General features: G+C 36.3%; 101 protein-coding genes, 1 riboswitch and 2 other annotated features. Of the genes, 72 read left to right on the top strand and 29 right to left on the bottom strand.

The genetic code is table 11. The annotated features are described in order from the left end of the window. Positions 1-146: 146 nt before the first annotated feature. On the top strand, positions 147-1,256 hold the full coding sequence (locus D2K40_RS09270) for a GntR family transcriptional regulator (protein ID WP_117155262.1): 1,110 nt from the start codon (positions 147-149) through the stop codon (positions 1,254-1,256). Positions 1,257-1,370: 114 nt separating this feature from the next. On the opposite strand, the gene D2K40_RS09265 is transcribed toward D2K40_RS09270, so the two are convergent. Next, the gene (locus D2K40_RS09265) at positions 1,371-1,772 is read right to left on the bottom strand and encodes a secondary thiamine-phosphate synthase enzyme YjbQ (RefSeq protein ID WP_117155260.1); all 402 of its coding nucleotides are present in this window, start codon (positions 1,770-1,772) and stop codon (positions 1,371-1,373) included. 102 nt (positions 1,773-1,874) lie between these two features. Between D2K40_RS09265 and D2K40_RS09260 the strand changes: the two genes are divergently transcribed. The 3 genes from D2K40_RS09260 (at position 1,875) to D2K40_RS09250 (ending at position 3,932) form a co-directional block, all read left to right on the top strand. Next, complete coding sequence (locus D2K40_RS09260) at positions 1,875-2,255, top strand: RidA family protein (RefSeq protein ID WP_117155258.1); 381 nt, start codon at positions 1,875-1,877, stop codon at positions 2,253-2,255. Positions 2,256-2,408: 153 nt separating this feature from the next. Then, positions 2,409-3,308: a DUF1002 domain-containing protein gene (locus tag D2K40_RS09255; RefSeq protein WP_117155256.1), complete on the top strand. Its 900-nt coding sequence runs from the start codon at positions 2,409-2,411 to the stop codon at positions 3,306-3,308. A 114-nt stretch (positions 3,309-3,422) separates the two neighbouring features. Beyond that, the gene (locus tag D2K40_RS09250) at positions 3,423-3,932 is read left to right on the top strand and encodes a DUF6241 domain-containing protein (RefSeq protein WP_162879183.1); all 510 of its coding nucleotides are present in this window, start codon (positions 3,423-3,425) and stop codon (positions 3,930-3,932) included. 47 nt (positions 3,933-3,979) lie between these two features. Here the strand turns inward: D2K40_RS09250 and D2K40_RS09245 are convergent, their stop codons facing one another. After that, positions 3,980-5,158 carry an MFS transporter gene (locus D2K40_RS09245; protein WP_117155276.1) on the bottom strand — a complete coding sequence of 393 codons (1,179 nt, stop codon included), beginning with the start codon at positions 5,156-5,158 and terminating at the stop codon, positions 3,980-3,982. A gap of 883 nt (positions 5,159-6,041) precedes the next feature. Here D2K40_RS09245 and helD point away from each other — a divergent pair. The 7 genes from helD to D2K40_RS09210 all read left to right on the top strand — a co-directional run bounded on the left by helD (position 6,042) and on the right by D2K40_RS09210 (position 14,744). After that, positions 6,042-8,396, top strand: coding sequence for an RNA polymerase recycling motor HelD (gene helD / locus D2K40_RS09240; protein WP_117155252.1), 2,355 nt, complete (start codon positions 6,042-6,044; stop codon positions 8,394-8,396). A 101-nt stretch (positions 8,397-8,497) separates the two neighbouring features. Beyond that, positions 8,498-9,337: an aldo/keto reductase gene (locus D2K40_RS09235; protein WP_117155250.1), complete on the top strand. Its 840-nt coding sequence runs from the start codon at positions 8,498-8,500 to the stop codon at positions 9,335-9,337. A gap of 80 nt (positions 9,338-9,417) precedes the next feature. Then, complete coding sequence (locus D2K40_RS09230; protein ID WP_117155248.1) at positions 9,418-9,885, top strand: NUDIX hydrolase; 468 nt, start codon at positions 9,418-9,420, stop codon at positions 9,883-9,885. Between the two features lie 83 nt (positions 9,886-9,968). Continuing rightward, a complete protein-coding gene (locus D2K40_RS09225) occupies positions 9,969-10,838 on the top strand; it encodes an AraC family transcriptional regulator (protein WP_162879182.1) in 870 nt (289 codons plus the stop codon). A 236-nt stretch (positions 10,839-11,074) separates the two neighbouring features. Then, positions 11,075-11,935 (top strand): HAD family hydrolase, encoded by an 861-nt coding sequence (locus D2K40_RS09220; protein WP_229666692.1) that lies wholly within the window; start codon positions 11,075-11,077, stop codon positions 11,933-11,935. 414 nt (positions 11,936-12,349) lie between these two features. Beyond that, positions 12,350-13,333 (top strand): aldo/keto reductase, encoded by a 984-nt coding sequence (locus D2K40_RS09215; protein WP_117155244.1) that lies wholly within the window; start codon positions 12,350-12,352, stop codon positions 13,331-13,333. 196 nt (positions 13,334-13,529) lie between these two features. Next, positions 13,530-14,744, top strand: a complete 1,215-nt coding sequence (locus D2K40_RS09210) for an ROK family transcriptional regulator (protein ID WP_117155272.1) — start codon at positions 13,530-13,532, stop codon at positions 14,742-14,744. A 139-nt stretch (positions 14,745-14,883) separates the two neighbouring features. Here D2K40_RS09210 and D2K40_RS09205 read toward each other — a convergent pair whose 3' ends face one another. Genes D2K40_RS09205 through D2K40_RS09190 form a run of 4 tightly spaced genes read right to left on the bottom strand, consistent with a single transcriptional unit; the run spans position 14,884 to position 19,621 of the window. Then, positions 14,884-15,927, bottom strand: coding sequence for an aldose epimerase family protein (locus D2K40_RS09205; protein WP_117155242.1), 1,044 nt, complete (start codon positions 15,925-15,927; stop codon positions 14,884-14,886). 10 nt (positions 15,928-15,937) lie between these two features. Then, positions 15,938-17,437, bottom strand: coding sequence for a UDP-glucose--hexose-1-phosphate uridylyltransferase (galT, locus tag D2K40_RS09200; protein ID WP_117155240.1), 1,500 nt, complete (start codon positions 17,435-17,437; stop codon positions 15,938-15,940). Between the two features lie 3 nt (positions 17,438-17,440). Further along, positions 17,441-18,436 carry a UDP-glucose 4-epimerase GalE gene (gene galE / locus D2K40_RS09195; protein WP_117155238.1) on the bottom strand — a complete coding sequence of 332 codons (996 nt, stop codon included), beginning with the start codon at positions 18,434-18,436 and terminating at the stop codon, positions 17,441-17,443. Further along, complete coding sequence (locus D2K40_RS09190) at positions 18,437-19,621, bottom strand: galactokinase (RefSeq protein ID WP_117155236.1); 1,185 nt, start codon at positions 19,619-19,621, stop codon at positions 18,437-18,439. A gap of 369 nt (positions 19,622-19,990) precedes the next feature. Between D2K40_RS09190 and D2K40_RS09185 the strand changes: the two genes are divergently transcribed. Further along, on the top strand, positions 19,991-20,755 hold the full coding sequence (locus tag D2K40_RS09185) for a 3D domain-containing protein (RefSeq protein ID WP_117155234.1): 765 nt from the start codon (positions 19,991-19,993) through the stop codon (positions 20,753-20,755). 64 nt (positions 20,756-20,819) lie between these two features. On the opposite strand, the gene D2K40_RS16715 is transcribed toward D2K40_RS09185, so the two are convergent. After that, complete coding sequence (locus tag D2K40_RS16715; protein ID WP_268237320.1) at positions 20,820-20,954, bottom strand: hypothetical protein; 135 nt, start codon at positions 20,952-20,954, stop codon at positions 20,820-20,822. Between the two features lie 113 nt (positions 20,955-21,067). On the opposite strand from D2K40_RS16715, the gene D2K40_RS09180 reads away from it, so the two are divergent. From D2K40_RS09180 to trpA, 9 genes are all read left to right on the top strand, one after another. Further along, complete coding sequence (locus tag D2K40_RS09180) at positions 21,068-21,616, top strand: 3-dehydroquinate synthase II domain-containing protein (protein WP_117155231.1); 549 nt, start codon at positions 21,068-21,070, stop codon at positions 21,614-21,616. A 63-nt stretch (positions 21,617-21,679) separates the two neighbouring features. Beyond that, positions 21,680-22,174 carry a YiiX/YebB-like N1pC/P60 family cysteine hydrolase gene (locus D2K40_RS09175; RefSeq protein WP_117155229.1) on the top strand — a complete coding sequence of 165 codons (495 nt, stop codon included), beginning with the start codon at positions 21,680-21,682 and terminating at the stop codon, positions 22,172-22,174. A 75-nt stretch (positions 22,175-22,249) separates the two neighbouring features. After that, positions 22,250-22,506, top strand: a binding site (T-box leader). 34 nt (positions 22,507-22,540) lie between these two features. Further along, positions 22,541-22,761, top strand: a binding site (T-box leader). 64 nt (positions 22,762-22,825) lie between these two features. Beyond that, the gene (gene trpE / locus D2K40_RS09170) at positions 22,826-24,220 is read left to right on the top strand and encodes an anthranilate synthase component I (protein ID WP_188618805.1); all 1,395 of its coding nucleotides are present in this window, start codon (positions 22,826-22,828) and stop codon (positions 24,218-24,220) included. A gap of 2 nt (positions 24,221-24,222) precedes the next feature. Then, complete coding sequence (locus tag D2K40_RS09165) at positions 24,223-24,822, top strand: anthranilate synthase component II (protein WP_117155227.1); 600 nt, start codon at positions 24,223-24,225, stop codon at positions 24,820-24,822. Further along, positions 24,806-25,828, top strand: a complete 1,023-nt coding sequence (trpD, locus tag D2K40_RS09160) for an anthranilate phosphoribosyltransferase (protein ID WP_117155225.1) — start codon at positions 24,806-24,808, stop codon at positions 25,826-25,828. The genes D2K40_RS09165 and trpD overlap by 17 nt, the downstream gene beginning before the upstream one ends. Positions 25,829-25,830: 2 nt before the next feature. After that, on the top strand, positions 25,831-26,610 hold the full coding sequence (gene trpC / locus D2K40_RS09155; RefSeq protein WP_117155223.1) for an indole-3-glycerol phosphate synthase TrpC: 780 nt from the start codon (positions 25,831-25,833) through the stop codon (positions 26,608-26,610). 13 nt (positions 26,611-26,623) lie between these two features. Next, a complete protein-coding gene (locus tag D2K40_RS09150; RefSeq protein WP_117155221.1) occupies positions 26,624-27,232 on the top strand; it encodes a phosphoribosylanthranilate isomerase in 609 nt (202 codons plus the stop codon). Positions 27,233-27,237: 5 nt separating this feature from the next. Then, the gene (gene trpB / locus D2K40_RS09145) at positions 27,238-28,455 is read left to right on the top strand and encodes a tryptophan synthase subunit beta (protein WP_117155219.1); all 1,218 of its coding nucleotides are present in this window, start codon (positions 27,238-27,240) and stop codon (positions 28,453-28,455) included. Continuing rightward, positions 28,436-29,212 carry a tryptophan synthase subunit alpha gene (gene trpA / locus D2K40_RS09140; protein WP_117155217.1) on the top strand — a complete coding sequence of 259 codons (777 nt, stop codon included), beginning with the start codon at positions 28,436-28,438 and terminating at the stop codon, positions 29,210-29,212. Before trpB ends, trpA begins: the two co-directional genes overlap by 20 nt. Positions 29,213-29,505: 293 nt before the next feature. On the opposite strand, the gene D2K40_RS09135 is transcribed toward trpA, so the two are convergent. From D2K40_RS09135 to D2K40_RS09125, 3 genes are all read right to left on the bottom strand, one after another. After that, on the bottom strand, positions 29,506-30,513 hold the full coding sequence (locus tag D2K40_RS09135) for a DUF3231 family protein (protein ID WP_117155215.1): 1,008 nt from the start codon (positions 30,511-30,513) through the stop codon (positions 29,506-29,508). A 230-nt stretch (positions 30,514-30,743) separates the two neighbouring features. Continuing rightward, a complete protein-coding gene (locus tag D2K40_RS09130; RefSeq protein WP_117155213.1) occupies positions 30,744-32,090 on the bottom strand; it encodes an FAD-dependent oxidoreductase in 1,347 nt (448 codons plus the stop codon). 175 nt (positions 32,091-32,265) lie between these two features. Further along, positions 32,266-33,888, bottom strand: a complete 1,623-nt coding sequence (locus D2K40_RS09125; RefSeq protein ID WP_117155211.1) for an ABC-F family ATP-binding cassette domain-containing protein — start codon at positions 33,886-33,888, stop codon at positions 32,266-32,268. 299 nt (positions 33,889-34,187) lie between these two features. On the opposite strand from D2K40_RS09125, the gene D2K40_RS09120 reads away from it, so the two are divergent. The 3 genes from D2K40_RS09120 to D2K40_RS09110 all read left to right on the top strand — a co-directional run bounded on the left by D2K40_RS09120 (position 34,188) and on the right by D2K40_RS09110 (position 37,944). Continuing rightward, positions 34,188-35,468: a helix-turn-helix domain-containing protein gene (locus D2K40_RS09120; protein WP_117155209.1), complete on the top strand. Its 1,281-nt coding sequence runs from the start codon at positions 34,188-34,190 to the stop codon at positions 35,466-35,468. A gap of 198 nt (positions 35,469-35,666) precedes the next feature. Continuing rightward, positions 35,667-36,929 carry an MFS transporter gene (locus D2K40_RS09115; protein WP_117155207.1) on the top strand — a complete coding sequence of 421 codons (1,263 nt, stop codon included), beginning with the start codon at positions 35,667-35,669 and terminating at the stop codon, positions 36,927-36,929. A gap of 415 nt (positions 36,930-37,344) precedes the next feature. Then, the gene (locus D2K40_RS09110; RefSeq protein ID WP_117155205.1) at positions 37,345-37,944 is read left to right on the top strand and encodes a nitroreductase family protein; all 600 of its coding nucleotides are present in this window, start codon (positions 37,345-37,347) and stop codon (positions 37,942-37,944) included. Positions 37,945-38,000: 56 nt separating this feature from the next. Here the strand turns inward: D2K40_RS09110 and D2K40_RS09105 are convergent, their stop codons facing one another. Together D2K40_RS09105 and D2K40_RS09100 are read right to left on the bottom strand one after the other, a co-directional pair. Beyond that, positions 38,001-38,798, bottom strand: coding sequence for a TIGR00266 family protein (locus D2K40_RS09105; protein WP_117155203.1), 798 nt, complete (start codon positions 38,796-38,798; stop codon positions 38,001-38,003). A 70-nt stretch (positions 38,799-38,868) separates the two neighbouring features. Next, entirely contained in the window at positions 38,869-40,203 is a 1,335-nt protein-coding gene (locus D2K40_RS09100; protein WP_162879181.1) for a metallophosphoesterase, read from the bottom strand. Positions 40,204-40,362: 159 nt separating this feature from the next. Between D2K40_RS09100 and D2K40_RS09095 the strand changes: the two genes are divergently transcribed. From D2K40_RS09095 to D2K40_RS09055, 9 genes are all read left to right on the top strand, one after another. Continuing rightward, entirely contained in the window at positions 40,363-42,537 is a 2,175-nt protein-coding gene (locus D2K40_RS09095) for a DNA topoisomerase III (RefSeq protein WP_117155199.1), read from the top strand. Positions 42,538-42,950: 413 nt separating this feature from the next. Next, positions 42,951-43,538, top strand: a complete 588-nt coding sequence (locus D2K40_RS09090) for a hypothetical protein (RefSeq protein ID WP_117155197.1) — start codon at positions 42,951-42,953, stop codon at positions 43,536-43,538. Between the two features lie 139 nt (positions 43,539-43,677). After that, positions 43,678-43,986: a lmo0954 family membrane protein gene (locus D2K40_RS09085; protein ID WP_117155195.1), complete on the top strand. Its 309-nt coding sequence runs from the start codon at positions 43,678-43,680 to the stop codon at positions 43,984-43,986. A 578-nt stretch (positions 43,987-44,564) separates the two neighbouring features. Further along, entirely contained in the window at positions 44,565-45,194 is a 630-nt protein-coding gene (locus D2K40_RS09080) for a PspA/IM30 family protein (protein WP_117155193.1), read from the top strand. 120 nt (positions 45,195-45,314) lie between these two features. Beyond that, positions 45,315-46,022: a cell wall-active antibiotics response protein LiaF gene (gene liaF, locus D2K40_RS09075; RefSeq protein ID WP_117155191.1), complete on the top strand. Its 708-nt coding sequence runs from the start codon at positions 45,315-45,317 to the stop codon at positions 46,020-46,022. Then, positions 46,019-47,071, top strand: a complete 1,053-nt coding sequence (locus D2K40_RS09070; protein ID WP_117155189.1) for a sensor histidine kinase — start codon at positions 46,019-46,021, stop codon at positions 47,069-47,071. The genes liaF and D2K40_RS09070 overlap by 4 nt, the downstream gene beginning before the upstream one ends. Beyond that, entirely contained in the window at positions 47,064-47,693 is a 630-nt protein-coding gene (locus D2K40_RS09065; RefSeq protein ID WP_117155187.1) for a response regulator, read from the top strand. Before D2K40_RS09070 ends, D2K40_RS09065 begins: the two co-directional genes overlap by 8 nt. A gap of 20 nt (positions 47,694-47,713) precedes the next feature. After that, positions 47,714-48,271, top strand: coding sequence for an HAAS signaling domain-containing protein (locus D2K40_RS09060; RefSeq protein ID WP_117155185.1), 558 nt, complete (start codon positions 47,714-47,716; stop codon positions 48,269-48,271). 4 nt (positions 48,272-48,275) lie between these two features. Continuing rightward, the gene (locus D2K40_RS09055) at positions 48,276-49,118 is read left to right on the top strand and encodes a DUF4097 family beta strand repeat-containing protein (RefSeq protein WP_162879180.1); all 843 of its coding nucleotides are present in this window, start codon (positions 48,276-48,278) and stop codon (positions 49,116-49,118) included. Between the two features lie 59 nt (positions 49,119-49,177). Here the strand turns inward: D2K40_RS09055 and D2K40_RS09050 are convergent, their stop codons facing one another. From D2K40_RS09050 to D2K40_RS09040, 3 genes are all read right to left on the bottom strand, one after another. Beyond that, entirely contained in the window at positions 49,178-49,789 is a 612-nt protein-coding gene (locus D2K40_RS09050) for a YpmS family protein (protein WP_117155181.1), read from the bottom strand. A 29-nt stretch (positions 49,790-49,818) separates the two neighbouring features. Beyond that, positions 49,819-50,757, bottom strand: coding sequence for an SGNH/GDSL hydrolase family protein (locus D2K40_RS09045; RefSeq protein WP_117155179.1), 939 nt, complete (start codon positions 50,755-50,757; stop codon positions 49,819-49,821). Positions 50,758-50,995: 238 nt separating this feature from the next. Next, the gene (locus D2K40_RS09040; RefSeq protein WP_117155177.1) at positions 50,996-52,669 is read right to left on the bottom strand and encodes an O-acetylhomoserine aminocarboxypropyltransferase/cysteine synthase family protein; all 1,674 of its coding nucleotides are present in this window, start codon (positions 52,667-52,669) and stop codon (positions 50,996-50,998) included. A gap of 115 nt (positions 52,670-52,784) precedes the next feature. Then, positions 52,785-52,892, bottom strand: a riboswitch (SAM riboswitch). A 421-nt stretch (positions 52,893-53,313) separates the two neighbouring features. On the opposite strand from D2K40_RS09040, the gene D2K40_RS09030 reads away from it, so the two are divergent. Then, on the top strand, positions 53,314-53,781 hold the full coding sequence (locus tag D2K40_RS09030) for an Hsp20/alpha crystallin family protein (RefSeq protein ID WP_117155173.1): 468 nt from the start codon (positions 53,314-53,316) through the stop codon (positions 53,779-53,781). A gap of 48 nt (positions 53,782-53,829) precedes the next feature. Here the strand turns inward: D2K40_RS09030 and rarD are convergent, their stop codons facing one another. Next, positions 53,830-54,768 (bottom strand): EamA family transporter RarD, encoded by a 939-nt coding sequence (gene rarD / locus D2K40_RS09025; RefSeq protein WP_117155171.1) that lies wholly within the window; start codon positions 54,766-54,768, stop codon positions 53,830-53,832. A gap of 286 nt (positions 54,769-55,054) precedes the next feature. Between rarD and cls (D2K40_RS09020) the strand changes: the two genes are divergently transcribed. Continuing rightward, positions 55,055-56,503, top strand: coding sequence for a cardiolipin synthase (gene cls / locus D2K40_RS09020; protein ID WP_188618804.1), 1,449 nt, complete (start codon positions 55,055-55,057; stop codon positions 56,501-56,503). A 19-nt stretch (positions 56,504-56,522) separates the two neighbouring features. After that, positions 56,523-57,068: an acyl-CoA thioesterase gene (locus D2K40_RS09015; RefSeq protein ID WP_117155169.1), complete on the top strand. Its 546-nt coding sequence runs from the start codon at positions 56,523-56,525 to the stop codon at positions 57,066-57,068. A 26-nt stretch (positions 57,069-57,094) separates the two neighbouring features. On the opposite strand, the gene D2K40_RS09010 is transcribed toward D2K40_RS09015, so the two are convergent. Then, positions 57,095-57,442: a winged helix-turn-helix transcriptional regulator gene (locus D2K40_RS09010; RefSeq protein ID WP_275896215.1), complete on the bottom strand. Its 348-nt coding sequence runs from the start codon at positions 57,440-57,442 to the stop codon at positions 57,095-57,097. 383 nt (positions 57,443-57,825) lie between these two features. On the opposite strand from D2K40_RS09010, the gene D2K40_RS09005 reads away from it, so the two are divergent. Together D2K40_RS09005 and D2K40_RS09000 are read left to right on the top strand one after the other, a co-directional pair. Next, positions 57,826-59,718 (top strand): ABC-F family ATP-binding cassette domain-containing protein, encoded by a 1,893-nt coding sequence (locus D2K40_RS09005; RefSeq protein ID WP_117155165.1) that lies wholly within the window; start codon positions 57,826-57,828, stop codon positions 59,716-59,718. 95 nt (positions 59,719-59,813) lie between these two features. Continuing rightward, positions 59,814-61,043, top strand: coding sequence for an aminopeptidase (locus D2K40_RS09000; RefSeq protein ID WP_117155163.1), 1,230 nt, complete (start codon positions 59,814-59,816; stop codon positions 61,041-61,043). Between the two features lie 603 nt (positions 61,044-61,646). Here the strand turns inward: D2K40_RS09000 and recQ are convergent. Beyond that, positions 61,647-63,746 (bottom strand): DNA helicase RecQ, encoded by a 2,100-nt coding sequence (gene recQ, locus D2K40_RS08995; RefSeq protein WP_117155161.1) that lies wholly within the window; start codon positions 63,744-63,746, stop codon positions 61,647-61,649. 204 nt (positions 63,747-63,950) lie between these two features. On the opposite strand from recQ, the gene D2K40_RS08990 reads away from it, so the two are divergent. The 4 genes from D2K40_RS08990 (at position 63,951) to D2K40_RS08975 (ending at position 69,172) form a co-directional block, all read left to right on the top strand. Beyond that, complete coding sequence (locus D2K40_RS08990) at positions 63,951-65,759, top strand: cation:proton antiporter (RefSeq protein WP_117155160.1); 1,809 nt, start codon at positions 63,951-63,953, stop codon at positions 65,757-65,759. 440 nt (positions 65,760-66,199) lie between these two features. Further along, positions 66,200-66,757, top strand: a complete 558-nt coding sequence (locus D2K40_RS08985) for a TRAP transporter small permease (protein WP_117155158.1) — start codon at positions 66,200-66,202, stop codon at positions 66,755-66,757. Positions 66,758-66,790: 33 nt separating this feature from the next. After that, positions 66,791-68,071, top strand: coding sequence for a TRAP transporter large permease (locus D2K40_RS08980; RefSeq protein ID WP_117155156.1), 1,281 nt, complete (start codon positions 66,791-66,793; stop codon positions 68,069-68,071). A 117-nt stretch (positions 68,072-68,188) separates the two neighbouring features. After that, positions 68,189-69,172, top strand: a complete 984-nt coding sequence (locus D2K40_RS08975) for a DctP family TRAP transporter solute-binding subunit (RefSeq protein WP_229666690.1) — start codon at positions 68,189-68,191, stop codon at positions 69,170-69,172. A 42-nt stretch (positions 69,173-69,214) separates the two neighbouring features. Here D2K40_RS08975 and D2K40_RS08970 read toward each other — a convergent pair whose 3' ends face one another. Further along, positions 69,215-70,297 (bottom strand): AI-2E family transporter, encoded by a 1,083-nt coding sequence (locus D2K40_RS08970; RefSeq protein ID WP_117155152.1) that lies wholly within the window; start codon positions 70,295-70,297, stop codon positions 69,215-69,217. Between the two features lie 869 nt (positions 70,298-71,166). Between D2K40_RS08970 and D2K40_RS08965 the strand changes: the two genes are divergently transcribed. Together D2K40_RS08965 and D2K40_RS08960 are read left to right on the top strand one after the other, a co-directional pair. Beyond that, complete coding sequence (locus tag D2K40_RS08965) at positions 71,167-71,619, top strand: OsmC family protein (RefSeq protein WP_117155150.1); 453 nt, start codon at positions 71,167-71,169, stop codon at positions 71,617-71,619. A gap of 210 nt (positions 71,620-71,829) precedes the next feature. Further along, positions 71,830-73,224, top strand: coding sequence for an L-cystine transporter (locus tag D2K40_RS08960; protein WP_117155149.1), 1,395 nt, complete (start codon positions 71,830-71,832; stop codon positions 73,222-73,224). A gap of 68 nt (positions 73,225-73,292) precedes the next feature. Here the strand turns inward: D2K40_RS08960 and D2K40_RS08955 are convergent, their stop codons facing one another. Then, entirely contained in the window at positions 73,293-76,352 is a 3,060-nt protein-coding gene (locus tag D2K40_RS08955) for an efflux RND transporter permease subunit (protein WP_117155147.1), read from the bottom strand. 141 nt (positions 76,353-76,493) lie between these two features. Between D2K40_RS08955 and D2K40_RS08950 the strand changes: the two genes are divergently transcribed. Next, complete coding sequence (locus tag D2K40_RS08950) at positions 76,494-77,735, top strand: aminopeptidase (protein ID WP_117155145.1); 1,242 nt, start codon at positions 76,494-76,496, stop codon at positions 77,733-77,735. 50 nt (positions 77,736-77,785) lie between these two features. On the opposite strand, the gene D2K40_RS08945 is transcribed toward D2K40_RS08950, so the two are convergent. Beyond that, positions 77,786-78,649 (bottom strand): fructosamine kinase family protein, encoded by an 864-nt coding sequence (locus D2K40_RS08945; RefSeq protein WP_229666689.1) that lies wholly within the window; start codon positions 78,647-78,649, stop codon positions 77,786-77,788. 343 nt (positions 78,650-78,992) lie between these two features. On the opposite strand from D2K40_RS08945, the gene D2K40_RS08940 reads away from it, so the two are divergent. Further along, the gene (locus D2K40_RS08940) at positions 78,993-79,313 is read left to right on the top strand and encodes a YwdI family protein (protein ID WP_117155143.1); all 321 of its coding nucleotides are present in this window, start codon (positions 78,993-78,995) and stop codon (positions 79,311-79,313) included. Between the two features lie 97 nt (positions 79,314-79,410). Beyond that, positions 79,411-79,779, top strand: a complete 369-nt coding sequence (locus D2K40_RS08935; RefSeq protein WP_117155141.1) for a DUF423 domain-containing protein — start codon at positions 79,411-79,413, stop codon at positions 79,777-79,779. Here the strand turns inward: D2K40_RS08935 and D2K40_RS08930 are convergent. Together D2K40_RS08930 and gerQ are read right to left on the bottom strand one after the other, a co-directional pair. Then, the gene (locus tag D2K40_RS08930; RefSeq protein WP_117155139.1) at positions 79,772-80,020 is read right to left on the bottom strand and encodes a hypothetical protein; all 249 of its coding nucleotides are present in this window, start codon (positions 80,018-80,020) and stop codon (positions 79,772-79,774) included. The genes D2K40_RS08935 and D2K40_RS08930 overlap by 8 nt on opposite strands. Before the next feature lie 74 nt (positions 80,021-80,094). Beyond that, on the bottom strand, positions 80,095-80,598 hold the full coding sequence (gene gerQ / locus D2K40_RS08925; protein WP_117155137.1) for a spore coat protein GerQ: 504 nt from the start codon (positions 80,596-80,598) through the stop codon (positions 80,095-80,097). A 418-nt stretch (positions 80,599-81,016) separates the two neighbouring features. On the opposite strand from gerQ, the gene D2K40_RS08920 reads away from it, so the two are divergent. From D2K40_RS08920 to D2K40_RS08905, 4 genes are read left to right on the top strand one after another with little or no spacing between them, the layout of a single operon-like run. Further along, positions 81,017-81,397 (top strand): GntR family transcriptional regulator, encoded by a 381-nt coding sequence (locus D2K40_RS08920; RefSeq protein WP_117155135.1) that lies wholly within the window; start codon positions 81,017-81,019, stop codon positions 81,395-81,397. Positions 81,398-81,399: 2 nt separating this feature from the next. Further along, positions 81,400-82,089 (top strand): ATP-binding cassette domain-containing protein, encoded by a 690-nt coding sequence (locus tag D2K40_RS08915; RefSeq protein WP_117155133.1) that lies wholly within the window; start codon positions 81,400-81,402, stop codon positions 82,087-82,089. Further along, complete coding sequence (locus D2K40_RS08910; protein WP_117155131.1) at positions 82,086-82,919, top strand: hypothetical protein; 834 nt, start codon at positions 82,086-82,088, stop codon at positions 82,917-82,919. The genes D2K40_RS08915 and D2K40_RS08910 overlap by 4 nt, the downstream gene beginning before the upstream one ends. A 15-nt stretch (positions 82,920-82,934) precedes the next feature. Continuing rightward, positions 82,935-84,155, top strand: a complete 1,221-nt coding sequence (locus D2K40_RS08905; protein WP_117155130.1) for a hypothetical protein — start codon at positions 82,935-82,937, stop codon at positions 84,153-84,155. Positions 84,156-84,202: 47 nt separating this feature from the next. On the opposite strand, the gene hemQ is transcribed toward D2K40_RS08905, so the two are convergent. Next, the gene (gene hemQ, locus D2K40_RS08900) at positions 84,203-84,949 is read right to left on the bottom strand and encodes a hydrogen peroxide-dependent heme synthase (protein WP_117155128.1); all 747 of its coding nucleotides are present in this window, start codon (positions 84,947-84,949) and stop codon (positions 84,203-84,205) included. A gap of 350 nt (positions 84,950-85,299) precedes the next feature. On the opposite strand from hemQ, the gene pta reads away from it, so the two are divergent. Together pta and menC are read left to right on the top strand one after the other, a co-directional pair. Then, positions 85,300-86,271: a phosphate acetyltransferase gene (pta, locus tag D2K40_RS08895; RefSeq protein ID WP_117155126.1), complete on the top strand. Its 972-nt coding sequence runs from the start codon at positions 85,300-85,302 to the stop codon at positions 86,269-86,271. A gap of 79 nt (positions 86,272-86,350) precedes the next feature. Next, positions 86,351-87,466: an o-succinylbenzoate synthase gene (gene menC, locus D2K40_RS08890; RefSeq protein WP_117155124.1), complete on the top strand. Its 1,116-nt coding sequence runs from the start codon at positions 86,351-86,353 to the stop codon at positions 87,464-87,466. A gap of 180 nt (positions 87,467-87,646) precedes the next feature. Here the strand turns inward: menC and D2K40_RS08885 are convergent, their stop codons facing one another. Next, complete coding sequence (locus D2K40_RS08885; protein WP_117155122.1) at positions 87,647-88,489, bottom strand: lipoate--protein ligase family protein; 843 nt, start codon at positions 88,487-88,489, stop codon at positions 87,647-87,649. A 140-nt stretch (positions 88,490-88,629) separates the two neighbouring features. Here D2K40_RS08885 and D2K40_RS08880 point away from each other — a divergent pair, with 140 nt between their 5' ends. Continuing rightward, positions 88,630-89,937: an HD domain-containing protein gene (locus D2K40_RS08880; protein WP_117155120.1), complete on the top strand. Its 1,308-nt coding sequence runs from the start codon at positions 88,630-88,632 to the stop codon at positions 89,935-89,937. A 58-nt stretch (positions 89,938-89,995) separates the two neighbouring features. After that, positions 89,996-90,508, top strand: coding sequence for a YwgA family protein (locus tag D2K40_RS08875; RefSeq protein ID WP_117155118.1), 513 nt, complete (start codon positions 89,996-89,998; stop codon positions 90,506-90,508). Between the two features lie 134 nt (positions 90,509-90,642). Here D2K40_RS08875 and D2K40_RS08870 read toward each other — a convergent pair whose 3' ends face one another. Beyond that, the gene (locus D2K40_RS08870) at positions 90,643-90,828 is read right to left on the bottom strand and encodes a 2-hydroxymuconate tautomerase (protein WP_117155116.1); all 186 of its coding nucleotides are present in this window, start codon (positions 90,826-90,828) and stop codon (positions 90,643-90,645) included. 149 nt (positions 90,829-90,977) lie between these two features. Here D2K40_RS08870 and D2K40_RS08865 point away from each other — a divergent pair, with 149 nt between their 5' ends. Beyond that, complete coding sequence (locus D2K40_RS08865; RefSeq protein ID WP_117155114.1) at positions 90,978-91,502, top strand: YwhD family protein; 525 nt, start codon at positions 90,978-90,980, stop codon at positions 91,500-91,502. Positions 91,503-91,758: 256 nt separating this feature from the next. Here D2K40_RS08865 and D2K40_RS08860 read toward each other — a convergent pair whose 3' ends face one another. After that, positions 91,759-93,756, bottom strand: a complete 1,998-nt coding sequence (locus D2K40_RS08860) for a transglycosylase domain-containing protein (protein ID WP_117155112.1) — start codon at positions 93,754-93,756, stop codon at positions 91,759-91,761. 205 nt (positions 93,757-93,961) lie between these two features. Here D2K40_RS08860 and speE point away from each other — a divergent pair, with 205 nt between their 5' ends. From speE to D2K40_RS08835, 5 genes are all read left to right on the top strand, one after another. Further along, positions 93,962-94,798, top strand: a complete 837-nt coding sequence (gene speE / locus D2K40_RS08855) for a spermidine synthase (protein ID WP_117155110.1) — start codon at positions 93,962-93,964, stop codon at positions 94,796-94,798. Between the two features lie 6 nt (positions 94,799-94,804). Continuing rightward, on the top strand, positions 94,805-95,677 hold the full coding sequence (speB, locus tag D2K40_RS08850; protein WP_117155108.1) for an agmatinase: 873 nt from the start codon (positions 94,805-94,807) through the stop codon (positions 95,675-95,677). Positions 95,678-95,953: 276 nt separating this feature from the next. Continuing rightward, complete coding sequence (locus D2K40_RS08845) at positions 95,954-96,391, top strand: YwiB family protein (protein WP_117155106.1); 438 nt, start codon at positions 95,954-95,956, stop codon at positions 96,389-96,391. A 5-nt stretch (positions 96,392-96,396) separates the two neighbouring features. After that, complete coding sequence (argS, locus tag D2K40_RS08840; RefSeq protein WP_373285565.1) at positions 96,397-98,058, top strand: arginine--tRNA ligase; 1,662 nt, start codon at positions 96,397-96,399, stop codon at positions 98,056-98,058. Between the two features lie 125 nt (positions 98,059-98,183). Beyond that, a complete protein-coding gene (locus D2K40_RS08835; RefSeq protein WP_117155101.1) occupies positions 98,184-98,969 on the top strand; it encodes a GNAT family N-acetyltransferase in 786 nt (261 codons plus the stop codon). Between the two features lie 545 nt (positions 98,970-99,514). Here the strand turns inward: D2K40_RS08835 and cls (D2K40_RS08830) are convergent. Next, on the bottom strand, positions 99,515-100,714 hold the full coding sequence (gene cls, locus D2K40_RS08830; protein ID WP_117155099.1) for a cardiolipin synthase: 1,200 nt from the start codon (positions 100,712-100,714) through the stop codon (positions 99,515-99,517). Between the two features lie 272 nt (positions 100,715-100,986). On the opposite strand from cls (D2K40_RS08830), the gene D2K40_RS08825 reads away from it, so the two are divergent. The 11 genes from D2K40_RS08825 (at position 100,987) to prmC (ending at position 112,990) form a co-directional block, all read left to right on the top strand. Then, positions 100,987-101,574 (top strand): P-loop nucleotide/nucleoside kinase family protein, encoded by a 588-nt coding sequence (locus D2K40_RS08825; protein ID WP_117155097.1) that lies wholly within the window; start codon positions 100,987-100,989, stop codon positions 101,572-101,574. 218 nt (positions 101,575-101,792) lie between these two features. Next, positions 101,793-102,329, top strand: coding sequence for a DNA-directed RNA polymerase subunit delta (rpoE, locus tag D2K40_RS08820; protein WP_117155095.1), 537 nt, complete (start codon positions 101,793-101,795; stop codon positions 102,327-102,329). A 368-nt stretch (positions 102,330-102,697) separates the two neighbouring features. Continuing rightward, complete coding sequence (locus tag D2K40_RS08815; protein WP_117155093.1) at positions 102,698-104,299, top strand: CTP synthase; 1,602 nt, start codon at positions 102,698-102,700, stop codon at positions 104,297-104,299. 257 nt (positions 104,300-104,556) lie between these two features. After that, positions 104,557-104,928, top strand: a complete 372-nt coding sequence (locus D2K40_RS08810; protein ID WP_229666687.1) for a response regulator — start codon at positions 104,557-104,559, stop codon at positions 104,926-104,928. 214 nt (positions 104,929-105,142) lie between these two features. Continuing rightward, entirely contained in the window at positions 105,143-105,997 is an 855-nt protein-coding gene (fba, locus tag D2K40_RS08805) for a class II fructose-1,6-bisphosphate aldolase (RefSeq protein ID WP_117155091.1), read from the top strand. A 392-nt stretch (positions 105,998-106,389) separates the two neighbouring features. Continuing rightward, a complete protein-coding gene (locus D2K40_RS08800) occupies positions 106,390-107,676 on the top strand; it encodes a UDP-N-acetylglucosamine 1-carboxyvinyltransferase (protein WP_117155089.1) in 1,287 nt (428 codons plus the stop codon). Between the two features lie 486 nt (positions 107,677-108,162). Continuing rightward, positions 108,163-109,449 carry a transcription termination factor Rho gene (gene rho, locus D2K40_RS08795; protein ID WP_117155087.1) on the top strand — a complete coding sequence of 429 codons (1,287 nt, stop codon included), beginning with the start codon at positions 108,163-108,165 and terminating at the stop codon, positions 109,447-109,449. Positions 109,450-109,590: 141 nt separating this feature from the next. Next, positions 109,591-109,836: a type B 50S ribosomal protein L31 gene (locus tag D2K40_RS08790; protein ID WP_117155085.1), complete on the top strand. Its 246-nt coding sequence runs from the start codon at positions 109,591-109,593 to the stop codon at positions 109,834-109,836. A gap of 256 nt (positions 109,837-110,092) precedes the next feature. After that, complete coding sequence (locus D2K40_RS08785) at positions 110,093-110,713, top strand: thymidine kinase (RefSeq protein ID WP_117155083.1); 621 nt, start codon at positions 110,093-110,095, stop codon at positions 110,711-110,713. Positions 110,714-111,057: 344 nt separating this feature from the next. Beyond that, positions 111,058-112,128, top strand: coding sequence for a peptide chain release factor 1 (gene prfA, locus D2K40_RS08780; protein ID WP_117155081.1), 1,071 nt, complete (start codon positions 111,058-111,060; stop codon positions 112,126-112,128). Between the two features lies 1 nt (position 112,129). After that, positions 112,130-112,990, top strand: coding sequence for a peptide chain release factor N(5)-glutamine methyltransferase (gene prmC, locus D2K40_RS08775; RefSeq protein ID WP_117155079.1), 861 nt, complete (start codon positions 112,130-112,132; stop codon positions 112,988-112,990). Between the two features lie 33 nt (positions 112,991-113,023). On the opposite strand, the gene D2K40_RS16540 is transcribed toward prmC, so the two are convergent. Further along, on the bottom strand, positions 113,024-113,274 hold a 251-nt coding region (locus D2K40_RS16540; protein ID WP_205417567.1), incomplete at its 5' end, for a hypothetical protein.

Genomic DNA, 113,274 nt, shown 5'->3' with positions numbered 1-113,274 from the left:
GAATCAATCTTAAAAATGAAGCCGTAAGACTTCTTAACCTCAGGACCTGAGGGGATCGCCTAATCAATTAGAAACCGGTAGGTTTCTGTACTTAGGAATCTCGGTACTTCAGTGCCGAGTAGTTCAAAGATTTACGAGGTGCAACCATGGAAACCAAATATAATATTGTCAAACAAGCAATCAGGTCAAAGATATTAGACGGAACATTCCAGCCCCATCAAAAAATCAATTCAGAGAGTGAACTTATGAAACAATTTAGTGTAAGCCGCCATACTGTTCGCTTGGCAATTGGAGAGTTAGTGAATCAAGGTTGGCTTTACCGTGAACAAGGAGCAGGAACATTCTGTGCAGATCGCTCCAAAGAAGAGTCATTAAGTACGATTGAAGAGCAAAAAAATATAGCAATTATTACAACTTATATTTCAGATTATATTTTCCCATCAATCATTCGTGGAGTAGAATCGTATTTAAGTGAGCGCGGTTATCATGTGAGTCTTTTTAGTACGAACAATGATCACGAAAATGAACGGCGTTTTTTAGAGAAGATATTAGCGCAACATTTTGATGGTGTGATCATTGAACCAACAAAAAGCGCTATTTCCAATCCAAATATTAATTATTTCCTAAATCTTGAACGAAAACATCTACCGTATATCATGATTAATGCTTGTTACGATGGCTTAGAGCCTTTGAGTTTAGTAGTTGATGATGAAAAAGGTGGTTTTCTACAGACTGAACACCTTATAGAGTTGGGTCATAAGAATATAGCGGGTTTTTTTAATTCGGATGATAGTCAGGGGATAAAAAGAATGGAAGGTTACCTGAAAGCGCATCGCAAGCATCAATTGCCGATTAATCCTAATAATATTATTAAGTACAAGACAGAGGAAAAAACTATCAAGCCAACTGAAGAGCTAGAAAACTTATTATCTTTGCCTAGTAAAAACCGACCAACAGGACTTGTTTGTTATAATGATGAATTGGCTATAGCATTGCTCAATGTTTTACGAAAAAAAAATCTACAGGTACCAGATGATATCTCGATTGTAGGATTTGATAATTCATTCTTAGCTGAGGTGTCAGAAGTCAAGTTGACGACTATACAGCACCCTAAAAGTGAAATTGGTGTTAAAGCTGGTGAGATTATATTAGAACTTGTTAAGCAGTCTAAACGGTATAAACCAAATAAAGCTATGGTAGAGTCAATTGTTTTTGAGCCAGAATTGATTGTTAGAAATTCAACGAAAGCAAGATGATTGATATCAGATACAATTTTAAAAATCTAGATATAAAAATGACCTTCATCTTATGGATGATAGGTCATTTATTACTTTTCCAAAATTCTAATGTTTATATTGTTACAGCTTTTCTCAACCTTCTATTACCTTAACATGAAATTTACGGTTACGTGGTCCGTCAAATTCACAGAAATAGATGCCTTGCCAAGTGCCAAGTACGAGTTTACTATTAGATACCACAAGCGTTTGTGCGTGCCCGACTGTGCTTGTTTTTAAATGGGCTGCAGTATTACCCTCCATATGTAAATCTTTTGGATGCACCCACGGATAAACTTCTTCTAATCTTCTTAAAAAATCAGTCTTAACATCTGGATCGGCATTTTCATTAACAGTAATTCCGGCAGTGGTATGAAGAGATGAAACGATAATAATACCATTTTTAATTTGTTTTTCTCTAATCAAATTTGCAATCTCTGAAGTAATATCTGTCATTTCAGAATGCGCATTTGTACGTAAATAGAAAGTATGCTCCATTGTTTACCTCCTCAGATTATCTTTCATACCTCAATTGTACTAAAATTATTGAAATATGTTAATATTCATAATATAAAAGCAGAAACTATAGGAGGAATTACCATGACAGTAAATAAAATTCAAACAGATAAAGCACCACAAGCGATTGGACCTTATTCACAAGCAATTGATTTAGGTGATATGGTTTTTGTCTCAGGGCAAATCCCACTGATACCGGAAACAATGGAAGTAGTAGAAGGTGATATTACAGTCCAGACAGAGCAAGTCATGCATAATTTAAAAGCCATCTTAACAGAAGCTGGTCTTACATTTGCGAATGTGGCGAAATTTACAATCTATATAACAAATATGGATGATTTCTCAAAAATAAATGATGCCTATGCTAAATTCCTAGTTGAGCCATATCCTGCACGCGCAACAGTTGAAGTAAGCAAGCTCCCTAAAGGGGTTGCAGTAGAAATGGATGTTATTGCAAAAAGATAAAGTGAAATATCACCGTATAGGGTACAGTTTTTCTCAATATTTCCTTTCCGTGAAATATATAGTGCAAATGGGACTTTCCTTATGGGATAAAGAGTACCATAATAAACGAGCAAGTATACTTTTGAATAATCTCAAAAAGGAGAATATCTGAAAATGAAACAAATAAAAATACTTCTAGTCGTTTTACTAATTGCAATGGTTGGTATGTCTACTACTGTTTTCGCTAGCACTGGAGATAGTATTGATGAAAAAAACGGGTTGCCACGAGTTGTTTATGGTGATGCATTGTCTGAAGATCAAAAAGAGGAAGTAAGAAATTTGCTGGGTGTTGATGATCCTGAACAGGTACAAGAGTATACGGTTACTGGAGAAGACCTAGCTAATTATATTGGTGGAGACGGCAGTTCAAATATGTATTCATCAGCTAAGATCACACGTAAAGACGAGGGAAATGGTCTAGTAATTAATGTTGTAAATCCAAAAAACATTACGGAAGTTACCAATGAGATGTATGCGAATGCTTTATTAACAGCAGGTGTTGAGAATGCAGAAGTTGATGTCGCTTCACCAGTGAAAGTGAGTGGACACTCTGCTCTAACTGGAATATATAAAGCATTTAATGTAGATGGTGAATCATTAGATAAGGATCGAATGGAAGTAGCTAACGAAGAATTGCAGATCGCAACAGACCTAGCTGATGAAGCAGGTTTGGATCAAGAAAAGGTTAGTGAATTACTAACACAAATTAAACAACAGATTTCTGAACAAAATCCAGTTTCAAAAGAAGAAGTGGAACAAATTATTCAAGAACAATTAGATAAGTTGAATATCAATATAAGCGCAGAAGATCGAGAAATGCTAACAAATTTGTTTGAAAAAATGCGTTCAATTAATATTGATTTTGGAAATGTTTCGAATCAACTAGAAGACCTTGCTAGTGATATTCGAAATAAAATAGAGGATATCACAAGTGATCCTGGATTTTGGGAAGGTGTTAAGAGCTTCTTTACAAATTTAATTGAAGGATTAAAAAATATTTTCTCATCAGAATGAATAGTATAATTTGTAACGGCATACCAAATAATGGTATGCTGTTTTTAATAGACGTACCTTCTGGAGGTGGTTGTTCTGAAAAAGTATCGGTGGCTCGTTATAGTATTAAGTGTTTTGTTAATCAGTGTAATAAGTTATTTCGCAGTTATGGTTTATGCTGATTTCACAAGTGAGGAACAAAATGAGGAAGCAGAAAACGAATCAGAACAAGAAGATCAAGAAAAACAGGTAATAGAATTATCAGAAGAAAAATTTGAAAAATATGATGAGGCTGGTTTAAATCCATTTGGTGATCGCGTTGAACAAAATGAATTGGGGAACAATCATTTTAAAGAATACATTCATCAAATGTCCCATCAAAAGGTGGAAGCAGATGAGAAGTGGGGATTCTATTTAATTACTGAAGGGCGAATTGATTGGTTGTTGAATGGCTTAAATGAAGTTGATTTAGGTGAATCAGAAGAAACATATAAAGCAATCTTGGAGCGTTGGGCTAACGGTGATTTCTCTCAAGCTGATCAAGACCATAACACTATTTGGAGAATGAAAGATGGAAATATAGGAAAAGCAACAGGGGTTCTAAGTCCAGAAGAGGAAGAAGAATTTATTAATAGCAAACAGTAAAAAACACTTGGATTACATTGTTTCCAAGTGTTTTTTTATTTACTATATTAGGAATGATTTTTGATCAGATCTGGATTATGTTGTTTGGCCACAAATAACGCAGCCCCACAAGCAAATAATAATAAACTTGTCACAACAAACACAGCTGAATAGCCAAATCCACTTGCCAAAGCCCCACCTAAAATTGGTCCAAGGATGTTACCGAAAAAGCGAATACTAGTATTGTAACCAAGTACTTCACCTTGCATTGCAATAGGTGCCTCTTGGCGAATATAGGCGATTCGAACGGGGATAATTCCGCCGATCGTCATACCAAGTAAGAATCGAAGGATTACTAATTGCCAAAAGTTTGTTACAAACCCACCAGGTAAATAAAATATTCCCGCAAGAAATAACAGTAAGATCAGAATCTTAATATAACCTACTCGGTCAGCAATAGACCCCCACCTTCTTGTCATTAGTAGATTACCTAAACCAGCAGCTGAAAATGCAATTCCTGAAAATAAAGCAATATTCTCAGGTCCATGTAAATTGTTAACATACAAGGATAAAATCGGTTGTATACTAAAATGTGCAATTTGTATAAACATAGAAACAAGCATAACCATTAGAAGCATTGGGTGGCTGATAATGTGTCCTAAAACTTCTTTACTTGAAAAGCGGTTAGGTTGGCCCTCTTCTGCTTTTATTTTGCGTTCTGTTACGCCGAATAAAACTAAAAATCCTGAGAGGAATAAAATAATTGATAAACTTTTAAAAGATGTCGCATACCCAATGGCATCAGCCAATACACCACCGAGTAATGGCCCCATTAATGTTCCGGTTACACTTCCAGTTTGTAAAGTCCCTAAAACACGACCTGCAATATGTTTGGGTGTTTGTGTAGAGATTAAAGCCTGGGACATTGAAATAAACCCCGTAAATACCCCCATGAAAAGTCGTAATAAAAACAACTGCCAAACTGAGTTAACAAAGCCCATCAATAAGACGGATAATCCTAACCCTATTGCTGAGAATACTAAGATATGCTTCCTGCCATAACGATCTCCTATTTTCCCCCATAAAGGTGAGAAAATAAAAGCTGTTACAAAAGTAACACCAAAAATAATTCCAGACCATCGTTGCACATATGATTCAGAAAAGTTACCTAATGTTTCAATATATAAAGATAAAAAAGGTAAAACCATCGTAATGCTGCCAGCTATAAAAAAGTTAGCAAACCACATAATGATTAAATTTTTCTTAATATCTTTTTCAACAGTGCTATTAATATAAATCACTTCTTTCGGTGCACTTATATTTCGAAACCCTAATTATATATACTAGCGCAATTTTAATAAAGATGAAAGTAATCGAAATATCCAATTCTAAACACGGAACAGTGAATTCCTAAGATTTAATGAATAATTTATATAAACTGCGTCGTAACGTATCCGCTACTCAAGTGAAATGGTCTCGCTTTCCACGGGCAGGGCTTTATGATGGGGCGAGTAATCGCAGCCCCACGGCCTCAACTAATTTTTAGAAGAAGAGCACTTCTAAAAATGGATTTTCGGCCCGTGCTGTTCCCGTAGGAGTCTCCACCATTTCACTTGATACGCTAATCTAACTCGTAAATTAAGAAGCGTGTAAAATAATTTATTACATTTAATTACAACGTGATTTAGCTACAATATACATTGAAAGTTATATTAGAAAAGATACACTATCTAGCGGATCAAATGAAATTGGCGACACTCCTGCAGGAACAGCGCGAGCTGAAGATCCACTAGGAAGCGTTCTTTGCTTCCTAGTTAGCTGAAGCCGTGCCTGCGGAAAGGGAGGCAATTTCATTTGAGGAGCGGGTTAGTAATAGTAACTTACATTACTAACTAATTCGCATTTTATACATGAACGATAAATTAGCGGATGTAGTTTAAAAGTTCGCATTATTAATTCAAAAAGATATAAACTAAATAGGGAGTACATTCACTATATATATATAAGCAAATAGATGGTATTTTCAAATTGTTCATGGCAAGATATAAAGGCTTATCCTGTATGAAATGTAGTGAAAAATGTTAGAATAGATGTAAATTGACAACGCGGGAAGCAGTTAGGGGTGAGGTCATGGGTGAGTATGAAGAAGATTTGGCAAAAGAACAAGAACGTGTCAATCTTGTCGTGAAACTAATAAAACAAAAGATTAATAAAATTAGTACACACGTTAAAACAATAAAAGATCGTGTGATTGATATTAGAAAAAACTTCTGGGAAGATGTGACTGTCAACTTAGAAGAAATGGATGACGTTATAGAGACCCAAGCTAGTTTAAAACAACAAGCGGAATTTTTATCTGAGCGTGAAAGAAGTCATGGACAGCTATCAAAGCAATTAGATACGTTGGAGCGGTTAAAGGATTCACCTTATTTTGGTCGGATAGACTTTATGGAAGAGGGAGAGAAAGAAGCCTCATCGATTTATATTGGAATTGCCTCTTTAATGGATGAGCAAGAAGAAGATTTCCTTATTTATGATTGGAGAGCTCCAATTTCAAGTCTCTATTATGACTATCCACCTGGAAAGGCATCTTATCAAGCAATAGATGAACAAATAGATGGAGAAATTACGTTGAAGCGTCAGTATATCATTAGACAAGGAACATTAAAAGGAATGTTTAATACAGGATTAACAATTGGAGACCATCTCTTGCAATCGGTTTTAGGTGACAATGCTGACACAAAAATGAAAAGTATTGTTGCAACCATTCAACAAGAACAAAACCAGATCATTCGAAATGAAAAAAGTAGAATTCTTGTTGTGCAAGGCGTTGCGGGTAGTGGTAAAACATCAGCCGCACTGCAGAGGGTTGCGTACTTATTGTACCGTTATCGTGAACATTTAAAATCAGAAAATATTGTCCTTTTCTCACCAAATTCACTGTTTAATAGCTATGTGGCAACTGTACTTCCGGAACTTGGTGAAGATAATATGAAACAAACGACTTTTTATCGCTATATTGATACACAACTAGGGGATCAATTTGCAATTGAATCACCATTTGACCAGATGGAATATTATTTACAGGTAAATGATCATCAGTCAGATTCAAGGGTTGAAGCCATGAGATACAAAGCAAGCTTACATTTTAAAGAACAAATTGACCAATTCTTAACTACTTTAATAGAGGAAGGTATGACATTCCGAAATGTTCGTTTTCGTGGTAAATTAATTGTTTCTAAAAAAGAAATACACGATTACTTTTACAAACTAAAAGGAAATTTAAGTATTCCCCTAAGGTTAGAGAAAGTGGTGCATTGGTTACTTGAGAAAATTGATCAATTAGAAGAGATAGAACGCGAAAAAGATTGGGTTTTAGAAGAAACTGAATTACTAGATAAAGCCGATTATTTAGAAGTGCATCAACAACTTGAGGACGAAACCCCATTTGAAGAAGATGTTTTTATTGATTCAACAAAGGAAGAAGAGCTACTCAGAAATAAAGTAATCAAAAAGAGATTAAGACCATTACGTAAAAAAATAAAACGTTTTTATTTTACTGATGTTAAAAATACGTATATACAATTATTTGAAGCGTCACATCAACAGCAAAGTGACCTTCTTCCACAGAACTGGCAAGAAATTTGTGAGTTAACGAGTCAAAGCCTTAAAGCAAATTTCTTAACATGGGAAGACGCAACACCTTATTTATATTTTGAAAAAATTTTATTAGGTTTTCAGGCTAATCGCTCGATTCAACATGTATTTATTGATGAAGCGCAGGATTACTCAGCTTTTCAATTCGTATATTTGCAAAAGATGTTTCCAAGTAGTCGTATGACACTATTAGGTGACATAAACCAAGCGATCTATATTCATGCGTTAGAAGAAGATAATGTATTAGCTGATTCAGCAGAGGAAAAACATGAAAAGATTACATTAACACGAAGCTATCGTTCAACCAAACCAATTGTTGAGTTTACAAGTTCTTGGATGCCTAATGGTGATAAAATAGAAGCCTTTAATAGAGAGGGTGTACTGCCGGTTGTGATGGAAGTTGATAATACATCGATAGCAGCTGATAAATTAGTTTATAAAATCAATGATTATCAAGCAGCTGAACATCAAACAATTGCAGTGATTTGTAAGACAATGCAAGAAAGTGAACAGGTTTCTAAACGGCTAAGTCAAGAATTTGATGTGACGTTGATGGGACCAAATGCACATACGTATCAAAAGGGAATTATCGTAATCCCAGCTTATTTGGCAAAGGGAATTGAATTTGATGCTGTGATTATTTACAATGCATCTCATAAACGCTATCAAAATGAATTGGAACGAAATCTTTTATATACAGCTTGCACACGAGCAATGCATGAATTGTTTGTGTTATCAATTGGTGAAGTTAGTACATTTATAGAACAAGTACCAAAGAATCGTTTCACCCATTATAAAATTCATGAATTTCAAAAGAATCAAAGATAAGTTTCATTGTAAAAGGTTAACTTATTAAGTCAAAACTTTTCCATTTCAGTAAAACATATGAGAAAATATATATGTAATTATAATAAGAGGAGGAATTACACATGCCGAAAAGTTTACAGGATACAACGACACTACATAATGGTGTGGAGATGCCGTGGTTAGGTTTAGGGGTATTTCAAGTAGAAGATGGGAATGAAGTGATTCATTCTGTTAAATCTGCAATAAAGCACAACTATAGAAGTATCGATACTGCTGCTGTTTATGGAAATGAAACAGGTGTAGGTCAAGCTATTAAACAATCGGGACTCCCTCGTAATGAATTATTTATTACATCGAAATTGTGGAATGCTGAACAAGGGTATGAATCAACACTTAAGGCATTTGAAACAACTTTAGAGCGATTAGGCTTAGAATATTTAGACTTGTATCTAATCCATTGGCCAGTTCCAGCAGAAGGGAAGTTTAAAGATACATGGAAAGCGATGGAAGAGTTGTATAAGGACGGTAAAATTCGTGCAATCGGTGTGAGTAACTTTAAGGAACACCATCTAGAAGAGCTAATGAAAGATGCTGAGGTTGTTCCAATGGTCAACCAAGTCGAATTTCACCCGCATTTAATCCAACAATCCTTGAGGGACTTTTGTAAAGAACATCAAATTCAGCTAGAAGCATGGTCTCCGCTTAAACAAGGAAAGCTGTTGGATGACCCAACACTTAAAGAAATTGCTGAAAAACATGGAAAAACAACTGCGCAAATTATTATTCGTTGGGATCTGCAAAATGATGTAGTAACGATTCCAAAATCAACGAAAGAGCATAGAATTGTGGAAAATGCGGATGTGTTTGACTTTGAGTTATCTCAAGCAGATATGTATGCAATTAGTGGTTTGAATAAGGATGAACGAATCGGACCAGATCCAGATCAATTTAATAAAGTATAAATTGAAGTAATGGCGTTTTTATAAGCGCCATTTTTTTCTGTCTTTTATAATGGAATAAATAAACAAGGGGCGATAGAAAAGTGGATTATATCAGTTATGTTCGGTCAATGGTTGGTCACAATCCGATAATAATGGTTGTATGTGGTGCTATCATTTTTGATAAACAAGATCGTATTTTACTGCATTTACGTGCAGATAATCAAACGTGGGGGTTTCCAGGTGGCTATATGGAATTGGGAGAAACGGTGAAAGAAACAGCTAAAAGAGAAGTGTTTGAAGAAACTGGACTAAGATTGGGCGAATTAGAATTGTTTAGTGTTTATTCAGGAGAAGGAAATAAAAAAACGTTGGCAAATGGTGATCAAGTCTCGCTAGTGCAGCATTGGTTTACTTGTCACGAGTATTCCGGAGAGTTAGTTAAACAGAATGACGAAACTTTAGATGTTGGTTTCTTTTCATTAGACGAACTACCAGAAAATATGTTTGCGAGTCAAATGAAGGTCGTGCGTGATTTGCGATCAAATAGTGAAGCTATAATTGTGTGGTGATCTGAATCAGTCCGAAATAAGCAAACAAGGATAGGTATCTATTGTCTACAGTGGCTATAGTTGAAGTTGAAAGGGGAATGAAGATGAAAGGCTTGGAGAGATTGGGAGAAAGTATGCATTATATTGAAGAACATTTAGACCGAAAAATTGAAGCGGAAGAACTTGCTTCAATATGCTGTATGTCTAAGTTTCATTTTTTACGAATGTTTCAAATGGTTACTGATATGACGCTTACCTCTTATATTCGGAATAGAAGGCTAACAATTGCGGCTAGGGAGTTGTTGCATCCAAATGTAAAAGTAATTGATATTGCCTTGAAATTTGGTTATGAAACACCTGAATCTTTTGCTAAGGCTTTTCGTAAAATGCATGGCATCAGTCCTTCTGAAGTGAAAAAAACGCAAAACCCCAATCGTATTACAGCCTTTCCACCATTGACCTTTCAAATAACTGTAAAAGGAGAGGGGAAAATGAACTATCAAATTGTAGAAAAACCAGCATTTAACGTCATGGGTACTGGACTAAAAGTTTCAACAAGAGATGGTGATAACTTTAAAGAGGTACCAGCTTTTTGGAAGGAAGTTAACAATGGAAAAGTTGGTCAACTATTAGAAGATCTTAAGAGTGATACTGGTGTTTTTGGTATTTGTATGGAATTTGCACCAGAACAAGAGGAGTTCACTTATTTTGTTGCGGTGGAAAAAGGAGAACATGTTGTGCCGGATGGATTTGTAGTAAAGGAAATACCAGCATCTACCTGGGCAGTATTTCATGTAGTTGGTGCTATGCCAGATGCGATTCAGCATACAATTAAACGTATTTATGCTGAGTGGTTTCCGGGAACTGGCTATCAGCATGCTGGGACAGCAGAGCTTGAAGTATATCCGCCTCAAAGGGGGAAGCATTCTCAAGAGGACTATCAAACTGAAATTTGGATACCAATTATTAAATAACAAATAGAATGGTAGGGAGAGGGCTTCTTATTAAAGCAACCCTTCCTATCGATACAAATTAGGAATTTACTTTTGTTGGGACCAACGAAGAATGTTTTAAACGTGCAACAAAATAGAGTAAAAAAAGGATTAGCAGAAATAACAGCTAATCCTTTTTCTTTTGGAGACCAATATCAAATGCTATACTAGCTTGTAGAGATAAATGTAAGCATTGAGATGTTTGGGGGCGAATTTAAATGAGTAAACTAGTAGAGCCAAAAGCTATTTTTTTAGATATGGATGGTACGATTTTGGACCATTATAATCGCGTTAGTGTTAATACAAAGGAAGTAATTAATAAACTACGTGCGAAGGGAATTCCTGTTTTCATTGCAACTGGTCGTTCACGAGAAGAAATTTTTCCGCTAGTGCCAGAGGGATTCGCTGTTGATGGTATTATTAGTTCCAATGGTATGACCGTTTATCTAGGCGAAGAGAAAATCGAGGAGCATTCACTGCCGTATGAATTGGTGAAGGAAATTATAGAAAAAGCTCGTGTTAATCAGGTGTACTATGAATTATTTCCGGCTGTTGGCGAACGGATCGTACTAAAGCAAGATCAACGAATATTACAGAAGGAAGTACAAGATCCGCAACCTGATAGTGTTGGTATAAATGAATGGCTTTCCAGAAAAGAAGCAATGGAAGGTGACATTAGTTGGGTCGATTTAGTGCCAGAGCAAACTTATTCAAAATTTTATTGTTTTAGTAGAAGTGTGAATCATATTAATGAATGGAAAAAGGTATTAGATGAAATAAAAGAACAAGTGGACTTTACTACCTCCTCCTCTTCGGAACACAATGTTGAAGTAATGGTCGCAAATGTTAATAAAGCAACAAGTATTCAAATCATTTTGGAGCAATTAAATATTGTACCTGAAGAAATATTAGTTATGGGTGATAGTCATAATGATATACCAATGTTTGAACTAGCTGGACAGACAGTAGCAATGAAAAACGCTGCACTTGATATTCAGGAAATGGTTGATGAAGTAACAGCGTATACATGTGACGATGATGGTGTTTATCATTATTTAATGAATCGTTTTTTTTCCTAATAGACAAAGACTCTTTTTGTAAACATTGTTGTTTGTAACTATGTGGACTTGATATAAAATACGTATTAAATAAACCCGATGATATTGAGCATTTATTCCGGCGTTTGCTGAATTACCAACAATTCGCATCGTTACTTAATGTGGATTTTATTTAAATTGTATCATAATCTTTTCAGAAAATAGTGTAGACGAATGAATGTCCTTATTGAAAGGTACTTAGAACCTCAATGCTGTGGAAGTTATCAGTAAATTTGAGCTTATTGATGTGTTAAGATAGAATAATGTAAGCGCTCAGTCATATATAGTTGGCTGAGCGCACCTATATCAATTATTAGATGGGGGATGGTTTATGAACGTAAATAGTAAACAAAAATGAAAACGTAATCAAAATCTTATAAATGGAGAGTGACATATATGCAGTATAATCAATTAGGAAAAACAGATCTCAAGGTAAGTGAATTAAGCTTTGGAACTTGGGCGATAGGTGGAACATGGGGTAAAACCGATGATCAAGAATCATTAAAGGCATTACAACGTGCAATGGACGCAGGAGTTAACTTTTTTGATACGGCGGATGTCTATGGTGGTGGACATAGCGAAGAACTATTAGCAAAAGCAACAAAAGGAAAAGAATCTGATATCCATATTGCGTCAAAATTTTGTCGAGCTGGAGATATCTATGATCCAGAAACATACTCGGAAAAATCAGTAACGGCATACTTAGAAAATACACTAAAAAGATTGAATCGCGACCAACTTGATTTGTATCAAATTCATTGCCCGCCATTAGAGATATTGAGGGATGGTAAGGTGTTTGAAGTGTTGGATAAATTAAAACAACAAGGAAAAATTCGTAACTTTGGCGTTAGTGTAGAAACTGTAGAAGAAGGTCTCTTTTGTTTAGAAAAAGAAAATGTTAGTACATTACAAGTGATTTTTAATATGCTTCGTCAAAAGCCATTAGAGGAATTATTTCCAAAAGCAAAAGAAAAACAAGTAGGGATAATTGCGCGAGTACCGCTTGCCAGTGGTCTATTGACAGGGAAATTTACTTCAAGCCATCAATTTGAGGAAGATGATCATCGTAACTTTAATCAAAATGGAGAAGCGTTCAATGTAGGTGAAACTTTCGGAGGTTTACCATTTGAAAAAGGTGTCGCATTGAGTAATAAATTAAGCTGGGTAACAGATGATCATGGAAGTATGACACAAGCTGCATTGAAATGGATCTTACAACAAGAAGGAATCTCAACAGTAATACCAGGGTTTAAGAATACCAAGCAAGTAGAGGATAACTTAAAAGCGGTAGATGTTAATGCATTTTCATCAGATGAACTAGAGAAAATTAAGAAGTTCTATCAAGAAGAAGTGCATCAACATATTAGAGGTGTATATTAAAAAACAAAGCTCACTCCATTTATGGGGTGAGTTTTGTTAATATTTAAAGAAAGTTGATTGAAAATTATAAGTGTGTTGAGTAATATTCTATAATCTCATTACTTTAGTTCTGAGATGAACAAACATTATTTAATTAAATTAATTAATATGATAAAATTAATAGAGATAAACAAGCATGGCGAGAGGGTGTGTAATGATGCAAACAGGTAGTTTTCAATGGATGAAATCACTAAATAAGTCAATCATTTTAAATAAAATTTTAAATAACGGACCAATATCCCGAGCTCAAATTGCAAAAGAGACAAATCTGACGCCTCCAACAGTTGGAAGTATTGTGAAGGAACTAATGGAACAAGAAATTGTTGAAGAAAGTGCCCAGGGAACCTCACAAGGTGGACGAAAACCGACAATGCTAGTAATTAATCATCGTGGATTTTATGTTGTTGGTGTTGATGCAGGGCCTAAGGAAATTGAGTGTATCTTAACGGATTTATCAGGCAAAACAATTAGCCATTTTATTTCAGGAATAACACTGCCCATTTCTAAAGAAGAATTTCTTGAAACACTTAATAGATGCATTCATCATTTATTAGAGCCTCACCAAAAACTAAAAGAAAAAGTTATTGGGATTGGTGTAGCGATGCATGGTGTCGTTGATGTGGCAACAGGAACTGCTCTATTTGCTCCAAATCTACACTTACGAGATGTACCGATAAAAGCAGCGTTAGAAAAAGAATTTAACTATGCAGTAAAAGTGGAAAACGATGCCCGAGCATTAGCGTTGGGAGAAGTTTGGTTTGGGCAAGGGAAGGAATCAGAGAGTATGATTGCTGTTAATATTGGAAATGGTGTTGGGGCTGGTATTGCTATCAAAGGTAAACTTTACCATGGTAATGCTGATATTGCTGGTGAGATTGGTCATATGACCATTGATCTACATGGGAAGCAATGTGAGTGTGGTAATAAAGGGTGCTTGCAAACTGTTGTTTCGGGACCAGGCATAGCAGAGAGAGCAATTGAAGGTCTTGATAATGGAGAAAAAAGTAAATTGCAGATTATTCGTGATCAAGGTGAAACGGTGACGGGCGCTATGGTTCATCACGTAGCGCAGGGCGGTGACACTTTTGCGCAGCAATTATTAGAAGAAATTGGTGAATATATAGGGGTTGGACTAACCAATCTCATTCACGTAATTAACCCATCTAAAATAATTATAGGTGGCGGCGTCTCAAAAGCTGGTGATTTTATTTTAGAACCAATACAAAATACCATTAAACAACGTGCAATAACGGAACAAGCGAAACAAACAAAAGTTGTATTGTCTAATTTAGGAGATCAGGCAACAGCGTTAGGTGCTGTTTCATTATTATTAGCAGAGTTATTTGAACGAAATGGAGAAATTAAAGTTTAGGGATTTGTCGAGAACATTGGATTTATCTAATTTATATGCAAATAAAGCCAGCACATAATTATAAAATGTACCCTATAAAAGTAGATACTTTAAAAAAGTCTACCTACGGGTACATTTTTAATTTAAATAAAAGGCTATTTTAAATAGTTTTAAATACAAAGCTAGTCGTTTTTTTATACGGCTCATCTTTTTCTAACAGAATACTAGGAAAGCCATCATGCTCTAATGATGCTGGAGAAGATTGGGTTTCTAAACAAACCCCCAAATACTTTGATGATTTACCTTCTCGTAATTCAACTGTATCATTAAGTGCATTTGATGTGTACATAACAATACCTGGTTGATCAGTTTTAACCGTTAATGTTCTCCCACTAACTGAATCTGTAATAGTAAGGTTTTCTTTTTTATTATGATCAAAGATAAAGTAATGATCAAAACCATTTAATGCAACCAAATTTTGTTGGTCAACAGAATGTACACCATCTACAATAGCATGACCTTGTCGGAAATCAAAAACCGTATTATCAACTGGAAGAATACGTCCAGTAGGTATTAACTCATGATCTAATTCAACAAATCGACTTGCATCCATTTGAACATTATGTTGTAAAATATCTGTTTTCAAGTTTCCACTCAAATTAAAATAAGAGTGATTAGTTGTGGTCAAAACTGTCTTTTGATCTGCAATTGCCTCATACACAATAGTAAAAGCATTGTCATTTGTTAAGGTGTAAGTTACCTTCATAGCAAGATTACCAGGATAACCGCCATCCCCATCAGGCGACCTGTGTACTAAGATAATACCAACTGCATCTTCATATTCAAATGTCTCAGTTTGCCAAATTACCTTGTGAAAGCCGGTAGTGCCTCCATGTAAATGATGTGCTCCATTATTTGATTGTAGCGAATAGTTTTTTCCATTTAATTTAAAGGAAGAATCTTGAATTCTACCTGCAACACGACCAATTAGAGCGCCGAAAAAGTGTGGATTGTCTATATACTCATCATAATTTGCATAACCTAAGACAACGTTCTCAAAATCTCCCTTAGAGTTAGGGGCCATTATTTTTGTGATAACACCACCATAGTTTAGGCAGCTTACCTCCATACCATTAGCATTAATTAGCGTATATTCTTTCAATTGGCGACCTGCAACATGTAATACGTCCGTTCTTACTTTCATGTGAAACCTCCTATTGATTTAGCGTTTGAATAAAACGTTTAAATGCCTCTCTACCTTCATTATTCGACTTAAATACGCCAGCATCTTCTAAAACACGTGTGAATTTTTGACCAAGCGCTTGATGTACAACTTCTTCAACATTGGTTTCATTTAATAGATTATTATTGTTCTTGATTTCTTCTGCCCATGCTTGGTGGTATGCAGGCACTTCTGTTTCTCCATCAAGTAAATAAGCTTTTATTTGATCAATTTCAGTTTTTAATCGTGGGGGAAGGACAGCGAGTCCCATTACTTCAATTAAACCAATATTTTCTTTTTTTATATGATGCACATCTTCATGTGGATGGAAGAGGCCAAAAGGCTTTTCATCAGTTGTTCGATTGTTACGTAAAACCAAGTCCAACTCAAAATAATCGTCGCGCATTCTGGCAATTGGTGTAATTGTATTATGTGGTGTATCCCCAGTAAATGCCTCAATCGCAGCTGCTGAATCACTATACGTACGCCAAGTTGACAAAATTTCAGTGGCAGCGTCTAGTAACGTATCTTTATCCTTACTTTGCAAACGAATTACAGACATTGGCCATTTCACAACAGCAGCATGGACATTCGGATAGTTTACTAGATCAAAGGAAAAGTCTTCAGTAGCCTCTGTCATGGCAAAAGTGTAGCGTCCACCTTGATAATGATCATGACTTAAGATACTGCCGCCAACAATTGGGATGTCTGCGTTTGATCCCATAAAGTAGTGAGGAAACTTTTCAACGAATGCCGTTAATCGCTCAAAAGTATGCCGGCCAATTTTCATTGGTCTATGCTCACTGGAAAATAGAATACTATGTTCATTGTAATACACGTAAGGAGAATATTGTAGAAACCAGGACTCCCCATCTAATGGAACTTCAATAACACGATGATTTGACCTAGCAGGGTGTCCAGTGCGTCCAATATAGCCTTCATTCTCTACACAAAGTAAACATTTCGGATAGCTTATTTTTTGTTTCATTGCCCGCTCACGCTTTATTTGTTCAGGGTCTTTTTCAGGTTTGGACAAATTAATGGTAATATCTAACTCACCATAAGGGGTTGCTGTTTTATAATGAATGTTTTTAGCAATACGGTTCATTTGAATATAATTGCTATCTTTACTTAATTGGTAAAAATAATCTGTTGCTGCACTAGGAGACTCTTGATATTTTTGATAGAATTTTGCGTTAATTTCTGCTGGTTTTGACAAGAAACAGTCCATAATCTTTGCACTGAGTATTTCCTTTTCATCTAAAACATTTTTAATTACATTTGTTTCGATCGCAAATGAAAGAAGGAGATCAATTAAATCAGGTATACGCTTACTTTCACTGCTCAATTCTACTTGGTCTTGGAAACTTTCAAGTTGTAATAATCCAAGAATTTGATTGCGAACATAGAACCGATCACGAGAAGTGATCAAATCTTGTTCAATACCTTTATTGATTAATTGCGTAATATGTTTATAGATAAGATGTTCCAAATGTTACACATCCTTTCCATAACCATGAGGATGTTGTTGATGCCACTGCCATGCATCTTCAATGATTTTATTAATTTCTGTTTTCTTAGGGTCCCAATTTAGAATTGTTTTTGCTTTTTCTGATGATGCAATTAAAGTGCTTGGATCCCCGGCACGACGTTGGCCAACTTTTTCTGGGATTGGATGATTGGTAACGCTTCTTGCTGCTTCAATCATTTCTTTTACAGAGAAACCCTGGCTACTTCCTAAGTTAAACACATCACTTGCCCCACCTTTTTGTAAGTATTCCAAGGCAAGAATATGCGCATTAATTAAATCTTCAACATGAATGTAGTCACGAATACATGTACCATCTTCTGTTGGATAATCTTCTCCAAAAACAGTAATGTGCTCACGTTGATTCAATGCAACTTGTAAAATGATCGGGATTAGATGGGTTTCTGGTCGGTGATCTTCTCCAATTTCACCGGTTGCTCTTGCTCCCGCAACGTTAAAGTAGCGTAAGGAAACATAACGCATGCCATAAGCAGCTTCACACCACTTCATCAATTTTTCCATAGTTAATTTGGTTTCCCCATAAGTGCTCGTTGGTACAGTTGGCATTGTTTCTGTGATTGGAACTGATTCAGGCTCGCCGTAGGTTGCAGCTGTTGAAGAGAAAACAATTTTATCAATTTTAGATTCTTGCATCGCTTGAAGTAAAACCTGTGTGCCATGAACATTATTATCAAAGTATTTTAAAGGGTTTTCCATTGATTCCCCAACTAGAGAATTTGCAGCAAAATGTAAGACAGCATCTATCTGTTCATTTACAAATACTTCCCTTAAAAATTCAATATCACGAATATCTCCAGGATAAAATACTGCATCAGGATGAACTGCATCGCGATGACCTGTTTCTAAATTATCGATAACAATTGGCTCATGTCCTTGGTCAATTAATTGATATACTGCATGAGATCCGATATAGCCAGCTCCACCTAAGACTAATACGCGCATTTATAACACTCCTTCTGTTGTAATTTCTTTTGCGCCATCCCCAATTGTTGCCACATAAAATGTTGCATCATAGCCGGTTTTTTCTTTATATATCGCATTGATGTTTTCTTTAAAAGTATCAACTTGGTCAAGAGGCGTAATAGCAATCGCGCATCCGCCAAAGCCAGCTCCTGTCATTCTAGCACCTAAGACGCCAGGTTGTTGCCATGCAGCTTCAACGATTGTATCTAGTTCAATACCTGTAACTTCATAATCATGTTGGAGCGAAAGGTGAGATTGATTCATTAATTCCCCAAATGCAGTTAAGTCACCTGTCTGTAATTTTTCTAATGCATCTTTCGTTCGTTGATTTTCATAAACAGCATGTTTCGCACGCTTCTGGTCTATTTCACTTTTGATTAAGTCTTTGTGTTGCTCAAATGACGCTATAGATAGTTCGCCTAAACTGTTAATAGCTAATGTTGATTGTAAGTCAGCTAACGCATTTTCACATTCACTTCTACGCTCATTATATTTAGAACTAGCTAATTCACGTCGTTTGTTTGTATTAATAATCATAATGACGTAATCATTCAGTTTAACTGGTGCGTATTGATATTCTAGTGTATTACAATCTAGTAAAATAGCATGATCTTTTTTTCCCATGCCAATGGCAAATTGGTCCATAATACCACTGTTTACACCGATATATTCATTTTCCACTTTCTGTCCCAATTGTACCATGTGAATACGATTAATATTTAAATTAAATAGTTTTTCAACTAATACACCTGTAGCTAATTCTATTGATGCAGATGACGATAAACCAGCTCCATTTGGAATGTTACCAAAGAAAAGTACATCAAAGCCGGTATCAATAGAAAATCCCGCTTCCATTAGCTTAGAAATCATTCCTTTAGGATAGTTAGCCCAATCATCTTTTGTGTCATATGATAAATCATCAAGTGTTGTCGTAACAATACCATTGTCAACGAAGTTCATGGAGTATAGCCTTATTTTCTGATCAGTACGTTTCATGGCTAAGGCATAGGTCCCGAAAGATATTGAAGCAGGGAATACATAGCCACCATTATAGTCCGTATGTTCACCAATCAAGTTTATTCGACCCGGAGCAAAAAACAAACGTGGTGTTTTATCTGTTTGAAAAACATTTTTAAACGCTTTGAATAAAGCAGTTGTTTCCATAAATAATGACCTCCTAATTAAACTTAATTAAATTAATTTACTAACTTACGTTTATTATATGATAACAATTGCAATTATTCAACCTAGTATCTTAATTTTTCTAAGCTACTAGATGTGAAGCGAACATAAGGGCTAATGAAAGAAAAACAAAAAACAAAAAACAAGTCATTTTATTGGATATTGAAATAAAAATTCTAAAATGTATCAGTAATGTGGCCAAATGGTCAGTTTATTACAAAGTAATGACAAGTGTGACAAGGAAACCTTCAATCGTAATCAATGTCATAGTTTCTTAAACTTCCTGTAACCATAAGTTGGTAACGTCTATGTTAGGATAGACATTGTGATAAATTGAAGGAGGGAAAACAGATGAAGAAAAAAGTCGTAGCACTTGTTATCGGACTAGCGGTATCGTTGACTGCTCTACTGACTGCATCTGCAGAAGAGTACCAAGAGGTTCAAGGAGATAACCTTAGGGAAATTGCCCCAAAATATGAGAGAATCTTTAATGAATTAAATGAAGAGATCATGTTTACAGGACAAACAATACAAAATAATGAACTATTTGTATATACAGTAAAAGAGGGCGATACATTACGTAAAATAGCAAAAGCACACGAAGTAAAAGAAGAAGATTTAAAATTTTGGAATCTATTAGCCACTAAAGCGGTTCAGGTAGACCAAGAATTAATTATACCAGAGCTAAAACGTAAAAAGAGTGAACCGAAAGTAAAATCGGTACAAATAACAAATGATGAAGTGGTACAAGAGGAAGAAAAAGAAACTAAAAAGGCTACAAAGCCTGAAACAAGTTCAAAAGAATCGCAGAAAGCTAATCAATCTACTAAAACAATGACGATGACAGCCACTGCATATACAGCTGAATGTGCAGGTTGTTCAGGGATAACATCCACAGGGATTAATTTAAATGAAGATCGCAACAAAAAAGTCATTGCAGTTGATCCAAATGTTATTCCATTAGGTACGAAGGTGCATGTGGAAGGTTATGGAGAGGCGATCGCAGGTGATATTGGTGGAGCAATTAAAGGAAATAAAATTGATATCCACGTACCAACTAAAGATGAAGCCTTTAAATGGGGTGTTCGAACGGTAAAGGTAACTATACTAGATTAAACAGAAACGGAAGTACGTTATTAAACGCACTTCCGTTTTTTAATAGAAAATTTTGTGAAGCAAACTAAGAATTCTGTATAAAATTCTTTTCAATTGTTGTTTCTACTTCTGTTCCATGCGTAGGGGAGTTTTGTAACATACCTACCACACTAAAACTAATTATTAATAGAAGAAATAAAAAAACCAGCCATTTCCTCATCTGAAGCATCCCCCTGTTTGTCAATCTAACTAATATTGTATATCATTGTTACTATTATTGGTATAGGAAATCTATCTAAAAAGAGAAAAATTTTATAGAATTGGAGAGATAATATGGAAGAGTTAGCTAGCGCAAAAGTTGTATCCGTAACACCAATTGGAATGGGCACACGCATGTGTCTAGATGTAATTGATGAACTCGATCCATTAGAGGGAATATTCGTTGGAAATACAGGAAATGGATATCTACTTGTCTTGTCAGAGAATCGTTCAACCGAAACCTATCCACCCCGTGTATTTCGAATGAATGGAGGTGCGATTCATCAATACTTGCATCTAGGAGAAAATAAAACAACCTATCTATCAGAGGTGAAGCCAGGTTTAGAAGTCCCAATCTGGAAAGGAAATGAGTTTAGAAAGGTTGCTGTTGGAAGGGTCAAAGTTGAAAAACGCCCCTTTCTACGTATTGTTTGTCAGATAGAAGGTACAGAGCAAGAAATTTCAGCTACATTACAGCAAGCAGATAGTGTTCATGTTTTAACGACAGAGGGTGAAGCAAAAGCAGTGCTTGATTTAGAAGAAGGTGATCGTATTGTCTGCTATCCAGATCAACCAGGCAGGCATTTAGGTGAAAAAATAGAAGAAGAGATAAATGAATATTAACGATGCTATTACAAAAATTAAAAAGTGGTATTCAAGGGAATGACTAATGTGAGGTGAGGATTAATGAATAGTGTACCAATTAAAACAACCATCCCTATACAACCGGGAGATATCATTTATTCTTCAAAGAGTTTGTCGACTTTGTTAGTGGGTCATTGCGCTATTGTTGGACAAGACTACCATATTTATCATTCCCATCCAAAAGGAGCATTTTCGGATACCTTAAAACAGTTTATATCGCGTCACAAAAATAAAGGTAAAATAACGCTATTGCGCTCTCCACATGGTGCAGAGATTATCGCTAAATGGGCTCAAGAAAATATTTGCGAAGTGCAAAACTATCTTTTTCATCCACAATTAGGTAATAAAAAGATGAATTATTGCTCGAAATTTATTTGGCAAGCATACTGGCATGCGCTAGAAGAAGATATAACAGGCAATGATTTAACAATAAAGTCAATTAAACTAATACGCACGCCATATATACGTCATTCGCCATACCTGACAGAGATCGGAACTTGGAGAATAGTTGACCTACGAAAAAGTATCATTAATTAAAATGTTTGAAAATTCAAGCATTAATGTTGACAAAATAATTTGACCGTATTATGATAAGAGACAACATATAAACGGTTATAAGCGTTGACGAAGAGAAGTAGCTTATTTGCTTTACTAAAGAGAGCTAGTGGTTGGTGTGAACTAGTGTAAAGGATAAGTGAATGGACTTCTGAGCTTTCAAACCAAATCCCTTTACAAAAGGGTAGTAGGCTTTGACGAAATGTCTCGTCGTTATCTGAGACAGCTATTAGAGCTATATAGTATAGCTTTGATGGTAAAGTGGCTGACTTTCAGCTAACTAAGGTGGTACCACGGGTTTCCTCGTCCTTTTCGGATGAGGAAGCTTTTTTAATTTCAACTATATCAAGTAAATCGTTTGAGTAAGAGTAGTATGTGCGCCTCTATTATCACAGAGAGCCGGGATTTGCTGGGAACCGGTATAAGGAGCGAACAGAATGGACTTACGAGAGCTTTTCTGAACAGGTTCTAAGTAGGAAAAGCCGGGTGATTCCCGTTACCAAATCATCGAGTGGAAGTTTCAACCCTTCAACATAGAGGTGGCACCGCGGTATCAAACCGTCCCCTATACACGCTATTTTTGCGTGTATAGGGGATTTTTTTATTATCAAAAAAACAAGGAGCGATTCAAAAATGATGAAAGCAACTTCTCATACTATAATTTTTCAACAGAAACAGATAAATGGAGACACATTAACACCAATTTCAGTGTTTAATCGTATGGAAGGAAAAAAGAAGTTTTTATTAGAAAGCTCAAGCGGACATGGTGAAAAAGGAAGGTATTCTTTTATCGGCTTTGATCCTTTTAAAGAAATTGTAGGGGATGCGGAAGAGACGACTGTGTATGACAACCAAGAAAGCACACATTATTTTGAAGAGGGAAAACCCTTAGAAGTAGTGAAACGTCACATCCCACATCAAGCACTTGATCTACCATTCGCCTTTTATGGGGGAGCGATCGGTTACATTGGGTATGATACGATCCGTCAATACGAAGAGATAGGAACCCTACTGGAAGATGAAATCAAAATGCCAGATGTACACATTATGTTTTATCAAGATGTGGTCGTGTTTGATCATAAAAAGCAAACCGTAACAATTATTGCAACGAATTTAGATGGAAACCGAACGAAAGTGCAATTGCAGCAAAAGTTAGAGGATATTGAAATGGCTCTAAACACAATTGTAGACGAAAAAGTAGAAGATCTAATTAAAGTATCATTTGAACCTTCAATTGATCAACAAACATTTATGGGAATGGTTGAAAAAGCAAAACAACATATTACCGATGGAGACATTTTTCAAGTCGTATTATCACAACGGATGAAAGCAAGTTTTGATGTTGATCCTTTTACCTTTTATCGTAGGTTACGAATTGCAAACCCATCACCATATATGTTTTTTATAGATTTTGATCAGTACATTGTACTAGGTGCTTCACCAGAAAGTCTGATAAAGACAAAAGGAGATCAAGTGATTACCAATCCAATCGCAGGTACACGACCTAGAGGTGATTCTGAAGAGAAGGATCAAAGCTATGCCAAAGATTTACTTGCGGACGAAAAGGAAAGAGCAGAACACAAGATGTTAGTCGATTTAAGTCGTAATGATCTTGGCCGTGTCTGTGAGGTTGGTAGCCTTACGATTCCGAAGTATATGATGATTGAACGTTATCAACATGTTATGCACATTGTTTCAGAAGTCAAAGGAAAACTTAACAATAATATCACAGGCATTGATGCATTAATAGCAACATTACCAGCTGGAACTGTTTCTGGAGCGCCAAAGATTCGTGCGATGCAGATAATTAATAATTTGGAAACAAAAAAACGTGGCGTATATGCAGGGTCTGTTGGCTATATCAACATGAATGGTGATGTTGACTTAGCACTAGCAATTCGAACGATGGTAATCAAGGGAAAACAGGCATATGTGCAAGCAGGAGCGGGGATTGTATATGATTCTGAACCTGCAGCAGAATATCAGGAAACATTAAATAAAGCAAAGTCATTATTGGAGGTAAATTAAAGATGATCCTTTTAATTGATAATTATGATTCCTTTACTTACAACTTATTTCAATATATCTCTGAGTTAGATAAAGAAGTAAAAGTTGTTAGGAATGACAAAATAACAATAGATGAAATTAAAAAATTAAATCCAGAAGCAATCATTTTATCACCTGGACCAGGAACACCAGAAGAAGCAGGGATATGTATTGATGTTGTGAAACAGTTAGATGACACATTTCCTATTCTAGGTATATGTCTTGGGCATCAAGCGATAGGTGTTGCCTATGGTGCAACGGTAACGCACGCTAAAAATATTAAACACGGTAAGACGTCGATGATTAAGCATAATCAAGATGAGGTATTTCATTATTTAGAGCAGCCACTAGAAGTAATGCGTTATCACTCATTAGTAGTGAAGCAAGATACCGTACCAGATGTTCTTCAGGTTACAGCTACATCAATGGATGATCAAGAGATTATGGCGATGAAACATAATTATTTGCCAGTATATGGTTTGCAATTCCACCCAGAATCAATAGGAACGAATACAGGGAAACAAATGCTAGCGAACTTTTTCGCGGCTATCAAAAAGGAGCGGTCACATGAGACAATATCTTGAAAAAGTAACAAATCATGAGGATCTTACTTTAGTAGAAATGGAAGAAGCGGCTCGTGTTATGTTTGCTGAAGAAACTTCGGATACAGAGATTGGTGCATTTTTAACATCTTTAAAAGTAAAAGGAGAAACAGCAGATGAAATAGCTGGACTCGTGAATGTGATTCGAGAAAAATCATTAACAATTCCAAAAGAAATTCCAGGTGTAATGGATAATTGCGGAACTGGAGGAGATGGCTCACAAAGTTTTAATATTAGTACAACGTCAGCATTTGTTATCGCTGGAGCTGGAATAACCGTTGCAAAGCACGGTAATAGAAGTATTTCAAGTAAAACAGGTAGTGCAGATGTGTTAGAACAACTAGGTGTTTCACTGGCAATGACACCTGAACAAATGCAAGTTTTATTAAAAGAAAATGGTATAGCATTCTTATTTGCCCCTCATGTTCATCCAGCACTCAAACGTATGATGAAGGTGCGAAAAGAGTTACGGATCCCAACTATATTTAATTTAATCGGCCCACTGACAAATCCAGTTGCGTTAACTACCCAACTTTTAGGGATTTATCGTCGTGATCGATTAGAGCAAATGGCAAATGTATTGCATCGACTCGGTCGAAAACGAGCACTGATCTTAAATGGATCGGGACATATGGATGAAGCATCACTTGCTGGTGAAAATCATCTTGTACTATTGGAACTTGGCGAATTGATGCAATTTACACTTCATCCAGAAGAGGTAGGTTTACCAGTTTATGCTAATGAAGCAATTAAAGGTGGCGATGCTTTTGAAAATGCACAAATTCTTCGTGATGTGTTAGAAGGAAAACAAGGTGCTCATCGTGATATTGTGCTACTGAATGCTGGGTTGGCTATCTTTGCTAACGGAAAAGTACAAACAGTACAGGAAGGTGTTGATTTAGCGCGTGAAAGCATTGATTCAGGTGCAGCTTTAGCAAAATTGGACTATCTGATTAACTATAGCAATCAGCTAAAACAAGAGGTGTGAAGATGTCGACAATTTTAGAAGAAATCATACAAGAAAAAGAAAGAGAAGTTGTTATATTAAAGCAAACATATAAGACAAAAGGTAACTTGAAACAAAAACGGCATGTACAGTCATTATACGAAATGTTTATGCAGTCACAATACATTAATATTATTGCAGAGATTAAGAGGGCATCACCTTCTAAGGGGATGATCAATCCAGATGTCAACCCACCAGAACAAGGAAAACAGTATCAAGAACATGGTGCAGGTGCCATTTCTGTTTTAACTGATTATCCATTTTTTAAAGGAACCATGGATGACCTTTCTGCCGTCCGTGAAGCAGTTGATTTACCTGTTCTAAACAAAGACTTTATCATTGATGAGATTCAAATTAATCGCGCAAAAGATTATGGAGCAAACGTAATTCTGTTAATCGCAGCTGCACTACCAAAGCATCGGTTACAGCAACTATTCACATATGCAAGAGAGCAAGATTTAGAGGTGCTGTTTGAAGTGCATAACGAAGCTGAACTAAAGGTAGCAAAGGAAATTGGTGCTACTATCATCGGAATAAATAACCGAGACTTAAAGACATTTGAAGTTGATCTTGCTACAACAGAAAAATTAGCAGCTTTAATAGATACAGAAAAAACACTAGTTATTAGTGAGAGTGGTATTAAAACAACAGCTGATGTTGAACGAATAAAACAAGTGGGAGTACGTGGGATTTTAGTCGGTGAGACAATGATGCGCTCCAGACATCTAGAAAAAACATTTGCAGAGTTGCGAATCCAGTTGTGAAGGAGTGAAGCTAATGTTAACAAAGATTTGTGGAATTACAACAGTAGAAGCAGGAAGAGAAGCCGCCTTCGCTGGGGCCGATTTTATTGGATTTGTTTTTGCTGAGAGTAAGCGCCGAGTAACCAAAGAACAAGCGAAAGAAATTAGTGAAAAGCTCCCGCCAAATGTGAAAAAGGTTGGTGTTTTTGTAGATGAGGAACTTGGGACCATTCAAGAAATCGCTAGTATAGTTGGCTTAGATTATATTCAACTACATGGTGAAGAGTCGCCAGGTTTTTGTCAGAAAGTTGGTTATCCAGTCATAAAGGCTTTTCATATTCATGAACGTGGAGATCTTATGAAACTAGTAAATTATCAATGTGATTACTTTTTGCTAGACAGTCCTGCCGGTAAATACCGTGGTGGTAATGGAGAAGTATTTAACTGGTCATTGGCAAAAGATCTACCTTATCTTACAGGAAAAATTTTAGTAGCAGGTGGATTACATGCGGGTAATGTAAGAGAGGCAATCAGTGAAGTGAATCCAGCAGGTGTAGATGTCTCTAGTGGAGTGGAAACAGATGGAGTGAAGGATAAAGAAAAAATTAGAGCCTTTATTCATGAGGTTAAAAAGGAAAGGTGAAAAACGTGACACAATATAATCAACCAAATGAAACAGGACATTATGGGTCTTTTGGTGGTAGATTTATTCCAGAAACCTTAATGCCAGCCGTGATTGAACTAGAAAACGCCTATAAAGCAGCAATTAAAGATCCGGATTTTATCAAGGATATGCAGTACTATTTTCAGCAATATATTGGTAGAGAAACGCCTTTGTATTATGCCGAACGCCTTACCAAACATATAGGTGGTCCGAAAATATATTTAAAGCGTGAAGACTTGAACCATACTGGTGCCCATAAGATTAATAATGCGATTGGTCAAGCATTACTGACAGTACGAATGGGTAAGAAAAAAGTAGTTGCTGAAACAGGAGCAGGACAGCATGGTGTCGCAACAGCAACAGTTTGTGCTTTGCTAGGTTTGGAATGTATTATTTTTATGGGAAAAGAAGATATTCGCAGGCAAAAATTAAATGTGTTTCGGATGGAATTGCTTGGTGCACGTGTTGAAAGTGTTGATCAAGGGAGCGGCACGTTAAAAGATGCAGTTAATGAAGCGTTACGCTATTGGGTGAGTAATGTAGAAGATACACATTATATCATTGGATCTGTTGTTGGACCGCATCCTTTTCCACAAATTGTTCGTGACTTTCAGAGTGTAATTGGAGAAGAAACAAGGAGACAGATCCAAGAAGTTGAAGGAAAACTTCCGGATGCAGTAGTAGCTTGTATCGGTGGTGGAAGTAATGCAATGGGTATGTTTTATCCATTTGTAAATGATCAGGATGTGAAACTTTTTGGTGTTGAAGCAGGTGGGGCAGGTTTAGAGACAGGGAAACACGCCGCAACACTAACAGACGGATATGCAGGGATTCTACATGGAACGATGACATACCTGTTACAGGACGACAATGGACAAATCCAAGAAGCACACTCCATTTCTGCAGGCTTGGATTATCCAGGGGTAGGACCAGAACATAGTCATTTTAAAGAAATAGGTAGAGTAAGCTATCAATCCATTACAGATGATGAGGCACTTGAAGGTTTGAAACTATTATCAAAAACTGAAGGGATTATTCCTGCTTTAGAAAGTGCGCATGCAATTGCATATACAACAAAACTAGCGCAAGAGATGAATGAAAATGAAACGATTGTAATTTGTTTATCAGGTCGTGGTGATAAGGATGTTGAGACAATAAGAGAATCATTAGGAGGTGAAGCTGATGCCAAAGCAAAAAATTGATCAAGCATTTGCGCGTGTTTTAGAAAAGGGTAATAAAGCATTTGTCCCGTATATTATGGCAGGGGATGGTGGGTTAGATAAGCTTAACCAACAGTTAGCTTTTCTTGAAGAGAGTGGTGCAACTGTAGTTGAGTTAGGAATTCCGTTTTCCGACCCAGTAGCAGACGGTCCGACAATTCAAGAAGCGGGAATACGTGCATTGGCAAGTGGAGTCTCCCTTCGTGATGTATTAAATAAACTTGCTGACACAAAACAATCGCGAAATATTCCGATTGTGTTAATGACTTACATTAATCCGATTTTTGCTTATGGTGTTGGTGCGTTTGCAAAAGCTTGTGACGAAGCAGGTGTGGATGGGTTGATTATCCCAGACCTACCGTTAGAAGAGGAAGGGATAGTTGTTCCAGAACTTTCGGCTAATAGTATTGCGCTGATCAGATTAGCAGCCTTAACAAGTCCCAAAGAGAGATTAGCGGAAATCGCAAAACGGACAGAAGGTTTTTTATATGCTGTTACGGTAACTGGAACCACTGGTGCACGTACACAGTTTAAAGAAAACCTTGCAGCCCATTTAGCTTCTTTGAAAGAAATCAGTAATGTACCTGTTTTAGCAGGGTTCGGTGTATCAACACCAGAACATGTAAAAGAATTGACAGCAAATTGCGATGGCGTTGTAGTCGGAAGTCGAATTGTTGATTTATTACATCAAGGAGATCACGAAACAATCCGAGAATTAATTCAATCAGCTGTGCTATGATAAAATGATATCTTCACAAAACGTAGGATAAAAAGAGTCTGTTTCCATAAGGGATTTCGTTATCTATCACAACACTTTATTTTACACACTGAATTTTAAGTTGATATGTATGTGGAAAAGCGCTGTGTTTGCAGCGCTTTTTGTTCGCGAGAAAATATCCTATTCGATAAGAACTAAGCCATAATAAATATTTGATGTTTAAAGCCTTGTTCAACTAATCAGATAGTTGAAGAATAGAAAAAATTTTAAGTCAGTTTTTTTGGGAATTCTATAATCATTCCACCTTGTCTCACTCACTTCAACATTTGGTTCCGTTCTTCCATTTGAGGTGGTTCTTCCATCCAACCATTTTTAATCATTATTTTTGCCCCTTTATGAGCATATTCAAATATATCTTTCATAAAAATAGTAATTTTAGCTGGTAAATCATTTCGTAAACTAAAAGCAGTACCTAATGAGCCGCTTCCCATAGAAAAACTGCAAAAAAGACTAGTGCAATACAGCATCAATTTATCAGAAAAGGGTGCTAATGTTGAACGGGTTGCATTCCCCCCGGCTGTTTGAGGAGCTTGTAAACCGCTTTGAAGAAAGATTTCACTCAATTCTTTTACCATACTTTTAGCAAGTTCAGCACCCTCATTAAAGTAGTTCTTAACATCCTCAGTATTTGCACATTGAGCAAAACCTATAATCATTTGAAGCCCAGTAATATTTGATTCAATTGAATGATGAATTTGTGCAACTTCCACAGTGTTTAAAGATCGTTTTTCGCTAAATGGATTAGCGGAGAGTCCGCTCAAATAATGCTTATCTTTAACAAATTCAACTGATGTAGGCATTGAAACATGAGGGGATTTAACAAGCAATCCCTTTTTAAGTAAATATTGTGTACAAAGGTTATAATACTTCTGAGCAATGGTAGTTAATTCTTTAATAATAAGTACAATATCTTCTCGATAAGTCATTGTGATATTTAATGAGTGAAGCCCCATACTAATTTGTTTTAATAGGCGAACAAACATGATGTCAAAACCATTATCATATAATTTTGGTACCTCTTTTTTAACATCTTGAGTGGTGAACCCAATTGGTATTACAGCTCCTTCATTTTCTAAGGTTTCTTTGATGATACCAACGTAACTGTCAATCTCTCCATATAAATTATTCATAATTTCCTTGGCTTTTTCATCATCGGCTTTTTCTATAAAATATTCTAAAATACGTAAAATCATTGTATCTTCCTGATATGTAAGCCATAATACACCTAATTCAGATGACGTAATTGCTGATCTTTCTGGCATATAATCTCCTCCTAAAGTTTCTTTTTTAGGGTTAGTATAAGATGGCATATTTATTCATAATTATTTTTTATAATATTTCAATTTATTTTGAGGAATGGGTGTAGAATTCATTGCACATTTTAAATCTTTATAAGTAGTATTTTTGAAAAACTACAAAAATGAACTGTTACAAATAAATAAAGCACTCTTCTAAATAAAAGGAAGAGTGCTTTATTATGATCAACAGGCTACTATTTAGCTTTGTTTTCTTTTGCCATTGCTTCTAATGCTACTTCATTTAAAAAGTTAACTGGCTTATTGTAATGCGGTTGGAAGAAGAAGTCAGTTAAAGCTAACTGTTGAATCGTCATATCATTTGCAATTGCAACACTTAACGTATTAACAGCTTGCGTAAAGTCAGCATCTGAGATAATCTGTGCACCAACAATTCGACCATTATCAGGTACATATACAAGTTTTATTTTAATTAAGGCATTTTCTGGCATAAACTCTGGACGATAAGTGTCTTCAATATAAGCACTACGAACCGATAAACCAGCCGCTTCAGCTGCAGATTCTGTTAAACCTGTTGAAGCAATATTATGATTGTATATTTTCAAACCAGATGTTCCTTGTGTGCCAGGATAAGGTAGAGTTGCATTAACTAAATTATGCGCAACAATTGTCCCCATTCGAACTGCGTTGGTTGCTAATGGAATATATGCAGGTTCTTTTGTTGGGTTATAGAATACGGCACAACAGTCGCCAGCTGCATAAATATCTTTCACACTTGTTTGCATAAAGGAATCAACAATAATTGCACCACTTTCTAGCGTATTCACTTGGCCCTTAACTATATCAGAATTTGGGCGAAAGCCAATACACATCACGACTAAATCAGCTTCATATTCTCCTTTATCTGTAATAACTTTCTCTACAGTTTCTTTCCCTTCAAAAGCAGAAACAGTTTGACTTAAAGCTAAGTTAATTCCTTTTTCTTCAAAAGTCTCCTCTACAGGACTGGTAAATTTCTCATCCAAATAGCGGTTTAAGATTCGATCTTCACTATCAATTAATGTTACATTTTTCCCATTTTCTTCAAATGCTTCAACCAATTCAACGCCAATATAACCTGCTCCAACAACAACAACATTTTTTGCTGATTCAGAACGACGAATAATCTCCTTAGCATGATCAAAGTTTTTGCAAAGCACAACATTATTCAAGTCTGATCCAGGAATTGGAGGGGTAAATGGCCAAGAACCAGTAGTAATAATTAATTTATCAAATGTATGGTTTGAGCTTTCTCCAGTTTTTAAATTTTTTGCTTCTAGTTTTTTCTCTTGCACATCGCAACTGGTTACTTCATGTTCCATGTGCATTTGCACACCATTTTTGTTGAATTGTTCAACTGATGCATAGAATAGTCCATTTGGATCATCGACAACTCCACCAACATATAAGGCAATACCACAAGATAAGAATGAGACATTATCATTCTTTTCGAAAACCTCTATTTCTGCTTCTGGATATAAAGATATAATATTTGTAATTGCTGCTGTTCCAGCATGTGTACAACCGATAACGGCTACTTTCATTGTTATCATCCTCCATTTAAGTTCATTATTTCACATTAGGTTTTAAAATATGCATAAAATGTTTATAAACTTATTATATTATTATGTTAATAAATTCACAATAGTTATGCTCAAATTTTCACAAAAATATTAAAAATAAAAAGTTCTACCCGCTAGAGTAGAACTTTTCAATCTTTTAAGCATACATTTGGTCAATTTGTTTTTGTAATTTCTTATCGAGAACGTACTCGTCATAACTCATTTCTTTATCAATAATACCCTTTGGTGTGATTTCAATTAATCGATTAGCAATACTATTGATAAACTGTTGGTCATGAGATGTAAATAGTATAGAACCTTTGAATTTAATTAAACCATTGTTTAATGATGTAATTGATTCTAAGTCTAAGTGGTTAGTTGGTTCATCTAAAACAAGTACATTTGCATGGGCAAGCATCATTTTAGATAACATACAACGAACTTTTTCCCCACCAGATAACACATCAGCTGTTTTTAGTGCTTCTTCACCAGAGAACAACATCCGTCCTAAGAACCCACGTAAGAATGTCTCTGTTTGGTCTTCAGGTGGAGCGTACTGGCGTAACCAGTCAACAAGAGTCATTTTATTGCCTTCAAAGAATTCACTATTATCTTTCGGGAAATATGATTGGGAAGTTGTTACACCCCAACTGTAAGTTCCTTCATCAGGTTCCATTTCACCCATGATGATTTGGAAAAGAACTGTTTTTGCCAACTCATCTCTTCCAACAAAAGCAACCTTATCATTAGGTTTTAATATGAAGCTAACATTGTCTAACACCTTTTTACCATCAATTGTTTTCGAAATTCCTTCTACGCGTAATAGGTCATTACCGATTTCGCGATCAGGTGTAAAAGCCACATAAGGATATTTACGAGATGACGGTTTGATATCGTCCAATGTAATGTTATCTAGCATTTTTTTACGTGAAGTAGCTTGTTTAGATTTTGATGCATTGGCACTAAATCGTGCGACAAAGTTTTGTAACTCTTTAATTTTTTCTTCTTTTTTCTTATTTGCATCTTGAGCCATTTGCAAGGCTAACTGACTTGACTCATACCAAAAATCATAGTTACCAACATATAACTGAATTTTACCATAATCAACATCAGCAATATGTGTACATACTTTATTTAAAAAGTGACGGTCGTGTGATACAACAATAACCGTATTCTCAAAGTTAATTAAAAATTCTTCTAACCATTGAATCGCTAAGATATCCAAGTGGTTGGTAGGCTCATCTAATAATAGGATGTCAGGTGAACCAAATAGTGCCTGTGCTAATAATACCTTGACTTTATCAGAACCACTAAGCTCTGCCATCTTTTTGTCATGAAGTGTTTCACTGACCCCAAGACCCTTTAGTAAAACGGCAGCATCTGATTCAGCTTCCCAACCGTTTAATTCAGCAAACTCACCTTCTAATTCAGCAGCACGCATGCCATCTTCTTCAGAGAAATCACTCTTCATATAAATAGCGTCTTTTTCTTGCATTACTTCATATAGACGTGTGTGTCCCATAACCACTGTCTGCAATACTTCTTGTTCTTCATAAGCAAAGTGATCTTGCTTTAATACAGCTAAACGTTCATCTTTACCGAGTGATACATGTCCAGATTGTGCTTCCACGTCGCCAGAAAGAACTTTTAGAAAAGTAGATTTCCCAGCTCCATTTGCACCAATTAGCCCGTAGCAATTACCTGGTGTGAACTTGATATTAACATCTTCAAACAACTTTTTATCTCCAAAACGTAAACTTACATTCGTGGCCTGTAACATATATTTATTATTCCTCCAGAAAAAACATAATCAAAGCCTAGCTTAAGCGATTTAGACCTGTAAGTCAATTCTACAGGTAGAGAAAAGACAATTTAATGCTAATTAAATAAGAATATTTTATTTTTTAACTATTTTTAGTTGAAAAAGTTCAACAACTTTCCTGTTTATAGTAAAATTGTAATTATATTTAGATAGTTTGATGTGGTTTTTTAAAAAATATAAGAAAAATTGGAACGAAAATGAAATATCATACGTTTAGATATTAGAACTTAAGCATAATATTTGGAGGAGTTACTATCATGACAACGGGAATTGGCAAAAAGATTAAATACTATCGAACAAAAGCAAATATGACACAAGAAGAGTTAGCTAATGGTGTTGTATCTGTTTCTTACTTGTCAAAGATTGAACATAACACCGCTGAACCAAACAGTGAAGCAATTAAGCAATTGTGTGATAAATTACAGATCGAACCTACACGTCTTGAAGATGAACAGATTCCAGTATTAACACAGCAGTGGTTTACAGAACTGTTATATGGAAAACTTTCAACGGCACATGAAACTTTCCAAAAAATAAATGATGAATTCGAAAAAATTATTGATGCAGATTTATACTGGTTAGTTGAATTACATACATTACGATATTATCTGTTAACTAACCAAGATCAAAAGGCTAGAAATAAACATCAATGCTTAGAACAAAATAAGCATCTATTTAAAGATGTTGATTTATACTATTGGTATAAATTTTCAGGGTGTTTTCATGCAAGTAATTCCGCTTACTACCGAGCGTTTAAAAGTTTTAAACAAGCAGAGAAAAGTATCCAGGCAGATATGGAAAATTATCAACAAGAATTACATGATTTATATTATCACACAGCAAAAGTTTCTTCAGACTTGTATTTCACATTTCATGCGATGGTATATGCGAATAAGGCGCTCGATTATTATCGGAGTGTGTATCAACTGAAACGCTGTGCAGAATGTCATATGTTAATTGGTATTGCGAATAAACGAATGTACGAAACAGATGATGCGTTAAGAAGTCTAAAACTAGCAATGACAATAGCAAGTGAACAACAAGATCACCAGTTGTTAGCTGAGTGCAATCGACTTTTAGGAAAAGTTTATAAGAAAAATCAACAACCAACAAATGCTTTAAATTACTTTCATCGCAGTTATCAGTGGGTGAAAAATACTTTATCAAAAGAAGAATTAACTATTGCGGTAAATTTAATGAAAGAATACGTTGATCAAGATGATTTAATTCAAGCCGAAATTTGGTATGAGAAAGTAAAGGCAATTATAAAGAAAACGAAGCCAAAAAATTGTTTTGTTGTATATGAATTTAAAGTCTATCAATATCTGATTTTTGGCTTCTCTAATTCTTTTGAAGTGTTAATGCAGAAAGAGGTACTTCCTTTTTTAAAAGAGAAACAAATGCGGATGGAGTATGCTACCTATTTAAGAATAACAGCCGACTATTATTATCAAATGCGGAAATATAAATTGGCAGCAGATTATTATCAGGAAGCCTATCAATCAATTGATCAAATTAGAATGAAAGATAATAAATGAAAGTAGCCTCTATTTACTTTTGCTAGTAAATAGAGGTCTTTTCTATATGGAAATGTAAGTCATAAAATACGTGGTTGTTCTCTTTTATTCTTTTTTAAAAGATGTTAACATGTTTTTTATGTATTATGTATGGTTATTCTCCTCTCTACCTCCTCACAAACTTTCTTTCTATTCTCATTAAAAATTAGGGGTGCAATTATGAAAAAAGCTTTTAAGAATATTTACTATGGTTGGGTTATTGTCTTTATTGCTGGTTTAGGAATTTTTTTCTCAGGTCCAGGGCAGACATATTCCAATTCAGCATTTATTGATCAATATATTAATGACTTTGGCTGGAGTAGATCTCAAGTATCTGGTATTTATTCTGGAGCTACTTTAATGGCTGGGTTAATAATGATGTTAGTCGGTCGCTTCATTGATCGATTTGGACAGCGAATTATGATGGTCATTGTTGGAACACTGTTTGCTTTTGCTTGTTTTTATAGCAGTATGGTATCAAGCATTTGGATGCTTGCAATTGGATTTTTCTTAATTCGTTTGTTAGGTCAAGGGAGTATGTCATTAATTCCTAATACCCTCGTCGCGCAATGGTTTATTAAAAAACGCGGTTTTGCATTTAGCATCATGACACTAGGAAGTTTTATGAGTGCTGCACTATTTCCTATTATAAATACATGGCTGATTCAAACATGGGACTGGCGTTTTGCATGGCAGTTTTGGGGTGTTGCATTACTTGTTATCTTTGTTCCGTTTGCCTTATTTGGTGTTCGGAATAAGCCTGAAGATATTGGTTTAGTTCCGGATGGCAAAATAGACGCAGAAAAAAAAGAGCCGATCTTAGGTGCTGCAGCAGCTGACCCTGCGGAAGTGGATTGGACATTGCAAGAGGCAGCAAAAACAAGAACATTCTGGTTAATCTTAATATGTGTTGGTATTCCTGCAATGGTTAATACGGGAATCACTTTTCATATTTTTTCAATTTTTACAAATCAGGAATTATCAACAGAATTAGCTGCAACAGTACTTAGTTTAATGGCAGTTGCTGGTATACCAATGTCATTTCTGTCTGGTTATTTGACAGATAAATTTCCAACAAATTATTTACTTGTAGCAATATTTTTGATTGAAATCATTTTATTACTATTGCTGCTTGTTATGACAAACATAGCAATCGCACTTATATTTGGGGTGTTGTGGGGTTTTGCAAATGGTATGGAGCGAATCGGATTGAAGATTATCTGGCCTAACTATTTTGGGCGTAGATATATAGGAAGTATAAATGGAGTAGGTACTACAATGATTGTTTTAGGTTCTGCATTCGGTCCATTACCATTTGGACTTGGATTTGATCTATTCCAAAGTTACACACCAGTCCTTTTATTAACAATTATCTTTCCTTTATTAGGAGCAATTTTTGCTATGTTAGCCAAAAAACCATCCAAAGCACTACTTAAAAGCTAGGCGTTGTTATTAGTTAGTTCAGAAAATCTATAGACTCCGCATTAAAATCTTAGACTCACTCGCTACGTCAGCAAAGGCTTTCCCTTTCCACGGGCAGGGCTTTATGATGGGGCGAGTAATCGCAGCCCCACGGCCTCAGCTAAATTAGTAAAGCAAATAGCGCTTTACTAATTTAGCTGAAGCCGTGCCTGCGGAAAGGGAGCCAATTTCATTTGAGGAGCGGGTAAGTATCTATTGCGGAGTTTATCTCAACTACGAATGAAGATAATTAAATCACTAAAATAAAAAATCTCAGTTTCGAGCTAATTAATTGACTTACACTTTAATGGATTATTATACTGATTTTTGTGCAGGATAAGATTGCGGAAAAATACAAAAGCAATCCATACCTACATAAAAATTGGAGGGATGTAAGATGTCAAAGGATTTTTACACAGCCATTAAAGATAGACGCACGATTTATGGCATTAGTAACGAAGAAATTGTCTCACAAGAACGAATTGAAGAAGTAGTGAAATATGCTGTGAAACATACACCATATGCTTTTAACTCTCAGAGTGGACGTGTGGTCGTATTATTTGGTGAGCAACATCAAGCGCTATGGGATATTACAAAAGAAACCTTACGTAAAATTGTTCCAGCCGAAAACTTTGCAGCTACGGAAGAAAGAGTTGACAGCTTTGCAAGTGGTTATGGAACAGTGTTGTTTTTTGAAGACCAAGAAGTTGTAGAAGGATTACAAAAACAAATGGAGTTGTATAAAGATAACTTCCCAATCTGGTCCGACCAATCTTCAGGCATGTTACAATATAACGTATGGACATCATTAGACATAGAGGGATTAGGTGCATCTTTACAGCACTATAATCCACTAATTGATGATGAAGTAAAAGAAAAATGGGATATTCCATCTAGCTGGCTGTTAAGAGCTCAAATGCCATTCGGTAAACCAGTTGCTCCAGCTGGAGAAAAAGAATTTCAACCATTAGATGAACGTGTTAAAATTTATAAATAAGAACTAAAAGAAGCGAATCTCTCTTTAAAAGGAGAATTCGCTTTTTTTTACTATAATTAATCCCGATCCCCACCAAAAAGGTCAAATAACCCGCCTGCAACACTACCTTCGCCCTTTGAACCACCATTTTTAGGAGCAGCAGAGAAAACACGACTTGCTAGACGGCTAAATGGTAGTGACTGCACCCATACAGTGCCAGGTCCTCGTAGTGTAGCGAAAAACAAACCTTCACCACCAAATAACGCTGTTTTAATACCGCTAACAAATTCAATGTTATAATCAACATCACCAGTCATGGCTACAAGACACCCTGTATCGACACGTAATGTCTCACCAACACCGAGTTCGCGTTTATACATCGTTCCACCAGCGTGAACAAATGCCATCCCATCGCCTTCTAGCTTTTGCATGATAAAACCTTCTCCACCAAAGAAGCCAGTGCCAATTCGACGCTGAAATTCTATTCCGACTGAAACCCCTTTTGCAGCAGCCAAAAATGCATCCTTTTGACAAATTAATTTACCATCAATTTCGCTTAAATCCATTGGTATGATTTTACCAGGATAAGGAGAAGCAAAAGAAACCCGTCTCTTATCAATTCCTTCATTGGTAAAAGCGGTCATAAACAAGCTCTCTCCACTTATTACACGTTTTCCGGCACCTATTAATTTACCAACTAATCCACCGCCACTACTAGAAGACCCATCACCAAAAATGGTTTCCATACGGATTTTGTCATCCATCATCATTAAGCTACCTGCTTCAGCGATTACCGTTTCATCTGGATCTAGTTCAACCTCGACAAACTGCATATCATCCCCATAAAGCTTGTAATCAATCTCATGATTGTTCAAATGTATCGCTCCTTCCATCGTTATCTTTAAATAGTACGATAGAAAACCTAAAATATCCTTCTTTTAACTATTATTTCTTCAAGTTCAGTTTAATGTAATTATCATCTGTATTTTTATCCACAACGATGCTTTCTACATATTTTTTTAAAAACTTATCTGAGACATCATACCACCGCTCAAATCGATTATCATGAAAAAGGTCATCTTTATTTAATTCTTCCGTTCCAGCAAAAAAACGTTGGTTTAATAAAACCATTGACTTAGATAAATAGTTGATTTCATCCTTAGAGAGTACAGTGCTATTTTTTAATCTTGAATAAGCTAGATCATAAGCAAACTCACCAAAGTATGTTCTAGCGTGGTCATCAAAATGCTGTAAGTTTGGATTATTACTGTTTGTTTTTGTAGCCCAGTTAGCGACATCTACTATTTTTGTATTATATTCTATTGTAGAATTAGTAGCATCATAATCAAGTACACCATATTGTTGTGGATAAACAGCTAATGAACTTGTTGCAATATCATATATGGATTTCGTTTCATGAATATTTTGCGCATGAATATGTCCAGATAATACAAGAGATACATTATAAGTACTATATAAAGCTTTAATTTCATTACTATTATTAAGGGTGTAGTTATTATTTAGTGCAACATTATGTGTTGCTAAATTGTGGTGCATGACCGGAATAATTGTAGCCCCTTGTTCCTCTGCTAATGAAAAGGAAGCTTCAATCCATTTAAGCGTATGACTGGATAGTTCGCCACTTATCTCAGGTGATCCCTTATCTAAATTCTCATCATATTGATTTGTATCTATCATTAATAACCAGATGTCTTTAGATGGTGCTACTAAATAACTGAGAGAGGTTGGATCTTCTGAAATCGCCTCATCATAACCAAAATCAGTATAAATCTCACTGAATTCTTCAGCGTTGATGGTTTCAACATTATATTGGTGAGTTGATTTAAATCTACGTGCCCATGGGTTGTTAATATCATGGTTGCCAGGTATGACATATACTGTCGTTCCGTTATCTTCAATAGCCTTAAGTTTATTAGCTATATCGACATGACTTTGTCTTTCTCCATTAGTTGTTAAGTCACCACTTATAATTAAAACGCTAGGTTGTTCGTTGCTTACTTCATAAGAAAAAGCATCGATGATAGTGTCCATGTCCTGCAGTTGTTTTCCATCACCTGATTGGATAAAATCTTCAAATGCTTCACCGTTATCAGTCAAGCTCTCCGATAAGTAATGCCAATCTGTTGTGACAAAAAAGGTCATATCTTGATTTTCGGAAATAGTTGCATCGATTTCCTTGAATATAAACTTAGGGTTGTCCTCTAGAGCATTACAACCAGATAAAAAAGCTACTAAAATAATTAGAAAAAAGTATTTCATCGGAATCCACCTAATGTTAAAGATGCAATTAGTATAAACCATTAGTAGCAGTTTGACACTTTTATTTCGTTATCTGCACCATCATTAGATGTCCTATCCATCCTGTTCGCAAATGTGATAAAGTAGAAGGAGTATCCGAATAGGAAGGATTTGAATTTGATGAGTAAAACAGTTGTATTAGCAGAAAAACCTTCTGTTGGCCGTGATATAGCTCGTGTATTAAATTGCACGAAAAAAGCAAACGGTTATTTTGAAGGTTCAAAATATATTGTGACATGGGCGCTTGGGCATTTGGTGACCCTTGCAGATCCAGAAACATACGATGATAAATTTAAAACATGGAAACTTGAAGACTTGCCAATGCTTCCAGCTAACTTAAAGCTGGTTGTTATGAAAAAGACCGGTAAGCAATTTCAAACGGTTAAAGCACAGCTAAACCGCAAGGATGTTTCATCTGTAGTGATCGCAACTGACGCTGGTCGTGAAGGTGAACTTGTAGCGCGTTGGATTTTGGAAAAAGCACGTATAAATAAGCCTGTAAAGCGTTTATGGATTTCTTCTGTAACAGATAAAGCAATTCGCGATGGCTTCAATAACTTAAAACCGGGTAAGCAATATGAAAATCTCTATCAATCAGCTGTGGCGCGATCTGAAGCGGATTGGTATGTTGGCTTGAATGCAACTCGAGCACTAACAACAAAATTTAATGCACAATTATCAAGTGGTCGTGTTCAAACGCCCACTTTAGCGATGATTGCTAAACGTGAAGAGGAGATAAAAAACTTTAAGCCAAAAGATTTTTATGGCCTTGAAGCAAAAACAAAGCAAGGTTTTAAATTAACATGGCGAAATCAACAAAACGAAACACGTATTTTCGCTAAAGACAAAGCAGAAAAATTAGCAACAACGTTAAAAAATAAACAAGCGACAATTACAGCAATAACTAAAAATGAAAAAAAGAGCTTTGCGCCACCATTATATGATTTAACCAGCTTGCAACAAGAAGCGAATAAGGCGTTTGGTTTTTCAGGTAAGCAGACGTTATCGATTATGCAAAAACTCTATGAACAGCATAAAGTGTTGACTTACCCACGTACAGATTCGCGTTTTCTATCAGCTGATATTGTTCCGACACTAAAAGACCGAGTCCAAGCTTGTGGAGTCGATCAGTACGCAAAAACAGCTGCCATGATTACTAAACAAGGAATCAAAGCAAATAAGTCGTTTGTTGATGATAAAAAAGTATCTGACCACCATGCTATTATCCCAACAGAACAGCCTGTGATTCTGTCAGAATTAGAGGATAAAGAACGCAAAATTTATGATCTTGTTGTCAAACGATTCTTGGCAGTTTTATCAAAACCTTACATTTATGAACAAACAACTGTTGAAGTCGCGATTGGAGAGGAACGGTTTACAGCTAAAGGTAAAAAAGTTAAAGACCTTGGCTGGAAAGAAGTGTATCAAAATCGTTATCAAGATGATCGAGAAGCAGATGATGAACAAACATTACCTTCTTTAAATAAAGGAGAAGTGTTGGCTGACACTACCGTTCGTGTTACAACAGGGCAAACAAAACCCCCGTCACGCTTCACAGAGGGTACGTTGTTAGAAGCAATGGAGAATCCAGTCAAGTATATGGATCAACAAGATAAACAACTGGTTAAGACGATTCACCAAACAGGTGGACTAGGCACAGTGGCAACAAGAGCAGATATCATTGAGAAGCTTTTCAAGACAAACTATGTTGAAAGCAAAGGAAAGACGCTGTATACGACGTCAAAGGGTCGTCAATTACTGGAGATCGTACCAGAAGACTTACAATCTCCAATTTTAACAGCTGAATGGGAGCAGAAATTAACGAAGATTGCCAAAGGTGATTTGGCAAAAGATACATTTATAAAAGAAATGAAAAGTTATGCAACAACAGTAGTTCGTGAAATTAAAAATAGTAAAGAAAGTTACAAGCATGACAATATAACCGGAACCAAATGTCCGAATTGCGGTAAGTTGATGCTTGAGATAAATGGGAAGAATGGTAGGATGCTTGTTTGTCAGGATCGTTCCTGTGGAGAGAAAAAGCATATTGCCCGTAAAACAAATGCCCGTTGTCCAAATTGCCATAAGAAAATGGAAATGCGCGGTGAAGGAGAAGGACAAACCTTCACGTGTAGCTGTGGGCATCGCGAAAAACTTTCTGCCTTCCAAAAACGCAAAGAGAAAAACAGTCAGCAGAAAGCATCAAAACGTGATGTAAATAAATATGTAAAACAAGAAAAAGAAGAACTAACAAATCCAGCATTAGCGGAAGCATTAGCTAAATGGAAAAAATAATATAATGTATAACGCCGGCATATTCTATAGGATATGCTGGTTTTGCTAAAGAATAGTGTATTAAATGTCCACCAAGCCCTTGAATAGTAGGATTTTAGTATGAATAACGTACTAAATGTACAAAAGCTTTCAAAAAGAACTACACCGGTTCAGCTAATTGCATTTTAAGTCATCGTCAAAGGAATAGGATTTTCATTTGTACAGAGAATATCTTCTTGCCATTAGGTTCCTACTATTATATAGTTTAAATGTTATTGTTAATAATAATCTGTATATCTAACATAAGAAATAAGCCTCTAGACTTAAACATAAATATGCCTATGTACCATGTTGGTGATAGGAAAAAACAGTTAAGCTGGCTGATAGATTAGTAATAAGTTAAAAGTTCTATTAGCTGTTAAGGGGGAAAACAAGTGAAAACAAGAAAGATTTATCTTCTTTTTTCGGACACTGGCACATTGTTAACAAGAACTATCAATCTATATACGAAGACAACATTAAATCATGCTTCAATTGCATTAGATAGGCAGTTAAATCATGTATATAGCTTTGGAAGAAAACGACCTAGTAATCCATTTATAGCTGGATTCATCAAAGAGAATTTACAGACACCTTTTTTTAATAACACAAAGTGTGCGGTATACCGATTAACAATATCTGAACGAGAATATCAATTATTGCAACAACGTATCATGGTAATGGAAGCAAGTAAGCACTTATATCGTTATAATTTATTAGGTTTATTCGGAGTCATGTTAAATAAAGAATTGGAAAGAGATAATGCCTATTTTTGTTCGCAATTTGTTGCTGACTTACTAGAGGAATGCGGTGCATATCACATAGAAAAACCTACTTGTTTAATTAAGCCACAGGACTTAAGAGAGTGGCATGAATTAGAATTAATCTATCAAGGTGACTTACGCAGTTATCCTTATTTTTCATCCCGCTCTAAAACAACAATTGCAGAAAAATGGAATAGATCAAATGTAAAACTTGGTTAAGTTAAGCCAAGTTTTTTTGTTGTTTGTTACGTTACCTCCTACAATTACGCCTCAAGTCTTACTCGAAAATATAGCCCCAGTCCATTATGAGAAATAGCAGCAAAGGTTAAGATAGATACATGGAAGGAGGGAATGGAACATGAAAACATTTTTATTAGTAGTAATCGCGACAATAACAGGTATTGTTTTATTAGCCACTTTGGGACCAATAATTTTACTAGCAATTAGTATAGCCATTGCCTATTACGCAGTACGAAGATTTATTTTAACTGATTCATTCGGAGGAAAAATAGGCTGGGCAATTATTGCATTAATTGGTATATCCCTTTCCTTATCAAACACAGCGGCGTTTGTAGGACTTGTAGCTTTTACACTGCTATATTACACCTATAAAAAGTGGAAACAACCCAAGCAAGACACATACGAAGAAAACTGGGTTATCGATTAATATATAACTATTTTCTGAAAGATTGCTATTAGTGACAGAGTATATATAAAATGCACATTAAGAACATAAACCATTTAGTCAGTAGTAAGTTGCCGCTCCTCAAATGAAATTGGCTCCCTTTCCGCAGGCACGACCTCAACTAATTTTTAGAAGAAGATCACTTCTAAAAATGGATTTTCGGTCCGTAGGGCTGCGATTACTCGCCCCATCGAAAACATTTGCTGTTCCTGCTGGAGTGTCACCAATTTCATTTGATACGCTAGTCAGTACACTACAATTAAGAAAGACTTATAATGCGAGGATTAGAACCCGCAAACATTGTAATCAATAAAAAAATATAGATGTACTATCTAGTGGAGGAAGCAAAGGCTTGACACTCCTACGGGAACAGCGCGAGCCGAAGATCCACTTGGTAAAGTGCTTTTCTTTACCAAGTTAGCTAAGGCCGTGCCCGTGGAAAGGGAAAGCCTTTGGTGACGTAGCGGGTTAGATAGTAACTTACGCTACTAGTTATTGCGAATCATATATCAACTACGCAGCTAAAATAAAACACTCAAATTTAAAAGGAGACGATACACATGGCAAATATTTTTACAAGAGTAAAAGATACAGTTGTTGCAGACTTCCATCAATTATTAGATCAGAAAGAACAAAAGCATCCTATGGCACATTTAAATCAATACATTCGTAATTGTGAAGAAGAGGTCAAAAAATTAAAAGTATTAATTGAAAAGCAATATAAAATTAAGCAAGAATACAGCCGTGAATTACAACAAGCAAAAACGATGCTGGCAAAAAGAACACGCCAAGCAGATTTAGCCGAAGAAATGAATGAAGCACAGTTACTTGAGGAAGCTACAGAGGAAAAACAGAAATATGAAGCGCGAGTAGAACAATTAACCGAAATGAATAATCAAAATTATGAACAACTGGAACAAATTGAAGCAAAATATGTGGAAATGAAGCATAAATTAAAAGACTTATACGTGAAACGTTTAGAATTAAAAGGTAGAGAAAATGTAGCGCGTGTTCATAAAGGGATGAATAAGGTTCTTCATACTGAATTAGTAGCGAAGAGCGAATCTAAATTCCAGGAAGTAGAAGATTATATTCAACGCTTAGAGCAGCAAGTAACAACTGAAGCACGATTACACACATTAGATGCTAGATTTGCTGATCTAGAAAAAAAGGCTTCTACTTCCAAATAGGTTCGTGATACTCTAGAAATGGACAGAATAAAGTGTCTAGTAGAAGGCGTAGGAAGATTTCCCCCTGCGTCTTTGAAAAACCCCAACCAAGAGATAACACGTAAAGAAGAGGTGAGGAATATGTCAAAAATGAAAAGTATCCACTATCTATTATTAGGAACAATAATCTTTTTTATCTTCGAAGTAATTTTTATTCATACGCAATCCTTTATCTGGATGGTGGTTTGGTTAGCTGTTATTTACCTTGCAAGACAATATTATTATCGCCCAGCAGGAAAAACATTTTTTTGGATTGGATTAATTGGTTTCATTATTACTGTAATAAATACAACAACCTTTCAGTTCATCTTATTTATCGCACTCGTTTTCCTACTACTAAATTGGTATCAATCGAAGCAAACACCTACGTATCATCAACCACAATTTCCGCTTGAAAAAGAAACAACGAATCGAAAGGTCTTGTTTACTAACAGATGGTTTGGAAGGCAACAAACAGAAGCAAATGCTTATCAATGGGAAGATATTAATATTCAATCCCCTTTTGGTGAGACTGTAATTGATCTAAATTATACTGTATTGCCAAAAGGAGAACCATTAATCATTGTAAGACAACTAATAGGAAACATTCAAATCATTATTCCATTTGACGTGGAAGTGGATATTCACCATTCTGTATTGATGGGTTCTGTAGATATATTGGATCACCGTGATGAAAATATGACGAATCGTGTTGTTCATATTCAAACAGCAGATTATCAAATGGCAAGTCAAAAAGTGAAGATCGTCACCTCCATGATTGCAGGGAAAATTGAGGTGGTACGTAGATGAGGAAAGTCTTAAGTAGATCAATCCTTGTCGGAATTGCACTCACATTAGTATTAACCATTATTTTATTGAGTGTATTTTTAATTAGTTTTCCGCTAGATAACTGGCTTGATATTTGGTATTACAAGGTTTGGCAAATTCCATTCATTATTTTTATATGTCTTATTAGTCTACCATTTGGGATTATTAGTGGTTTGATCATAGGTTTATTTTGGAAGAAACAATTAGAAGCAGTTGAAAGAGCACTAACAAAACTAGAGCAAGTAACACCAGATACAACGATTACGTACGAGGGGCCAATGGATGATGTTCTTTATTTAATGAAAAAAATCCAGCGTATTCAGGTTGGTATCCAAGATCAAACAAAGCGAAGTCAAAAGCTAATAAGCGAGCGAGTAGAGAATCAACAGGAAAAGATAGAAGAAGTAATCACCCAAGAAAGAAATCGTTTAGCAAGGGAACTGCATGATTCAGTTAGTCAAGAACTGTTTGCTGCCTCTATGCTAGTTTCAGCTATGAATGAAATGCCAGTAGCACAAGAAAATCAAATAAAAAAACCAATAAAACAAGTCGAGACTATGATACAACAAGCGCAACTGGAAATGAGAGCTTTATTATTACACTTGCGTCCGATCGCATTAAAGGATAATTCGTTAAAACAAGGGATGGATCAGTTATTACATGAATTAGATCAAAAGATCCCCCTGCATATGGCATGGAGTGTGCAGGAAGTAGATTTAAGCAGAGGTGTAGAAGATCACTTGTTTCGTATTTTGCAAGAGTCTGTTTCTAATACATTACGACATGCGAAGGCGGAATCGGTTGATATTCTTTTAGTTGAACGAGATGGTTTTGTAATCTTACGGATCATGGACGATGGGGTTGGATTTAATCTAGAGGAAAAGAAATCTAGTTCATATGGTTTAGTAAATATGGAAGAGCGTGCCGCTGAAATTGGTGCGAAGTTAAGAATTGTTAGTGTGCTAAACAAAGGAACAAGGATCGAAGTCCGTGTACCTATTATTGATGTTGAGGGTGATGTTAATGATTAAAGTTTTATTTGTAGATGATCATGAAATGGTGCGTATTGGTGTTAGTGCTTATCTAACGACCCAAGCAGACATAGAGGTTGTTGCAGAAGCAGATAACGGAAAAAAGGCAGTGGAATTAGCACTGGAATTACGTCCAGATGTCATTCTAATGGATATTGTGATGGATGAAATGGACGGGATCGAAGCCACTCGAAGGATCATTGAAATGTGGCCGGAAGCAAAGGTTTTAATGGTTACAAGTTTCATTGATGATGATAAAGTTTATCCAGCATTAGAGGCAGGAGCAACGAGTTATGTCTTGAAGACTTCAAAGGCAACTGAAATCGCAAAGGCAATTCGTGCAACATATCATGGAGAATCGGTATTTGAAGCTGAAGTCACGAATAAAGTATTAACAAGGATGCGAAGAAAACAAGAGACCACCCTTCATGATGATTTAACTACAAGAGAACATGAAATTTTATTGTTAATTGCAGAAGGGAAAACGAATCAAGAAATTGCGGATCAATTGTTTATCGCACTCAAAACGACCAAGGTACATGTTAGTAACATTTTGAGTAAGTTGGAAGTGCATGATCGTACACAAGCGGCAATTTATGCGCATCAGCACAAACTTGTCTAGCAGAAAGGTGTGGTTAAAACATGGAAAAACGAGGGTTTATGCGAGAGCTAGAATATCATTTGCGTGGTTTATCAGTTGCTGACAAAAAAGATATTCTACAAGATTATGAGGATCACTTTAAAATAGGTGAAATCGATGGAAAGTCAGAGCAAGATGTAATTTTAGAATTAGGAAGTCCGCGTATGATTGCGCAAGAAAGATTGGCTGAGCGCCAAACAGTTCACTCAGCTACTAATTCAATAAGTCCAGAAAACAAATCAAATCTTGCAAGGTCTTTATTTTTAGCTATTGTCTTACTTCTATTTAATTTAATTATTATGCTTGGTCCGTTCGTTGGATTGTTAGGTGTGCTAGTTGGTTTCTGGGCAGTTGCTATTTCTTTTACACTAGCACCATTTGCTTGGCTCTTTTCACTTTTCGTGCAACCTGGAGCAGAAGTATGGGCAGAGTTTTTTGTTGTATTAACAATGGCTAGTGTAGGTGTTCTTATTGGAGTTGCGATGATATTTATCACAAAAGTATGTTATCGAATAGTGAAGAGTTATATAAAATGGAATGTTAGAATCATTAGGGGGTAAAAGTATGTTGAAAAAAGTAGTACTTGTAGCATGTTTAACCTTAGTAATTGGTTTAATGGGGATATTTACTTTCCGTGATCGTATCTTTACAATTGGAGCACAAGAAAATGTAACAGAAGAACAAATTTTTAATTCAAAAGATATTAATCAAATAGATATTGAAGTAGACGTTGCCGAGGTTGTAGTAGAGGAAAGTCAAGATTCGGATATACGTATATTCCTAAAAGGTAATGTCAGTAAAAGGATGAAAGAAAATATTGATTTAGATGTGCAAAAGAATAGCAATCAATTAGAGATTGATTTAGAAAGAGAGAAGCGTAGGTGGTTTTCGTTTCTACCTTTTGATAATCATGGTTCATTACAGCTTACCATCCAATTACCTGAGAAACGGTTTGAGCAATTAGGAATAGAATCAAATGTTGGAGAGGTCAGTGTTAATTCAGGAGAATTTACCGATGTAATAGTTACGACAGATGTCGGTGAAGTTCTATTGCAAGATGTCACGAGTGAAACAGCTACTGTCACTTCAAATGTGGGAGAAGTCACTGTACTAAAAGCTGTTGGAAGCTGGGATATAAAAGTAGATGTTGGTGAAGTGGATTTACAATTAAAAAAATTAGAAAATCAAGTTACTGTTCAGTCTGATGTCGGGGATGTAAGTGTGCAAATTGCGGAAGTACCAACTGATTATACACTTGATTTAAGTAGCGATATCGGTGAAGTAAAACTTACTGGATTTGATTACAATAATGGATCTGGAAAAGAAATTTATATGGAAAAAGGATCAGCTGAGCCTCTGTTAGAGGTAGATAGTGATATTGGGGATATAACTGTAAGAACACCTTAATTTGTCCTAAAATATAAAATGGGAGATGAGCAAATTGGCTCACCTCCCATTTTCAACTTTCACTGTAGTCCTAGTGTTGCGTTTGGTACTTTAAGTCTGAATGATAACTGATCATTCTCTAAATCAAACTGCTGCACTCTAACTCTAAAATTACTTTTTATTTCCATTTGTGTTACTGCAATATAAATTTGTTCATTTTTAGGATCAAATATAACCCATTCAGGAGTATCTATTTGTTTGTTTACATATTGTAGAATTTTATCTTTTGGTAAATTCAATAAACCTAAAGACATCTCTTTTTGTTTTAGAATAATATCTCCATTTTCTTGTACAATTGGCTCCATTCTAATTGATATAGGAATGTCTTTTTGAAAAGCTTCAATTGATCCAAATAGTTGAACATCTTCGTTAAACTCAATCGAATATTTGCCATCTTCATCTTTTAGGGCTTTATCAATATAACCATTAACTAACTCACTTAAATTTTGCTTACTTGAGCGTACAGTAAATTCTGCACCATCTTGATTTTCGATATACTCTTTTTCTGGTATGACGTTGCTTGGTGATGTTGGAGAAAAAACTAAAATGAATATCGCAATAACAACGAGTACATTTATAGCTAGCAAAATTAGAAATGGAATCTTCCAATTTCGTTTTTTGGGTTGTTCCATGTGTATCGCTTCACCTTTCTAATCCTTGATTATTCTTCGCCAGTTACGCTCTCATCACTTTGTTCCCTTGCCGCTTCAATAGTGGGGCGGATATAAGTTAGGGTACGTTCAGCGATTAGTGTGTATCCTGTTGCATTTGGGTGGAAATTATCATCTGCTAATAAGCTCACATCTTCTATTTGAAATAAATCATTTGTTGGAACAAAATGTGCCTGCGCATATTGTAATGTTAGTCTTCTACCTGTGTTATTCCAATTAGTTAGGATCTGGTCTAATTCATCAATATCCTCAAAGTATCCTTCAAATGGATTAAAAAAACCAATTAAATAGATTTCTGTATCAGGATTTAATGCAAATATTGTATCAAAAATTTCTCGCAAACGTTGCTCATAAGCAGTACGTTCTATTGCAAAAGGTTCTTCATTAAGATTCATAAAATTGTTCTTAACAACATTCATAATGTCATTGGCACCAATTGTGAGTAATACCATATCCGCTTCTTCAATCGATTCTCTTATTTCTTCGTCTTCTAAGCGCTTGAGCAGTTGGTCAGATCTATTTCCTCGTTTACCAAAATTGTCGATGTCAACGCGGTAATCCTCATTAGAAAATGTATCTTCAATTCTACCAACATATCCATCGTTGTTAGCGTTATCCCCAACACCTTGTGTTAAAGAATCTCCAATAGCAACAATTTTATAATCATTACGTAAAAATAAACCAACTGTGTTCTCTACAGCATTTTTTATATTTTCAGAGAGATTATGATCCTCTTCATTTTCGATTTCTTCTTGATCTTTTTCTTGTACTTGGTCAATCACTTCTTCAATATTTTCTTCTTCCGGTTCCGTTTTAGCGGTCTGGTTAGAAGGAGCAATGGGATCTACCCATAAAAAAAGCATTCCAATTATTAGTAGTAGTAAAAAAAAAGAACTACTGAGCAGTAACCAAATCCTATTCCTATTCATCTTATCCCCACACTTGTTGTATATTGTTTTTGCGTTAAAACTATTCCCTGTTAAATGTTGCAACAAACCCTTAATTTATAACGCTCGTTAGGCTCTGTAAAGCGTACTCTTTATTATATGTCACTAAAACAAGTTTTAGCAATATGTTGTTTTCTGTAAATATCATCTTATGAAAAAAAGTATTAATATATACGTTTCTACGAAAAAAAGACACGCTATGCGTGCCTTATCAAGGGATTTAATTATTTTTTCTTCTAGTCCGTTCAGCTTCTGTGTAAGGATTACGATTCTCGATAACGCTTTGTCCCTTAGCTACTGCGGCTGCCTTTAAATCAGAATAGGAAACGTCCGTATTAAACCATACAATTTTAGTATCAGCTGGAATAGTCTCAACTTTTGCAGGATCAAGAATATATAATACATCTATTGCAGCATCATTGGTTTTTAAATCTGTTATCTGATAGCCCAGCTGTTTTAATTTAGTAAGATCATTATCCTCTTTGACTGAGCCAGCTACCACGATGTTTTTTAACCGTATTTGACCTCCTTCTCGTGCGAAGGGTGAGTTAAATGCCCAATTAATCACGTCTTCTTCCGAATCAGAAATTGTAGGACGTGAATTTGTTGCTTTTGCTATTGCTTGATCTAAGTCTTGTAAAATATCTTCAACCGTTTCAAGTCCAATTGATAAGCGGACTAATTCTTCTGTCACACCGCTAGATTTTAACGCATCAGCATTTAATTGTTGATGTGTTGTGGAAGCTGGGTGAATGATTAATGACTTTGCATCCCCAACATTTGCAACATGAGACCATAGATTAATATTGTCAATTAATTGACGTCCAGCCTCACGTCCTCCTTTGATACCAAAGGTGATGATCGAACCAAAAGTGCCACCTAGATATTTCTTTGCTAGTTCATGTGATGGATGCGATTCTAATCCAGGATAAGCAACCCAGTCTACTTGAGGGTGGGTATCTAAATAATCAGCCACCTTTTTAGCATTTTCATTATGTTTTTCGATACGTAGGTTCAATGTTTCTAAACCTTGAATAAAGTTAAAAGCATTTTGTGGACTTAGAGCTGGACCGATATCGCGTAACAATTGTACCCGTAATTTAATTGCGAACGCAGCTGGTCCGGCATCTATCCCAAATCTAATGCCATTATAGCTCTCATCAGGTTCAGTAAAACCAGGGTATTTTGGTTGATTCCAATTAAACCTACCACCATCCACGATAACTCCACCGATTGAGGTGCCGTGACCACCAATCCATTTTGTTGCCGAGTGGACGACTATATCAGCCCCCCATGTAATTGGTTTACACCCATATGGACTAGCAAAAGTATTATCAATAATAAGAGGAAGGTTATTTTCATGTGCAATAGTAGCAACTGCTTCAACATCAAGGACATTAAGCGATGGATTCGTAATGATCTCTCCAAATAGTGCTTTTGTTTTATCCGTAATTGCAGCGCGGAAATTCTCAGGATCTGTAGCATCAACGAACTTCACAGTAATGCCGTATTTCGGTAAAGTATTAGCAAATAAATTATACGTTCCACCATATAAATTACTATCAGCAATAATTTCATCACCTGAATTGGCCAAGTTTAAGATGGCCAATGTAATAGCTGACATTCCAGATGCTGTTCCTACTGCCGCAACACCGTCTTCAAGTAGTGCAATCCGTTGTTCAAACACATCAACCGTCGGATTCATTATCCTAGAGTAGATGTTCCCTGGTTCAGCTAGCCCAAATAAGTTTTGCGCATGTTCTGTATCACGAAAAACGTAGGAAGTTGTTTGATAAATTGGAACTGCACGAGATCCGGTTGTTGGATCTGGAGTTTGCCCACCGTGTAATAAATTTGTTTCTGTTCCTTGTGTCTGAAAATTTCGTTCTGTCATTTTTCATTCCTCCTATTTTATATTGATGAATTGAATCTCTTATATAGGTCAATGAAGAAGAAATCAAAAAGCCCTCTTCTTTATTTTAAGAAGAGGGCTTATAACCGGATTCCTCCTCTTATCTATCAGGTTTTTAACCTGTAGGATTTGGCACCTTTCCAAGAAGAACTTGTTGGTTGCCGGGCTTCATAGGGCCTATTCCCTCTGCCACTCTTGATAAGAGATATGTAATTTGATGTTAGTAAGGATTATATGCCACAAGAAAGATTACGTCAAGCTATTTTTAGAAAATTTAAATTTTTTAAAAAATGTTTATTTAAAAACTGCTTGTTTAGTGACAAAAATATATAGAATGCGTAGTAAAGTTGTCATCTTGCTCGCTACGTCATCAAACGGTTTTGGTGGGGCGAGTAATCGCAGCCCCACGGCCTCAGCTAAATTAGTAAAGGCCGTGCCTGCGGAAAGGGAGCCAATTTCATTTGAGTAGCAGGTTAGTAATAGTAACTCACGATACTATTTACGTGGCATCATCTATCAACTACGAAGGTTAGAAAAGATTTTTTTGAAAGTTACGTATATCAAGGTTAATCTGTCATGCATATACTAGGGGGAAACCAATTGTTTATCAAGGGGGCTTATTTTTTATGGAAGAAAAACCTGGGAAAAAGTCAGAGTTTTTGGAAGCGAGTCAAGAATTCATTCGGAAAATGGATGGTTTGTTTGCAGAACGTCCACGAAATAATATGTTAGATTCAATTGATTCATTTTTCCAAAACAGTGGATTAGCAAGACGATTACCAGTAGACGTATTTGAAAATGAAAAGGAATGGGTTGCACAAGTGGATTTACCAGGATTACGAAAAGAAGATATTCATATTGACGTCATTGGTGATCGTTTAAAAATTAAAATCTCACATGATGAGATTACACAACAAAAGAATGACAAAACGAATTACTATAACCGCGAACGACGCGTACGCCAAGCAGAACGGATTGTACAGTTACCATATGTTGTCGATAAACGTACAACAAAAGCAGTCTATAAAAATGGTGTATTAGATATTAGAGGACCTAAAAAACCAAAAACAGATAACTATATAGATATAGATTAAAAGCGAATGGAACTGTCCCATTCGCTATCATTTTTTTAAGATAATTAATTAAATTGTCTGCTCAGTTTGTTCAAACTTTCTTTGTCTTCGTAAATGACGCATAGATAAAACGCGTGAAATGGTATAGATTGCTAAAGCGGTCCAAATACACATAAATGCAATCAAGTGAGCAAATGTAAATACTTCTTGGTATAAAAATACACCGAGGATTAACATTAAGGTAGGTGCAATATATTGTAAAAATCCTACCATAGATAAAGGAATACGTTTTGCGCCACTCGCAAATAAAAGTAATGGAATTGCAGTTACCGCCCCGGATGCCATTAGTAACAATGCAGTAGAGCTTGATTCCCACATCGTTGTTAAAGAACCGGTATTTGTTGGCTGCATTAATAAATAAAGCAGAGCCAATGGTAATACGATAAATGTTTCTAATGTTAGTCCATATAGTGAAGGAATATTAACCGTCTTTTTCAATAACCCATATGCAGCAAATGAGAATGCTAAGAGTAATGAAACCCATGGAAAAACACCATAATACAGTGTTAAATACACTACGCCAACACTAGCTAATAGAACAGAGAATACTTCCCACTTGTGTAACGTTTCTTTTAAAATAACGACACCAAGCAAGATGCTGATTAATGGATTAATATAATAGCCAAGACTAGCTTGTATTACGTGATCACTATTTACTGCCCAAATGAAAATAAGCCAATTTCCACTAATAACAAAGGAAGCTAATACAACGCCAATGAATTTCTTTTTGTCCCGCAAAATCTGTTTACACTCACAAATAAACGGCTGCCACTTTCTTGTGAAAATAAGTAATATAATCATAAATATAAATGACCAAACAACACGGTGTGCAAGCACAGCACCAGCAGATATATCACCAACCATCTTCCAATAGATCGGTAAGAACCCCCATAAAATGTAGGCAGTTGTTGCTGAAAAAATCCCCATTTTTATCTCTTTTTGTTTCATTTTTAACCCCTCTGCTTTGCGAAAGAATAAGCATAAGTTTACGCCTGATTATTAGAAAAAGCAATCGTTGTTATTAAATTTTTTTTCATTACATTAGACCCCACATTGGAAGGAGTAATACTTATTAATCTAGATTAAAAGGTTTGCTAAAAAGTTTAATTGGGGATAGTCAAATAAGTGAACTAAATTTTCAGAAAGATAATTCGTTAATCGTAAATAACATCATATACTTGAAATATATGCTATATTATGGGAAGAAGGTTTACCGAAAGGGGGATGGCATATAGTGTCTCTCGTTAGTTTTTCACCATATATATTGGGGTCTATTATATTTTTTAATATTATTTTAGCGTTTGCAATTGTATTTCTAGAACGAAAAAATGCAACATCTACATGGGCGTGGTTAATGGTGCTTTTATTTATTCCAGTTCTCGGGTTTTTTCTATATTTAGTTTTTGGGAGAAAATTGAGTAACAAGAAATTATTTATATGGGATAACAAAAGTAAATTAGGTGTAAAGAATGCAGTTGAAAACCAATTACAATTGTTGAAAGAAGATAGTTTTCCTATTCCTGAAAATTTGAGGCAATATAAAGATTTATTCTATTTACATCTACGTAATGATGATGCCATTCTAACACAAGCTAATGATGTTAAAATTTTTACGGATGGTAAAAGAAAATTTGATGCATTAATTGCAGATATGGAAAAAGCTACAGATCATATTCACTTAGTTTATTATATCGTACGAAGTGATCACCTTGGGCAACGCGTGGCAGAAACATTAAAGAAAAAAGCGAGAGAAGGCGTTCAAGTTCGCTTTTTGGTCGATGATCTAGGGTCAAGAAGGTTAAGACACCGATATATACGTGATTTACGTGATGCTGGTGTCGAGGTAGAGTCATTCTTCCCATCATTAATTCCAAAGGTTAATTTTAAGATTAACTATCGAAATCATCGTAAATTAGCAATTATTGATGCAAAGATAGGGTATATTGGTGGCTTTAATATTGGGGATGAATACTTAGGTAAAAGTATTAAATTTGGTTATTGGCGTGATACACACTTGCGGGTGATTGGGGATTCGGTTCGCAATATGCAGACTCGTTTTATACTGGATTGGAATCAAGCTTCGTCACATGATATTCTTTATGAAGACCGTTATTATGAATCGACTCCAAAAGGGAATGTAGGGATGCAAATCGTTTCTAGTGGTCCGGATTCTGAATGGGAACAAATTAAGAATGGTTATATAAAAATGATTATGGAAGCAGAAGAATATGTCTATATCCAGACACCTTATTTTATTCCAGATGATAGTTTAGCAGATGCTTTAAGAATTGCGGTATTGTCAGGCGTCGATGTGCGAATCATGATCCCAAGTAAACCGGATCATCCATTTGTTTATTGGGCTACTTATTCCTATATCGGAGAACTTTTAAGAGCAGGCGCAACGGTATATATCTACCAACGTGGTTTCTTACATGCTAAAATGCTGGTAGTAGATGGTAAAATAGCATCAGTTGGTACAGCAAATATTGATGTGCGGAGCTTCCGATTAAATTTTGAAGTAAATGCATTTCTTTATAGTGAAAAGATTGCACAACAATTAGTAAACGAATTTCATAAGGATCTTATGTTTTCAACGCAATTAACGTTACCACTATATAAAGAACGCACTATTTGGATTCGGTTTAAAGAATCGATCGCGCGCTTAATCTCACCTATCTTATGAAGAAAAGAGGAACTATATAATGCAGAAAAAACCGTGTGTTGCGTCGCTAACAGTTAAAACATCACATGTCTTACCATCAGATACAAATGGTCATGGGACCTTGTTTGGTGGCCAATTAATGGCGTATATTGATGATGTTGCTGCGATTAGCGCAACGCGTCACGCTCGTAAATTGGTTGTAACGGCATCAATTGATTCAGTTGATTTCTTATCTCCGGTTAAAGAGGGAGATACTATCTGCCTTGAAGCTTTTGTCACATATGCACACAAAACATCGATGGAGGTTTTTGTGAAAGCAGTGACAGAACATTTAATTAGTGGCGAGCGCAAAGTGTGTGCGACCGCCTATGTGACAATGGTGGCCATTGATGACGATAACAAACCAAGTGAAGTTCCTGGAGTTTATCCTGAAACAGAAGAAGAAAAATGGCTGCAGAAAGAAGCGGCTGAAAGAGCGAACTATCGAAAAGAAAGACGAAAAAAATCCAAGGAAATGGCCAAAACATTTGGTACATCTTTTCCTTGGAATGAAACAAGTCGATTTGGAGAGAGGCCTTCTAACTAGAAGTGCCTCTTTATTTTTTGTTACATTCATGCTTTTGATGAGCTAGCATCTTCTTCAGCTTCTATTTCCTCTGGCGTTATCCAAGTTTCTGCCCAACCTTGAATATCTTTTATTACTGGCTCTAATGCTAGTCCTTTATCAGAAAGTAGATATTCAATCCGGACAGGGAAGTCAGAATAGACTCTTCTTTCAACGATTTTTTCTTGTTCAAGCATTTTTAAACGTTCAGATAGTATTCGACCACTGATTGGTAATTCTGCTTCCATTTCAGAGAAACGTTTTGGCCCCTTAAGTAGTTCAAATAGAATTAGACCAACCCATCTCTTGCCGAAAAGTTGCATTGCTTTTTCAAAACGTGGGCATAAGTTGTTCATATATATTCACACTCCTGTTTTTATTATAAACAATTCCATCCAATAAACCCAAAGTTGGACCCGAAAACTTACTAATATAAACTTAATAACTATAAGTAACTAAATAAAGTTTACCATAAGAGCAAGGTGGGGTAAATATGGCTCGTAGGATCAATTGACGAAGTCTGCATATTGGACTAAATACATGGAACGGAGAAGGTGCGCCTACAGACCCTTTTCGGATTCAGTATCAAGTAGTAACATAAAGCCCTTATCAAAAGTAATTGTGTGCCTGCGCTCTTCACTAGAATTAAGTGGAGGGCGTATTCATATTTGTACTTGTAATGGTGCTATATTATACTTGGGAGATAGAGAAGTATGAGTTGTCCGGAAAGGTGAATACGATGGAAATATTATCTGTAGAAAATGTAACAAAATCATATGGAGATAAAGTATTGTTTGATGAGCTTTCTTTTTCAGTTGCAAAGCAAGAAAGAATTGGGTTAATTGGTGTTAACGGTACAGGGAAATCTACGTTATTAAAAATATTAGCTGGTATTGAAACAGCGGATTCCGGTGAAATGCAACATGCAAAGGATTTTCAAGTAGCTTACCTGCCACAGGAACCGGAATTGGCTGAAGATCTAACTGTTCTTGAAGAAATTTATGCTGGTGATGCTGCTATTATGGTTGCAATACGTCATTATGAAAAACTATTGATTCAACTAGAAAAAGATCCAGAGAATCCCGCTCTTCAAGAGAAATTAATACAAGCGCAGCAGAAAATGGATCACCTTGATGCATGGGATGCAAGTACAACAGCCAAAACAATTTTAACGAAATTAGGCATCACTACTTTTGAGCAACACGTACAAACCTTATCAGGTGGCCAGAAAAAACGAGTTGCGATGGCAAAAGCACTAATTCAGCCAGCTGATTTGTTAATATTAGATGAGCCAACAAACCATTTAGATAATCAATCAATTGAATGGCTAGAAACGTATCTCCCACAATATAAAGGAACAATCATGCTCGTTACCCACGATCGTTATTTCTTAAATAGGATCACGAACCGTATATTCGAATTAGATAAAGGTAATCTTTATCGCTATCAAGGAAACTATGAGATTTTCTTAGAAAAGAAAGCGGAAAGAGAAGCGTTAGAATTACAAAATGAACAAAAGCATGCGAATACGCTAAAGCGTGAGCTAGCTTGGTTGAGACGTGGAGCAAAAGCACGAACAACAAAACAAAAGGCGCGAATTGATCGGGTGGAAGATTTAAAAGAAAAGAGTTTTGATACAAAGAAACAAGGAATTGGTTTTCAAGCAGGAACAAAACGTTTAGGGAAGCAAGTACTTGAGCTGAAAAATATATCAAAATCATTCGGTGAGCAGCAGTTTGTTGATAATTTTGATTTTCTTGTAACACCAGGTGATCGAATTGGAATTATTGGTGCAAATGGTAGTGGGAAGACGACTCTTTTAAATATGATTGCAGGTAGGATAGAACCGGATCAAGGTGAAATAGAAGTTGGGTCAACTGTTTCAATCGGTTATTATACCCAAGATCATAGTCAAATGGATGAAAGCCTACGGATTATTGATTATATACGTGAAGTAGCTGAAGTGATTCATACAAAAGATGGCGATACCATTACAGCAGAACAAATGCTGGAACACTTTTTGTTTCCACGTCCGCAGCAATGGACGTATATTCACCGACTTTCAGGTGGAGAACGAAGAAGATTGTATCTCCTCCATGTTTTAATGAAGGAACCGAATGTTCTATTGTTAGATGAACCGACCAATGATTTAGACACACAAACATTAGGTGTTTTAGAAGATTATCTAGATAATTTTCCAGGCGTCGTTATCACCGTATCACACGACCGTTATTTTCTCGATCGAGTAGTTGATCAGTTAATTTCATTTACGGCACCAGGTAAGACAGAGCAATTTTACGGAAACTATAGTGAATACCTTGAAAAACAAAAGCACGAAATAACAGAATCGAGTATGAAAGTTCCGAAGCAATCTCCTGAAAAACCGCGTGCTAAACGTAAGAAGCTATCCTATCATGATCAAAAGGAATGGGAACAAATAGAAGACCAGATTGCGGTTATTGAAGAAGAGATTGAAGCGGTCAAACAAGCAATTATTGATGCTGGAAGTGATGCAGAAAAGGTGCAAAAGAACTTTGATAAACAAGTAGAACTAGAAGAAAAGCTAGAGCAAAAGATGGAACGATGGGAAGAGTTATCACTATTAATAGAAGAAATGGAACATACTAATTAAAGCAGTCAATTTAACGGTTGTGCAATAAAATTATTTCACTATCCGGAATAGATATGAAATAATAAAGAGAATACATAAAAATTGGAGGGAATGTCATGTCAGATAAACAAATGCAAGAGAAGTATGCAGATCTCGCATTACGTACAGGAGTTAACTTACAAAAAGGACAAGCATTGATGATTAACTCATCAATTGAAGGAGCGGATTTCACTAGAATCGTAGTCCGTAAAGCGTATGAGCTAGGCGCGAAAGATGTCTTGGTGAATTGGCAAGATGACGAACTTACATTGTTAAAATATCAAAATGCTCCGGAAGAAGTATTAACAACTATCCCGCAATGGCAAGTAGATAAAAACTTAGCATTTGCTAAAGACGGTGCAGCATTATTATCAATCCGCTCAACGAATCCAGATTTATTAAAAGACGTTGATGCAGAGAAAGTTGCCAAAGCACAAAAAGCAGGTGCAGAAGCAATGAAGGAATTCCGTAAATATACGATGAATGACAGAATTGCTTGGTCTATCATTTCAATTCCAACAGGTGACTGGTCACAAAAAATCTTCCCAGACAAATCAAAAGAAGAAGCAAAAGAAGCGTTATGGGATCAAATATTTAAAATTGTTCGAGTGGACAAAGAAGATCCAGTTGCAGCTTGGGAAGAGCATAATAAAAACTTGAAAGATGCTAGAGAAGTATTAAATAAAAAACAATACACAAAGTTAATTTTTAAAGCACCAGGAACAGATATAAGCTTTGACTTACCAAAAGGACATATTTGGAAAGGTGGAGCTGCTAAAACGACAGAAGGCGTAGCTTTTAACCCTAATATGCCAACAGAAGAAGTCTTCACATTACCACATAAATATGGTGTTAATGGTACAGTTGCAAGCACAAAACCATTAATTTACGGTGGAAATATGATCGATAACTTTAGCTTAACATTTGAAGAAGGTAAAGTAGTTGATTTCAAAGCAGAAAAAGGCTATGACACATTAAAGCATCTACTAGATACTGATGAAGGAGCACGCCGCTTAGGAGAATTAGCATTAGTACCACATGCATCACCAATTTCTCAATCTGGCTTGATCTTTTACAATACATTGTTTGATGAAAATGCATCTTGTCATATCGCGCTTGGTAAAGCATACCCAACCAACGTAGAAGGTGGATCTGATATGAATGATGAAGAATTAGACAAAAACGGGGTAAATGACAGCTTGACCCACGTCGACTTCATGATTGGATCAGCTGAGTTAGATATCGACGGAGTAACCGCCGATGGGAAAACAGAAGCCGTCTTCCGCAAAGGCGCATGGGCATTTTAATAAACACTACAACATAGTAGATATATGATGTGTCATAAATAATAATGTGAGATACCGCTCCTCAAATGAAATTGACTCCCTTTCCGTGGGCAGGGCTTTATGATGGGGCGAGTAATCGCAGCCCCACGGCTTCAGCTAACTCGGAGGCAAAAACCACCTCCGAGTGGATCTTCAGCTCGTGCTGTTCCCACAGGACAAGGAATGCTTCAATGAATTAACATCGCACGCAGAAAATTGATTTTTATTTACAAGGAGTGTCGCCAATTTCATTTGATCCGCTAGATAGTTTAATGCACTAAGAAACCATTTTAACAGCAGAAAACTCTATTAATTGTTAGTATTTTAATCATGAACAGATCTTTTATCTAGCGAAGGAAGCAAATGGATGACACTCCTGTGGGAACAGCTCAAGTCGAAGATCCACTTGGTAAAGTGCTTTTCTTTACCAAGTTAGCTGAGACTGAGCCCACGGAAAGGGAATCCATTTGGTGACGAAGCGGATTATAAGCTTACTTCGTAGTCTATATATTTACCGCCATAACAGTATTTTATAGAATGCAAAAACCCTCACGTAATGTCTGCGTGAGGGTTTTTCATTGGTGTTTAACTTGCAAGTATACGATTCTTGATCAGAACAGCTCGGATTACTTCATAACTATATGCTTCGCCAAGTGATTCTTTCAAAGTTTTCAACTTAAACTCTTCTAATTGAGCTCGTGCCTTCATTACTGCTTCTTCCTCTTCTTCGTTAAAAAAGTCAGCCCAATCAATCTCCATCCCTTGCTGAAATGCTTGGAATAAATGGCTAGCAACAGTTTGCTGCTTGATCTCACGTTCAGCTGCAATATCCTCTATTGATTTACCCGCTTGATAAAGCTGATAACTGATTAGATAGCTAGGCTGATCGTCTTTTTCCTTCGGTGCTTGTTCTTGTATCCAGTTTGAAATAGCATCGATAAAAGGTGCCCCATACTGTTCATACTTTTTCATACCTACACCTTTAATGCGCAACATTTCATCCTGTGTTTGTGGAAAGCTACGACTCATTTCTTTTAAGCTTACATCTGAAAAAAGAACATAAGGTGGAACTTTATCTGCTGCAGCCATTTCTTTCCGTAACAAACGTAAACGCTCAAACAGATCCTCTTTATAATCTGTTTGTACTGTTTGTTGGACAATTTCTCTCAGCATCCATATTTCTTTTTCCCCTTTAAGGATGGCTTCAGCATTCTTAGTTAATTGTAAAATTGGATAACGCTGATCTCCAGTTGTTAAGTAGTCTTCAGCAACTAAATAATGAATGAAGTTAGTTATTTCTTTTTCTGTTTGATTTGCCATTAAGCCATAGGTAGAAAGTTTTTCAAAACCAAATTGTTTAATCTTTTTATCTTTAGAACCTTTTAAAACTTTTGCAGTTAAACCTGCTCCAAATCTTTCGTCCATACGCTTTACACACGACAAAACCATTTGCGCTTCCTTTGTTCGGTTTTGTTTTTCACCACTACTTTGACAATTTGTACATCGACCACAATCTTCAGTCGCAGAATAATCGTGAAAATAATGCAAGATATATGTTTGTAAACAACTATCCGTGTGGCAATAGTTAACCATTGATTGGAGTTTTTTATATTCATTTGACTTCATGCTTTCATCCATCATCGACTGTTCAATTAAGAATTTTTGTAAATGTGTATCTTGCCCGGAAAACAACAAAATACAATCACTCGGTTCGCCATCTCTCCCGGCACGTCCAGCCTCTTGATAATAGGCCTCTATATTCATCGGTAAAGCAAAATGAATGACATAATGAACGTTTGATTTATCAATCCCCATACCAAAAGCGTTTGTTGCAACCATAATCGTAGCTTCATCCTGTATAAAGCGATTTTGTTCATGCTGACGCTTTTGTTCACTGAGTCCAGCGTGATATTTTGCGACAGAGAAGCTTTTTCCTTCTAGATAATGTGCAATAGAATCAACCTGTTTACGAGTCGGGGCATAGATAATCCCAGACTCCTGCCCATGCTTATTAAGGTAGTCAGAAATATATTCATGCTTGTCTCGACCTTTGATTAAATGAAAAGATAAATTTTCTCGCGCAAAGCCAGTTTTAACGACTGCTTCTGATTCAATTGATAAAAGTCGTTGAATGTCCTTTACTACTTCTGTTGTTGCGGTTGCCGTAAGTGCCATTACCATGGGTATGTTTGGTAGGTTTTGAATAGTGGATACAATCGAACGGTAACTTGGACGGAAATCATGTCCCCATTGTGAAATACAATGTGCTTCATCAAAAGCTAAGAAAGTAATTTCGATCTGTTTAATAGAGTAAAGAAAGGAGTTTGTCTCAAACCTTTCAGATGCGACATAAATAAAGTCATAGTCCCCCTGTCGCAATTTGTGCATACGATTTTGTTGTTCCTCACCAGAAAGGGAGCTATTAATATAAGTCGCACTTATTCCTAATGTTTCTAAAGCATCAACTTGATCCTTCATTAAAGATATTAAAGGAGAAACAATAATTGCGGTTCCCTTTAGTATTAAACCAGGAATTTGGTAACAGATTGATTTACCACCGCCAGTAGGCATAATCCCTAGGGTATTCTTATTATCTAATATGTGCCCAATAATTTCTTCTTGTCCACGACGAAAAGAATCGAAGCCATAATATTCTTTTAAGAGTTTTTGTGCTTCTGCTATCATTTAAATTGACATCCTTTATGCAATAAATTCATTTTATATAGTAATTCTACTAATCCATTTTAACACTATCATGCAACTAAATAGAATAAGTTTTGTTAGAAATTAATTCAAACCGTTTTACATTGGCCAGCGCTACCAGTAAACTGTCTTTATATTAGAAAACAATTATATATTTTATATATGGAGCGAGAAGGAGGATTTCAAATGGTCGATTCAATTTTATTAGAGTTTATGATGATTGGATTACTTGGTGTTGGTTCACAGTGGATTGCTTGGCGCTTTCGGTTACCAGCAATCGTAGTCATGTCCATTATCGGTTTATTAGCAGGTCCAATCTTAGGCTTAATTGATCCCGAACAAGACTTTGGTAACTTATATCGACCATTTGTTTCGATGGCGGTCGCGATCATCTTATTTGAAGGGAGTTTAAATTTAAATTTGAATGAGATACGCGGGCTAGGGAAGCCTGTCTTTCGTATTGTAACATGGGGTGCACTGGCGAGTTGGTTGCTTGGTTCACTGACTGCACACTATATTGCAGGATTATCGTGGGCAGTATCTTTTGTTATTGGTGCGATATTTATTGTAACTGGACCTACTGTCATTTTACCTTTGCTAAGACAATCAAAATTAAAACCACGTCCAGCTAAGATTTTAAAATGGGAAGGGATTATTGTAGATCCTTTTGGTGCATTATTAGCTGTTTTTGCATTTGAAGTTGTTGTATTTTTTGCTAGTGAGACGGCAACTCTTGTCTCATTGTTATTATTTATTCTTGCCGCTATTTTTGCCGTCATCTTAGGTTTTGCTTTCGGTAGAATGATTGGCTGGACATTTGAAGCAGGTAAAGTGCCGGAGTACTTGAAATCATCAGGTGTTCTTATAGCAGTGATTGCTTGTTTTACAATCGCAGACGAGGTGTCTCACGAAACTGGGTTACTCGCTGTAACTGCAATGGGGATGACACTAGCGAACATGGGTATTGCATCCATCAGGCAAATGCGTCATTTTAAAGAAGATATTTCAGTTTTACTTGTTTCAGCGATCTTTATTATGTTAACTGCATCGCTTACGAGAGAAACCCTAATTCAAGTGTTTAATCCGGAAATTATCGGTTATGTACTCTTGATGTTATTTTTAGTTCGTCCATTGTCAATCTTCTTATCTACAATTGGAACGGACTTGAAAATACAAGAAAAGATATTAGTAGGTTGGATAGCACCTCGAGGTATTGTCGCATTAACAGTAGCGAGTTATTTTGCTTCAGTATTGGTGGATGGTGGCTTTGCTGATGCGGAGATTGTCACCTCACTCACATTTGCGCTTGTCTTCTTTACTGTAGTTGCACACGGCTTTTCAATCGGTTGGTTAGCAAAAAAATTAGGCTTATCATCAAAAGGAAAACCAGGCGTGCTAATTGTAGGTAGTAACCAATTTTCTGTTGCTTTTACAAAAGTATTAAAAGACTTGAACATCCCAACTCTAATTACAGATTCATCATGGGAAAGATTGTATAAAGCACGTCAAATTGGTCTTGATTGTCATCATGGTGAAATTTTATCTGAGCAAACAGAATTTACACTTGATATGACCCCATATGATTATCTGATTGCGGCAACAGAGTATGATGCCTATAATGCGCTGGTTTCTTCCACGTTTGTACCTGAGTTTGGAAGGAAAGACGTTTATCGCCTTTCAATTCAACATAATAGTGGAGATAACTTACAAGATATGGATCACACAATTGGTGGGCGAATTTTGTTTTATAGAGATGTCGCATTAGATGATCTAACCCATAAAGTTGAAATTGGTTATGTATTCCGTAAAACAACATTAACTGAACAATACACATTTAAAGATTACCAAAAAAATTGCAGGCCTCACACAGTACTACTCTTTTTATTAAAAGAAAATGGGGTGCTACAATTCTTCACTGAAGAAAACCCAGTAACCCCTGAAGTTGGGGATGTTCTGGTTAGTTTAACGCCACCAACTCAGGAGATTGACGAATGAAATAATCCTAAAAAAAGGTTCATGCTTTTCTAATGGCATGAACCTTTTTAATTTTTTTAAAAAAGAATGCATACATTTTAAGAAAATCGGGTAATAGTTAATTAGTCTAATTGTGCGAAAAACACATACAATTTGTACATAACACTATAATTGATAAATCATTAGCTGAAATTTTCGCAGGATTGGGATGAAAAGGAAGGGGGAAGATGCAGTTATAGAAACTTTTTAAGAACCATATTTAAAGTATTCGTAAAGAAAAAAGAGGATTTTAGCCTATAGATGCATATAAAGCAATCATTATTGCTTAGTCCCGATATACGTCGGAAGATTCCATATAATACTGTTTTTGGGCATTTGTTAACAAATATTCATTACTCTATACTTGTAATAGACTGAAAAATATTTACAATTTAATTCCTGTAAAAGGAGGAAACCTTCCATTGAAGATTATACGAGCTATTGATAATTTCTTCTTGAAGTTAGAAGAAGTTATTCTAAGCTACTCTGTCTTACTGATTGCTTTTATGGTTGTCGGTAATGTATTAAGTCGTGCGATAACAGATAAAAGTTGGTTTTTCGCAGAGGAAATTAGTAAGTTTGCGGTCATAATTGCCACTTTCATGGGTATCAGTTATGCTGCTCGTAAAGGAAGACATATTAGTATGTCGGCTTTTTATGATTTAGCCCCATTCAAAGTAAGAAAAGTTTTAGCAATATTTATTCCTTTAGTTACCTCGATTGTTCTTTTTGTATTAACCTACTATTCATTCTTATATCTAAAATCAATACATGATAGTGGCACTGTGACTTCTGCATTAGAATTACCAGTAACATATATGTATGTATTTGTACCAATCGGATTATTCTTAGGTGGTGTGCAATACTTACGTAACGTGTGGATTAACCTTAAACGTAAGGAAGTTTACTTAGGTACTGATGTTTTAGATTATAACGATGAAGACCGAGAAGGACCGATAGAGGATGAAATTCATGTTTAAAATAGAAAATGAAATAGGAGAAAGGATTACATTATGCTCACGACATTATTGACGATTATGATCGTCTTATTGCTATTAAATTTTCCTATGATGATTCCTTTAATTGCTGCACCATTAGTGGTCTTGATGATTTATTTTCCATTCTTGGACCCAATGCTGATGATGCAGCAATTAAAAACTGGAATTGAATCTTATGTATTACTTGCCGTGCCGTTATTCATTTTTGCGGCTGATATTATGACGACTGGAAAAACATCTAACCGATTACTCGATTTTATTGGTTCATTTGTGGGTCATATTCGTGGTGGTTATGCAATTACAACTTCTGCGGCTTGTACATTATTTGGGGCTATTTCTGGCTCAACACAAGCAACAGTTGTTGCGATTGGGACTCCGATGCGTCAACGTTTACTGAAAGCAGGGTACAAAGATTCAAGTGCGATAGCGTTAATTATCAATTCATCTGATATTGCACTTTTAGTTCCACCGAGTATTGGAATGATTATGTACGCATTGGTATCTGGTACATCTGTTGGTGAATTGTTTTTAGCAGGTGTTATTCCAGGGGTTCTAGTATTTTTAACCTTTGCTACATATAGCTACATTTATGCAAGAGTAAAAGACATTCCTTTGGCAGATAAAGCAACATGGGACGAGCGATGGAAATTTACAAGAAAAGCACTATTACCACTAGGTTTTCCGGTGATTGTTATTGGAGGCTTATACTCTGGTTTATTCGGTCCAACAGAAGCTGCAGGTGTATCTGTATTTTATGCATTTATTCTTGAAGTGTTAATCTATCGTTCTATTAAACTAAAAGATTTACCACACGTAGCTTTGTCAACTGGACTAGTAACATCAGCTGTATTTGTATTAGTTGCAGGTGGTCAAGCGTTTACTTGGTTGATCTCCTTTGCAAAGATTCCACAACAAATTACACAAGCAGTATTAGGGACAGACCCAAGTGCAATATACGTACTATTAATGGTCTCCTTATTCTTCTTTATAGGTTGTATGTTTGTTGATCCGATTGTTGTTATTTTAGTGTTAACACCAATCTTCATGCCAGCAGCGAATGCAGCTGGAATTGATCCTGTTCATCTTGGAATTATTGTCACTTTCCAAGCAGCATTAGGTTCTGCAACACCGCCATTTGGTGTTGACATATTTACGGCCAGTGCGGTATATCAGAAATCATATTTAGATGTGATTCGTGGAACACCACCATTTATCATAATGCTATTAATCATCGGTGCTCTACTAATCTTTATTCCAGATATTTCATTAGCTTATCGTTGGTTCCTACCATCATAAAGTAAGAACTAACATGAGTAGTGATATTTTAAATCAAAAAATTTTTAGGAGGTAATTAATATTTTTAATAAAAAGTATCTATTAAGTTTACTAACAATCTTAGCACTCAGTTTTCTAGTGGCGTGTGGGGAAGATGAAACTGGAGAAGGAAATGAAACATGGCGTTTTGTGACAGAAGAAGTTACGGGGCAAGTACAATATGAATATGCGGCAGAATTTGCTGACCGTATCAGTGAAAAAACAGATGGAAGAATCACAATTGAACCTTATGAATATGGTGGTCTAGGTAGTGAAACGGACCAAGTGGAATTATTGCAAGATGGCGGCGTAGAAATGGCCGTAATGTCACCAGGTTTTACAGGTGGAATGGTAAAAGAGGGTCAAATTTTTGCACTACACTTCCTATTTCCAGATAGTGTTGCAACAACACAAGAAATATTGAACTCAAGTGAAGCGCTAAACACTGACTTGCGTGCGAGATACGAAGAATTTGGTATTTCTCCATTAGCTTTCTGGACAGAAGGTGCAATGCAATGGACTTCTAATGATGTAGCGCTAGAAACTCCTGAAGATTTTGATGGATTCATGATGCGTACACAATCCTCACCTCTTATCTTAGAATCATACCGTGCGTATGACGCTGAGCCTACTGCAATGAGTTGGAGTGAATTGTATACAGCATTAGATAACGGCACAGTTCAAGGTCAAGAAAACCCAATCTTCTTTATTGGTGATGCATCATTCCATGAAGTGCAAGAGAACTTGACGCTTTCAAACCATAATAACTATGTAGCAATGACTACGGTAAATACAGAATGGTATGAAGGTTTAGATGAAGAGACACAACAGCTTATTGATGAAACAGTAGAAGAAATGCAAGATTGGGTATTTGAGGAACAAAAACGTCAAAATGAAGAGTATTTAGAAATTATTAAGGACAATACAGACAACCCAACAAACGTTATTGAATTAACAGAAGAACAACGTCAAGCATTTAAAGATCTAGCTGTACCTGTTCGTGACTTCTATCGTGAAGAAGTATCAACAGTAGATGGCGAAATCTTAGACAAATTAATAGAAGAAATTGAAGCAGCACAATAAATATAAAAAAATCCAGGCTCACAGGCCTGGATTTTTTATGTTCTAAAAAAGGTCTTTTTCATCAGCTGGTTGTCGTTTTCGCCACTCATGATAAAAGTGAGATATGATGGTGCGAATAACTGCATACGCCGGGATAATAAACAATAATCCGAGAAATCCGGCAATACCACCAGCGGCAAGAATTAAAGTGATAACAGTTAGTGGGTGAATCTGTAACACTTTCCCCATAATATTTGGAGAGATTAAATTCCCCTCTATTTGTTGTGCTATAACCATTATCACAATTACCCAAACAGCGAGAATTGGACTTTGAAATAAACCTACTATAACTGCAGGTATCGCAGCTAAAAATGGTCCAACAAACGGGATGAAATTCACTATGATGGCAAATAACGCAAGTGTTAACGAATAATTCAGATCAATTATTAGATAACCAATATATAACATAACCCCAACACAGACACTGACAATAAATTGCCCTTGTATAAAAGAAGCTAATGTGTGGTTAATATCACTTGTTAATTTTTTGAAACTGTCTGCCTTTGGTTTACTTAAAAATTTTGTGATAAATGGAACAAACCTATCACCATCTTTTAACATGAAGAATAAGAAAAATGGGATAAGGAAAAAGGCAAATACAAAAGTGAAAATTTGACCAATAGCATCAAATAAAAAGGATGTAATGTTTTCTACATACGTGTTTAAGTTATCAGTCACATTTTGAATTGCGGTTTCAAGTTGTTCAGGTATATAGTTCTGATTTTGTTGCCATAAATTAACGAAATCCTCAAATGTATTAATCATATTAGGTGTATTAGAAACTAATTTATTAAATTGGCTTTGAACAATTGGTACGACATAGTTAATACCAAGATATCCAAGTGTGATAATGAGTAAAAATACGAGAATAATACTAACCATACGTGGTATTTTGTATTTCTCTAATAAATTCACAAGAGGGTTCGTAACATAAAAGATAACACCAGCACCTATAATTGGTACAGCTATTGCGGTTAAATACGCACCCAATGGCGCAAAAACAAAGTTAGTTATCGATATCAAATAAATTAATAGAAAAATTAAGATAGTTGTTACCAATATACGAATACTTTTCTTTTCTAGCAAAATCGGCCACATCCTTTGAAAATAGTATTGTTATGTAATTTGATTATTATTAGAATAGCATATCAGAGGATGATATAACATCATTTCTGACTAATAATTGGGAAATTTGAGCAAAATACTTTTTGAGAAATGTGATGTGCATTAGAATAACTATTAAGACTATCAAATCAAATGTCGTTTATGACAGACTTTATATGAAGTGTGCAATAAGCCTCCAACCCGCTACGTCACCAGACGGTTTTGATGGGACGAGTAATCGCAGTCCCAAATGGATTCCCTTTCCGTGGGCACAACCTCAGCTAACTTGGTAAAGAAAACCACTTCACCAAGTGGATCTTCGGTTTGAAACGGCAGGACCACAGGCTAAAATCGTCCTTGTCGGACAACGCCTGCATGACCCTTGTCGGGCCTCTGGAGTGTCATCCATTTGCTTCCTGCGCTAGTTAGCGGACCCAGTCATTCATGATTTTAAATAGTAAGACTCAAAAAGGCTTTTTTGCCGCTAAGATGGTCTGTAATCACTATATTTTTAAGCTATCTAGCGTATCAAATGAAATTGGCGAGACTCCTCGGAAATAAAATTCAATTTCCTTCGTGCGATGTAATTTCATTGAAGCATTCCTTGTCCTGCAGGAATAGCGCGAGCTGAAGATCCACTCGGAGGTTTTTTTTTCCTCCGAGTTAGCTGAAGCCGTGGGGCTGCGATTACTCGCCCCATCATAAAGCCCTGCCCACGGAAAGGGAGTCAATTTCATTTGAGGAGCGGCAACTTAAGTTACTTACTACGACGCAATATATATCAAGTCTGAATTTTAAAAAGTAGCAATGTTTTTGGTAAGAGATATTATTTAAAAGGAAGGATGATCACAATGACAGTACATAAATTTCATTTAGAAGCAGATTGGCCGGGTGGTCGTAATAGTGTTGGAGAGATTAATGCAGGGAATTTGAAAACAAAAATTTCAATACCTCCAGAAATGGACGGGCCTGGAATAGGAACAAACCCAGATGAAATGTTACTAGGAGCAGCATCAACATGTTACTTGATAACGTTGGCGGCAATGATTGAACGAGCTAAACTACCACTACATTCTTTAAAATTAGAATCAATTGGAGAAGTTGACGTAACAAATGGCGTTTTTACATATCAAAAAATAATTCATCGTCCAAATATACAATTGAAAACTAAGGCGACAGAACAACATATGGACGAGTTAAATGTAATTGTTAAAAAAGCAGAGTCTACTTGTATGATTTCAAAAGCAGTTCAGGGAAATGTGGCAATTGAACTTGAACCTGAAATAACTATGACTAATGCTTAGTTTTTAAGTAATGCTTTATCATAATTTGGTCTATTTACTTATAGAATAATATAGCTGCAAAAAATGAAGTGTTTCCAATAAATATTTTTTTGTTAATTATCTTGACAAAAGAAGGAAACACTTGTAATCTAATCCTTATTAAACTTATCGGTTTAATTTAAATTAGGTGTGCTTATTGTTTAAAAAATATTAATAGAGGAGGAATTTCGTTTGGATACACTTTTTGTCCTGATTAACATGGTAGTGATGGTTGGACTTATTGGTTTATTATTCATTATGCAAAGAAGACATGTTTCTTTTAGCAAGCGTGTTTTTACTGGTTTAGGATTAGGGGTTTTATTAGGTATACTTCTACAAGTCGCTTATCCTGCCGATTCAGAAGTGGTAAATACAACGACAGAATGGTATAACATTCTTGGGCGGGGTTATGTACAATTATTAATGATGATTGTAATCCCACTAGTAATGGTATCGATTATTCAATCTATTATTAATTTAGAAAAATCAGCGGATCTTGGTAAAATGTCAGCTTGGATTATTGGAATCCTAGTTGGAACAGCAATGATCGCAGCAATAGTAGGTATTTTTACTGCATCTATTTTTAACTTAGATGCTGAACAAATTGAAATGGGGCAAGCTGAGCAAGAAAGAGGTTTAGCTTTGGAAGAAAGATTAGGTGACGTAGAAAACCTTTCTACACCTGATAAGATTTTAAGTTTTATTCCAGCAAATCCATTTCTAGATATGACAGGTCAACGTTCTACCTCAACAATTGCTGTTGTAATCTTTTCTGTATTTATTGGTATAGCGGTATTAGGAGTACGTCGTAAAAAGCCAGAAGAAGCGGCAAAATTCACTGAAATTATAAACGCAATTTATGCAGTTGTAATGCAAATTGTAACATTGATTTTACGTCTAACACCATTTGGTATCTTAGGCTTAATGGCAAATACTGTTGCAGGAACAGATGTGGCAGGTATCCTAGAACTTGGTAAGTTTGTTGGAGCCTCCTATGTAGCCTTGATTGCAATGTTTGTTATTCACTTAATTTTGTTAGGTGTGTTTGGGCTAAATCCATTCACATACTTACGAAAAGTATTACCAGTGCTAGGTTTTGCCTTTACTTCACGTTCAAGTGCAGGTACAATTCCGCTTAATATTCAGGCACAAAGGAACAGTCTGGGTGTACACGATGGAATCGCTAATATGTCAGCATCGTTTGGTGCAACAATTGGGCAGAATGGTTGTGCAGGGATTTATCCAGCCATGTTAGCAGTAATGATTGCCCCATCTCAGGGGATTGATCCATTGTCATTTGGTTTCATTGCACAACTAGTTATCATTATTGGTATTAGTTCATTTGGAGTAGCTGGTGTTGGTGGTGGAGCAACATTTGCAGCCTTAATCGTATTATCATCTATGAATCTACCAGTCGCTTTAGCTGGTTTACTCATTTCAGTTGAACCATTAATCGATATGGGCCGTACAGCATTGAATGTTAACGATGCAATGTTATCCGGTACATTAACATCAAAAATCATGAAAAAGCTAAACATTAAAACATTCAACAACCCAGCAGCAATTGAAAAAGATACAAATATCTAAACAATAAAAACAGTAAATAAAAGAAGAGCCTTTCCTCCTAATGAGGTTAGGCTCTTCTTTAGCTATATTTATTTTCGAACGCGATCCATTGTAATATAAAATGCTGGTAATAAAGCAAGTGTTAAAATAGTCGAGAACAACAAACCGAACACGATCGATACTGCTAATGGCTTGAACAGAACATCACCAGTGAAAATGATTGGTGTAAGTGCTGCAATAGATGTCAATGTTGTTAAAATAATTGGACGAATACGCGCACGTCCTGCTTCTATAATAGCTGTCATAGTTGATTCGTATCTGATTTTATTTTGCTCGATAAATTCTATTAATAAAATAGAATTCCGTACGACAACACCAGAAAGTGAAACAATACCAAGAACCGCTAAGAAGCTTAGTGGCTGCCCCGAAATAAATAGTCCAACAATCGCACCAGTGACTGCTAAGAATACCGTACTCGTAACTAGAAGTGGTGTTAACAATGAATTAAACTGAATTGCAATTGTTAAATAAATTAAGAACAAGACAATTAAGAATAGTTTAGCTACTTCAATGAAAAACGCTGTTTCAGCAGATGCCTCTCCATCTTCTAAGATCTGATAGCCTTCTGGTAAATCAGCACTTGCGTTGGCTATTATTTCTTCAGCACTTTCTGTAAAGGCAGAGGCTTCACCGTCCATTTCGTACCCCTCAATTGTAATGGTTCGGTCACCATTAAGATGTGGTATGGCACCAATCTTTTCGGTAGTTTCTGTTGTTATAAATTCATCAAAGCTTACGATTGTAGGTGGACCACCTTCAGCTTGATTAAAAACTGGAATTTCTAAGGCATTTAGGTTAATTCCTTCTGGATTTCCATCATCTAAACTTAATTGAATAGGTAAACGCTCAACTCCATTGTCAAAATCGCCAAGTGGCGCACCCACGTTTGCAAGTTGTAATAAGCCAGTTACTTGATTTATATCAATCCCTTGTTCCGCTAAATAATCGCGGTCAATTTGATAATTAATAAATGGTTGTTCCTGACTTGTATTATTTGTAACAATTTTAGCTGTATCTAAATTAGCAAGCTCTTGCTGTAGATTATCTGCAATTGTAACAAGTTGGTCAATGTCTGGTCCTTGTACTTTCACTTCCACACTTGGAGATGGTGGAGGCCCGGAAACAATTGTTTCTAAGAATAGTTCTGCATCCTGAAATTCTTCTCGTAAAGATGTTTCCCATTCATTGATAAAAGCACTTGCGCTTGTTTCATCACGGTCAATTCGAACGACTAACTGACCTGTATTTTCCCCAGAGCGTGTCAACGATGAGCCAAAGATACCAGGAAGACCGCTTCCGCTATAGATAACTGTTTCTGCTACATTATCAGCTTCTTGGAGTATATAATCTTCCATATCCTCTAGTGCTTGGTTTGTTGACTCTATCGTAGTCCCTTCTGGTAATTGGGCAGAAATCGTAACCTCTGCACGATCAGCTGCTGGGAAAAACTCAAATGGTACTTTAAAAACTAACAAGACTAACAATAAACTAAGCACAATCCCACTGGTTACTGTCAACCATGGCTTTTTTAGTGTTGCAGGAATAATTTTATCTGCATAGACTTTTTCTATTCGTTTAAAAAGTGGCCCAAGAATACCAACAGACTTAGTCTTTGATTTCTTTTTCTTCGACTTTTTCTGTTTTGTATATTGTACAGTTGGTATCAATGTTAATGCCATAATAGTAGAAGCAACCACTGTACAAATTAGTGCTAAAGGTAATGAACGTATAAAGTCACCGTTACTTCCTGATAAGAAGGTTAAAGGCAGAAAGCTAAATACGATCATTAGTGTTGACGTAATGATAGAAACGGCGATCTCGCGTACACCACGAATAGTTCCTTGAAGTGGCGCATCTCCCAATTGGAAACGCCGTTGAATGTTATCATTCACTACGATCGCATCATCGACTAGAATACCAATCGCAACAATCATACCAATAATAGATATTTGGTTTAAATCAACTCCAGCGTATGGCAATGGAATCAACCCGATGATAATGGATATCGGAATAGCTAGTGCCACCAAAATGGCAGATGATAGCGGTAGACCTAGTAACATGATGACAAGTACAGCAATAAGTGATATTGCAAAAGATGTAATAAGACTAGAATACACTTCATTTATGACCGTACTTTGTGTGTAAAAACGATCAACTGTAACTTCACTTGGTAACTCCTGTTTTAATTGTTCAATTTCTACATTAATCTGATCTTGCAATTGAGCGATATTCACGCCTTCTTGTGCTTGAACTGTTAAGGATAATGCATATTGATCTTGGTAACGAATGATATCATCTATTGCATCATTTTCAACTTGAATTGATGCAATATCCCCTAAGTAAACAGGTTGATTACGTTGGTTTTGCCCAATATATATATCGTTTAAGCCATCAATTTCTTGATAAGAATCAAGTGACAGCTGATAAATGGTATCTTCTTTTTGTTCACTTCCGATTGCGGTTGGAGAAATTGCTGTATTAATCGCGCTAATAACTTGGTTCGGTTGTATTTGATTACTGCCTAAATCATCATTGTTCATTGAAATGGAGAGCAACTGATCAGGTAAACCCTTTATTAACACAGCATCAACACCATTAATAGCTGTTAATGCATTCTCCCATTCTTCAACTTGATTGCGCATTTCCAAAAGGGTCGATTGCTCATCCGCTAATAAATGATAGGTAGCTACATTCGATGTAATAATATCAGTAGAAACGGTTGATGATGGAACATTGTCAGGAAATGTAGCAGACTCTTCTAATACAGTTTGACGAATCGTACCATACACAGTTTCTGCATTTACATCGCTATCTAAGGATAGGGTAATAGCGGAGAAACCAGTAGTAGATGCAGAAGACATTTCCGCAATTCCGTCAACATCTGCTAATACATTTTCTAATGGATTTGTAATGGTTTGTTCTACCTCTTCTGGATTTGCTCCAGGATATACGGTAGAAATGGAAGCAATGTTTTGGGTTATTTCAGGGATATCACGTTTAGGTAATTGTACATATGTAAAAATACCAGTGAAAATTAATAATGCAATGAAAACCCAAACGATTTTTCTGTAATTAATTAGATGTTTCACGTCAACACTCCTCGCTAAGTTCTCTTAGTGTAGCAATTATAACAGATTTTTCTTTTTATTGATGTCTATTAGCTCACTATATTTTTTTAGAAAAATGTGAAATAATAACATTATAATACATAAAGAAATGAGGGAAGTAAATTGCCAAAAGAAGAGACATTAAAGAAGTATGCCAAACTTGCAATAGAAACAGGTGTAAATGTTCAAATGGGGCAAGGTTTAATAATTAATGCACCAATTGAATCAGTTGATTTTGTACGAAAAATTGCTGAGGAAGCTTATCAAGTAGGTGTTAAGAATGTACATGTTCAGTGGAGTGATGACGAATTAACTTTGTTAAAAATGCAGCATGCTCCAATGGAAACTTTAAAGCATTTCCCTGAGTGGCTTGTTACAGGTTTAGAGGAAATGGTAAAAGACGGTTACTCCCTTCTAAGTGTATACGGTCCAGATCCTGATTTATTGGATGGAATTGATAGTGAGCGGATTACTGCAGTGCAAAAAGCTAGTGCACAAGCGTTAAGTGAATATCGCAATTACGTAATGAACGATCGAGTTACATGGTCATTAGTTGGTTATGCTTCAGAAGCATGGGCTAAAAAAGTATATCCAGATCTACCTGTAGAAGAAGCCCAAGAGAAACTGTGGGAGCAAATTTTCTTCATTACAAGAGTAGATCAAGACGACCCAGTTAAGGCTTGGGAAGAGCATAATGGAAGGTTGCGACAAGCCCGAGAATATCTTAACCAGAAAAAATACAAAAAATTGGTTTTCAAAGCAGAAGGAACAGATTTAACAATTGAATTGCCAGAAGGTCATATTTGGCATGGTGGTTCAGGCCCTTCAGTAGATGGGGTTGAGTTTAACGCAAATATCCCAACAGAAGAAGTTTTCACAATGCCAGATAAATATGGTGTCAATGGTAAGGTGAAAAGTACTAAACCACTAAGTTATGGAGGTACTGTAATCAACAATTTCTCCTTAACTTTTGAAGACGGTAAAGTGGTTGATTTTTCTGGTGAAGAAGGAGAAGAGGCGCTAAAAAATATGCTTGATACAGATGAAGATGGTGCAAGACGCCTTGGTGAAGTAGCGCTTGTGCCCCATCTATCACCAATTTCACAATCTGGATTAATTTTTTATAACACGTTATTTGATGAAAATGCTTCCTGCCACCTTGCATTAGGTAAAGCGTATCCGACTACAATCGAAAACGGTTCTGAAATGTCTAAAGACGAGCTTGATCAACACGGTGTAAATGATAGTCTTATTCATGAAGATTTCATGATTGGCTCAGCAGAGATGGATATTGATGGTGTAACTGAAAGTGGAGAAACAGAAGCCATTTTCCGTGATGGAAACTGGGCAATTAAGTTTAATTAATAGTAGTACGAGAAAACCTGTCTTCGAAAATGAAGGCAGGTTTTTTGATTTTAAACATATCGTGTTAATATTCGATCAACGTCTGCTCCGTATTTTTCACCGAATATAGTTAGATGAACGAGCAAATAATAAAGTTGATACAAAGGTTTTATATCTTCGTAATAGTCGGCTATCGGCATTACACTTTGATAAGCAGTATAAAAGGTTTGAGGATAGCCATCTAGTTCTATATATGCCAATTCAAATAAATGATCACCATAAAGTACAGCTGGATCAATTACATAAGGTGTGCCATTTGTACCAGTTAACCAATTCCCGCCCCAAAGATCACCATGCAATAGAGAAGCCTTTGGATGAGCTGGAAGTAATGTGTCTATTGTAGCAATTAATTTCTCTAACTTAGCTTGACGTTCTTTCGTAAATCTTCCCCGTTTACTTCCTTCAATTAGCTGGGTGCGCAAGCGGTAATCACGGAAATAGCTTATCCAATCAGAAGTAAACTGATTGGGCTGGTTGATTTGTCCGGTAAAACCATCTTGATCTAGTCCATAGTGTGTGTGACTATGTTGGTGTAGTGCAGCGATTTTTTCGCCAAGTGCAGTTATAGTTTTACTGGTTTGATTGCCTTCAACCCATTCCATCACAAAAATTGCTTGCTCATTTTCCTTAGGCTCATTATAGTAATACACTTCGGGAACAGCAATTGTGTTAGTGTTTTTAATTAATGCTACTCCATTTGCTTCAAAACGAAAAAAATGTGAGGGAACATCTCGATTTGTTTTGACAAAATAACTTTGCTGGTCTGTATCAACCCGATAAGCTTGATTAATCTCACCACCAGAAACGGGAATAATAGAAGAAATAGAACCAGACTTATCAACCTTCCCCATCGTTTCGTGTATAATATCTCTCACCAAAAGCACATCCTTTTTTTATTGTATGTATACTGAAAGATTTGTATTAGTGACACAAAAAACATAAACTACGTCGTAACATAACCGCTCCTCAAGTGAAATGGAAAGCCTTTGGGACTGCGATTACTCGTCCCACCAAAACCATCCGGTGACGTAGCGGGTTAGGTAGTAACTCACGCTACTAGTTACGACGCATCATATATCTACTGCGAATTAAAAGTAATCAAACGTACAATATAATTATTATAAAGCTATTAATTCACTAGTTTCAAATGCTATCAGTTTCATCATTGGGGAATTATTTGTATACTAGAAATTATTAAAGCCTGAGGGAGGCATCAGAATGATAACAAATGAAAAAGTGCTACAAAAAATGCAGCAAGAAATACAAACTGCACTTACGAAACAAGATCAACACGCAGAAGTGAAAGAACATGCACGCGCAATTCGCTTGTTGTGTGATTTAATATTAGATCAAGAGGAAGCCCAAGCACCAGTAGACACAAGTAAGGCTGCAGGAACGCATAATGCACAAGACGAACTAGAGCTACGAAAAATGATGGGAGACATACCAACATCAAAGCCAAACGTAGGGAACGTCTCAACTGATTCCAAAAGACTAGTAGAAGATGATGCAAATGGAGATTCATTACTCGATTTTTAATGATAGACATGTTCAAACAATATGTGTGAATACGAACTTTAATAGATCTATCATGTCGGTCATAAGCTTGAACAATAATCAAAGGAAGGTGAAATAGATGAAGTTATTTTTATTAATCGCATTTTTAAATGGATTTATAGCTGTTGCTCTAGGAGCTTTTGGGGCACACGGATTAGAAGGGAAAATCACAGAAAAGGCAATAAAGACATGGGAGAAAGCTGTTCAATATCAAATGTTCCATACGGTCGCATTATTGGCAACTGCCTTTTTGGCTGCTAAATACCAAGTAACAAGCATATCGCTTGCAGGTTGGTTCTTTTTCGCAGGTATCATTCTTTTTTCAGGAAGCTTGTACATATATTCGACAACTGCAATTAAAACATTTGCAATGATCACCCCGATTGGCGGTTTTGCCTTTTTAATTGGTTGGGTGTTATTGGGCTATGCTGTTATGCGAATTATGTAAAATACAAATAGCTAACAAAGATAATGATCATAATGACACGAAAAAAATGACGAGCAAATTGAGCGGGATTTTGTTTCCTTAATTCAATAAGTCCTTCAAACAAAAGGTCAGCTGTCACTAGCAAACATGTGAAGAAAGCGAGAAATAAGTTTCCAGAAAGTATTGTGAAAACACCAAATATAATGGCCAAAAGTATTGCTAGAAATTGCAATTGCAGTAATTTCTCAAATGGATGTTTCATGATACTGTGCCTCCAAATAGAATGAGTCCTTGCTTTTACGCAAGGACTTTTCTGATTATACAATGCAATTAGTGCTATCTTCTAGGGTAGTCGTAGTTAATCTCTTCATCAAATGTAATATAGTCTAAATAAACCATCAATAATAAATACCGCTTATTTGTTTCAGGATCACTAAGGATAATGTGATCTCTTCCAGCTGCTTCAACAACACCTTTGAAAATTTTTGCATTCCAACGCTCATTATTTTCAAAAGTCATGTAAACTGTAGCTATTTTCCCTTTGTTTAAACGCAAAATGTTTTCAATATAGGATTGTTCTAAAGGTAGCATACCAGGTACTTGACTAGTTGGTGCTTGGCTTTGTACTGGACTCTGGAATGCCTGTGGTGGATAGAAAGACGGTTGCTGATAGCCTGGTTGATACATGCTAGGTGAAAAACCATAGGATGGCATTTGCTGTTGCGCCTGCGGTTGATACATACCTTGCCCTTGAGTAAATTGCTGGCCTTGCATCGGTTGTTTAATGTAACCTCCACTTGCTGCTGGTGGTGTTTGACGTTGATTTTTTTCTTCACTCATTACGATTACTCGCTCCTCTCATAATTCGTTCTTTTATATATGTGGACACTCGGACGCTAATGGTGCATAGAAGCAGTGGCATTTGTATCGTCCGAAAATGTCATTGATTAAACCAGTGGGTCACAAAGGCAACCTCTGGTTCAAAAAACATAGATGCTAAGACTGGTGGGATTTTTTGCCGCGAATAAGTTTATAATTAACCTCAGTTTACAAAGCGGCATCTCCATTACCTATACATATGCATGGGCTAAAAAAAGATGAATACTATTAGCTAATTAATTTACTTGTACGCTTTTTTTAAAAACTGAATTGACAACCAAGTGTATTAGTCATATAATACACGTTAGATGTATGAATCGATTAATACACACACCAAAAATTTGAAGTTGGATTCTAGTGAATGAAAGGAGTTGATTTGATGAATGTGAATTTTAATACGCGTGATCCAGTTTATTTACAGATTATTCGTTATTTTAAGGAACAAATTGCAAATGGTGAATTGGCGCCAGGAGAAGAAATTCCCTCAAGGCGTGAGCTGGCAAACAGGCTTAAGATAAACCCTAATACAGCGCAACGTGCGTATAAGGAAATGGAGGAACAGAATTTGATCCATACAGAAAGAAATCACCCAAGCAAAATAACAACGGATGAGAAAGTACTAGGTAAAGTGAGAGAAGAGTTGTTAGTTGAAGCAGTGGATACATTTGTTACATCTGTCCGATCAATAAATATTCCAGTAGAAGAGTTACTTAACTTAGTAAGAACCAAGTATACAAAGTCTGATAATAAGGAGGATTGAAAATGATTGAAGTAAAAGAGATTAGCAAAAATTATGGCCGGAAAAAGATATTAAAAGGTGTTTCATTTACAGCAAACAAAGGTGAAATAACGTGTTTAATTGGAATTAATGGGGTTGGTAAAACAACAATTCTAAATGCAATTATGGCACTTACGCCGATTAACCAGGGACAAATTTTAATGAATGGTGAGCCAATTAATGAACAATCATTCGAAAAAATTACTTTTATTCCAGATGCAATAACGATGTTGCCATCAATGAAAATTGAAGATGCGCTTGGATTTATGAATGACTTTTATGCATGTTGGAACCAAGAGCGTGCAACAGAACTACTCGCGTTTTTTAAATTGAATAAAGAGGAGCGAATCTCATCTCTATCGAAAGGAAATACAGCAAAAGTTAATTTGTTACTTGGTTTAGCCTTGGATGTTGATTATGTCTTAATGGATGAACCGTTCTCCGGAATTGACATCTTTAGCCGTGAAGAAATTGCGAATGTGTTTACTAGTCATTTAATTGAAAATCGTGGTGTGATTATTACAACGCATGAAATAAGTGACATTGAACATTTAATCGATAAAGTAGTCCTATTAGATGATGGGAAAGTTACCAAGGAGTTCAATGCAGAGGAAGCTCGTGAAGATGAAGGGAAATCTGTAGTGGATGTTATGAGAGAGGTGTATCGAAGATGAAAAATTACCTAAAGCTTGTCAATTTTGAATTTAATCGCCTTGCGAAGTTATTTGCAGTACTACTGGGGATTACATTTTTAGCACAGATTGGCGGAGTAATTGTACTATCAAAAAAATATCTTAATGTCGCTAATGAAAGAATCTATGAAGATATGATACCAAAGGCACAATTTATAGCAGAATTTGGTCAAATGAATTTCTTGCAAGTTGCAAGAAGTGCATTTTTCATGGGTCCGATTGCATTATGCATAGCGGGTGTAGCATTTTATATCTTTCTAATCTGGTATCGTGACTGGTTTGGAAAAAATACATTTATTTATCGTCTACTAATGTTGCCAACGACAAGATTGAATATCTTTTACGCAAAATTAACGAATATCTTACTGCTGACATTTGGTTTTGTTGCATTTCAAATAATATTTTTACCAATCGAGACAACAGTTTTTAAATGGATGATGCCAAGTGAATTTCGAAATGATATGAATGTCATTGAAATTCTGCAAAGTATGCCTGAGTTAAGCATCATTTTCCCAAATAGTTTCTTAGAATTTATCTTATATTATGGAGCAGGATTAATGGTTGTCTCCGTACTATTTACCGCAATTTTATTAGAAAGAAGTTTTAAGTGGAAAGGGATTTTTGCTGGTATTATTTATAGCTTAGTAGCAGTGGCAGTCTTAATTTCACCTGTGCTTTTACACGAGTTTGTGTTAAATGGCTTCTTTTACCCGATCGAATTATTTTTACTTGAGATTGTGATGGGGTTAATTATAATCGCGGGATCTATTTGGATGAGCGCATTCTTATTGAAGAAAAAAATCACGGTATAAAAGGAGTGAATGAAAATGAAAAAGTACTGGAAATCCACTGCAATTATTGCTGTTATTGTCATAAGTATTGGCACGTTTTATATTAATGCTGCCCTTTCAGCACCAGAATACCCAATGTTTATTATTGAAAAACAAAGTGGTCAGGATCAAGCGTTAGGCAGTTTGGCTGTGGAAGGATTTTATCATGAAACAGCGTCTATGAACTATGTAAATACAAACGTAACCATTACTTCTGAAGGTTCTGAATATAATAGCCGAACTTTTATAGACCAGATTATCGGTCAACCGGCACCAATGATTGAAGATCTACAAAACGAACACCGTTATTTTATGCGTGGAAAAGGCCTTTCAACTGACTCTTATTTTGAGAGTGATCAGATGTTGGCTTATGCAGAAGCAACATACAGTTATGGCTCAATGGGACCAGAGGATTTTACATTTGATATAGGTATATTGGATAAACAGACAAATGACACAAATGCATTTACTGTAGAAATCCCAGAGAGTCTGGAGATCGACTATATATATGTGGAAGATGTACAGGTAGTGGATAATGTGCTACATGTGATTACTTACAATGTATTAAGCAATAATAATAACAACAATGTTGCAAATTACATCTATACGATTGACTTAACGAAAGAAACGGTAAGTAGTTATGAAGCAGTTTTCACTGAATCTGAGCAACAAGAAGATTTAGACATCAATACAAGTTTAGTTAGGACAAATCCAAAACAAGCAAATGAACAGCTGTTATATTTAAAAACGGAAAATAAGGAAATAGAAGATCAAGAATCGATTATCAGAATTGAAAATCTTAGTAAGGAGTTAATTTCTTATAATTTAAAAACAAAGGAAAAAACGATCATTGACTTAGGGGAGCGTTTAAAAGAGAATGATATAAGTTATTACGTGGACTCAACGGTCTATTTAACAAAAATAAATGAACAAAATTTAGTCGTAACGCCTTATCAACTAGAAGATCAGCAATTTGGTAACCCGTATACGATTGAACTTTCGGGTGAAACAGGTGAAGGGCACTCGCCAATGATAGAGGTACATGAGGGGAAACTTTATGTAACAACCAGGCGAATGACTGATAAAATAAACGCTAATGTAACAATGGTAGATGTAAAAACAGGTGAGACGCTATACAAAGGTGAGGTAATCACAAAAGAAGACAAAGAAGATCTAGATGAGTTTGAATTATATATCCATGATATATCAGTAAGATAAGATGAAAAAGTGTTAGACGCTGTGTAATAGCGGTCTAACACTTTTTTTTATACGTGTAAAAATACTGGCACATCATCTTTTGGTAAAATGTTACCTACATAAAACGCACCAAACTCACCGTATTTCGCACTGACTTCATCAAAGCGCATCTCATAGACTAATTTTTTAATATCTAATGCATCCTTGGCGAAAAGTGTAACACTCCATTCCCAATCATCAAATCCCATTGAGCCAGTGATAATTTGACGGATCTTTCCTGCGTATTTACGACCTGTCATACTATGCTCGTACATTAAGCGGCGACGTTCTTCCATCGGTAATGTATACCAGTTTTCGTCTCCCTTACGTCGCTTATCCATTGGGTAGAAGCAAATGTGTTCCCACTTAGGTAGACGAGGACGTAAACGGGCCTGTGTACCGGGGCTCTCTTCCGGATTTTCTCCTTCTTTAACCGTGTATTTGGATAGTTCAACAACTGAAACATAGGAATATGTTTGTGTTGTAAACGCAGCAAGTGCTGATTTGTTAAATGCTAATTCTGCTTCGTTTAACTCTTTCATTGTCGGGCGTAAAATCATCATCATTAAATCAGCTTTATGTCCAATCATCGTATAAACAGCATGACTGCCAATTTTCGCTTCATCAATTGTTTCCCAATTCGAAATTAGTGATTGAAATTCTGTCATTGCAGCTTCCCTTGTTTGATTTGAAGCTGCTTTCCAGGCACCCCAGTTTATTCTCCGTAAATCATGTAAACAATACCAACCATCCATTGTTTCTACTGCTTCTGCCATATCTATCTCTCCTTGAATTATAATGACTAGTAATTGAAATCTTCTTTAGTTTTTAATATAACATAAATCGGGAATAGTAATCATGAGAGAAGCTTTTCGTGCTGAGGAAAGAAGGTTTTGTGAGCGAAACTGGAATAGAGAGGCTTTTAATAATAATTGTCATGATTCGGACAAAAATCAATAGAGGATAAGAGGGGTTTAAAATATACCGTTGATAAGCTGCTTTCATGTCTTTAGATGACAAAATTGCGACAATCCTGATTAGAATGAAAAAAAGTCTTGCCTAGTACTTTCATTCACACACAAAAAGGCGTATTATATATAACAGAAATGACTTTGGAGGGTAAAGTATGAGTAATTTATTTGAAACATTAAGAGGTAGATTAGCAGGTAATAGTAGAAGAATCGTATTCCCAGAAGGTTCTGACGAGAGAATATTAGTAGCAGCAGCTAAGTTAGGAGAAGAAGGATTAATTCAACCTGTACTAGTTGGCGACCAAGAAAAATTAGAACAGCAAGCAAAAGAATTAGGCGTTCAATTAACAAATGTAGAGGTTATCAACCAACATAATTATCCAGAGTTTGATGAAATGGTAGCAAGTTTTGTTGAACGTCGTAAAGGAAAAGCAACTGAAGAGGATGCACGTAAAATTCTTTTAGATATGAATTACTTTGGAACAATGCTTGTATACATGGGTAAAGCAGATGGTTTAGTAAGCGGAGCGGTAAACTCTACTGCCAATACAGTACGTCCTGCACTACAGATCATCAAAACAAAACCAGGAATCAAAAAGACATCTGGCGTCTTCATTATGGTACGTGATGAAGAGAAATATGTATTTGCAGATTGTGCAATCAACATTGCGCCAGACGCTCAAGATTTAGCAGAAATCGCACTAGCAAGCGCAGACACAGCAAGCTTATTCGATATTGATCCACGCGTTGCAATGCTTAGTTTTTCAACAAAAGGATCAGCTAAATCAGAAGAAACAGATAAAGTTGCAGAAGCTGTAAAAATTGCGAAAGAACAACGTCCAGCATTACCGTTAGATGGTGAATTTCAATTTGATGCTGCATTTGTTCCAAGTGTAGCAGAGAAAAAAGCGCCAGATGCAGAGATTAAAGGCGATGCAAATGTTTTCGTATTCCCTGGTCTTGAAGCTGGTAACATTGGTTACAAAATTGCACAGCGTCTAGGTAACTTTGATGCAGTTGGCCCAATCTTACAAGGATTAAACAAACCGGTAAATGATTTATCACGCGGTTGTGACACAGATGATGTCTATAAATTAGCAATCATTACTGCTGCACAATCTCTATAAGCACATGATCAAAAGGTTCCGCCTAATTAGACGGAACCTTTTCTAATATAATACTATTGAAAAAAAGGGGGACCTAAACATGTTGGCCATCGAAAAAGTGATCTTACATCATCTTGTAATGGATTATAAACATCCTTTCGTCACAAGTTTTGGGCGTGTTGAACAAAAGGATTTCTATATCATTGAAGTAATTGATCAAGACGGATATAGTGGCTTTGGTGAGACGGAAGCCTTTGAAACACCTTGGTATACAGAAGAGACATCTGAAACCAATCGCCATGTGATTGAATCTTTTTTAGTACCGTTAGTATTAGAGGAAGAAATTAGTCATCCGTCAGAATTAGCCCAGCGTTTTCAAAAAGTTCGCCGAAATAATATGGCGAAAGCAGCAGTCGAGAGCGCGGTTTGGGATTTGTATGCAAAAAAACAAAACAAACCGTTATACCAACTGATTGGTGGAGCAAAGAATGCGATTGATGTCGGTGTAAGCATTGGGCTTCAACCATCTGTTAAGCAGCTATTAAATGTGATTGAAACAAAGTTAGCAAAAGGTTACACGCGAGTTAAGTTAAAAATCAAACCAGGTAATGATGTTGAGCTTGTACGTGCTGTTAGAAAGGCGTTTCCGGAGATTCCTTTAATGGTCGATGCTAATTCAGCTTATCAACTTAGTGACATAAAAACACTACAACAGTTAGATCAATTTAATTTACAAATGATCGAACAACCATTGGCAAATGATGATTTTGTTGAGCACGCATCTTTACAACAACAACTTCAAACCCCAATTTGTTTAGATGAAAGTATACATACATATAGTGACGTGCAAACAGCAATCGCATTAGAGAGCTGTAAAATTATTAACGTGAAAATGAGTCGAGTTGGCGGCATTAAGAATGTGCAAGATATAGAAGATTATGCTGCTAAAAACGGGATTGCGCTTTGGTGCGGTGGTATGCTTGAAGCGGGTGTTGGAAGAGCGCATAGCCTTGCGATAGCAAGCTTAGCTCAATTTACCTTACCAGCAGATACAGCAGCCTCAGAAAATTACTGGGAGCGGGACATTATTCAACCAACCGTTCAAGTAAAAAACGGCCAAGTACATCTACCAGAAAAACCTGGAATCGGCTACGAGATTGATCGAGAAGCTTTGGATTATTTTAGCGTTGAGAAGGTTGTTATAGAGAAAAAATAGAAGGATTATACTGGAATAATTTTACGTTTGCCGAATAAATTGAAATTTCGCCGGATTATTACTCGCATTCGCCGAATAAATGCCCGTTTTTGCCGAATAATCATAAATTTCGCCGAATTACCACCCACACACCGACGGCCTTAGTAATCCCGCACAATAAAAAACAAAAAGCACGTGGTGTTATGCTAAATCACCGAGTGCTTTTTTGTTTCTTTCAATCATCTGTTTTTTTCGCTTCTGATACTCCAGAACCTCTTCATCCGATAGTTCAGCCTGCACCCGCTCTACAGTTAAATCGTCCAACATATGCGTTAAACGATCTTTAACAAGTTCAACTGTGATCGGCTTATCAACCAGTTCAGATAAAGAACGCATCGTTTCTGGCCTTACAGTAGGATACTTTATTTTAGTCTCTTCTCCGCGCAAGCCTACTTGATAAAAATCACGAATTAACCGTGCATGTGCCTGGCCGTCGCCCTCTATGGAAAGATAAATTTGAACCGCTATCCCGTCACGAACACGCCGCTGCGAAATACCCGCAAATTTTTTCCCATCTATACTTAAATCATAATCACCTGGACAATAAGATCCTTCAACTTCAAATGCCTTAACTTCTGTCGTATAATCCGCTAAAAGGTCTTGGATAAAGGCAACCATAACTTCATACCCTTGATGAATTCCAAGCGAATTTCCACCAGATAACAACAAGGAAATATTTAAGACGCCCTTATCTAAAACAACAGCTAAGCCTCCAGAGTTTCTTACAATCGTTTGATACCCTTGAGCCTGAAGGGAACTAACTGCCTCTTCAATATAAGGTAATCGCGCATCGGAAATGCCGAGCACAATTGTTTTATTATGTACCCACAACCTAATAGTATGGGCTGATTTATCTTTACTAACAGACAACGCAATAGCGTCATCAATCGCAAATGAGTCCATTGCATTATCAAGAGAAAGCGGATCACTATGATCAATCAAGCGATAAGCTTTTCCGCTAAAAAAGTTTTTCCAGTCCGTCATTTCCTGTACTCCTTTATTTATCACACTTAGAGGTTAAAATTCCCCACTTAATAAAATTAACGCCTCTTTTAGATTAACCAAAACTATTATACAATGAAAGAATAAATAATGCAGAGAAATGTAGCGGAAAGGATAAGCAAATGGCATATAAGGACGAGCAATTAAATGAAGAAAAAGTATTTAAAGATCCTGTTCACCGCTATGTGCATGTTAAAGATCGGGTGATTTGGGACCTGATCAGTGCTGCTGAATTTCAACGGTTACGCCGAATTAAACAGTTAGGCACGTCTTATCTAACATTTCATGGCGCAGAACATAGCCGTTTTAATCACTCCCTAGGTGTATATGAAATTGTACGACGTATCCTATTTAATTTTGAAGGACGAGAACATTGGAATAAAGAACAACGGTTACTTTGTCTTTGTGCAGCCTTACTCCATGATCTAGGTCATGGGCCTTTTTCCCATTCGTTTGAAAAAGTCTTTAAATTAGATCATGAAGAATTTACTAGAAAGATAATTTTAGGAAATACCGAGGTTAATCACATTTTACAAAGGGTGGATAAGGGTTTCCCTCAAAAAGTGGCTGATGTGATTAATAAAACATATGAAGATAAGCTCGTTATTAGCTTAATCTCAAGCCAAATTGATGCTGATCGAATGGACTACCTCCAGCGCGATGCCTATTTTACTGGGGTAAGCTATGGGCATTTTGATATGGAAAGAATTTTACGTGTGATGCGTCCGCTCGAGGATCAGGTCGTGATTAAATCGTCGGGAATGCATGCAGTTGAAGATTATATTATGAGCCGTTATCAAATGTATTGGCAGGTGTATTTCCATCCAGTAAGCCGAAGTGCCGAAGTGATATTATCCAAAATTCTTCATCGTGCAAAAGATTTGTACCAGCAAGATTATACTTTTTCTTTAAAACCAACCCACTTCTTGTCCTTTTTTACAGGAGATGTGAGCTTGGAGGATTACTTACGTTTGGATGAATCAATTGTGCTCTATTATTTTCAAATGTGGGCAGATGAAGCGGATCCTATATTAAGTGATCTATGCGTGCGCTTCACAAACCGAAAGCTATTTAAATATATTGAATTTAATCCAAACCTACAGATGGAAGAATGGATGGAGCTTTATAGTCTATTTGAAAAAGCAGGAATGGATCCGGAATATTATTTAGTTGTGGATTCATCTTCTGATTTACCATATGATTTTTATCGCCCAGGTGAAGAGGGAGAAAGGCTACCAATCCATTTATTAATGCCAAATCAAGAACTGAAAGAATTATCAAGACAGTCAGATATTGTTGAATCTATCTCAGGGAAAAAGCGAACAGATCACAAGTTGTATTTCCCAATGGATTTTGTTGAGGCCTTACCAGATGATGAACCAGAAAAAGCAAGAATTGAAACGTTATTAGGACTATCACAAGAGAAATAGTTTCTTAAAAATATGGAATAATTAATGCTCTACTAAGCTTGGAATAGGGGTTGTTTTTATGTTGACGAATCATGCTAAACTGATGAAGTTTTTCATGACTTCTGGAGAAATAATTGGTCGAAAGAAACTTCAAAAAATGATTTATATTTTAAAAAACTGTGATATACCTTTCGAGGAAAAATTCGAATTTCATTTTTATGGTCCATATTCAGAAGAGTTAACCTTAAGAATGGAAGAGTTGTGTAACTTAGGGTTTATTGCTGAAAGTAAAGAAAAGAAAAGCAACTATTATCAATATCGTTATACAATGACACGTGCAGGCGAAGATTTCCTGAATCATTCACAAGTCGTGCTGCCGCCATTTGAAGACAAGATAGACAAGATGAAAGACCAAAGTTCTCGCTTCTTAGAACTTGTCTCTACCATACTTTATTTTAAACATCTATCGAAATCTGAAGTAGAAGAAAAGATACAAATTGTTAAAAAAAGCTCCAATTATACAGCAACAGATATCGAATCCGCATGGCAGTTTATTGCAGAGTTACAAGGGAATGAACAAGTGCAGGCTTAGTGTGCTTTAAAGTTTGCTAAGTAAGTAGCGTCAATAAAAAAAGTTTACCACCCACCTAAAGCTAATTAGTTTTAGATGGGTGGTATTTGTTTTAGGTATATTTTTACCCTAGCTATACCAGAAAACCATTGTGCTTATTGATCACTCAATCGTTTGCCACCAACAGCATAATGATCTTTCGTCATATCTTCAATAAAAACAACAACCTTTTCTTTGGAAGCTCCAGTTGTTTCGACAACCGCATCTGTAACTTTTTCAACCAACGCTTTTTTCTGTTCGTCTGTTCTTCCTTCTAACATTTTCACTGTAACATATGGCATATGTAGTACACTCCTTCTAATTTTTATTTATAGTATACGCGAAAATGAAGTTGAAATCTCGTCTAAAGTTGTCCAGGATGAAATGACCTGAATCAATATGCTACAATAACAGCATTAACGAAGAAGTTAGGTCAAGGAGGATTAGGTTTATGTCCACAGAAGATAATAAAAACCAAAAGAGAAGTAATGCTTTTACGATAATGAAAGATGATTCAACAGATGGTCATGGAGGTTATGGTGTTGGTTCAATTAGCTTGGAAAATATCTCACCGGTAATTATCGATCCGAATGAAAAGCGTGCTTTTGTTGATATGGGTGCCATGCATGCTAGAAGTGAAGTGGAGCGCCGTGTGAAATTCATAAAGGATAAAGAAGAAGTACCTAATGGCCTTTTATACTGGATTGTCTGGGTAACAGTAGAGCGCGGTGAAAACGGGCCATATTATCACGGTGTAGCAGGTAGTGAAATTCGTGTTGATCGTTCAATTAAACGTGCCTATAAATCAATGCCCGAACATGTTACACATATGGATAAATCAATGAAAGGACAATATATTGTCGAGCATATGGATGATGAATCAAAGGAATTACTAGGTGACTTTCTACGGGAATTCGATCCAGTAATGTGGGAGAATGCAGCTGATGAATTAAAAGAAGCGCTCCCGAGTAAGTAAAAAAGGTTTTGAGGATGGCATTTCGTACAAATTGCCATTACTCAAAACCTTTTTTGTAGGGAGCGCTGGTTAGGTTGATTGGTGATTCGGCGATTTCAGAGATTATTCGGCGATTCGAGCGATTATTCAGCGAAACTGAGAATTATTCGGCGAAATCCAAGATTATTCGGCAAAACCGCAATATAATTCAGCAAACTCAGCGATAATTCAGCAAACGCCGAATTCCCGCCCGCGATCTCAAATCCCAAATTCACCATCAATCTTCCGGCCAATGCAAAGAACAATATTCTGTAGGTTCTGTTCCTTTAACAAAATACATCAACTTGCTCTTCTCGCAATAAGGAGTAGATAATTCTCCACTAGTTGGATCGATGTACGCGGCGATTATTCCAGAAGGAACAGGGAAATTTTGAACAGCATCGCCATCATGAGCGGATATAATAAAGTCTGCCCAAATTTGCTTAGCAGCCGTTCGATCCGCAACCTTTTCTACAGGGCTGTTGTCGTCATAACCTGTCCAGATCCCCATTACTAGCTTAGGGCTGTAACCGATCATCCAATTATCACTTTCTGTTGTTCCAGATTTCCCGGCATAGGTGTGCTCTAATCGATGTGCAATTGAATCACCTGTAACATGCATGTAACCACTTAATGTTGGGTCAAACATCCCTGTCATCAGTTGGTTAAGAATAAAAGTTTGCTGGGCATCAAGTACCTGCTTTTGCTCCGACGCCTTATGCTCATACAAAACTTTTCCATCTGCATCAGTAATTTTCTCTATCATATAAGGATCAACTGATTTCCCTCCATTGGCTAACATACTGTATGCAGTTACCATTTCTTTCACGTTAACAGAGGCAGTACCTAAAGCAAGTGAAGGAACAGGGTCAAGCCTACTTGTAATGCCAAATTCTCGCGCTGTATTAATTAACCGCTTAGGTTTTAAAAAAATATGTGTTTTCATCGCATAGATGTTGTCACTAACAGCCAGTGCTTGGGCGAGAGTGACCGGACGATCTGCGTAATACCCGTTATAGTTACTAGGGTGATAGCTCGTGCCATCCGCTAATAAAAAATTAGTAGGTTTACTAATCAGTGTAGTCGCAGGTGTATAGCCATATGTTAATGCAGTATAATACAAAATCGGTTTAAACGCAGAGCCAACCATTCTTTTTGCTTGTACTGCCCGGTTATACGGACTTTCAGTATAATCGCGACCACCAATCATACCGGTAATGGCACCATTAGTTGGATTCATCGCAATCGAGCCAACCTGCAATTCACTAGTATCTTCAATTCTATTTTCAATCGATTTTTTCAACTCTTCTTGATGAGGGGCTTTCAATGTTGTATAAACGTTATACCCAGCGGTCCGAATCGAAGCCCGATCCTCATCTAAGATTTCTTCCATTTCCGCTAAAACAATATCTTGAAAATAAGGAGCGATTGAATCTACTGTTGTAGGTGCTGCCTCATTCACTGTAATAGCTTCTCTTTCTGCCAAATAAGCAGACTGTTCACTGATGACTTCTTTCTCTTCTAATACTGATAAAATCCGCTTTTGTCGCTTCTTTGCATTTTCAAAATTATAGATTGGAGAGTAATAACTTGGCCCATTGGGTATACCAGCTAGTAAGGTCGCTTCTGCAAGACTTAGATCATTGCTGCCCTTATCAAAAAAATAACGACTAGCCGCTTCAATCCCGTAAGCACCATGACCATAATAAATTGTGTTAAGATAGCCTTCTAATAGTTCGTCTTTGTCATAAAAAAGCTCTAACCTTACCGTGTAGAAAGCTTCTTTTATTTTACGAGCCCATGTTTTATCATGGGATAAATAGAGATTGCGGGCATACTGTTGAGTAATCGTGCTTGCGCCTTCTCGTTTTGAACCAGTTCTAATATCTACTAAAAGCGCTGCTAGAATCCGCTTATAATCAAAACCATTATGGTCATAAAAGTGTTGATCTTCTGCTTGAACTGTTGCTTCAATGAGCATTGGTTCAATCTGATCAAGCTCGACCCAATACCTGTTTTCAATATTATGCTCTTCCCCGATTTTTGTTCCGTTTGCACTATAGTAAACAGTGTTTTGCGCAGTTGTTAAAGGGGGAGCACCTAGTAGATAGGCAGAAACATAAATCGTTAATAGTAAAACGCCGACACCAATAACGCCGGAAGCAAAAAGAATACCAATCCACCGAAGCGGCCTATTTTTATGTATTTGTTGAAAAAAGCGTCTTATATGCCGCATACTTTTTCAAAAACTCCTTCTATTAATGAGGTAAATTCACGAGTAGTAGTATCATTATGGCGAGATTCGTCGATAATTAAACACAAAAACCTTATAAGATTGTGAAAAAGTCTTGCTTTTTTCCGCAAAATCACTAGAATTAATTTGTTTGAAACAATTAAAAATTAAGTTGAAATAGATTAGAAAAACAAAGGAGTTTTATAAGATGGGATTATGGTTTACTGAAAAACAAACAGAAGACTTTGGCATCACAGCTAAAATAAACAAAACATTGCATACAGAAAAAACTGATTTTCAAAAGTTAGATATGGTTGAAACAGCAGAATGGGGTAACATGCTTATCCTAGATGACATGGTCATGACAACAGAAAAAGACGAATTTGTGTACCATGAAATGATTGCACATGTTCCGTTATTTACACACCCGAATCCGAAACATGTATTAGTTGTTGGTGGCGGTGATGGTGGTGTAATCCGTGAAATCTTAAAGCACCCTTCTGTAGAAAAGGCAGTACTTGTTGAAATTGACGGAAAAGTGATTGAGTACTCGAAGAAATTTTTACCTTCCATTGCAGGTGAATTAGAAGGGCCTCGTGTAGAAGTAAAAGTAGCAGATGGATTTATGCATATTGCAGAAAGCGAAAATGCCTATGATGTAATCATGGTCGATTCAACAGAACCAGTTGGACCAGCTGTTAATCTTTTTTCAAAAGGATTTTATGCTGGAATCTCAAAAGCATTAAAAGAAGACGGCGTATTTGTAGCACAATCAGATAACCCGTGGTTTAAAGCAGATCTTATTGAGCAAGTATTTCAAGACGTGAAAGAAATCTTCCCAATTACAAAATTGTACACAGCAAATATTCCAACATACCCAAGCGGATTATGGACATTCACAATGGGAAGTAAAAAACATGACCCATTACAATTGAAGCCTGAACGTTTTCATGAATTGGATACAAAATATTACACAGAAGAAATCCACCAAGCAAGTTTCGCCTTACCTAAATTCGTTAAAGACTTAACAGAGAAGAAGGGGTGACTTTCAATGCGTTTTGATGAAGCTTATTCAGGAAAAGTATTTATCATGTCACGACCAACAGTAGAAGAATCGGATGCAGTTATTTATGGTATGCCGATGGATTGGACCGTTAGCTTCAGACCAGGCTCACGTTTTGGTCCCAATCGTATTCGTGAAGCATCGCTTGGTTTAGAAGAGTATAGTCCTTATATGGATAAACATATGGAAGAAGTAAGTTATTTTGATGCAGGAGATATGCCACTTCCATTCGGTAATCCTGCGCGTAGTATTGAAGAAATTTATGCGTACGTAAAACAATTATTAGCATTAAAAAAATTCCCGCTCGGATTAGGTGGAGAACACCTTGTTTCCTGGCCAATTATCCAAGCAATGCACGAAGAATACCCTGATCTAAAAGTAATTCATATTGATGCACACGCTGATTTACGGGAAGAATATGAAGGAGAAGTTTTATCCCATTCAACTCCAATCCGAAAAACCTGTGAGTTAATTGGACCAGAAAATGTTTACTCATTCGGTATTCGTTCTGGCATGCGCGAAGAATTTGACTATGCAAAAACAAGCGGGATGCATATGTTCCGCTATGATGTAGCAGAGCCTTTGGAAAAAATCCTGCCAACGTTAGCAGGTGAAAATGTCTATGTCACGATTGATATTGATGTGTTAGACCCAGCATTTGCACCAGGGACAGGAACTGCAGAAGCTGGAGGCATCTCTTCAAAAGAATTATTACGTGCCATTCAATTAATTGCAGAGTCGAATATAAAAGTGGTCGGAGCTGATTTAGTCGAAGTAGCACCGAATTACGACCCAACAGAACAAACCGCCATCGCAGCAAGTAAATTCGTCAGAGAAATGTTACTCGGCTGGGTGAAGTAAGGTAAGGGTTTAAGAAAAAAGTAAATAAGAAGATAACAGAACTATAATAGATCCGTTATTTAGTAAGGGGAATCAACATAGCAACTGAGGCCGTGGGGCTGCGATTACTCGCCCCATCATAAAGCCCTGCCCGCGAAAAGCGAGTATATTTCAAGTTGCGGAGATTTCCCTTCTATATTTTTACATAAACTTTTTCAAAAAAATCAGAGTAGATCCTTGAGTTTCATCTGGTTCATTCTTATACTTAAGAATACGTAGTTAGCAAAGGATGATAGAATGGATAAGAAACAAATGCCTGTTGAGGTCAAATTGGTCACAGAAATACGTGATCAAGAAGATAAGGCAATTACAGTGATCGAAGAAACAGGAGACTTTACCCAAAATGGAAATATAGCAGTAGTCCGCTTCACTGAACACCAAGAAGAGCAAGCGGATGTTAACGCGCTAATTACCATTTCACATGATAAAGTCAGTATTAAACGAACCGGTGCGGTCAATATGCTCCAAAAGTTTAAGGAAAACCAACGAACAGAAAATGTGTATCGCCATGAATTTGGTACAATTAATATGGAGACTCATACAGATCAAATTAACTACCAACAGCCAATCGATGAAAATCCAGGAGAATTGTTTATCAGTTATACAACAAAATTAAATGGAGAAGGTAATCGCAAACATCGCTTGACGCTTACTTTTAAGGAGGTTTCGCCGTGAATATAATGCAAGATATCCAGAACAATTTAAAAGAAGAAATTAAACAAGCTGTTATAAAAGCAGATCTTGCTACAGCAGAACAACTGCCGGACATTATTTTAGAAAAACCAAAAGACAGTGCACATGGTGATTACGCAACAAATATTGCCATGCAGTTAGCGCGTATTGCTAAAAAGGCACCACGCCAAATTGCAGAAGAAATCGTAGCAGCATTTGATCAAACAAGTGCATCTGTCACAAAAGTAGAAATTGCAGGACCTGGTTTTATCAACTTTTTCATGGACAATAATTATCTAGCTGATTTGATCCCTGTGATTTTAAAAGAAGGAGAAAAATACGGTCGCTCAACATTTGGACAAGGTCATAAGATGCAAGTTGAGTTTGTTTCTGCCAATCCAACTGGAGATTTACACTTAGGACATGCGCGCGGCGCGTCTGTTGGTGACTCCCTATGTAATATTTTAGATGCAGCAGGATATGACGTAGAACGTGAATATTATATTAACGATGCTGGTAATCAAATTAATAACTTAGCAATATCAATCCAAGCGCGTTACATGCAAGCATTAGGAAAAGACTGGCCAATGCCTGAAGACAGTTATCGCGGAAAAGACATTATTGCAATCGGCGAAGATTTGGTTAACAGTTACAAAGACGAATGGGCAAATAAACCCGAAGCTGAGCAGTTAGCTTTCTTTAGAGAATATGGTTTGAAATATGAACTGAAAAAACTAGCAGCAGATTTAGAAGCATTCCGTGTTTCTTTTGATCATTGGTTCTCTGAAACGTCTCTATATGATGAAGGCAAAATTAAGCCAACTTTAGCTTTATTAAAAGAAAAAGGGCATACCTATGAAGAGGATGGAGCTACATGGTTCCGTACCACTGACTTTGGCGATGATAAGGACCGTGTTTTAATTAAAAATGATGGCTCCTATACCTACTTAACACCAGACATTGCGTACCATAAAAATAAATTAGATCGTGGCTTCGAAACACTCATTAATATTTGGGGCGCAGATCACCACGGTTATATTCCAAGAATGCGTGCTGCTATCCAAGCGTTAGGCTATCAAGCAGACACATTGGAAGTTGAGATTATTCAAATGGTGAACCTATTTGAGAATGGTGAAAAAGTCAAGATGAGTAAGCGTACCGGAAAAGCTGTTACATTACGTGAATTAATGGAAGAAGTAGGGATTGATGCGGTACGTTATTTCTTCGTAATGCGTTCAAGTGATTCCCATTTAGATTTCGATATGGACTTAGCTCGTTCCGAATCAAATGATAATCCAGTCTATTATGTGCAATACGCACATGCCCGTATTTGTACAATGCTTTCTCAAGCAGAAGAAAAAGGCTTTGCTACAGATGGAGATTTTGATGGTAGCTTGTTAGTTGCTGAAAAGGAAGAAGATTTATTGAAGCGTTTAGGAGAATTTCCAAAAGTAATCGCAGATGCAGCGGAAAACCGCACACCACACCGCATGACGCAATATATCTTTGACCTAGCTTCAACCCTGCATAGCTTCTATAATGCAGAAAAAGTACTAGACGCGGATCATCCAGAACGGACAAAAGCACGTCTAGCACTTATGAAAGCAGTTCGCGTAACCATCGCAAACGGCCTAAACCTAATAGGCGTATCCGCACCAGAAAAAATGTAAGCAGAAAAAGATTCAGTCAAATTGGCTGGATCTTTTTTATTGGGAAAAATAAAAAGGATATCTTCCATGTTTAAATAAGTGATGGTAACATATGTATAATATATCGGGATGGGGGAGGAAGCATTATGATACGTCAGTTATCAGAAAAAGATGATGTGCTAGCACAGCAATTGATTCAACAGAAGCCTGCAGAAAATCTATTCATTATTGGAGATATTGAAGCTTTTGGTTATGAACAAGATTTTCAAAAGATTTGGGGAGATTTTGATGAAAAAGGTGAGCTTCGGGCAATATTGCTAAAGTATGAAAAGAACTACCTTCCCTTTTCACTTGGATCTTTTGATGCAAAAGGGTTTGCTGAAATAATTAATAATGATCCTAATAAACCGATGTTATCAGGGTTAAAAGACATCACTTCACAGATAGAGCCTTATTTAAAGATTACATACAAACAAAAACGCGAGTTCTACTATGCAAAGTGTACGACAAGTGCAGCATTACCATCAGTTGATACATCGGAAGTAAAGCAGATAACATTAGAGGATGTCGAACGCTTAGGTGAATTTTTAACAAGTGTCCCTGAGTTTGTTGATATGGAATTCAGTCCAGAAAGAAAAAAACGTAACCTGAAACAAGGTGTCACGCGCGGTTATTATATTGAAAAAGATGGCGACATGGTAGCGACCGCATCAACAACCGCAGAGAACTCAAGCTCTGCAATGGTCGTTGGCGTTGCGACTAGAAAAGACTATAAGCAACTAGGCTTAGCCACAAAATGTCTAACAAAATTATGTCACGACCTATTAGCCGAACAAAAACAACTATGCCTATTCTACGACAACCCGCAAGCAGGAAAAATATACAAACAACTAGGCTTCCAAGACATCGGCTACTGGACCATGTATCAATAGGAAACAAAAGGCTACTACTAAAATCAAATCATAGAAAACTAGCAGCTTTATGTCGTATGTCGTATTTTAAATAAACGACGCATTAAAGTCTTAGACTTACTCGCCCCATCGAAAACATTTGCTGTTTCCGCAGGATAAGGAATGCTTCAGTGAATTGACATCGCACGCAGAAAATCAGTTTGTATTTTCAAGGAGTGTCATCCATTTGCTTCCTGCGCTAGTTAGAGGATATATTTCTAAGTGAACATTTAAAAGGTCAAACCGTATTGAGCTGTTCTGCACCATGATACCTGTTGTATATATTTATAGTCAAAACTAGCGAAGTAAGTGAAATGGGCGAGACTCCTGTGGGAACAGCGCGAGCTGAAGATCCACTCGGAAAGCGATCTTTGCTTATCCGAGTTAGCTGAAGCCGTGGGGCTGCGATTACTCGCCCCATCATAAAGCCCTGCCCACGGAAAGCGAGTCCATTTCACTTATGGAGCGGGGGAGGATCTCACGGTACAAATTCCTGTGCATTTTATATAAACTGTCCCTAACTCATTCTACAAAAACGGTTCAATAAGCTTGCCAATTTTTCCAGCTATCTTGAACTTCAGTGGGTGATTGTTTAAATGTTCCTCTGTTACAGGGAAGCTCCGTTTAAGATCAGTAAAGAAAGCCTCTCGAATTGGCTTAAGCATTTCTTGATCTGCATACATCTTAAGATTAATCTCTTGATTATACAAAAAACTCCGCTTGTCAAAGTTAGCAGTACCAAGATCACACCAGTTCTCATCAAGCAAGATAAGCTTCGCATGATAAAAGCCATGATCATAAAAATGAACTTTTGCACCAGCTCTAAGCATCTCCCGATAATAAGGAAAAGCAGTTGGCTTTACAAAAGGATGATCTCTTTTTTCGGGAGCAAGTATCGTAACATCTACACCTCGATTACACGCATCTAATAAACAATCAAATACACGTTTACTTGGAATGAAATAAGGCGAACCAATATGAATCGAATGCTTAGCTTGCTTTAACCAGTTCACTAATATGTCCTCTAATTGACCTGCTTCCGTCACATGAAGTGCAAAATGGTGATCGTTAAGAGCGGATTCGTTCTCAGGTAGAGACGGTAATAACGCCCTTTTCTGCTTTGTTGAATCCCAGTCAAAATTATATATTACCTGCAAATAACGAGCTAACTCTGAATCGGTACATTTAATATGATAATCTCGCCAGTCACCAAGCTTTGGGTCAAATCCGAGATATTCTTTTCCAACATTAAAACCACCAAGGTAACTTACCTTTTCATCGATAATGGCTATTTTTCGATGGTTCCGTCTATTTAGTCGATACAAAAAATAAGGGAAGGAAGGCGGATTACTCTTCTGAACATTAACACCACTTGCACGTAATGCTCGGATAGTTTTTTGTTTCAATGTAAGACTACCCATCCAATCAACAAGTAAATAAACAGAAACACCTTCTCTTGCTTTTTCTTTTAAAATTTCATACAGTTTTTGACTAATCTGATCATTTCGAACGATAAAGAAGGAAATGGAAATGTTGTTTTTCGCTGCGCGTAAATCAGCAAAGAAGGATTCGAAAAATACATCACCTGTTGTGATCATCTCGTAATTAACTGGCTGAAAAGGCACAGTTCCATAAGTTGGCTGTTTTCTAAAATGACGTTTTCCCATTTGAAAATCAAGTAGAGCAAGAGCTAAAATAATAATTAGAATTAAACCAATTGTTTGCAAGAAAACAACTCCTTATTTTTGTTTATTTAAGGGACGTTCAAAAGTCACTAAATGATAAGTGGCACAACTCTTCGTTGACTCGTTCTTCTGGTCCTCAGAAACTTCGACCCTCGACCTGCTTGCTTCTAATTTGCTAGCTAATTGAACACGTACTATAATATAACTTTCCCAATAAAGTGAAAATCATTTGATAAAAAAAACAAAAAAAATGCTTTTTAGTTTCGTATGCGTTAACATAAAATAGTAAATTTAAAATGAAAGAGGTGTTCTTGATGCAAAAACTTATATTTTTTGTTGGAGTAGCAGGTACAGGTAAAACAACTGTTGCCAAAGAAGTTGCTAAATATGTGCCGGGTGCTTTTTTAGATCGTGATACAATTGGTGGTCGTTTTGTTGAACGCATTCTGGAATTACAAGGATTGGACAAGAACGATCGAGACTCAGGATTTTATAAAGAAAATTTGCGAGATTTAGAATATGATACAACAAAAGACGTTTGTATTGATAACTTAGCAGCCGGGCAAAATGTATATATGATTTCACCATTCACAGCAGAATTAAAGAACAAACAATGGATTGAGGATGTTCTAAAAGCAAGTGACAGAACATTTGCTGAAGTTGATGTTAAAGTAGTAGTTGTAACCCTTGAAGATATTGAAATACAACGTGCTCGTATTGAAGACCGTGGTACAATCCGTGATACGTGGAAGCTCGATAATTGGGGTAGCTATAAAAAGAGAGATAATTTCGTTCCGACAATAAACTGGGATATTTCAGAAGATAATGTACATATATTTGATAATTCAGGTGATTTAACAGATGAAAAGATTAAGAAATTAGTTGATTTTGTACAAAAGTAACACGTAATCAGATACAAGAGTACATTTCTTTTAACAGTGAAATAGCAACAAATATTGCATTTTAATTTTCTTGCCAATATAATGTATTGGAGACAATAAGGGTGAATTCAAAATGTAAGTAATCTATTTCACAATTCCTTATGAAATAAAGAAGATAAGGTAATAGTATATGAATAAACATATACACGATAAACTATATAAAAGGGAGTGCTTTGACGGTGGGTTTAGATAATTATAGCCGCGAAGAATTACAAGAACTATCCATGATTAATTTGGCAACAATGATTTTGGAAAAAGAGAATAAAGCGATGCCTTACCAAGAGATTTACGATCAAGTTGTCACATTGAAAAATTATAACGATGTAGAAAAGCAAGAATTTTTGGCGCAGTTTTATACAGATCTAAATATTGATGGACGTCTTTTATCGATTGGGTCTGGCCTATGGGGATTAAGAGATTGGTACCCTGTAGAGCAAATTGAAGAAGAAATAAGTGCTGCACCAAAGAAGAAGAAAAAGAAGAAAGCGGCAGCTAAAAAGAAAAAGAAAAAAGAGGCAATTTTTGAAGATACCGATGAAGATATTACAGAGGAAGATCTGGACTTCGATCAAACTGATTTTGACGAGAGTGATGACGATTTTGATGAAGTCAGTAAAGATGATGACGATTTCGACGAGTTTGATGATGAAGAGTTAGATACTGACGATGATGATAGTGATGATGACACTGAAGATGACGAGGATGAGAATAAATAGAGACTACAAATTCAGCTTGACTTTTACAAACTGAATGAGTAAAATTCTATTTGGGCTCCATTATTTACTTAAATAATAAAAATAGCGTCCCCCTACATGTAGGGGGGCGTTTTTTATTTTTAGGATAAACAACACAGTATCTCGTTAAAGTAATCAAGATTTTGCACATTAATTCTTGCAGGAAAGCGTGTTTGAGTTCTTGATTTTTTAAATAAAAGATGGCAAGCCATGCCAAAATGATTTTAGCTTAGTAAGTTTGTCCAGGCAGAGACAGGTGTACGGTTTATTTAACGCAGTCAAGTGCAAGCACCAGTATGAAATCACAGGTTTTATCACAGATTAAAATAAAAAAGGAAGAGGGATGTTAAGTGACGAAGTATATTTTTGTAACAGGAGGCGTGGTCTCATCAATTGGTAAAGGGATTGCCGCAGCATCATTGGGACGTTTATTGAAAAACAGAGGATTAAATGTAACAATTCAAAAGTTTGACCCATACATCAATGTCGATCCAGGCACAATGAGCCCGTATCAACATGGTGAGGTATTCGTAACAGAAGATGGAGCAGAAACGGATTTAGATTTAGGACATTATGAACGTTTTATTGATATAAATTTAAATAAATATAGTAACGTAACAACAGGAAAAATTTACTCTACCGTTATTAAAAAAGAGCGACGCGGTGACTACTTAGGTGGTACAGTTCAAGTTATTCCACATATTACAAATGAAATTAAAGATAAAGTATTTCAATCTGGTAAGCAAACAAATGCAGATGTTGTCATTACTGAAATAGGTGGAACGGTTGGAGATATCGAATCGTTACCATTCTTAGAGGCAATTCGACAAATTAAGAGTGATATTGGTAAAGAAAACGTTATGTACATCCATACAACATTAGTACCTTATATTAAAGCAGCAGGTGAATTGAAAACAAAACCAACACAGCATAGTGTAAAAGAATTGCGTTCTTTAGGTATTCAGCCTGATGTCATTATTCTTCGCTCTGAACTGACAATTAGCCAAGATATGAAAGAAAAAATTGCTCTGTTCTGTGATATTGACGAAGGCTCTGTAATCGAGTCTACTGACGCAGAAACGCTTTATCATGTACCTCTAGCTTTACAAAGTCAGAATTTAGATCAAATTACTTGTGACCACTTTGGTTTAGATTGTCCACCAGCAGACATGACAGAGTGGAATGAGTTAGCTGAAAAAGTACAACATCTGTCAAAAAATGTTACAATCGGCTTAGTCGGAAAATATGTTGAATTACCTGACGCTTATATCTCAGTTGTTGAAGCCCTTAAACACGCAGGTTATGGCTATAACGCAGACGTGAATGTACGCTGGGTTGATGCAGAAGCAGTAACTGCTGAAAATGTTGAGCAACTACTAGCAGATGTAGATGGTATTCTTGTTCCTGGCGGTTTTGGTGATCGTGGAATTGAAGGGAAAATTGAAACCATTCGTTATGCTAGAGAATCAAAAATTCCATTCTTGGGAATCTGTTTAGGAATGCAATTGGCTACTGTTGAATTTGCTCGTAATGTACTTGGCTTACAAGGAGCGCATTCAGCAGAAATAGATCCAGAGACACCATACCCAATTATCGACCTACTTCCAGAACAAAAAGATATTTCTGATATGGGTGGTACATTAAGATTAGGCGTCTACCCTTGTCGACTAAAAGATGGCACGAAAACAAAAGAAGCTTATCATGGAGAAGATGTTGTTTATGAACGACACCGTCACCGCTTTGAATTTAATAACCAATACCGCGATCAAATGGAAGAGCAAGGATTTATCTTTTCTGGTACAAGTCCTGATGGCAAGCTAATCGAGACAGTGGAAGTTGCAGATCATCCGTGGTTTGTAGCATCACAATTCCATCCAGAGTTTAAATCACGACCAACACGCCCGCAACAATTATTTTATGGATTCATCGGAGCGGCAGTGTCACAGCAATAAAAATGCTGAAACAAAAAGCGAGATGATTGGAGGTCCAATTATCTCGCTTTTTTATTAAATTACAAACAAATGTAATTTTTACTATAAAAAGAACGAATTTTGTAATAGAATTGTAAACATATACATAAATTGGTCACAAATGGATTGTAAATTAAATTTAAAAATGATATATACTAGTTAGAATTTATTATATTATATAAAATATATTGTTAGGTATATGTATAACAATTTTCTTTAAATAGTAAGGAAGGCGGATTATGATGACAAAAACAGTCTTAATTGTTGATGACCAATTGGGTATACGCTTATTGTTAGAAGAACTAGTTAAAAATGAAGGGCATGCTGTTATTAGTTGTGAAAATGGGAAAGAAGCATTAACAGTAATAGAAAAAACACCGCCAGATTTACTTATAATTGATTTTCGCTTACCTATAATCGATGGCTGCACTGTTATTAGTAATCTAGAAGAGGCAAATACATATATTCCAACAATAATGATGAGCGGATTAGCTGAGGAAGCAAAACAAAGAACAGAAAATTTCACTTCTGTTAAAGAAGTATTTTCAAAACCTTTTAACATTGTAGATGCCAAATATCACATTAATCGTTTATTAACTGAAAGTAATTAATGTAATAGTATTGAAAAAATTTCTAGAATAAGGTAATCATTCATAAACTTCATAAAATATACAAAATAATTACGAGAGCAAGCGTTTACAATAATAAGTTTTGTTGCACCTTCTTGTCGAAGTTGGTATTCTAATATTGTATCCAATCAACAAACATATTTTGACTGGCTATAGGGAATATTATATTCACTAATCTTTTAAGGAGGAATAATTTATGCCATTAGTATCTATGAAAGAAATGCTAGACACAGCAAATGCAAAACGTTACGCAGTTGGACAATTTAACATTAACAACTTGGAGTATATTCAAGCTATCCTACAAGCTGCTCAAGATGAAAAATCTCCAGTTATTCTTGGGGTTTCTGAAGGTGCAGGTAAATATATGGGAGGCTATGGTGTTGTAGTTGCAATGGTTAGAGCAACAATGGAAGCGCAAGGAACAACAGTACCAGTTGCGATCCACTTAGACCACGGTCAAACATTTGAATCTTGTGCAAAAGCAATTCATGCAGGTTTCACATCTGTAATGATTGATGCTTCTCACGGAACTTTCGAAGACAACGTAGCAGTAACATCTAAAGTAGTAGAACTAGCACACTTCCACGGTGTTTCTGTTGAGGCAGAGCTTGGAACTGTTGGTGGAACAGAAGACGGTATTACAGGTGGTATCATGTATGCTGATACTGCAGAGTGTAAAGAGCTAGTTGATCGCACAGGTATTGATTGTCTTGCACCTGCATTAGGTTCTGTACACGGACCATACGAAGGTGAACCAAACCTAGGATTCAAAGAAATGGAAGAAATCAATACAGTTGCTGGAGTACCACTAGTACTTCACGGTGGAACTGGTATCCCTACAGAAGACATCAAAAAAGCAATTTCTTATGGTACATCTAAAATTAACGTAAACACTGAAAACCAAATTCAGCAAACACAAAAAGTACGTGACGTATTAGCTGCAAATCCTGAGATGATCGACCCACGTAAATACTTAGGACCATCACGCGATGCGATTAAAGAAACTGTAATCGGAAAAATGCGCGAATTCGGTTCATCAAATCAAGCATAAGTAATATTATATGAAAGTCATCCAACTGGATGGCTTTTTTATTTGATTTTTTTGTGATAACATTCTTATCCACTACATCACTAAGAATCGATTTCATTTGAGAAGTGGTCGTATTTTCATTTTTGAAAAAAATTCAGAAGGTTTTTCAACATAATTAAGTAAATTTTTGAACTTTTCCTAATTTATCCCTCATAATTATTAAATTCATAATACTAAAGGTAGATACTGGCGCAATTTATTTGTATAATAGAATTATTGTTGCTGAAAAGCATGCATGTTTTATGGAAAATATGTGTAAACTATGGTTGCCGAGAAAGATAATTGTAACTACTAAGATAAGAATAATAAAAATCATTGTATGGTTATACAATTAATAAAGTGAGGAATCCCAAATGCAAAAATTATTTGTACAAGGAGGTACTCCTCTCAATGGAAAAGTTAGAATCAGTGGAGCGAAAAACAGTGCTGTAGCATTATTACCAGCAGCGATTTTAGCTGATTCAAAAGTAATCATTGAAGGGTTACCACAGATCTCAGATGTTGGTATTCTAGGAGAACTTTTAGAAGAAATAGGCGGAGAAGTAAAATGGAGTGGGCAAACTGTACATATTGATCCATCACATATGACGGCGATGCCACTACCAAATGGCAAAGTGAAAAAACTACGTGCATCCTATTATTTTATGGGCGCAATGCTTGGTCGCTTTAAACAAGCAGTAATCGGATTACCAGGTGGATGTCACCTTGGTCCACGTCCAATTGATCAGCATATTAAAGGATTTGAGGCCCTTGGTGCAAAAGTCACTAACGAACAAGGTGCTATTTACTTACGTGCGGATGAATTAAAAGGTGCTCGAATTTATCTTGATGTTGTCAGTGTTGGGGCAACAATTAATATTATGTTAGCAGCTGTTAAAGCAAAAGGAAAAACGGTTATTGAAAATGCGGCTAGAGAACCTGAAATTATTGATGTTTCAACATTATTAACTAGCATGGGAGCAAAAATCAAAGGTGCTGGTACAGATGTGATTCGTATTGAAGGTGTCGACAGTTTAACTGGCTGTATGCATACCATTATTCCAGATCGTATTGAAGCAGGAACTTATACAATCATGGCTGCCGCTCAAGGTGAAAAAGTCTTGATTGATAATGTCATTCCACAACATTTGGAGCCCTTACTTGCAAAACTTCGTGAAATGGGTGCTAATATTGAAGAAGGCGAAGAGCAATTACTAATCACTAGATCAGAAAACATGAAAAGTGTTGATATCAAAACACTTGTTCATCCAGGGTTTCCAACAGACCTGCAGCAACCCTTTACCTCATTATTAACGAAAGCATCAGGAACTGGAGTTGTAACCGATACAATCTACCAGGCACGATTTAAGCATATTGATGAATTACGTAGAATGAATGCCCAAATCAAGGTTGAAGGAAGCTCAGCAATTATCTCTGGTCCAGTACAATTAGAAGGTGCAAAAGTAAAAGCCAGTGATTTACGTGCAGGAGCAGCCTTAATAGTGGCTGGTTTAATTGCAGATGGTGTAACGGAAATAACAGGACTTGAACACATTGACAGAGGTTATGAACAATTAACAGAGAAACTGTCAAACCTAGGTGCAGTTATCTGGCGAGAAGAGATGTCAGAAGCTGAAATTGAGCAATTTCAAAATTCATAAGAAAACCTAAGACAAGGAGCTAATCTACTGCTTCTTGTCTTAGCTATTCTATTTTAATACCCCTCTATTTAGACCCTTTTTTTAAAAAATTCTAGCTATAAAGTGAACTATATTAATGACTTTTTGAACTTTCTCTCAAAATTAAATAAAAATATAGTTGAATATTACGTAAGAAAAAGGTACGATGAAGATGGTTTAAGTAAACTACAAGGGTATACTTGGTAACATATTAGTAAAACTTCTATTCTATCTATTAATAACTATATTCCTTCTCTTAACTTCTTGCTAGAAATACATCATGTCTACATTACAAGACACAAGCAAAAGACTTCAATTATAGGGAGTATCCATAAAATAAGTATTATATTATCAAAGGAATACTGTATACAAATGAATAGATCTATTAACAAGATGAAGTATGCCATATTTATTGGAAAATAAGGATGGACATGCTCATTTAAATAATTTTATAGGTGTGGTGATTGTGTGGCTGAAGTAACGATCTCTCAATTAGAGACCATGACATTAAAAGACCTTTATGCTCAGGCGAAGGAGTTTAAAGTATCTTATTATGCAAAATTAACAAAAAGAGAATTAATTTTCGCAATATTAAAAGCACAAGCGGAGAAAAGTGGCTATTTATTTATGGATGGAATTTTAGAAATTATTCCATCAGAGGGTTTCGGTTTTTTACGTCCGATTAACTATTCGCCGAGTGCAGAAGATATTTATATCTCTGCTTCACAAATTCGTAGATTCGATTTACGTAACGGTGATAAAGTATCTGGTAAAGTAAGACCTCCAAAAGAAAATGAACGATATTATGGACTCTTGCACGTGGATGCTGTTAACGGTGATAATCCTGAACTAGCAAAAGAACGTGTCCATTTTCCTGCACTAACAGCGTTGTATCCAGATCGTCTGATGGGGTTAGAAACAAAACCTAATGGGATTTCAACGCGTATCATGGACTTGGTTACGCCAGTTGGTTTTGGTCAGCGTGGTCTAATTGTAGCACCACCTAAAGCTGGTAAAACAATGCTATTAACACAAATCGCGAACAGTATCACTGAAAATCACCCAGACACAAAGTTAATTATTCTATTAGTTGACGAGCGTCCGGAAGAAGTGACAGATATTGAACGTTCAGTACATCCTGATGTTGATGTTGTTAGTTCAACCTTTGATGAAGTGCCAGAGAACCATATAAAGGTATCTGAGCTTGTTTTAGAGCGCGCAATGCGACTAGTTGAACATAAAAAAGATGTTGTGGTCCTAATGGATAGTATCACACGTTTAGCACGTGCTTATAATTTAGTAATTCCACCAAGCGGAAGAACGCTTTCCGGTGGTATAGATCCAGCAGCTTTTCATAGACCGAAGCGCTTCTTTGGTGCTGCGCGTAATATTGAAGAAGGTGGAAGTTTCACCATTCTAGCTACTGCTCTAGTTGAAACAGGATCTCGAATGGACGATGTGATTTATGAGGAATTTAAAGGGACTGGTAACATGGAATTACACCTGGACCGCTCTCTTGCGCAACGTCGAATTTTCCCTGCAATTGATATCGCACGTTCTAGTACAAGAAAAGAAGAGTTATTATTGCCGCAAGATCAATTAGATGTTATGTGGGCTGTACGTAAATCGATGCAAGATTCAGGCGATTTCTTAGATCGTTTCTTACGAAAATTACGTAAAACAGAAAACAATTTAGAGTTCTTCCAACAACTAGAAGAAGAAATGAAGCGAAAAGGGACAACAAGAAAGAACTAGCTATTGCAAACAGATTGACACACTGTTATAATCTTTCTGTATGAATTCTTTATAGAATCCGTAAATTATACAATTTTCGTATTGTATAATAAGTTAATAACTCTGTATCCAAGGGATTCAGGGCAAAAGGAGTGGAAAGACATGAAAGCAGGAATTCACCCAGAATACAAAAAAGTTGTATTTCTAGACACAAGTTCTGATTACAAATTTCTAAGCGGATCAACTAAATCTTCGGATGAAACAATTGAGTGGGAAGATGGTAACACATACCCATTAATCCGTGTTGAGATTAGTTCAGATTCTCACCCGTTCTATACTGGTAAGCAAAAAGCTGATAAAGCTGGTGGCCGTGTAGATCGCTTTAAGAAAAAATATAATCTTAGCTAAACACATGCATTGTGTTAGTTGAAGTAAGTAAGCCATTCTTCAATTGAAGGATGGCTTATCTTAACTAAAGGTTGTTCAATAGAACAATACTTTATGAAAATGAACTGGATAAAACAGGCGAATTAGGTTTTCTTGCCTGTTTTTTAATTTGTTAAATAAGACTTTCGATGCAAGGGAATTTTAAGAAAAGAATCGAATATAGTCGTAGAAGGATAAATTTATACAGCTTGTTTTGGCATAGAAAGGAGCACGTCACGTGTATGTTATGAAGCAAAGCGGATGGGTTGAGCTCATTTGCGGAAGTATGTTTTCAGGAAAATCAGAGGAATTAATTCGTCGAGTTAGAAGAGCAACATATGGCAATCTTACTGTACGTGTATTTAAACCTGCTATTGATGATCGTTATGCAGATGAATCTGTTGTTTCCCATAATGGTACTACTATTTTAGCGCGCCCGGTTTCCTGTGCTGATGATATTATTGCCCAAATGGATGATTCAATAGATGTTGTAGGTATTGATGAAGTTCAGTTTTTTGATGATAAAATAGTTGAAATCATTGATGAGCTAGCAAATCACGGTCATCGTGTAATTGTAGCTGGCTTAGATACAGACTTTCGAGGAGAACCATTTGGTCCTATGCCCAAATTAATGGCACTTAGCGAATCTGTTTCGAAGTTAAACGCAATTTGTCCGGTTTGTGGGTCCCCAGCAAGTAGAACGCAACGTTTAATAGATGGCGAACCAGCCTCTTATTATGATCCAATTATTCTAGTTGGTGCTTCAGAAGCTTATGAGCCCCGATGCCGCCATCACCACGAAGTGCCAAACAAGCCCAGGCCAAGCTTAAATATTCAGCCTGCCAATACATCAAGCTAATCCAAAACACCGTCTTGTACGGTGTTTTTTGTTTGTTTTTTAAGGCTCTGTTGATTTTCGAATATTAATTCGGCGAACGTAGCGATTATCCGGCAAAAATGAGCATTAATTCGGCGAATTCAAAAATAATTCAGCGAAAAGAGGAATTATTCGGCGAAAACTGAATTAATTCAGCATTCGCTTAACATTTCATCAATCCGCTCCTCAAGAATTAGAATGTTTTAAATGAGAAAGTGCATCATACATACTGTTGCTTTTGACGTAGCATTCTTCCTATATTATAATGAGAAGTATTGTATACTAAAATAGGAATGCGCGTTGGAAAAGAAGAAGAGGTGAGACACGTGCTTGAAAAATTACAATCATTAGAAGACCGTTATGACAAATTAAATGAACTATTAAGTGATCCTGAAGTAATTAATGATACAAAGAAATTAAGAGAGTACTCAAAAGAACAATCTGATTTAGCAGACATCATTGAAGTTTATCGTGAATATAAAGATGTTACGACACAGCTTGATGAGGCTAAGAAAATGCTTGAAGATAAACTAGACCAAGAAATGCATGAAATGGTCAAAATGGAAATTGATGAGTTAGAAGAACAAGTTCCTGAATTGGAAGATAAATTAAGAATTCTATTGCTACCGAAAGACCCTAATGACGATAAGAGTGTTATTATGGAAATTCGTGGCGCAGCTGGTGGTGACGAAGCAGCGCTATTCGCTGGAGACTTGTATCGTATGTACGCACGATTTGCAGAAGCACAAGGCTGGAAGCTAGATGTAATGGAAACAAGTCAAACAGGTGTTGGTGGTTATAAAGAGGTTATTTTCATGATCAATGGAAAAGGAGCCTATTCAAAACTGAAATATGAGAACGGTGCCCATCGTGTACAACGTGTTCCGGATACAGAATCTGGTGGCCGAATTCATACATCAACTGCAACTGTTGTCGCGTTGCCTGAAACAGAAGAAGTAGAAGTAGATATTCACGATAAAGACATTCGTGTAGATACCTTTACATCAAGTGGACCTGGAGGACAAAGTGTTAATACAACCATGTCCGCAGTTCGACTAACGCACGAGCCAACTGGAATTGTTGTATCGATGCAAGATGAAAAGTCACAAATCAAAAACAAAGAAAAAGCGATGAAAATTTTGCGTGCTCGAATTTATGATAAATTCCAACGAGAAGCACAAGCAGAATATGATGAGAATAGAAAGTCTGCTGTTGGATCAGGTGACCGCTCGGAACGTATTCGCACATATAATTTTCCGCAAAACCGTGTGACAGATCACCGTATTGGACTAACTATTCAAAAACTTGATCAAGTCCTAGAAGGAAAACTAGATGAAGTGATTGATGCATTAATAATGGAAGAACAAACTAACAAAATGGATCAAATTGGAGAATAAAATGACGCAACCTACCTTACAAGAAGTCCTTCACCGGGCTTCTCTTTTTTTAGAAGAACATAATCGTGAACCGCGTGTAGCAGAACTACTTTTGTTACACCATCTTCAGTTTACTAAAACACAATTATTAATGGCGATGAAGGAAAAGATTCCGTCAAAAGTTAATGAAGCTTATCAACAGGATATTCACAAACACGTCGATACAGGGATTCCGATTCAACATTTAACTGGTTATGAGGATTTTTATGGTCGGACATTTCATGTAAGTCAAGATGTATTAATCCCACGACCTGAAACAGAAGAATTAGTAGTGGGTGTATTAGACCGAATTAAAAATATCCCACGCCCTCTTAAGGTAGTTGATATTGGTACAGGAAGCGGAATTATTGCTATTACACTTAAATTGGAAGATCCGAGCCTTACTGTAGAAGCAAGTGATATATCAACTGAAGCTTTACAAATAGCAAGGAAAAATGCTGCCACATTAAATGCTGAAGTTACTTTTAAGCAAAGTGATTTTTTACAAAAGTGGCTTGAGGAGTCTGAATCAGTTGATGTAATTATCTCCAATCCTCCTTATATTGCTTGGGAGGAAAAAGAAACATTAGCAGATACGGTAAAAAATTTCGACCCATCCTTAGCATTGTTTGCAGAATCAGACGGACTCGCAGCTTATCAACAGATCATTGTCCAAGCTAAAAAAATGTTATCCCCATGTGGATTACTTGCATTTGAAATAGGTTATCAACAAGCAGAACAAGTAAAACAACTAATACTAACACAATTCCCTAACAGTAAAGTAGAGATTTGCCAAGATATAAACGGAAGAGACCGAATGGTTTTTGCAAAAATGAGTGAATAGGAAATGGATTTTGGATTATTTTTTTAAAAAAGATTATTGCTTATGGCGCGAGATTTCAAAAAAGAATTTCCATGCTCGCTCCTCAAATAAAATTGATTCCCTTTCCGCAGGCACGGCTTCAGCTAATTCGGAAGCAAATGACGCTTCCGAGTGGATCGTGCGCCCGGCATGAGTTATAACTAGGTGGTGAAAGTCCACCACAGACTTGGCAGTAGGAACTGTTAGTGAAAGGCAAGGGTGTCTATCGTGAGATAGAATCTGAAGGAAGCCGGACACAAAATCCC

The sequence above is a fragment of the Paraliobacillus quinghaiensis genome, from assembly GCF_003426025.1.
In the GTDB taxonomy this organism is placed as follows: domain Bacteria; phylum Bacillota; class Bacilli; order Bacillales; family Amphibacillaceae; genus Paraliobacillus_A; species Paraliobacillus_A quinghaiensis.
Note: the sequence above shows the minus strand (reverse complement) of the source record. Positions and strands in the feature narration are given on the sequence as shown.

What these genes read in the sequence shown, in the direction of transcription:
- D2K40_RS09085 (WP_117155195.1), top strand. Translation starts at nt 43,678, where the DNA reads ATGAAAACATTTTTATTAGTAGTAATCGCGACAATAACAGGTATTGTT.
- D2K40_RS09060 (WP_117155185.1), top strand. Translation starts at nt 47,714, where the DNA reads ATGGAAAAACGAGGGTTTATGCGAGAGCTAGAATATCATTTGCGTGGT.
- D2K40_RS09255 (WP_117155256.1), top strand. Translation starts at nt 2,409, where the DNA reads ATGAAACAAATAAAAATACTTCTAGTCGTTTTACTAATTGCAATGGTT.
- D2K40_RS08905 (WP_117155130.1), top strand. Translation starts at nt 82,935, where the DNA reads ATGAAAAAGTACTGGAAATCCACTGCAATTATTGCTGTTATTGTCATA.
- D2K40_RS08835 (WP_117155101.1), top strand. Translation starts at nt 98,184, where the DNA reads ATGATACGTCAGTTATCAGAAAAAGATGATGTGCTAGCACAGCAATTG.
- D2K40_RS09010 (WP_275896215.1), bottom strand. Translation starts at nt 57,442, where the DNA reads ATGAACAACTTATGCCCACGTTTTGAAAAAGCAATGCAACTTTTCGGC.
- recQ (WP_117155161.1), bottom strand. Translation starts at nt 63,746, where the DNA reads ATGATAGCAGAAGCACAAAAACTCTTAAAAGAATATTATGGCTTCGAT.
- gerQ (WP_117155137.1), bottom strand. Translation starts at nt 80,598, where the DNA reads ATGAGTGAAGAAAAAAATCAACGTCAAACACCACCAGCAGCAAGTGGA.
- D2K40_RS08880 (WP_117155120.1), top strand. Translation starts at nt 88,630, where the DNA reads ATGGCATATAAGGACGAGCAATTAAATGAAGAAAAAGTATTTAAAGAT.
- D2K40_RS09135 (WP_117155215.1), bottom strand. Translation starts at nt 30,513, where the DNA reads ATGCCAGAAAGATCAGCAATTACGTCATCTGAATTAGGTGTATTATGG.
- D2K40_RS09215 (WP_117155244.1), top strand. Translation starts at nt 12,350, where the DNA reads ATGCAGTATAATCAATTAGGAAAAACAGATCTCAAGGTAAGTGAATTA.
- D2K40_RS09130 (WP_117155213.1), bottom strand. Translation starts at nt 32,090, where the DNA reads ATGAAAGTAGCCGTTATCGGTTGTACACATGCTGGAACAGCAGCAATT.
- D2K40_RS08870 (WP_117155116.1), bottom strand. Translation starts at nt 90,828, where the DNA reads ATGCCATATGTTACAGTGAAAATGTTAGAAGGAAGAACAGACGAACAG.
- D2K40_RS08980 (WP_117155156.1), top strand. Translation starts at nt 66,791, where the DNA reads ATGCTCACGACATTATTGACGATTATGATCGTCTTATTGCTATTAAAT.
- D2K40_RS09245 (WP_117155276.1), bottom strand. Translation starts at nt 5,158, where the DNA reads ATGTGGTTTGCTAACTTTTTTATAGCTGGCAGCATTACGATGGTTTTA.
- D2K40_RS09180 (WP_117155231.1), top strand. Translation starts at nt 21,068, where the DNA reads ATGGAAGAGTTAGCTAGCGCAAAAGTTGTATCCGTAACACCAATTGGA.
- D2K40_RS09165 (WP_117155227.1), top strand. Translation starts at nt 24,223, where the DNA reads ATGATCCTTTTAATTGATAATTATGATTCCTTTACTTACAACTTATTT.
- D2K40_RS09175 (WP_117155229.1), top strand. Translation starts at nt 21,680, where the DNA reads ATGAATAGTGTACCAATTAAAACAACCATCCCTATACAACCGGGAGAT.
- pta (WP_117155126.1), top strand. Translation starts at nt 85,300, where the DNA reads ATGAGTAATTTATTTGAAACATTAAGAGGTAGATTAGCAGGTAATAGT.
- liaF (WP_117155191.1), top strand. Translation starts at nt 45,315, where the DNA reads ATGTCAAAAATGAAAAGTATCCACTATCTATTATTAGGAACAATAATC.
- D2K40_RS08825 (WP_117155097.1), top strand. Translation starts at nt 100,987, where the DNA reads ATGCAAAAACTTATATTTTTTGTTGGAGTAGCAGGTACAGGTAAAACA.
- D2K40_RS09210 (WP_117155272.1), top strand. Translation starts at nt 13,530, where the DNA reads ATGCAAACAGGTAGTTTTCAATGGATGAAATCACTAAATAAGTCAATC.
- D2K40_RS08940 (WP_117155143.1), top strand. Translation starts at nt 78,993, where the DNA reads ATGATAACAAATGAAAAAGTGCTACAAAAAATGCAGCAAGAAATACAA.
- rarD (WP_117155171.1), bottom strand. Translation starts at nt 54,768, where the DNA reads ATGAAACAAAAAGAGATAAAAATGGGGATTTTTTCAGCAACAACTGCC.
- D2K40_RS09000 (WP_117155163.1), top strand. Translation starts at nt 59,814, where the DNA reads ATGTCAGATAAACAAATGCAAGAGAAGTATGCAGATCTCGCATTACGT.
- D2K40_RS09070 (WP_117155189.1), top strand. Translation starts at nt 46,019, where the DNA reads ATGAGGAAAGTCTTAAGTAGATCAATCCTTGTCGGAATTGCACTCACA.
- D2K40_RS09260 (WP_117155258.1), top strand. Translation starts at nt 1,875, where the DNA reads ATGACAGTAAATAAAATTCAAACAGATAAAGCACCACAAGCGATTGGA.
- D2K40_RS08965 (WP_117155150.1), top strand. Translation starts at nt 71,167, where the DNA reads ATGACAGTACATAAATTTCATTTAGAAGCAGATTGGCCGGGTGGTCGT.
- D2K40_RS08885 (WP_117155122.1), bottom strand. Translation starts at nt 88,489, where the DNA reads ATGACGGACTGGAAAAACTTTTTTAGCGGAAAAGCTTATCGCTTGATT.
- D2K40_RS09030 (WP_117155173.1), top strand. Translation starts at nt 53,314, where the DNA reads ATGGAAGAAAAACCTGGGAAAAAGTCAGAGTTTTTGGAAGCGAGTCAA.
- trpE (WP_188618805.1), top strand. Translation starts at nt 22,826, where the DNA reads ATGATGAAAGCAACTTCTCATACTATAATTTTTCAACAGAAACAGATA.
- D2K40_RS08810 (WP_229666687.1), top strand. Translation starts at nt 104,557, where the DNA reads ATGATGACAAAAACAGTCTTAATTGTTGATGACCAATTGGGTATACGC.
- D2K40_RS09065 (WP_117155187.1), top strand. Translation starts at nt 47,064, where the DNA reads ATGATTAAAGTTTTATTTGTAGATGATCATGAAATGGTGCGTATTGGT.
- D2K40_RS08875 (WP_117155118.1), top strand. Translation starts at nt 89,996, where the DNA reads ATGTTGACGAATCATGCTAAACTGATGAAGTTTTTCATGACTTCTGGA.
- trpC (WP_117155223.1), top strand. Translation starts at nt 25,831, where the DNA reads ATGTCGACAATTTTAGAAGAAATCATACAAGAAAAAGAAAGAGAAGTT.
- D2K40_RS16715 (WP_268237320.1), bottom strand. Translation starts at nt 20,954, where the DNA reads ATGAGGAAATGGCTGGTTTTTTTATTTCTTCTATTAATAATTAGTTTT.
- D2K40_RS09185 (WP_117155234.1), top strand. Translation starts at nt 19,991, where the DNA reads ATGAAGAAAAAAGTCGTAGCACTTGTTATCGGACTAGCGGTATCGTTG.
- D2K40_RS09115 (WP_117155207.1), top strand. Translation starts at nt 35,667, where the DNA reads ATGAAAAAAGCTTTTAAGAATATTTACTATGGTTGGGTTATTGTCTTT.
- D2K40_RS09265 (WP_117155260.1), bottom strand. Translation starts at nt 1,772, where the DNA reads ATGGAGCATACTTTCTATTTACGTACAAATGCGCATTCTGAAATGACA.
- D2K40_RS09100 (WP_162879181.1), bottom strand. Translation starts at nt 40,203, where the DNA reads ATGAAATACTTTTTTCTAATTATTTTAGTAGCTTTTTTATCTGGTTGT.
- D2K40_RS08930 (WP_117155139.1), bottom strand. Translation starts at nt 80,020, where the DNA reads ATGAAACATCCATTTGAGAAATTACTGCAATTGCAATTTCTAGCAATA.
- D2K40_RS09045 (WP_117155179.1), bottom strand. Translation starts at nt 50,757, where the DNA reads ATGAATAGGAATAGGATTTGGTTACTGCTCAGTAGTTCTTTTTTTTTA.
- D2K40_RS09080 (WP_117155193.1), top strand. Translation starts at nt 44,565, where the DNA reads ATGGCAAATATTTTTACAAGAGTAAAAGATACAGTTGTTGCAGACTTC.
- D2K40_RS08990 (WP_117155160.1), top strand. Translation starts at nt 63,951, where the DNA reads ATGGTCGATTCAATTTTATTAGAGTTTATGATGATTGGATTACTTGGT.
- D2K40_RS08800 (WP_117155089.1), top strand. Translation starts at nt 106,390, where the DNA reads ATGCAAAAATTATTTGTACAAGGAGGTACTCCTCTCAATGGAAAAGTT.
- speB (WP_117155108.1), top strand. Translation starts at nt 94,805, where the DNA reads ATGCGTTTTGATGAAGCTTATTCAGGAAAAGTATTTATCATGTCACGA.
- speE (WP_117155110.1), top strand. Translation starts at nt 93,962, where the DNA reads ATGGGATTATGGTTTACTGAAAAACAAACAGAAGACTTTGGCATCACA.
- D2K40_RS08860 (WP_117155112.1), bottom strand. Translation starts at nt 93,756, where the DNA reads ATGCGGCATATAAGACGCTTTTTTCAACAAATACATAAAAATAGGCCG.
- D2K40_RS09150 (WP_117155221.1), top strand. Translation starts at nt 26,624, where the DNA reads ATGTTAACAAAGATTTGTGGAATTACAACAGTAGAAGCAGGAAGAGAA.
- D2K40_RS09205 (WP_117155242.1), bottom strand. Translation starts at nt 15,927, where the DNA reads ATGAAAGTAAGAACGGACGTATTACATGTTGCAGGTCGCCAATTGAAA.
- D2K40_RS08865 (WP_117155114.1), top strand. Translation starts at nt 90,978, where the DNA reads ATGTCCACAGAAGATAATAAAAACCAAAAGAGAAGTAATGCTTTTACG.
- trpA (WP_117155217.1), top strand. Translation starts at nt 28,436, where the DNA reads ATGCCAAAGCAAAAAATTGATCAAGCATTTGCGCGTGTTTTAGAAAAG.
- D2K40_RS09050 (WP_117155181.1), bottom strand. Translation starts at nt 49,789, where the DNA reads ATGGAACAACCCAAAAAACGAAATTGGAAGATTCCATTTCTAATTTTG.
- hemQ (WP_117155128.1), bottom strand. Translation starts at nt 84,949, where the DNA reads ATGGCAGAAGCAGTAGAAACAATGGATGGTTGGTATTGTTTACATGAT.
- D2K40_RS09040 (WP_117155177.1), bottom strand. Translation starts at nt 52,669, where the DNA reads ATGACAGAACGAAATTTTCAGACACAAGGAACAGAAACAAATTTATTA.
- D2K40_RS08915 (WP_117155133.1), top strand. Translation starts at nt 81,400, where the DNA reads ATGATTGAAGTAAAAGAGATTAGCAAAAATTATGGCCGGAAAAAGATA.
- D2K40_RS09190 (WP_117155236.1), bottom strand. Translation starts at nt 19,621, where the DNA reads ATGGAAACAACTGCTTTATTCAAAGCGTTTAAAAATGTTTTTCAAACA.
- menC (WP_117155124.1), top strand. Translation starts at nt 86,351, where the DNA reads ATGTTGGCCATCGAAAAAGTGATCTTACATCATCTTGTAATGGATTAT.
- argS (WP_373285565.1), top strand. Translation starts at nt 96,397, where the DNA reads ATGCAAGATATCCAGAACAATTTAAAAGAAGAAATTAAACAAGCTGTT.
- D2K40_RS09120 (WP_117155209.1), top strand. Translation starts at nt 34,188, where the DNA reads ATGACAACGGGAATTGGCAAAAAGATTAAATACTATCGAACAAAAGCA.
- D2K40_RS09125 (WP_117155211.1), bottom strand. Translation starts at nt 33,888, where the DNA reads ATGTTACAGGCCACGAATGTAAGTTTACGTTTTGGAGATAAAAAGTTG.
- galE (WP_117155238.1), bottom strand. Translation starts at nt 18,436, where the DNA reads ATGCGCGTATTAGTCTTAGGTGGAGCTGGCTATATCGGATCTCATGCA.
- D2K40_RS09015 (WP_117155169.1), top strand. Translation starts at nt 56,523, where the DNA reads ATGCAGAAAAAACCGTGTGTTGCGTCGCTAACAGTTAAAACATCACAT.
- D2K40_RS08845 (WP_117155106.1), top strand. Translation starts at nt 95,954, where the DNA reads ATGGATAAGAAACAAATGCCTGTTGAGGTCAAATTGGTCACAGAAATA.
- D2K40_RS08910 (WP_117155131.1), top strand. Translation starts at nt 82,086, where the DNA reads ATGAAAAATTACCTAAAGCTTGTCAATTTTGAATTTAATCGCCTTGCG.
- D2K40_RS09225 (WP_162879182.1), top strand. Translation starts at nt 9,969, where the DNA reads ATGAAAGGCTTGGAGAGATTGGGAGAAAGTATGCATTATATTGAAGAA.
- D2K40_RS09095 (WP_117155199.1), top strand. Translation starts at nt 40,363, where the DNA reads ATGAGTAAAACAGTTGTATTAGCAGAAAAACCTTCTGTTGGCCGTGAT.
- D2K40_RS09110 (WP_117155205.1), top strand. Translation starts at nt 37,345, where the DNA reads ATGTCAAAGGATTTTTACACAGCCATTAAAGATAGACGCACGATTTAT.
- D2K40_RS09005 (WP_117155165.1), top strand. Translation starts at nt 57,826, where the DNA reads ATGGAAATATTATCTGTAGAAAATGTAACAAAATCATATGGAGATAAA.
- trpD (WP_117155225.1), top strand. Translation starts at nt 24,806, where the DNA reads ATGAGACAATATCTTGAAAAAGTAACAAATCATGAGGATCTTACTTTA.
- D2K40_RS08935 (WP_117155141.1), top strand. Translation starts at nt 79,411, where the DNA reads ATGAAGTTATTTTTATTAATCGCATTTTTAAATGGATTTATAGCTGTT.
- fba (WP_117155091.1), top strand. Translation starts at nt 105,143, where the DNA reads ATGCCATTAGTATCTATGAAAGAAATGCTAGACACAGCAAATGCAAAA.
- prmC (WP_117155079.1), top strand. Translation starts at nt 112,130, where the DNA reads ATGACGCAACCTACCTTACAAGAAGTCCTTCACCGGGCTTCTCTTTTT.
- D2K40_RS08920 (WP_117155135.1), top strand. Translation starts at nt 81,017, where the DNA reads ATGAATGTGAATTTTAATACGCGTGATCCAGTTTATTTACAGATTATT.
- D2K40_RS09235 (WP_117155250.1), top strand. Translation starts at nt 8,498, where the DNA reads ATGCCGAAAAGTTTACAGGATACAACGACACTACATAATGGTGTGGAG.
- D2K40_RS09055 (WP_162879180.1), top strand. Translation starts at nt 48,276, where the DNA reads ATGTTGAAAAAAGTAGTACTTGTAGCATGTTTAACCTTAGTAATTGGT.
- D2K40_RS09220 (WP_229666692.1), top strand. Translation starts at nt 11,075, where the DNA reads ATGAGTAAACTAGTAGAGCCAAAAGCTATTTTTTTAGATATGGATGGT.
- helD (WP_117155252.1), top strand. Translation starts at nt 6,042, where the DNA reads ATGGGTGAGTATGAAGAAGATTTGGCAAAAGAACAAGAACGTGTCAAT.
- D2K40_RS09270 (WP_117155262.1), top strand. Translation starts at nt 147, where the DNA reads ATGGAAACCAAATATAATATTGTCAAACAAGCAATCAGGTCAAAGATA.
- D2K40_RS08790 (WP_117155085.1), top strand. Translation starts at nt 109,591, where the DNA reads ATGAAAGCAGGAATTCACCCAGAATACAAAAAAGTTGTATTTCTAGAC.